This window comes from Bacillus sp. SIMBA_031 (assembly GCF_046535225.1).
Lineage (GTDB): Bacteria > Bacillota > Bacilli > Bacillales > Bacillaceae > Bacillus > Bacillus velezensis.
On record NZ_JAWRXC010000007.1, the window covers coordinates 1 to 115,343 of the forward strand.

104 protein-coding genes, 4 pseudogenes and 2 riboswitches (1 of these 110 running past the window's edge) are annotated in these 115,343 nt (G+C 45.3%); of the genes and pseudogenes, 76 read left to right on the forward strand and 32 right to left on the reverse strand.

The genetic code is table 11. The features are described 5' to 3' along the window. The first annotated feature begins 255 nt into the window (after positions 1 to 255). From thiL to tsaD, 5 genes are read left to right on the forward strand one after another with little or no spacing between them, the layout of a single operon-like run. Entirely contained in the window at positions 256 to 1,233 is a 978-nt protein-coding gene (thiL, locus tag SB724_RS16035) for a thiamine-phosphate kinase (protein ID WP_045206902.1), read from the forward strand. A 15-nt stretch (positions 1,234 to 1,248) separates the two neighbouring features. Further along, a complete protein-coding gene (gene tsaE, locus SB724_RS16040; RefSeq protein ID WP_088461566.1) occupies positions 1,249 to 1,725 on the forward strand; it encodes a tRNA (adenosine(37)-N6)-threonylcarbamoyltransferase complex ATPase subunit type 1 TsaE in 477 nt (158 codons plus the stop codon). Next, on the forward strand, positions 1,706 to 2,395 hold the full coding sequence (tsaB, locus tag SB724_RS16045) for a tRNA (adenosine(37)-N6)-threonylcarbamoyltransferase complex dimerization subunit type 1 TsaB (protein WP_038457102.1): 690 nt from the start codon (positions 1,706 to 1,708) through the stop codon (positions 2,393 to 2,395). Before tsaE ends, tsaB begins: the two co-directional genes overlap by 20 nt. Before the next feature lie 10 nt (positions 2,396 to 2,405). After that, on the forward strand, positions 2,406 to 2,861 hold the full coding sequence (gene rimI / locus SB724_RS16050; RefSeq protein ID WP_410571883.1) for a ribosomal protein S18-alanine N-acetyltransferase: 456 nt from the start codon (positions 2,406 to 2,408) through the stop codon (positions 2,859 to 2,861). Beyond that, positions 2,854 to 3,894: a tRNA (adenosine(37)-N6)-threonylcarbamoyltransferase complex transferase subunit TsaD gene (gene tsaD, locus SB724_RS16055; protein WP_007408855.1), complete on the forward strand. Its 1,041-nt coding sequence runs from the start codon at positions 2,854 to 2,856 to the stop codon at positions 3,892 to 3,894. The genes rimI and tsaD overlap by 8 nt, the downstream gene beginning before the upstream one ends. Before the next feature lie 223 nt (positions 3,895 to 4,117). Here the strand turns inward: tsaD and SB724_RS16060 are convergent, their stop codons facing one another. Further along, a complete protein-coding gene (locus SB724_RS16060; protein WP_410571886.1) occupies positions 4,118 to 6,046 on the reverse strand; it encodes an ABC-F family ATP-binding cassette domain-containing protein in 1,929 nt (642 codons plus the stop codon). A gap of 139 nt (positions 6,047 to 6,185) precedes the next feature. On the opposite strand from SB724_RS16060, the gene moaC reads away from it, so the two are divergent. From moaC to tatC, 4 genes are read left to right on the forward strand one after another with little or no spacing between them, the layout of a single operon-like run. Continuing rightward, a complete protein-coding gene (gene moaC / locus SB724_RS16065; protein ID WP_003155986.1) occupies positions 6,186 to 6,698 on the forward strand; it encodes a cyclic pyranopterin monophosphate synthase MoaC in 513 nt (170 codons plus the stop codon). After that, positions 6,695 to 7,342 (forward strand): redox-sensing transcriptional repressor Rex, encoded by a 648-nt coding sequence (locus SB724_RS16070; protein ID WP_003155984.1) that lies wholly within the window; start codon positions 6,695 to 6,697, stop codon positions 7,340 to 7,342. The genes moaC and SB724_RS16070 overlap by 4 nt, the downstream gene beginning before the upstream one ends. Positions 7,343 to 7,360: 18 nt before the next feature. After that, positions 7,361 to 7,531, forward strand: a complete 171-nt coding sequence (locus SB724_RS16075) for a twin-arginine translocase TatA/TatE family subunit (RefSeq protein WP_003155981.1) — start codon at positions 7,361 to 7,363, stop codon at positions 7,529 to 7,531. Positions 7,532 to 7,537: 6 nt separating this feature from the next. Continuing rightward, positions 7,538 to 8,296 carry a twin-arginine translocase subunit TatC gene (gene tatC, locus SB724_RS16080; RefSeq protein WP_007609791.1) on the forward strand — a complete coding sequence of 253 codons (759 nt, stop codon included), beginning with the start codon at positions 7,538 to 7,540 and terminating at the stop codon, positions 8,294 to 8,296. A gap of 37 nt (positions 8,297 to 8,333) precedes the next feature. Here tatC and SB724_RS16085 read toward each other — a convergent pair whose 3' ends face one another. Further along, complete coding sequence (locus SB724_RS16085; RefSeq protein ID WP_003155975.1) at positions 8,334 to 8,525, reverse strand: YdiK family protein; 192 nt, start codon at positions 8,523 to 8,525, stop codon at positions 8,334 to 8,336. Further along, positions 8,522 to 9,256 carry a CPBP family intramembrane glutamic endopeptidase gene (locus SB724_RS16090; protein WP_003155972.1) on the reverse strand — a complete coding sequence of 245 codons (735 nt, stop codon included), beginning with the start codon at positions 9,254 to 9,256 and terminating at the stop codon, positions 8,522 to 8,524. The genes SB724_RS16085 and SB724_RS16090 overlap by 4 nt, the downstream gene beginning before the upstream one ends. A gap of 236 nt (positions 9,257 to 9,492) precedes the next feature. Here SB724_RS16090 and groES point away from each other — a divergent pair, with 236 nt between their 5' ends. The 3 genes from groES (at position 9,493) to SB724_RS16105 (ending at position 15,028) form a co-directional block, all read left to right on the forward strand. Then, a complete protein-coding gene (groES, locus tag SB724_RS16095; protein ID WP_003155970.1) occupies positions 9,493 to 9,777 on the forward strand; it encodes a co-chaperone GroES in 285 nt (94 codons plus the stop codon). A 41-nt stretch (positions 9,778 to 9,818) separates the two neighbouring features. Beyond that, entirely contained in the window at positions 9,819 to 11,453 is a 1,635-nt protein-coding gene (gene groL, locus SB724_RS16100) for a chaperonin GroEL (protein WP_003155941.1), read from the forward strand. Between the two features lie 578 nt (positions 11,454 to 12,031). Further along, a complete protein-coding gene (locus tag SB724_RS16105) occupies positions 12,032 to 15,028 on the forward strand; it encodes a DEAD/DEAH box helicase (protein WP_410572004.1) in 2,997 nt (998 codons plus the stop codon). A gap of 169 nt (positions 15,029 to 15,197) precedes the next feature. Here the strand turns inward: SB724_RS16105 and SB724_RS16110 are convergent, their stop codons facing one another. After that, positions 15,198 to 17,669, reverse strand: coding sequence for an NB-ARC domain-containing protein (locus tag SB724_RS16110; protein WP_410571889.1), 2,472 nt, complete (start codon positions 17,667 to 17,669; stop codon positions 15,198 to 15,200). A gap of 200 nt (positions 17,670 to 17,869) precedes the next feature. Between SB724_RS16110 and gutB the strand changes: the two genes are divergently transcribed. From gutB to SB724_RS16150, 8 genes are all read left to right on the forward strand, one after another. Next, positions 17,870 to 18,931, forward strand: coding sequence for a sorbitol dehydrogenase (gene gutB, locus SB724_RS16115; protein ID WP_410571891.1), 1,062 nt, complete (start codon positions 17,870 to 17,872; stop codon positions 18,929 to 18,931). A gap of 73 nt (positions 18,932 to 19,004) precedes the next feature. Further along, complete coding sequence (locus tag SB724_RS16120) at positions 19,005 to 20,381, forward strand: MFS transporter (RefSeq protein WP_410571893.1); 1,377 nt, start codon at positions 19,005 to 19,007, stop codon at positions 20,379 to 20,381. Positions 20,382 to 20,482: 101 nt separating this feature from the next. Then, positions 20,483 to 21,445 carry a carbohydrate kinase family protein gene (locus tag SB724_RS16125; protein ID WP_410571895.1) on the forward strand — a complete coding sequence of 321 codons (963 nt, stop codon included), beginning with the start codon at positions 20,483 to 20,485 and terminating at the stop codon, positions 21,443 to 21,445. Positions 21,446 to 21,678: 233 nt separating this feature from the next. Beyond that, complete coding sequence (locus SB724_RS16130; protein ID WP_038463695.1) at positions 21,679 to 21,996, forward strand: YjdJ family protein; 318 nt, start codon at positions 21,679 to 21,681, stop codon at positions 21,994 to 21,996. Positions 21,997 to 22,109: 113 nt separating this feature from the next. After that, positions 22,110 to 22,796, forward strand: coding sequence for a PspA/IM30 family protein (locus SB724_RS16135; protein WP_015239300.1), 687 nt, complete (start codon positions 22,110 to 22,112; stop codon positions 22,794 to 22,796). 50 nt (positions 22,797 to 22,846) lie between these two features. Further along, on the forward strand, positions 22,847 to 23,872 hold the full coding sequence (locus SB724_RS16140; protein ID WP_410571897.1) for a TFIIB-type zinc ribbon-containing protein: 1,026 nt from the start codon (positions 22,847 to 22,849) through the stop codon (positions 23,870 to 23,872). Next, entirely contained in the window at positions 23,872 to 24,633 is a 762-nt protein-coding gene (locus SB724_RS16145; RefSeq protein WP_410571899.1) for a TPM domain-containing protein, read from the forward strand. The genes SB724_RS16140 and SB724_RS16145 overlap by 1 nt, the downstream gene beginning before the upstream one ends. 26 nt (positions 24,634 to 24,659) lie before the next feature. After that, complete coding sequence (locus SB724_RS16150) at positions 24,660 to 25,664, forward strand: SPFH domain-containing protein (protein WP_410571901.1); 1,005 nt, start codon at positions 24,660 to 24,662, stop codon at positions 25,662 to 25,664. Between the two features lie 42 nt (positions 25,665 to 25,706). On the opposite strand, the gene SB724_RS16155 is transcribed toward SB724_RS16150, so the two are convergent. The 4 genes from SB724_RS16155 to SB724_RS16170 form a co-directional block, all read right to left on the reverse strand. After that, entirely contained in the window at positions 25,707 to 27,638 is a 1,932-nt protein-coding gene (locus SB724_RS16155; protein ID WP_410571903.1) for an acyltransferase family protein, read from the reverse strand. Between the two features lie 271 nt (positions 27,639 to 27,909). Continuing rightward, positions 27,910 to 28,770 carry an anti-sigma-V factor RsiV gene (gene rsiV, locus SB724_RS16160; protein WP_265973452.1) on the reverse strand — a complete coding sequence of 287 codons (861 nt, stop codon included), beginning with the start codon at positions 28,768 to 28,770 and terminating at the stop codon, positions 27,910 to 27,912. Further along, positions 28,770 to 29,267 (reverse strand): RNA polymerase sigma factor SigV, encoded by a 498-nt coding sequence (gene sigV / locus SB724_RS16165; RefSeq protein WP_003155802.1) that lies wholly within the window; start codon positions 29,265 to 29,267, stop codon positions 28,770 to 28,772. The genes rsiV and sigV overlap by 1 nt, the downstream gene beginning before the upstream one ends. A gap of 187 nt (positions 29,268 to 29,454) precedes the next feature. Further along, on the reverse strand, positions 29,455 to 30,495 hold the full coding sequence (locus tag SB724_RS16170; protein ID WP_007408876.1) for a 2,3-butanediol dehydrogenase: 1,041 nt from the start codon (positions 30,493 to 30,495) through the stop codon (positions 29,455 to 29,457). Between the two features lie 363 nt (positions 30,496 to 30,858). Here SB724_RS16170 and SB724_RS16175 point away from each other — a divergent pair, with 363 nt between their 5' ends. Together SB724_RS16175 and SB724_RS16180 are read left to right on the forward strand one after the other, a co-directional pair. Continuing rightward, the gene (locus SB724_RS16175) at positions 30,859 to 31,227 is read left to right on the forward strand and encodes a septal ring lytic transglycosylase RlpA family protein (protein WP_014417081.1); all 369 of its coding nucleotides are present in this window, start codon (positions 30,859 to 30,861) and stop codon (positions 31,225 to 31,227) included. 65 nt (positions 31,228 to 31,292) lie between these two features. Next, complete coding sequence (locus SB724_RS16180; protein WP_410571906.1) at positions 31,293 to 32,339, forward strand: TolB family protein; 1,047 nt, start codon at positions 31,293 to 31,295, stop codon at positions 32,337 to 32,339. Between the two features lie 30 nt (positions 32,340 to 32,369). On the opposite strand, the gene SB724_RS16185 is transcribed toward SB724_RS16180, so the two are convergent. The 4 genes from SB724_RS16185 to gabP all read right to left on the reverse strand — a co-directional run bounded on the left by SB724_RS16185 (position 32,370) and on the right by gabP (position 36,073). Next, a complete protein-coding gene (locus SB724_RS16185) occupies positions 32,370 to 32,528 on the reverse strand; it encodes a hypothetical protein (protein ID WP_003155794.1) in 159 nt (52 codons plus the stop codon). Positions 32,529 to 32,626: 98 nt separating this feature from the next. Continuing rightward, positions 32,627 to 32,836, reverse strand: a complete 210-nt coding sequence (locus SB724_RS16190) for a cold-shock protein (protein ID WP_007408879.1) — start codon at positions 32,834 to 32,836, stop codon at positions 32,627 to 32,629. Positions 32,837 to 33,040: 204 nt separating this feature from the next. Continuing rightward, the gene (cotA, locus tag SB724_RS16195; protein WP_410571908.1) at positions 33,041 to 34,579 is read right to left on the reverse strand and encodes an outer spore coat copper-dependent laccase CotA; all 1,539 of its coding nucleotides are present in this window, start codon (positions 34,577 to 34,579) and stop codon (positions 33,041 to 33,043) included. 108 nt (positions 34,580 to 34,687) lie between these two features. Then, positions 34,688 to 36,073 (reverse strand): GABA permease, encoded by a 1,386-nt coding sequence (gene gabP, locus SB724_RS16200; RefSeq protein WP_088461576.1) that lies wholly within the window; start codon positions 36,071 to 36,073, stop codon positions 34,688 to 34,690. Between the two features lie 386 nt (positions 36,074 to 36,459). Here gabP and SB724_RS16205 point away from each other — a divergent pair, with 386 nt between their 5' ends. The 5 genes from SB724_RS16205 (at position 36,460) to guaA (ending at position 43,547) form a co-directional block, all read left to right on the forward strand. Then, on the forward strand, positions 36,460 to 37,332 hold the full coding sequence (locus SB724_RS16205) for a cation diffusion facilitator family transporter (protein WP_014417084.1): 873 nt from the start codon (positions 36,460 to 36,462) through the stop codon (positions 37,330 to 37,332). A 138-nt stretch (positions 37,333 to 37,470) separates the two neighbouring features. Next, on the forward strand, positions 37,471 to 38,433 hold the full coding sequence (locus SB724_RS16210) for an AAA family ATPase (RefSeq protein ID WP_265973454.1): 963 nt from the start codon (positions 37,471 to 37,473) through the stop codon (positions 38,431 to 38,433). Then, entirely contained in the window at positions 38,433 to 39,617 is a 1,185-nt protein-coding gene (locus SB724_RS16215) for a DUF58 domain-containing protein (RefSeq protein ID WP_410571911.1), read from the forward strand. The genes SB724_RS16210 and SB724_RS16215 overlap by 1 nt, the downstream gene beginning before the upstream one ends. 18 nt (positions 39,618 to 39,635) lie before the next feature. Further along, positions 39,636 to 41,843, forward strand: coding sequence for a DUF4129 domain-containing transglutaminase family protein (locus SB724_RS16220; protein ID WP_410571913.1), 2,208 nt, complete (start codon positions 39,636 to 39,638; stop codon positions 41,841 to 41,843). Positions 41,844 to 42,005: 162 nt separating this feature from the next. Beyond that, on the forward strand, positions 42,006 to 43,547 hold the full coding sequence (gene guaA / locus SB724_RS16225) for a glutamine-hydrolyzing GMP synthase (RefSeq protein ID WP_007408887.1): 1,542 nt from the start codon (positions 42,006 to 42,008) through the stop codon (positions 43,545 to 43,547). Positions 43,548 to 43,634: 87 nt separating this feature from the next. On the opposite strand, the gene SB724_RS16230 is transcribed toward guaA, so the two are convergent. Next, positions 43,635 to 45,380: a retron Ec67 family RNA-directed DNA polymerase/endonuclease gene (locus SB724_RS16230; RefSeq protein WP_265973457.1), complete on the reverse strand. Its 1,746-nt coding sequence runs from the start codon at positions 45,378 to 45,380 to the stop codon at positions 43,635 to 43,637. 542 nt (positions 45,381 to 45,922) lie between these two features. Here SB724_RS16230 and SB724_RS16235 point away from each other — a divergent pair. The 19 genes from SB724_RS16235 (at position 45,923) to purD (ending at position 64,828) form a co-directional block, all read left to right on the forward strand. After that, positions 45,923 to 46,456 (forward strand): sigma-70 family RNA polymerase sigma factor, encoded by a 534-nt coding sequence (locus tag SB724_RS16235; RefSeq protein WP_410571915.1) that lies wholly within the window; start codon positions 45,923 to 45,925, stop codon positions 46,454 to 46,456. Further along, complete coding sequence (locus SB724_RS16240) at positions 46,438 to 47,877, forward strand: DUF4179 domain-containing protein (protein WP_410571917.1); 1,440 nt, start codon at positions 46,438 to 46,440, stop codon at positions 47,875 to 47,877. Before SB724_RS16235 ends, SB724_RS16240 begins: the two co-directional genes overlap by 19 nt. A gap of 123 nt (positions 47,878 to 48,000) precedes the next feature. Beyond that, positions 48,001 to 48,102: riboswitch (purine riboswitch) on the forward strand. A gap of 131 nt (positions 48,103 to 48,233) precedes the next feature. Continuing rightward, positions 48,234 to 49,556, forward strand: a complete 1,323-nt coding sequence (locus SB724_RS16245) for an NCS2 family permease (protein ID WP_007408891.1) — start codon at positions 48,234 to 48,236, stop codon at positions 49,554 to 49,556. Between the two features lie 197 nt (positions 49,557 to 49,753). Then, the gene (locus tag SB724_RS16250; protein WP_105938011.1) at positions 49,754 to 50,536 is read left to right on the forward strand and encodes a hypothetical protein; all 783 of its coding nucleotides are present in this window, start codon (positions 49,754 to 49,756) and stop codon (positions 50,534 to 50,536) included. Positions 50,537 to 50,674: 138 nt separating this feature from the next. Then, on the forward strand, positions 50,675 to 50,848 hold the full coding sequence (locus SB724_RS16255) for a Fur-regulated basic protein FbpA (protein WP_012116994.1): 174 nt from the start codon (positions 50,675 to 50,677) through the stop codon (positions 50,846 to 50,848). A 121-nt stretch (positions 50,849 to 50,969) separates the two neighbouring features. Then, positions 50,970 to 51,524: a DUF2179 domain-containing protein gene (locus tag SB724_RS16260; RefSeq protein ID WP_007609840.1), complete on the forward strand. Its 555-nt coding sequence runs from the start codon at positions 50,970 to 50,972 to the stop codon at positions 51,522 to 51,524. Beyond that, complete coding sequence (locus tag SB724_RS16265; RefSeq protein ID WP_007609843.1) at positions 51,521 to 51,718, forward strand: NETI motif-containing protein; 198 nt, start codon at positions 51,521 to 51,523, stop codon at positions 51,716 to 51,718. The genes SB724_RS16260 and SB724_RS16265 overlap by 4 nt, the downstream gene beginning before the upstream one ends. 78 nt (positions 51,719 to 51,796) lie before the next feature. Further along, a riboswitch (purine riboswitch) is annotated at positions 51,797 to 51,898 on the forward strand. Positions 51,899 to 52,030: 132 nt separating this feature from the next. Beyond that, positions 52,031 to 52,519 carry a 5-(carboxyamino)imidazole ribonucleotide mutase gene (gene purE, locus SB724_RS16270; protein ID WP_007609846.1) on the forward strand — a complete coding sequence of 163 codons (489 nt, stop codon included), beginning with the start codon at positions 52,031 to 52,033 and terminating at the stop codon, positions 52,517 to 52,519. Beyond that, positions 52,473 to 53,654, forward strand: coding sequence for a 5-(carboxyamino)imidazole ribonucleotide synthase (purK, locus tag SB724_RS16275; protein ID WP_101670760.1), 1,182 nt, complete (start codon positions 52,473 to 52,475; stop codon positions 53,652 to 53,654). Before purE ends, purK begins: the two co-directional genes overlap by 47 nt. Further along, positions 53,654 to 54,946, forward strand: a complete 1,293-nt coding sequence (purB, locus tag SB724_RS16280) for an adenylosuccinate lyase (RefSeq protein ID WP_014417100.1) — start codon at positions 53,654 to 53,656, stop codon at positions 54,944 to 54,946. The genes purK and purB overlap by 1 nt, the downstream gene beginning before the upstream one ends. A gap of 75 nt (positions 54,947 to 55,021) precedes the next feature. Next, positions 55,022 to 55,741, forward strand: a complete 720-nt coding sequence (gene purC / locus SB724_RS16285) for a phosphoribosylaminoimidazolesuccinocarboxamide synthase (RefSeq protein WP_130571708.1) — start codon at positions 55,022 to 55,024, stop codon at positions 55,739 to 55,741. Continuing rightward, positions 55,741 to 55,995 carry a phosphoribosylformylglycinamidine synthase subunit PurS gene (purS, locus tag SB724_RS16290; RefSeq protein ID WP_003155758.1) on the forward strand — a complete coding sequence of 85 codons (255 nt, stop codon included), beginning with the start codon at positions 55,741 to 55,743 and terminating at the stop codon, positions 55,993 to 55,995. Before purC ends, purS begins: the two co-directional genes overlap by 1 nt. After that, positions 55,992 to 56,675 carry a phosphoribosylformylglycinamidine synthase subunit PurQ gene (gene purQ / locus SB724_RS16295; RefSeq protein ID WP_410571921.1) on the forward strand — a complete coding sequence of 228 codons (684 nt, stop codon included), beginning with the start codon at positions 55,992 to 55,994 and terminating at the stop codon, positions 56,673 to 56,675. Before purS ends, purQ begins: the two co-directional genes overlap by 4 nt. Continuing rightward, positions 56,659 to 58,887 (forward strand): phosphoribosylformylglycinamidine synthase subunit PurL, encoded by a 2,229-nt coding sequence (purL, locus tag SB724_RS16300; protein WP_265973462.1) that lies wholly within the window; start codon positions 56,659 to 56,661, stop codon positions 58,885 to 58,887. Before purQ ends, purL begins: the two co-directional genes overlap by 17 nt. After that, positions 58,863 to 60,293 (forward strand): amidophosphoribosyltransferase, encoded by a 1,431-nt coding sequence (gene purF, locus SB724_RS16305; RefSeq protein WP_007609856.1) that lies wholly within the window; start codon positions 58,863 to 58,865, stop codon positions 60,291 to 60,293. Before purL ends, purF begins: the two co-directional genes overlap by 25 nt. A gap of 91 nt (positions 60,294 to 60,384) precedes the next feature. Next, positions 60,385 to 61,425 carry a phosphoribosylformylglycinamidine cyclo-ligase gene (gene purM / locus SB724_RS16310; protein ID WP_015239317.1) on the forward strand — a complete coding sequence of 347 codons (1,041 nt, stop codon included), beginning with the start codon at positions 60,385 to 60,387 and terminating at the stop codon, positions 61,423 to 61,425. Beyond that, positions 61,422 to 62,009 (forward strand): phosphoribosylglycinamide formyltransferase, encoded by a 588-nt coding sequence (gene purN, locus SB724_RS16315; RefSeq protein ID WP_007609858.1) that lies wholly within the window; start codon positions 61,422 to 61,424, stop codon positions 62,007 to 62,009. The genes purM and purN overlap by 4 nt, the downstream gene beginning before the upstream one ends. Next, positions 62,006 to 63,544: a bifunctional phosphoribosylaminoimidazolecarboxamide formyltransferase/IMP cyclohydrolase gene (gene purH, locus SB724_RS16320; RefSeq protein WP_410571925.1), complete on the forward strand. Its 1,539-nt coding sequence runs from the start codon at positions 62,006 to 62,008 to the stop codon at positions 63,542 to 63,544. The genes purN and purH overlap by 4 nt, the downstream gene beginning before the upstream one ends. Positions 63,545 to 63,559: 15 nt before the next feature. After that, positions 63,560 to 64,828, forward strand: coding sequence for a phosphoribosylamine--glycine ligase (gene purD, locus SB724_RS16325; protein ID WP_410571927.1), 1,269 nt, complete (start codon positions 63,560 to 63,562; stop codon positions 64,826 to 64,828). A 169-nt stretch (positions 64,829 to 64,997) separates the two neighbouring features. Here purD and SB724_RS16330 read toward each other — a convergent pair whose 3' ends face one another. Continuing rightward, on the reverse strand, positions 64,998 to 65,228 hold the full coding sequence (locus SB724_RS16330) for a YgaP family membrane protein (RefSeq protein WP_017419030.1): 231 nt from the start codon (positions 65,226 to 65,228) through the stop codon (positions 64,998 to 65,000). Positions 65,229 to 65,349: 121 nt separating this feature from the next. Here SB724_RS16330 and SB724_RS16335 point away from each other — a divergent pair, with 121 nt between their 5' ends. From SB724_RS16335 to SB724_RS16345, 3 genes are read left to right on the forward strand one after another with little or no spacing between them, the layout of a single operon-like run. Beyond that, entirely contained in the window at positions 65,350 to 67,092 is a 1,743-nt protein-coding gene (locus SB724_RS16335) for an adenine deaminase (RefSeq protein WP_410571929.1), read from the forward strand. 24 nt (positions 67,093 to 67,116) lie between these two features. Beyond that, a complete protein-coding gene (locus SB724_RS16340; protein ID WP_410571931.1) occupies positions 67,117 to 68,112 on the forward strand; it encodes a DUF3048 domain-containing protein in 996 nt (331 codons plus the stop codon). Between the two features lie 2 nt (positions 68,113 to 68,114). Then, on the forward strand, positions 68,115 to 68,426 hold the full coding sequence (locus tag SB724_RS16345; protein WP_029326169.1) for a YerC/YecD family TrpR-related protein: 312 nt from the start codon (positions 68,115 to 68,117) through the stop codon (positions 68,424 to 68,426). Between the two features lie 34 nt (positions 68,427 to 68,460). Here the strand turns inward: SB724_RS16345 and SB724_RS16350 are convergent, their stop codons facing one another. Beyond that, entirely contained in the window at positions 68,461 to 70,035 is a 1,575-nt protein-coding gene (locus tag SB724_RS16350) for an FMN-binding glutamate synthase family protein (RefSeq protein WP_410571933.1), read from the reverse strand. Positions 70,036 to 70,227: 192 nt separating this feature from the next. Between SB724_RS16350 and pcrB the strand changes: the two genes are divergently transcribed. The 5 genes from pcrB to SB724_RS16375 all read left to right on the forward strand — a co-directional run bounded on the left by pcrB (position 70,228) and on the right by SB724_RS16375 (position 77,670). Then, positions 70,228 to 70,917 carry a heptaprenylglyceryl phosphate synthase gene (gene pcrB / locus SB724_RS16355; protein WP_003155740.1) on the forward strand — a complete coding sequence of 230 codons (690 nt, stop codon included), beginning with the start codon at positions 70,228 to 70,230 and terminating at the stop codon, positions 70,915 to 70,917. A gap of 57 nt (positions 70,918 to 70,974) precedes the next feature. Then, on the forward strand, positions 70,975 to 73,194 hold the full coding sequence (gene pcrA / locus SB724_RS16360; RefSeq protein ID WP_032872525.1) for a DNA helicase PcrA: 2,220 nt from the start codon (positions 70,975 to 70,977) through the stop codon (positions 73,192 to 73,194). Between the two features lie 24 nt (positions 73,195 to 73,218). Beyond that, complete coding sequence (gene ligA / locus SB724_RS16365; protein ID WP_410571935.1) at positions 73,219 to 75,225, forward strand: NAD-dependent DNA ligase LigA; 2,007 nt, start codon at positions 73,219 to 73,221, stop codon at positions 75,223 to 75,225. A 15-nt stretch (positions 75,226 to 75,240) separates the two neighbouring features. Beyond that, the gene (locus SB724_RS16370) at positions 75,241 to 76,437 is read left to right on the forward strand and encodes a CamS family sex pheromone protein (protein WP_410571937.1); all 1,197 of its coding nucleotides are present in this window, start codon (positions 75,241 to 75,243) and stop codon (positions 76,435 to 76,437) included. 237 nt (positions 76,438 to 76,674) lie between these two features. Continuing rightward, entirely contained in the window at positions 76,675 to 77,670 is a 996-nt protein-coding gene (locus SB724_RS16375) for a phosphotransferase enzyme family protein (protein WP_410571939.1), read from the forward strand. Positions 77,671 to 77,706: 36 nt separating this feature from the next. On the opposite strand, the gene SB724_RS16380 is transcribed toward SB724_RS16375, so the two are convergent. Beyond that, positions 77,707 to 78,399 carry an MgtC/SapB family protein gene (locus SB724_RS16380; RefSeq protein ID WP_007609875.1) on the reverse strand — a complete coding sequence of 231 codons (693 nt, stop codon included), beginning with the start codon at positions 78,397 to 78,399 and terminating at the stop codon, positions 77,707 to 77,709. A 120-nt stretch (positions 78,400 to 78,519) separates the two neighbouring features. Further along, complete coding sequence (gene putP / locus SB724_RS16385; RefSeq protein WP_410571941.1) at positions 78,520 to 79,998, reverse strand: sodium/proline symporter PutP; 1,479 nt, start codon at positions 79,996 to 79,998, stop codon at positions 78,520 to 78,522. 421 nt (positions 79,999 to 80,419) lie between these two features. Between putP and gatC the strand changes: the two genes are divergently transcribed. The 3 genes from gatC to gatB are packed head-to-tail and all read left to right on the forward strand — an operon-like array spanning position 80,420 to position 83,626. Further along, the gene (gatC, locus tag SB724_RS16390) at positions 80,420 to 80,710 is read left to right on the forward strand and encodes an Asp-tRNA(Asn)/Glu-tRNA(Gln) amidotransferase subunit GatC (RefSeq protein WP_003155732.1); all 291 of its coding nucleotides are present in this window, start codon (positions 80,420 to 80,422) and stop codon (positions 80,708 to 80,710) included. Positions 80,711 to 80,724: 14 nt separating this feature from the next. Next, positions 80,725 to 82,182, forward strand: coding sequence for an Asp-tRNA(Asn)/Glu-tRNA(Gln) amidotransferase subunit GatA (gene gatA / locus SB724_RS16395; protein ID WP_007609878.1), 1,458 nt, complete (start codon positions 80,725 to 80,727; stop codon positions 82,180 to 82,182). A 13-nt stretch (positions 82,183 to 82,195) separates the two neighbouring features. Beyond that, a complete protein-coding gene (gene gatB, locus SB724_RS16400; RefSeq protein WP_410571944.1) occupies positions 82,196 to 83,626 on the forward strand; it encodes an Asp-tRNA(Asn)/Glu-tRNA(Gln) amidotransferase subunit GatB in 1,431 nt (476 codons plus the stop codon). 62 nt (positions 83,627 to 83,688) lie between these two features. On the opposite strand, the gene SB724_RS16405 is transcribed toward gatB, so the two are convergent. After that, positions 83,689 to 84,537 carry a TetR/AcrR family transcriptional regulator gene (locus tag SB724_RS16405; RefSeq protein WP_410571946.1) on the reverse strand — a complete coding sequence of 283 codons (849 nt, stop codon included), beginning with the start codon at positions 84,535 to 84,537 and terminating at the stop codon, positions 83,689 to 83,691. A gap of 128 nt (positions 84,538 to 84,665) precedes the next feature. Between SB724_RS16405 and SB724_RS16410 the strand changes: the two genes are divergently transcribed. The 3 genes from SB724_RS16410 (at position 84,666) to rlmD (ending at position 90,415) form a co-directional block, all read left to right on the forward strand. Next, complete coding sequence (locus SB724_RS16410; RefSeq protein ID WP_410571948.1) at positions 84,666 to 87,809, forward strand: efflux RND transporter permease subunit; 3,144 nt, start codon at positions 84,666 to 84,668, stop codon at positions 87,807 to 87,809. Positions 87,810 to 87,961: 152 nt separating this feature from the next. Continuing rightward, complete coding sequence (locus SB724_RS16415; protein WP_410571950.1) at positions 87,962 to 88,873, forward strand: diacylglycerol kinase; 912 nt, start codon at positions 87,962 to 87,964, stop codon at positions 88,871 to 88,873. A 147-nt stretch (positions 88,874 to 89,020) separates the two neighbouring features. Continuing rightward, complete coding sequence (rlmD, locus tag SB724_RS16420; protein ID WP_410571952.1) at positions 89,021 to 90,415, forward strand: 23S rRNA (uracil(1939)-C(5))-methyltransferase RlmD; 1,395 nt, start codon at positions 89,021 to 89,023, stop codon at positions 90,413 to 90,415. A gap of 15 nt (positions 90,416 to 90,430) precedes the next feature. Here rlmD and SB724_RS16425 read toward each other — a convergent pair whose 3' ends face one another. From SB724_RS16425 to SB724_RS16445, 5 genes and pseudogenes are all read right to left on the reverse strand, one after another. After that, positions 90,431 to 90,610, reverse strand: a complete 180-nt coding sequence (locus SB724_RS16425; protein WP_410571954.1) for a hypothetical protein — start codon at positions 90,608 to 90,610, stop codon at positions 90,431 to 90,433. Between the two features lie 230 nt (positions 90,611 to 90,840). Then, a complete protein-coding gene (locus SB724_RS16430; protein WP_410572006.1) occupies positions 90,841 to 91,131 on the reverse strand; it encodes a recombinase zinc beta ribbon domain-containing protein in 291 nt (96 codons plus the stop codon). Continuing rightward, positions 91,114 to 91,899: pseudogene (locus SB724_RS16435) on the reverse strand (recombinase family protein); the annotation flags it as partial. The pseudogene SB724_RS16435 and the gene SB724_RS16430, both read right to left, overlap by 18 nt. 225 nt (positions 91,900 to 92,124) lie before the next feature. Beyond that, a complete protein-coding gene (locus tag SB724_RS16440; RefSeq protein WP_410571955.1) occupies positions 92,125 to 92,388 on the reverse strand; it encodes a recombinase family protein in 264 nt (87 codons plus the stop codon). A gap of 311 nt (positions 92,389 to 92,699) precedes the next feature. Next, entirely contained in the window at positions 92,700 to 92,921 is a 222-nt protein-coding gene (locus tag SB724_RS16445; RefSeq protein ID WP_391590169.1) for a recombinase family protein, read from the reverse strand. A 25-nt stretch (positions 92,922 to 92,946) separates the two neighbouring features. On the opposite strand from SB724_RS16445, the gene SB724_RS16450 reads away from it, so the two are divergent. Both SB724_RS16450 and SB724_RS16455 read left to right on the forward strand, forming a co-directional pair. Next, positions 92,947 to 97,566, forward strand: a complete 4,620-nt coding sequence (locus tag SB724_RS16450; RefSeq protein WP_410571957.1) for a hypothetical protein — start codon at positions 92,947 to 92,949, stop codon at positions 97,564 to 97,566. Between the two features lie 322 nt (positions 97,567 to 97,888). Beyond that, positions 97,889 to 99,055: pseudogene (locus SB724_RS16455) on the forward strand (MrcB family domain-containing protein). A 113-nt stretch (positions 99,056 to 99,168) separates the two neighbouring features. Here the strand turns inward: SB724_RS16455 and SB724_RS16460 are convergent. From SB724_RS16460 to SB724_RS16480, 5 genes and pseudogenes are all read right to left on the reverse strand, one after another. After that, positions 99,169 to 99,429, reverse strand: coding sequence for a hypothetical protein (locus SB724_RS16460; RefSeq protein WP_039252430.1), 261 nt, complete (start codon positions 99,427 to 99,429; stop codon positions 99,169 to 99,171). Between the two features lie 122 nt (positions 99,430 to 99,551). Then, positions 99,552 to 99,946, reverse strand: a pseudogene (locus tag SB724_RS16465) (CDI toxin immunity protein). Between the two features lie 326 nt (positions 99,947 to 100,272). After that, positions 100,273 to 100,728: an antitoxin YezG family protein gene (locus tag SB724_RS16470; protein WP_410571959.1), complete on the reverse strand. Its 456-nt coding sequence runs from the start codon at positions 100,726 to 100,728 to the stop codon at positions 100,273 to 100,275. A 13-nt stretch (positions 100,729 to 100,741) separates the two neighbouring features. After that, complete coding sequence (yezG, locus tag SB724_RS16475) at positions 100,742 to 101,227, reverse strand: LXG family T7SS effector immunity protein YezG (RefSeq protein WP_410571961.1); 486 nt, start codon at positions 101,225 to 101,227, stop codon at positions 100,742 to 100,744. Positions 101,228 to 101,231: 4 nt separating this feature from the next. Further along, positions 101,232 to 103,238, reverse strand: a complete 2,007-nt coding sequence (locus SB724_RS16480; RefSeq protein ID WP_410571963.1) for a T7SS effector LXG polymorphic toxin — start codon at positions 103,236 to 103,238, stop codon at positions 101,232 to 101,234. A 298-nt stretch (positions 103,239 to 103,536) separates the two neighbouring features. Here SB724_RS16480 and SB724_RS16485 point away from each other — a divergent pair, with 298 nt between their 5' ends. From SB724_RS16485 to SB724_RS16520, 8 genes and pseudogenes are all read left to right on the forward strand, one after another. After that, positions 103,537 to 104,256, forward strand: coding sequence for a YebC/PmpR family DNA-binding transcriptional regulator (locus SB724_RS16485; RefSeq protein WP_003155709.1), 720 nt, complete (start codon positions 103,537 to 103,539; stop codon positions 104,254 to 104,256). 323 nt (positions 104,257 to 104,579) lie between these two features. Beyond that, positions 104,580 to 104,693 (forward strand): annotated as a pseudogene (locus SB724_RS16490) (hypothetical protein); the annotation flags it as partial. 195 nt (positions 104,694 to 104,888) lie between these two features. Continuing rightward, the gene (cotJA, locus tag SB724_RS16495; protein WP_003155704.1) at positions 104,889 to 105,137 is read left to right on the forward strand and encodes a spore coat-associated protein CotJA; all 249 of its coding nucleotides are present in this window, start codon (positions 104,889 to 104,891) and stop codon (positions 105,135 to 105,137) included. Next, positions 105,121 to 105,384 carry a spore coat protein CotJB gene (cotJB, locus tag SB724_RS16500; RefSeq protein ID WP_007408934.1) on the forward strand — a complete coding sequence of 88 codons (264 nt, stop codon included), beginning with the start codon at positions 105,121 to 105,123 and terminating at the stop codon, positions 105,382 to 105,384. The genes cotJA and cotJB overlap by 17 nt, the downstream gene beginning before the upstream one ends. A 14-nt stretch (positions 105,385 to 105,398) precedes the next feature. After that, on the forward strand, positions 105,399 to 105,968 hold the full coding sequence (gene cotJC / locus SB724_RS16505; RefSeq protein ID WP_003155700.1) for a spore coat protein CotJC: 570 nt from the start codon (positions 105,399 to 105,401) through the stop codon (positions 105,966 to 105,968). A gap of 88 nt (positions 105,969 to 106,056) precedes the next feature. After that, entirely contained in the window at positions 106,057 to 106,590 is a 534-nt protein-coding gene (locus SB724_RS16510) for a GNAT family N-acetyltransferase (protein ID WP_410571965.1), read from the forward strand. A 28-nt stretch (positions 106,591 to 106,618) separates the two neighbouring features. Beyond that, the gene (locus SB724_RS16515; RefSeq protein WP_012117023.1) at positions 106,619 to 106,897 is read left to right on the forward strand and encodes a YesK-like family protein; all 279 of its coding nucleotides are present in this window, start codon (positions 106,619 to 106,621) and stop codon (positions 106,895 to 106,897) included. A gap of 114 nt (positions 106,898 to 107,011) precedes the next feature. After that, a complete protein-coding gene (locus SB724_RS16520; protein WP_012117024.1) occupies positions 107,012 to 107,701 on the forward strand; it encodes a YetF domain-containing protein in 690 nt (229 codons plus the stop codon). A 32-nt stretch (positions 107,702 to 107,733) separates the two neighbouring features. Here the strand turns inward: SB724_RS16520 and hmoA are convergent, their stop codons facing one another. Together hmoA and SB724_RS16530 are read right to left on the reverse strand one after the other, a co-directional pair. Continuing rightward, positions 107,734 to 108,060: a heme-degrading oxygenase HmoA gene (gene hmoA, locus SB724_RS16525; protein ID WP_003155696.1), complete on the reverse strand. Its 327-nt coding sequence runs from the start codon at positions 108,058 to 108,060 to the stop codon at positions 107,734 to 107,736. An 84-nt stretch (positions 108,061 to 108,144) separates the two neighbouring features. Then, the gene (locus SB724_RS16530; protein ID WP_029326180.1) at positions 108,145 to 108,507 is read right to left on the reverse strand and encodes a VOC family protein; all 363 of its coding nucleotides are present in this window, start codon (positions 108,505 to 108,507) and stop codon (positions 108,145 to 108,147) included. 160 nt (positions 108,508 to 108,667) lie between these two features. Here SB724_RS16530 and SB724_RS16535 point away from each other — a divergent pair, with 160 nt between their 5' ends. From SB724_RS16535 to SB724_RS16550, 4 genes are all read left to right on the forward strand, one after another. Continuing rightward, positions 108,668 to 109,534, forward strand: a complete 867-nt coding sequence (locus SB724_RS16535; protein WP_007408939.1) for an STAS domain-containing protein — start codon at positions 108,668 to 108,670, stop codon at positions 109,532 to 109,534. 311 nt (positions 109,535 to 109,845) lie between these two features. After that, on the forward strand, positions 109,846 to 110,019 hold the full coding sequence (locus tag SB724_RS16540) for a YezD family protein (RefSeq protein ID WP_003155693.1): 174 nt from the start codon (positions 109,846 to 109,848) through the stop codon (positions 110,017 to 110,019). Positions 110,020 to 110,048: 29 nt separating this feature from the next. Then, the gene (gene ribR / locus SB724_RS16545) at positions 110,049 to 110,351 is read left to right on the forward strand and encodes an FMN riboswitch-binding regulator RibR (RefSeq protein WP_410571968.1); all 303 of its coding nucleotides are present in this window, start codon (positions 110,049 to 110,051) and stop codon (positions 110,349 to 110,351) included. A gap of 90 nt (positions 110,352 to 110,441) precedes the next feature. Then, positions 110,442 to 111,086, forward strand: a complete 645-nt coding sequence (locus SB724_RS16550) for a Bax inhibitor-1/YccA family protein (protein WP_007408941.1) — start codon at positions 110,442 to 110,444, stop codon at positions 111,084 to 111,086. Between the two features lie 38 nt (positions 111,087 to 111,124). On the opposite strand, the gene SB724_RS16555 is transcribed toward SB724_RS16550, so the two are convergent. After that, positions 111,125 to 111,637 (reverse strand): MarR family winged helix-turn-helix transcriptional regulator, encoded by a 513-nt coding sequence (locus tag SB724_RS16555; RefSeq protein WP_105937986.1) that lies wholly within the window; start codon positions 111,635 to 111,637, stop codon positions 111,125 to 111,127. Between the two features lie 150 nt (positions 111,638 to 111,787). Here SB724_RS16555 and SB724_RS16560 point away from each other — a divergent pair, with 150 nt between their 5' ends. Further along, positions 111,788 to 112,909: an FAD-dependent oxidoreductase gene (locus tag SB724_RS16560; protein WP_410571970.1), complete on the forward strand. Its 1,122-nt coding sequence runs from the start codon at positions 111,788 to 111,790 to the stop codon at positions 112,907 to 112,909. A 36-nt stretch (positions 112,910 to 112,945) separates the two neighbouring features. Here SB724_RS16560 and SB724_RS16565 read toward each other — a convergent pair whose 3' ends face one another. After that, positions 112,946 to 114,016 (reverse strand): DUF3900 domain-containing protein, encoded by a 1,071-nt coding sequence (locus tag SB724_RS16565; protein WP_007609950.1) that lies wholly within the window; start codon positions 114,014 to 114,016, stop codon positions 112,946 to 112,948. 164 nt (positions 114,017 to 114,180) lie between these two features. Here SB724_RS16565 and SB724_RS16570 point away from each other — a divergent pair, with 164 nt between their 5' ends. Continuing rightward, positions 114,181 to 115,343, forward strand: the 5' end (the start) of a protein-coding gene (locus SB724_RS16570; RefSeq protein WP_410571972.1) for a bifunctional cytochrome P450/NADPH--P450 reductase. Its footprint extends 2,020 nt past the window's final position; 1,163 of the gene's 3,183 nt are visible here — the first part of the coding sequence; its start codon is at positions 114,181 to 114,183; its stop codon lies off the right edge, out of view.

The following is a 115,343-nucleotide window of genomic DNA, read 5'->3' on the forward strand; positions in this document are numbered from 1 at the left end:
CGGTAGTTCAGTTGGTTAGAATGCCTGCCTGTCACGCAGGAGGTCGCGGGTTCGAGTCCCGTCCGGACCGCCATTTTTATTGTAAACGAAACGATCATGTTTTCGTTTTTTTTGTGTTTTCTTTTAAATGCTGGCAGCTTGGTATCTAACCAAGCTTTCTTTTATATCGTTAAAGTCTTGGATATTGAAACATAATCCGATACACTAGAAAGAGCTGTATTTCACAAGAGCGTCAGAAAGGGAGACGGGAGATATATGGATGAGTTTGATTTGATTCACAGTATTACGCCGCATTCGCATTATCATCCTTCCGTCGATGTAGGGATCGGTGATGATGGTGCGGTTTATACAGCGTCACCCCATATGCAGCAAATTGTCTGCCTTGATACAATGGTGGAGAATGTCCATTTTAAATTAGAGTATTCCTCTCCTCATGATATCGGTTATAAAGCGCTTGCTGTTAACATTAGTGACGTGGCGGCGATGGGAGGCATTCCGAAGTTTTATTTGGTGTCTCTAGCGGTTCCTTCTTGCTGGCAGAAAGCTGACGTCCAGGCAATGTATGAAGGAATGGCGGAACTGGCGAAACTATATCAAATGGATTTGATCGGGGGAGATACCGTCTCCGCTTCCGGTCAAGCTGTTATTACCGTTACTGTCATCGGAGAAATTGAGAAGGATCGCGCTTGTCTGCGAAGCTCGGCAAGACCCGGGGATGTTGTGTTTGTTACGGGGGATATCGGTTCGTCTGCAGCAGGACTGTCTCTTTTATTGGGAGAAACACTCCCTTCTGCTTTTCATACGAGTGATTATTTTATTCGAAAACATAAACGGCCCGTTCCGAGAGTTCAGGTCGGCCGCTTCTGCTCTCAGCTTCAGCGCGCGGCTCTGAATGATATTAGTGACGGATTGGCCAGTGAGCTGCATGAAATAGCTGCGGCAAGTTCAGTTACGATAGAAATTGAAGAACAACTTCTGCCGGTGCATCCGGATTTGCCTGAGGCAGATTCTGAGTGGGAAAAATGGGTGTTATTCGGCGGTGAAGATTTTGAATTGGTTGGAACGGTTTCTCAGCAAGAGTGGACCTCTCTGCTTGATTACTGCACTCAATCGGGCATTCCGATTGCGAAGATAGGAGCGGTATCTGAACGGAAGGAAGCCTGTGTTCTTTTGACAGCCAATGATCAGAGACAAATCGTCCTTGAGAAAAAAGGATACAATCATTTTAAATAAGACGGGTGACTCACTTTGAAGACATTACAATGGAGAACGAAAAACCCCGAAGAAACGAAAGCCGTAGCCAAGCTTGCCGCTTCTTTGGCAAAGCCGGGAGACATTTTGACACTGGAAGGCGACTTAGGCGCGGGAAAAACGACTTTTACAAAGGGTTTTGCCGAAGGACTGGGAATCACGAGAGTGGTAAACAGCCCGACTTTTACAATTATAAAAGAATACCATGACGGTTCGCTTCCTCTATATCATATGGATGTGTATCGTATGGAGGATGAAAGCGAAGACTTAGGGCTTGAAGAATATTTTGAGGGACAAGGCGTCTGTTTAATTGAATGGGCTCATTTAATTCAGGATCAGCTGCCTGCTGAACGGCTGCAGATCGTCATCACAAGAGCCGGTGATGAGGCAAGGGACATTACCTTTATGGCTTGCGGAACACGGTATGAAACGCTTTGTGAGGAGATAAATAAACATGACAATACTGGCAATTGATACGTCAAATTACACGCTGGGTGCCGCGCTCGTTCGTGACAAAACGGTGATGGCGGAGTATATTACATATTTAAAAAAGAATCATTCCGTGCGGGCCATGCCTGCTGTCAATTCATTGCTGCAGGATTGCGGCCTAACACCGCAGGACCTTACGAAAATAGCGGTGGCGAAAGGACCGGGATCGTACACAGGTGTCAGAATCGGTGTGACGCTGGCAAAAACATTGGCATGGTCGCTGAAGCTTCCGGTTTCCGCTGTCTCGAGTCTGGAGGTGCTGGCGGCTAACGGACGGCACTTTCAAGGACTGATCTGCCCGTTATTTGATGCCCGGCGCGGACAGGTATATACGGGACTTTATGAATATCAGGACGGCCGATTACAATCCGTTCTTCCAGATCAGAATGTCCTTTTGACTGATTGGCTCGGCATGCTGAAAGAAAAAGCGTCTCCGGTTTTATTTTTAGGGCACGATACAGCCATTCATGAAGAAACCATTCTGCATGAGCTGACATCTCAAGCAGTGATAGGAACGGCTGCACAGCATAATCCGCGGCCGTCAGAGCTGGCGTTTTTAGGCTTGGAAAAAGAAGAAGCGGATGTCCACAGCCTTGTTCCGGATTATTTGCGTCTGGCAGAGGCTGAAGCGAAATGGATGGAATCTCAAAAATAGGGTGATAGGGATGAAAACGAAAACGGCGATTCGAAGCATGCTTCCGGAAGATATTGATCAAATTTATGAAATTGAAACAGCATCCTTTACTTCTCCGTGGACGAAGGATTCATTTTATCATGAGCTTTTGGAAAATCCGTATGCCCACTACCTTGTCATTGAAAAGGACGGCTGTCTGGCAGGGTATTGCGGAATCTGGATTATTATAGATGACGCGCAGATTACGAACATAGCCATTAAGCCGGAATATCGGGGCCAATCATTGGGAGAAGCGCTGTTTCGCTCTGCGATAGAATTGTGCAGAGAAAAAAAGGCAAGAAGGCTCTCTCTCGAAGTCAGGATCTCAAATCATCCCGCCCAATCCTTATATAAAAAATTCGGTCTTCAGGCCGGAGGAATCAGAAAACAATACTATACAGATAACGGGGAAGATGCGTTATTAATGTGGGTGACATTACATGAGTGAAAAACAAGATATTTATGTATTAGGAATCGAAACAAGCTGTGATGAAACAGCGGCCTCAGTCGTAAAAAACGGGAATGAAATTATTTCAAACGTTGTCGCTTCTCAAATTGAAAGCCATAAACGTTTCGGCGGGGTCGTGCCTGAAATAGCGTCCAGACATCATGTGGAGCAGATTACCCTTGTGATTGAGGAAGCTCTTTCAAAAGCGGAGATGGGCTTTGATGATCTTGATGCGATTGCCGTAACGGAAGGACCCGGACTTGTCGGAGCCCTGTTAATCGGAGTCAATGCGGCAAAGGCTTTAAGCTTTGCCCATCAAATACCGCTAGTCGGCGTCCATCACATCGCGGGTCATATTTATGCAAACAGGCTGATAGGAGAGCTTCAATTCCCGGCGCTTGCTTTGGTTGTGTCAGGCGGACATACGGAATTGGTTTATATGAAAGAGCACGGTTCATTCGAGGTTATCGGTGAAACGCTGGATGATGCCGCAGGCGAAGCTTACGACAAAGTGGCAAGAACGATGGGGCTTCCTTATCCGGGAGGGCCGCAGATTGATAAGCTGGCTGCTGTGGGAACGGATTCCATTCCGCTTCCGCGTGCGTGGCTGGAAGAAGGGTCTTACAATTTCAGTTTCAGCGGCCTAAAGTCAGCTGTGATTAACACACTTCATAACGCCTCGCAAAAAAATGAGGTGATTCCTCCGGAGGATCTTGCCGCAAGCTTTCAGCAGAGTGTCATTGATGTACTGACGGCAAAAACCTCTAAGGCCGCGAAAGAATACGGGGTTAAACAAGTGCTGCTGGCAGGGGGCGTAGCCGCTAACAAAGGGCTGAGAGCCGCACTGCAGCAGGAATTCAGCCATTCGGGAGATCCCGAGCTTATCATCCCGCCGCTTTCCTTATGCACGGACAATGCAGCGATGATTGCGGCTGCCGGAACCGTTGCTTTTGAAAAGGGGATCCGGGGCTCATATGATATGAACGGACAGCCCGGTTTGGAATTAACATCTTTTGATCGTCTCACGTTGTAAAACGTGAGGCTTTTTTTCACTTATTAACAGACAATTCTAACATATCCACAGGATTGTGAATATATTCAGAAATCCAGGCTGGATAAGGGGCTATAAGTTGTTAGTAAAGTGGATAAAGTCAGAAAATTTTGTGGATAGTGTGTATAAAACGCTTACTTACATGGCTGGCAAGGAGGATAGCTGTGGATAAAAAAGCACCCCTTAAAGAGGTGCTTGACTTTTTCTATTCTTCTGAGGAGAGTTCCTCCCATTCTGCTAATAAGTTCTCGAGCTCTTGATTCAGAGCTTCATTCTCCGCGTGAATGGTCTGTACCTTTTCATGATCCTGATACACGTCAGGATCGCACAGCAGCTCCTCATTGGCGCTGATTTTCTCTTCGGCGGATGAGACGGCCGCTTCGATTTCTTCAATGCGTCTCAGGCGCTGCCGTTCTTTCTTCTTCCATTCTTTTTCTTCCTCGTAAGTTCTTTTCGTATCCTGTTTGACCTTGCCGGCAGGCTGAGCCTGCTCCTTTTCCTGCCGCTTCATTTCTTCCAGTTCCAGCTGCTGGGCTTTTTTCTCGGTGTAATAGTCATAGTCTCCCAAATATTCTTCTGCATGATCAGGTGACAGCTCCAGCACTCTTGTGGCGATTCTATTAATAAAGTAGCGGTCATGCGATACAAATAACAGTGTTCCCGGGTAGTCGATCAGGGCGTTTTCCAGCACCTCTTTACTGTCCAGGTCAAGGTGGTTTGTCGGTTCATCTAGGATGAGAAAGTTTGCTTTTTGAAGCATCAGCTTGGCAAGCGCGACTCTTGCTTTCTCCCCGCCGCTTAACGAGCGGACCGGTTTCAGGACATCGTCTCCGCTGAACAGGAAGTTGCCGAGGCATGTCCTGATCTCTTTTTCCGGCATGTCCGGATATTCATCCCACAGCTCGTCCAGCACGCGTTTGGACGAGGTCAGTTCAGCCTGCTCCTGATCGTAATAGCCGATTGTGACATTGGAACCGTACGTGATCGATCCGGATTCCGGACTGAGCGTGTTCATAATGGTTTTCAGCAAGGTTGATTTGCCGATTCCGTTCGGTCCGACGAGGGCGGCGCTTTCGCCTCTTGTAATGCCGAAGGTCAGGTTTTTCAAGAGCGGAGGCTGGCCGTCATAGCTGATAGAAACATCCTGTACGCGCAGGACGTCGTTTCCGCTCTGTTTTGTAATGTCAAAACGGAAGGCGGCTGATTTTTCATCCACGAGCGGCTTTGCCATGACGTCCATCCGTTCAAGCTGTTTTCGTCTGCTTTGAGCTCTTTTCGTTGTAGAAGCTCTGGCCAGATTGCGGTCGACAAAATCTTGAAGCTTGGCGATTTCGTCCTGCTGTTTTTCATACAGCTTCAGGTCTTTCTCATACTGCTCAGCTTTTTGTTCTAAATAGGCGCTGTAGTTGCCGAGGTATTTTTTGCTTTCTGTCCGTGAGACCTCGTACACTTGGCTGACGACTTTATCAAGAAAGTATCTGTCGTGGGAAACGATCAGGATTGCGCCTGAATATCCCTGTAAATAATGCTCAAGCCATGTAAGCGTGTCGATGTCGAGATGGTTCGTCGGTTCATCCAGAATAAGCAGATCAGGCTGGGTCAGCAGCAGCTTTCCGAGCGCAAGCCTTGTTTTCTGACCGCCGCTCAGGCTTTGCACTTTCACGGAATCGTCAAATTTTCCGAAGCCGAGGCCGTGAAGGATAGATCGGACATCCGCTTCATATTGATAGCCGCCTTTATCCTTGAAATCCTGCTGAAGCCTGTCATAGGTTTTCATCAGCGTCTCAAGCGCCGCCGGGGCGGCCGTGGCCATCTTTTCTTCAATAGAGCGCATCTCTTTTTCCATTGCTTTCAGGAAATCAAAAACGCTCAGCAGTTCTTCTTTTATGGTAAGCTGGGATTCCAAGCCTGAGTGCTGGGCAAGATATCCCATCGTTAATTCTTTCGGTTTGATTAATTCACCCTTTTCATATGAAAGGTGACCTGCGATAATTTTAAGGAGAGTTGATTTGCCGGCTCCGTTTCTGCCTACTATGGCGATGCGATCCCGAGATCTGACTTCAAGCTTTATATTGTTTAAAATAGGATCAGCGCCAAAAGATTTGGATAGCTGATTAATTTGTAAGATCATCATATTATTTCACCTCTGTTATAATAAGTTAAGTGTAGCTTATCAACCTGCTGTCAGCAAACAATACATCAGAATTGGAACATTATAGGATAAGACATCAGGGAGAAAATAGTGTATGATCAGAAGTAAGGAGAGTTTAAATATGAATGGATTTTCTCATTTTAATGAAGAAGGCCGTGCCCGCATGGTGGATATAAGCGATAAATCTTCAACAGTCCGTACTGCCGCTGCGATATCCAGCGTACACATGAAGCATGACGTGTACAGCAGAATCAAAAACCGCGAGATCGGAAAAGGAGACGTGCTGGCTGTCGCACAGGTGGCCGGAATTATGGCCGCAAAACAGACGTCAGCGATTATCCCGATGTGCCACCCGCTTTCTTTAAGCAGCGTCGACATTTCATTCGGCTGGGAGGAAAAGGATTCCGAAGCCGTTCTTCATATACAGGCAAGCGTAAAAACGAAAGGGAGTACAGGTGTGGAAATGGAAGCGCTAACTTCCGCTTCAGTCTGCGCTTTGACCGTTTATGATATGTGCAAGGCGCTGGATAAAGGAATGGTCATCGGCCCGACCTGCCTCATGGAAAAAACAGGAGGCAAAAACGGTGATTTTAAAAGAGATGCATCTGAGTATAAAGTGGAGGACCAATCATGAACAAGGATCAATCAAAAATTCCACAGGCGACGGCAAAACGGCTGCCGCTTTATTATCGCTTTTTAAAGAATTTACACGCGTCAGGAAAGCAGCGCGTTTCATCAGCTGAACTGAGCGACGCGGTAAAAGTCGATTCGGCCACGATCCGCCGGGATTTTTCCTATTTCGGGGCGCTCGGCAAAAAAGGATACGGCTATAATGTGGATTACCTGCTGTCATTTTTCAGAAAAACACTGGATCAGGATGAAACGACGAACGTCATTTTGATCGGTGTCGGGAATTTAGGGACGGCGTTTCTTCACTATAATTTCACAAAAAATAATAACACAAAAATATCTATGGCTTTTGATGTGAATCAGAGTAAAATAGGAACTGAGGTAGGCGGTGTGCCTGTCTTTGATCTTAATGATTTAGAGCTTCACATTAAGGATGAACCCGTGGCGATTCTTACCGTTCCGGCGGTTGCCGCCCAGTCAATCACCGACCGGCTCGTGTCGCTCGGAATCAAGGGAATCCTTAACTTTACGCCGGCCCGTTTGAATGTGCCGGATCACATTCGAATTCATCATATAGATTTAGCTGTAGAGCTTCAATCATTGGTTTATTTCTTAAAGCATTATTCTGTTTTGGAAGAAATTGAATAGCGAAAGGAGGAGCTGCACATGATCGGTCCTGGAAGCCTGGCGGTTATCGGTGTGGTGGCGGTGATTATTTTTGGTCCGAAGAAGCTTCCCGAATTAGGAAAAGCGGCGGGGGACACGCTTCGAGAATTTAAGAACGCTACTAAGGGATTAGCCGGTGAAGAAGAGGAAAAAAAGAAAGAAGAACAGTAAGATAGGATGACGCGTATGAGAGTGAATCAAATGACGCTTGTGGAGCATATTGCCGAACTTCGGAAACGATTGCTGATTGTGGCGTTATCCTTTACGGTTTTCTTTATTGCCGGCTTTTTTCTGGCAAAACCTATCATTGTGTATCTTCAAAAAGCCGATGAAGTAAAAGAGCTCACCCTTAATGCTTTTAACCTGACGGATCCGCTGTTTATCTTTTTGCAGTTCGCGTTTATCATCGGCATCATTTTGACTTCGCCGATTATTCTCTATCAGATTTGGGCGTTTGTCAGTCCGGGTCTGTATGAGAAGGAGCGCAAAGTAACACTCAGCTATATTCCGATTTCGATCGTGCTGTTTGTCGGCGGTGTGTCGTTTTCTTATTATATTTTATTTCCGCTGGTCGTTGATTTTATGAAGCGGGTCTCGAATGACCTCGATGTCAACCAGGTGATCGGGATCACCGAGTACTTTCATTTTCTGCTGCAGCTGACGATTCCGTTCGGACTGCTGTTTCAGATGCCGGTGCTGATCATGTTTTTAACGAGGCTCGGTGTTATCACGCCGAGGTTTTTATCGAAGATCAGAAAGTACGCATATTTTGTGCTGCTTGTGATCGCCGCGATGATTGCGCCGCCTGAGCTGCTGTCTCACTTGATGATTACCATTCCGCTTTGCATTTTATACGAGATCAGTATCCTGATTTCAAAAGCGGCGTATCGGAAAAGACAGACCGGCAGTGAATCTGACCAGGACGTATCAGCATAAAAAAGCCATTTCTCAATGATGAGAAATGGCTTTTATTTTATTTTTGATTTTTTTTCACTTTAAATGAGAAGGCGAACATTTTAAACGAGATGCTGATATTATAAGCGGCGAAAACCATCAGCAGTATGGAATAAAAAGACCACATGCTTCCCGGAGAGCTTGCGGCCAAATACGTAAAGATACAGCCGACTGCGAAATAAATCAAGCCCCAAGTCATTGGGTTCCTCATACAAACAATCCTCCAATAATTAATTGCATTTGCTCACTATGCTGTTCAATATATTTTTGGGCGGGGCCGAGCTGCATGACAACGACAATGGTATTCATCATGACATGAGCGAATATCGGCACAATAATCCGTTTCGTCTGCACATACAAGAACGCAAAGGTAAAGCCCATGGCCGTATACAGCAGCAGGTGCGTGAGGTCTTGATGCACAATGCCGAAAATGACGGAACTGATCAGTCCGGCGATAAAGAAATTCGTTTTTTCATATAATACACCGAAGATGATCTTCCGGAAAATGATTTCTTCAAGAATCGGCCCGACGATAGAAGAAACGATAATCATGAGCGGCATGGCTTTAATAATGTTGAGAATGGCTTTCGTGTTTTCGGAACCGCTGCCCACATGAAAGACATACTGCTCAATCATCCCGGCGATTCCCTGAGAAAATAAAGCGAGCCATATTCCCGCGACCGCCCAGAGAACGGACATGCCGGCGGATGCTTTCTTCCCGTTTCTTAATGTCTGCTTCGGCGCGGTTCTCAAAATCAAGAGAACGATAATCAGGCAGATAAAAAAGCTTACGACGGAATAAATCCCCTGAGCCATGGTGAGATTCGCATTCGTAGGGTGCCCGCCCGCATAGCCGAATTTGTACATTAAAGGAATGCCGATCAATGCGGAAAGCTGCATGATAACATATGTCAAAATGATATACCAATACTGTTTTCTCAAATGATATGTACTCCTTTATCCTATAAAATCAACTTATTTGTTCTTATTGTAACACAAGTGAACTTGACGTGAAAAAAGGAGAAAATCAGTGTGAGAGAGAATCATGTAAGCGTGAAAATTTTTTATTCTTATGACTTGAAATTGGAAGTAAGATTCTTTATTATAATAACTGTGTTAGCACTCTTTAGAGCTGAGTGCTAAAATTACATATTCATACTATTGAGGAGGTTATTACATTGTTAAAGCCATTAGGTGATCGCGTTGTCATTGAACTCGTAGAATCTGAAGAAAAAACTGCCAGCGGAATCGTATTACCGGATTCTGCAAAAGAAAAGCCGCAAGAAGGCAAAATCGTGGCAGCCGGTTCAGGTCGCGTGTTGGAAAGCGGAGAGCGCGTTGCTTTAGAAGTAAAAGAGGGCGACCGCATTATCTTCTCAAAATACGCCGGTACTGAAGTGAAATACGAAGGTACTGAATACTTAATCTTACGTGAAAGCGACATTTTAGCTGTAATCGGCTAAGCAAATAAATATTTTTAAAAATTCGAGGAGGTTTCGTTAACATGGCAAAAGATATTAAGTTTAGTGAAGAAGCACGCCGCGCTATGCTTCGCGGTGTCGATGCGCTTGCTGACGCTGTAAAAGTAACTTTAGGGCCAAAAGGACGCAACGTGGTTCTGGAGAAAAAATTCGGTTCTCCGTTAATTACAAATGACGGTGTGACAATCGCAAAAGAAATTGAACTTGAAGATGCGTTTGAAAACATGGGTGCGAAGCTTGTAGCTGAAGTAGCCAGCAAAACAAACGACGTTGCCGGTGACGGTACGACGACTGCGACTGTACTTGCGCAGGCTATGATCCGCGAAGGCCTTAAAAACGTAACTGCGGGGGCTAACCCTGTCGGCGTGCGTAAAGGTATGGAACAAGCCGTGACTGTAGCAATCGAAAACTTAAAAGAAATTTCTAAGCCGATCGAAGGCAAAGAGTCTATCGCTCAGGTTGCTGCGATCTCTGCTGCTGATGAGGAAGTCGGAAGCCTTATTGCTGAAGCAATGGAGCGCGTAGGAAACGACGGCGTCATCACAATCGAAGAGTCTAAAGGTTTCACAACTGAGCTTGAAGTTGTTGAAGGTATGCAATTCGACCGCGGATATGCGTCTCCTTACATGGTGACTGACTCTGATAAGATGGAAGCGGTTCTTGACAATCCTTACATCTTAATCACAGACAAAAAAATCACAAACATTCAAGAAATCCTTCCTGTGCTTGAGCAAGTTGTACAGCAAGGCAAACCATTGCTTCTGATCGCTGAAGATGTTGAAGGGGAAGCTCTTGCTACACTCGTTGTCAACAAACTTCGCGGCACATTCAACGCTGTTGCCGTTAAAGCTCCTGGCTTCGGTGACCGCCGTAAAGCAATGCTTGAAGACATCTCTGTTCTTACAGGCGGAGAAGTAATCACAGAAGACTTAGGCCTTGACCTGAAATCTACTGAAATCGGACAATTGGGACGCGCTTCTAAAGTTGTGGTAACGAAAGAAAACACAACAATCGTAGAAGGCGCAGGCGACACTGAAAAAATCGCTGCACGTGTCAACCAAATCCGCGCTCAAGTGGAAGAAACAACTTCTGAATTCGACAGAGAAAAATTACAAGAGCGTCTTGCGAAACTTGCCGGCGGCGTAGCTGTCATCAAAGTCGGCGCTGCGACTGAAACTGAGCTGAAAGAGCGTAAACTTCGCATCGAAGACGCCCTCAACTCAACTCGCGCAGCTGTTGAAGAAGGCATCGTATCCGGCGGTGGTACAGCGCTAGTCAACGTATACAACAAAGTCGCTGCAGTTGAAGCTGAAGGCGATGCGCAAACAGGTATCAACATCGTGCTTCGCGCGCTTGAAGAACCGATCCGTCAAATCGCGCACAATGCAGGTCTTGAAGGATCTGTCATCGTTGAGCGCCTGAAAAACGAAAAAATCGGCGTAGGCTTCAACGCTGCAACCGGCGAATGGGTAAACATGATCGAAAAAGGTATCGTTGACCCGACAAAAGTTACACGTTCTGCTCTGCAAAACGCAGCTTCTGTAGCAGCAATGCTCTTAACAACTGAAGCTGTTGTCGCTGACAAACCGGAAGAAAACGCCGGCGGCGCAGGAATGCCTGACATGGGCGGTATGGGCGGTATGGGCGGCATGATGTAATCATTGCCCCAGAAACCCAGTGAAAAATGGGGTTTCTAGACTCTTATCTACTTTGAAAATAACCGAAGAGTAACAAAAGGGTAACATTTTCTTGAATAAGGGTCTAATTTAGAGGTTTTCCATGAGTTCTTTGAACTTTTGGGAAGCCTCTTTTTTATATAATTATAGTGCCAGTAGTTCCATTATTTGGGGAAGGCTCTCACTTCTGTTTGAGTTAATAAGGATATTTTAAAAAAGATTCTATTGCTTTCCAACTTTATGATGGATGGTGTGCTTAAGGAACCTGAGTATACTCTATTGTGATATATGTGTTTCTAATTTTCCGAGAGATCTTTTGGAATCTAAAATTAAGGAAATGGAACTTCATATTCTGATCGCACAATATACGTCCTGTAGGATTACAAATGCTAATGAGAATTTATATATCTTATTTATTTAAAGAAATTATTATGGATTTCAAAAATGTTTCCTTTTCTTGTGGCTGGCTATTTTGTTCGGTATAATCATAATAGGAATAATTATGTAAAATCATTAGGATTTTACACCTATTATTGGTTTGGGGTGATAATTTGAATATTGTGGAGCAAAGGTTAGGGAAAAATAAATTTTCTGGTTACCAGGTTAAGTCTAAATTTTTAGAAGCAGACGTAATAGTATCTAGTTGGAGTAACGGAGTAAGAGAGGTTGTTTCTAATGAAGTTGGTAGTATAGGTTTAAGAGCACCGCAATTTGGGGCAATGAGTGCTATTCGTTCACACTGGACTGTTAGTAAAAAAGCAGCAACAATTGTTATGCCGACCGGGACAGGCAAAAGTGAGACTATGTTAGCCACTATTGTTACTGAAAGAATACCTAAGTCATTAATAGTTGTACCATCTGATTTATTAAGGAGCCAAATTTATGAGAAAGCTAAGTCATTTGGTATCCTCTACGAAATTGGCATGCTTAATTGCGATATCCTGCCTCCAAATGTCTTTTTATACGGAGAGGGTATAAAAGAAAAAGAAAAGTTCGAAGAGTTTATCAAAAACTCTAATATAATTGTTACAACTATGGCATTAGCCTCTAGAATGCCTGATCAATATATCTCATATTTATCGGAAAATATAGATGTTATATTTGTTGATGAGGCGCATCACATAGGTTCAACAACATGGACAAAATTTAAAGAATCATTCAGTAAAAATAAAATATTACAATTTACTGCAACACCGTTTAGAGAAGATGGCAAGAAAATAGAGGGTAATATTTTGTATAACTTCCCCCTACGTTTAGCGCAAGAACAAGGGTTTTTTAAAAAAATAGAATTTATCCCCGTTGAAGAATTTGACGAACGAAAAACTGATTTAACTATAGCAGAAAAAGCAATAAAAATTCTTGAGAAAGATATTAAAAATGGTTATAAACATATTTTGCTGGTTCGTGCAAATAAAGTGAATCGTGCTGAAGAGTTATTTAATGAAATTTATGGAAAATTATATAAAAAGTTTAATCCCGTCTTAATTACTAATAGACAAACTACAAAAGAAAAACAAGCACGTATGGAATCCTTGAAAAATTATTCGTCAAAAGTTGTAGTTTGTGTAGATATGTTTGGGGAAGGGATTGATATTCCAAATTTAAAAATAGCAGCAATTCACGACAAATATAAATCGATCCCTATCACACTTCAATTTATTGGTCGATTTGCAAGAAGTAAAAAAGGCCTAGGTAACGCAAAATTAATCACTAATATAGCTGACGAAGATATAGCAGAAGCTTTACAGGACTTGTATGATAAAGATACAGATTGGAATAGGTTGTTACCAAGAAAATCGAATGAGTATATTGAAAGAGAAGTTTCTTTGCAGAAACTTATCGAGGGATTTAACACTGATAATATTGAAGAAATCAATTTAGTACATTTAAAACCAAAGGTTAGTATGGTTGCCTATCAAATAAATGATAAAGTTTGGGATTGGAGAAATTGGGAAAGTGAATTTAACCCGGAAATTTGCAGATGCTTTGCAAATGATGAAGAAAAAATCTTAGTTGTTATTGAACCTAGAGAAGTAGGAGTAAAGTGGACTACGCAACAAAATTTAAACAATTTAGAATGGAATTTTTATATCGTCTACTGGAATCAGAAAAGGGAAACAGTTTTTCTAAATGCCTCAGATTTGTCGAAAGGACATCGATTAATTAAGAGTATTTTCTCTTCGGAACCTTTTACTATTAAATCCGAGCAAGTATTTAAATGTTTGTCTGGAATCAAACGTTTAATGTTGGGTACCGTTGGATTAAATAGCGGAATAGATGGTCCTATTAGGTATAAAATGTTTGCGGGTATTGATGTAGGAGAGGGTATATCGGAATCCAACAAAATAAATTCTTACAAATCAAATGTATTTGGGCATGGTTATGGAGGAAATGGTAAGGTTAGTATTGGTTGTTCTTATAAAGGGAAAATTTGGTCGAGGTGGGTTGAAAACATAGAGTATTGGAGAGAATGGTGTAATCAAATATTAGATAAACTTTTAGATCCTTCTATTGAAGTAAAAGATATTATGGAGGGGGTTCTGATTCCACAAATAATAACGAGTATTCCTAAAAAGCATCCATATAGGATAGACTGGCCAAACGATTTAGAATTCGAGATAGACCGTACAATTTTTCTATCGAATGTTTCTGGTGATTATAGTATTTTAGATGTTGATATATTGTTGGATGAAGTACAAACCGCTCCAAACCAAATTCATTTTTCAGTGAAAAATGGACATTTTAATGAGAGATTTAGCTTTGAAATAATAGATAACAAGCCATTGTTTCGCTCTAAAGGGGATTTTACCACAGAAATAAAAATTGGAAATGGATCAAAGGTTAGTTTAATAGATTTCTTTAATGAAAATCCCCCAACAATCTGGTTTGTTGATGGTTCATCAATTCAAGGCAATATTTTGGTTGAATTAAATAAAGAGGGAATAACAAGATTTCCAAAAACCTCAATTTCTTCTTGGGATTGGTTAGGTTTAGGTGTAGATATAAAAATAGAGTCTCAGCTTGAAAAGAAAACCTTTAATAAGAAAGAAAACTCGATTCAATACAATGTAATTAAAAAATTAAAAAATGAAGGTAATTACAGTATTATATTTGATGATGACGGAGCAGGAGAAATCGCAGATATAGTGGCTATTGCTGAAAAGGAAAATAAAATTCTCATTGATTTTTTCCATTGTAAGTTTGCGCACGGGGATAAACCAGGTAAACGTGTAGGAGATTTATACGAAGTTTGTGGTCAAGCTGATAAATCTGTTTTCTGGAAGCAGGATCCAATGGGCATGATAGAACGGATGATGTATAGAGAAAAACTACGAATTAGGGAGCAAAAACCATCGAGGTTTGAGAAAGGTGATATTGAGAAATTGAAGGCTATTAAGAATAAACTCTTAATTCAATCAATCGATTTAAAAATAATAATTGTGCAACCAGGTGTTAAAGCATCTGAAATTACAAACGATATGCACAGTATCTTGTCTACTTCTTATTCCTATTGCCTTGATACATTTTCAGTTCCCTTAAAATTGATATGTAGTTAATGAAAATAATTTAGAGAAAACACATGAAGAGGCAAAGTCTTAAATATCAAGGCTTTGCCTGTTTGATATCACTTTAAAATGTATATAGCACGCACTCTTTCAGGATTATTTACTCTAACTCTAAAATCGACGGTAAACTATGCTAACTACATATATTTTTGTAAGTTCTTCAATTATTTAGTCGTTCCACCTCACCCCGAATCCCAATCCCAGGCTCCCACGAATCAATCAAACGAATCGCCTTTTGATTCGATTCCATCGCTTTCGTTTTCTCTCCTTTACGATACAACAGCTGTGCCATTCCGTAATAATAGTAGATCAACTCAACCTGATTGGCGTTGTGTTTGTCATAGAGCATCTGCTCAAAGGCTTTTTCCGCTTTTTCGAGCTGATCACACTTTACGTAAGCCATGCCCAGGTTGAAATAGGCTTCTATCGTTTTTTCGCCGCCGTATGCGGCACTGGTTGTATTTGCCGCTTCGTATAATGTGATGGCTTCTTCGTAGTGAGAGCGGGCGAAACTCAGGTCGCCGCGAACCAGAAGAACTCTGTGGCGGATAATGGGGGAGACGGGCTGATCTTTGATGCCGTCCAGCATTGCTGCCGCTTTTTCCGGTTCTCCGATTTTTAACAGAAGCCTCGATTGCAGGGCGGTTCCCCATACTTTCAAGTCGTCGTGATCCGGTGCGCCTGATTGTTCGAGTATCTTCAGGCCGGCTTCTATTTGCCTGAGAGCTCCGTCTGAATCGTTGACTTCCATCAGCGCCCAGCCTGCCGTGTCGATCCGAAAGTAAGCTTCCCGCGTGTGTTCGCCTGATTGATTGGCGGCATCGGCGGCTTTTAATCCGTATTCGATTCGCAGGGGCAGGTTGATTCTGCTTAGAAAATGGCTGATGCGGATGATGAGTTTAATCAGGATGTCATGTGGTCCGTTTTCGCTCGACCATTCGATGACCTTTAGGATGTTCGGCCATTCCTTTTTCATTTGCTCTAAATTCCGTCCCAGCAAGTAGCTCCAATAGACAGAATTGGGCCGTTCCCGCTTTATATGGGTTTCCGCATAATCAATATAATAATGCGCCCAGCGGCTGCGGGCTTCTTTTGCAAATTCGTGATTTTCGGATAAGTGCTGTTCTCCGTAAGCGACAACGGTTTGATGGGCTGCATATTGAATACTTCCTGCGCTTCGTTCCGGCTGTATTAAAGCATATGACCGCATTTGCTCAATCGCGTAATGAAACCGCCGGACGTCTAATCCAGCCGCTTGAGCCAAGCTTTTTTCATCAGGAGGCTTAGCGAAAAAGCAAAGCGTCTGCCATAGTTTTCGTGTGTCTTCATGACATCTGTCCCATGTGCGGCCAAAGAGAACCTCAAACAATTCCAATAATGAGTAGCCCGCTTGTTTAAGTTCTAGAATGAGCTGGGGAGCGGGGATGTCGTCGTCTGACATGTATGCAATGCTCAGTGCCATGGCCTTCGGGTTGCCGGCGGCTGCCGAGACGAATTCATTCTTAAGGTCAGGTGATAGCTGCAACAGCTGCTCCAGCTTTTCCCGTTTATGCGGAAGGTTGCATGTTTGCAGACAGCGGTGCACTTCTTGATGGAAAAATTCAAGGGCATCCGTTTGTTCAAGGCCGCTCAGCTGGATGGCCGCCAGTTCCCCGAGGCCGTCCCGGTATGTCTGTTTTACGTTTTCCCGTGCCGTAAGGAGGACTTTTACGCCTTGCGGAAGGCCGATGATAAATTCGTGAATGTCACGTTCCGCTGTATCAATGCTGTCAACGATCAGCAATACCGGTGTTTCATTTGAATGAGCGGCTAATGCATTGCGGACGACGAACCGTTTTTCGTTGATTGATTTGTCGATTTGTTCGGTGCGTCCGAGCTGATAGGCGATCGTGTTTAAAAAATCGCTGAAGCTCAATCCTTTCCAGTCAGCGCTGATCCAGATGATGCTGTTGAATGCCGGCCAATCTGGTGAACCGCCGGCACAAAGGTAGGCTGCTTCAAGAGCGATCGTTGTTTTTCCCATGCCGGCCCAGCCTGTGATTAAACAGACCGGTGACGGAGACAGCATCCATTGCCGGATTGCTTCCATATCAAAGCCGCGTCCGATAAAGTTCCCCGTCCGGCGTGACGGTAAGTTATGCGTGACGGACTTTCTTGTAAGCGCATTCGTTTCGTGGCTTGGTCTGTCATGAAACAGCCGCTTTACTGCTTTTTCAACATCTTCATCACTCGGCGCTCCGAATGATCCGTCTTTCCGGAGTATTTTTGCTTTTTTTAGACAAGACGCCGTCCAAACGGGCAATGCGGGTTTGATGACGGGAATGGTGGTGGTTTCCAGAAGGCCGGTCAGCCATTCAGGATCCATATCAGTCTTTTCTATAATGATCCAGATCATGCCGAACAGCTTTCCGTCATCAATTCGTCCGGGAATGTAGTTTGCGCCCATCTGTCCGATCCAGCTTTTGATCGTGTTAGAGGAAACGCCTATTCGGAGTGCGATTTGATCTATATAAGACTGTCCGGATTTTACGTTCTTTGTCCTTTTAATTTTGAAATCAGGATGATGTTTCAGCGATTTGACGGCAGGTGCCAGCAGTTCTGCAAATTGTGCCCGGTTTTCAAGTTCAGCCATTAGCCTGCACCTCCTATTAGTACTATTTTATCAATTCAGTGTTTTTTGTATATGAAAAAATAAAAAGTACAGTGCGGCTGTCCTTTTATACAGCAGGAAAGGCTGTTGTACGTCTTGAAAAGCAGATAAAATAGGGGCAGTAATAGAGAAAACAAAAATGTATGCACTTACATTTCAAAGCAGAGAAAGGATTTTGCCAAATGACTCACACAGTGCCTCAAAATATGAAAGCGGCGGTTATGCACAACACGAGAGAAATCAAAATCGAAACATTGCCCGTGCCTGAGATCAATCATGATGAAGTGTTGATTAAGGTGATGGCTGTCGGAATTTGCGGATCTGATCTGCATTACTATACAAATGGCAGAATAGGCAATTATGTAGTGGAAAAACCATTTATCCTCGGTCATGAATGCGCGGGAGAAATTGCCGCCGTCGGATCGTCTGTCGATCAATTTAAAATAGGAGACCGTGTCGCCGTCGAACCTGGTGTCACATGCGGACGCTGTGAGGCGTGCAAGGAGGGGCGTTATAATCTTTGCCCGGATGTACAGTTTTTGGCGACACCGCCGGTTGACGGCGCGTTTGTCCAATATATCAAAATGCGCCAAGACTTTGTTTTCTCGATTCCGGATTCACTATCCTATGAAGATGCGGCTTTGATCGAACCGTTTTCTGTCGGCATTCATGCGGCCGCGAGAACAAAGCTTCAGCCCGGATCAACAATTGCGATTATGGGAATGGGGCCTGTAGGATTAATGGCTGTTGCGGCAGCGAAAGCATACGGGGCAGGCACAATCATTGTGACCGACTTGGAGCCGCTGCGGTTAGATGCCGCGAAAAAAATGGGAGCGACTCATGTCATCAATGTCCGGGAACAGGATGCCGGTGAAGAAATCAAAACGATCACGAATGGCAGAGGCGTTGATGCTGCCTGGGAAACAGCGGGGAATCCGGCGGCATTGCAATCCGCACTGGCTTCCGTGCGCCGGGGCGGAAAACTGGCGATTGTCGGTTTGCCTTCTCAGAACGAGATTCCGCTCAATGTGCCGTTTATTGCAGATAACGAGATTGATATATACGGAATCTTCCGTTATGCGAATACGTATCCGAAGGGAATTGAATTTCTCGCTTCCGGCATAGTGGACACGAAGCACCTTATAACGGACCAATATCCGCTGGAGCAGACGCAAGAGGCGATGGAACGGGCCTTTCAATACAAAAATGAATGCTTAAAAGTGATGGTGTATCCAAATCGCTGAGTGAACGGGGAGGATCTTTGCATTCTCCCTCTTGCTTATCAAAAATGAAAACGGATTCTTGGGGTGGGAAATGATGATTGAAACAGAAAAAGAAGCGGCAGTAAAGACGAAACATCACGGCCTGACCTGGATGGAACGGATCGGCTACGGATTCGGCGATATGTCGTACAATATTATCTTTCAGTTTGTAAACGCATACTTATTATTCTACTATACAGATGTCGGGGGCATTAAGCCTGCGGTCATTGCAGCTTTGTTTCTTATCGTAAGGGTGCTGGACGCTATTTTTGACCCGATTATGGGAGTGATTTTAGACAAGACGAATACAAGATGGGGAAAGGCAAGGCCGTATCTTTTGTGGGTAGCGTTTCCTTTTGCGCTATTTACGTTCTTATGCTTCACGACCCCTCATTTCGGCGAGACGGGGAACATGCTTTATGCGTACATCACTTATATTCTGCTTGGGATGTCCTTCAGCATGCAGACGATTCCGGTCAACAGCTTAACGGGGCGGATGACGAATTCCGTGGAGGAACGGACGGTTCTGACGACGACTCGGATGATTTTGGTTTATATCGGAATTCTGTTATCGATTTCCTGTGCGACACCGCTTGCAGATCTGATCGGCGGGAAAGATCAGGCGTTTGGATTCCAGATGACGGCGCTTATCTATGCGGCGGTGAGCATCGCATTGAATCTGTTCAGTTTCTTTACTGTGCGGGAGCGGATTCAGCCTGAAAAAAGAAAAAAACAAGGAATGAAAAAAACGTTGTCTGTTTTATTCCGAAACAAGCCTTTGCTCATTTTAGTTTCTGCATTTTTGGCGTTTGCGATTGGGTTTAACATTAAGCTCAGCACGATGGTGTACTATTTTACGTATAACGTCAGCCATAAGGAATTTGTGTTTTTAGGAACCGTGTTGTTTTTCGGCGCAGCGCTGATCAGCAATCTGTTTATTCCTTTCTTTTCTGAGAAGCGGGGCCGAAAGCAGGTTATGATCATCACGGCGGCGCTATCGCTGATTTCTTATGCGGGCCTTCAGTTTACATCGTATTCTTCGCTTCCGCTTATTTTCTTTTGGCTTTTCGTTTCGGGATTTTTTACGACGCCTTTAAATACGCTTGCTTGGGGAATGGTTGCCGATTGTGTCGATTATGCGGAATGGAAAACCGGAGTCCGGGCTGATGGCGTGGTGATTTCGAGCATGAGTTTCATCAATAAGCTCGGAGTTGCGTTAGCCGGGTCATTTTCGGCCGTTTATCTCGGAATCGCCGGATATGCCGCGAATACCGATCAGACGGCCTCGTCATTGAATGCGATTAAAAATATGAATGCGCTCATCCCGGGATTGTTCATTCTGCTGTCTATTATTCTTATTTCTTTTTATCCTTTAACTGAAAAAAAATATCAGCAGGTGATGTCTGATCTGGAGCAAAGGGCTGCAAGATGAGTATACGTAAAATTTAAAATATTCTATGTAAACGGTTGTATTTATGACAGAAAGCACTATACTGAAACTATAATCGAGAATTGATAAATGAGTGTGATAATGTGGGAAGCCAATCTGTTATTTGTATTGGAGAATTGTTAATTGATTTCTTTTGTACCGATGTGGATGTTGATTTGACGGAAGGGCGCAATTTCTTAAAAAGTGCCGGCGGCGCACCGGCGAATGTGTCGGCAGCGATTGCTAAGCTGGGCGGAGACGCAGCTTTCAGCGGAAAAACAGGCAAAGATCCGTTCGGGTATTTTCTGAAGCAGACATTGGACGCCGTACACGTCGATACCTCTATGCTCGTCATGGATGAGAAAGCGCCTACAACGCTTGCGTTTGTTTCATTAAAACAAAATGGGGAGCGCGACTTTGTGTTTAACAGAGGAGCGGACGCTTTGTTTACGCTGGATGATATTGATCAGGAAAAGGTAAACGATGCCAAAATCCTTCATTTCGGATCAGCGACGGCATTGTTATCTGATCCGTTTTGCTCAGCCTATTTACGGCTGATGTCGATTGCGAAAGACAATGGACAGTTTATTTCCTTCGATCCTAACTACCGTGAGGATTTATGGAAAGGAAGAGTTTCAGAGTTTATAAATACCGCAAAAAAAGCCATTGCCATAAGTGATTTTGTGAAAGTCAGTGACGAGGAGCTTGAGATCATCAGCGGTGCGAAGGATCATAAAGAAGGTGTTGCGGTTCTTCATGAGCTCGGGGCCGGTATTGTGGCGGTGACACTCGGGAAAAGCGGGACCCTTCTTTCAAATGGGAAGGATATTGACATCATTCCGAGCATTCCGGTGACATCAATAGACTCAACGGGAGCGGGAGATGCGTTTGTCGGCGCGGCGCTGTATCAGCTGGCACGCACCGATGAGATTCAGACAGCAGCCGAAGATTTTGCGAAGCTGCGTGATATTGTCTCATTTGCCAATAAGGTGGGGGCGCTCGTGTGCACCAAAATCGGTGCGATCGATGCTTTGCCGAGTTTAAAAGAGGTTGAAGTATCACTGTAAAATATCGAGGATGCTTCTTGAAAGTCATCGGACTTCGGGAAGCATCCTCTTTTATTTAGGTCTGAAACCCTTTTCGATATACGGTATACTTTAGAAAGGCATCCAGTAAATTGAACCGCTGTGAAGTACATACAATAACTTTTTTATCAGTTCTGAGTAAAACCAAGTTTCTGCTGCTGCCGTCATGTATAGTGTGACGGCCTGTGATATTGAACCGCGGAGGAATGTTTTTCATGAAACATGTTTTTCTTATTGTGCAATGCGCGTTTTCTGTTTTTTGTTTTCTTTGTCTCGCCGCTGTCAATTGGTATCAGGGGAGTGAGCTTGTTTCTGATTCGTTTGATTGGAATTATACGGCTAAATTCTCAAAACTTTTGAATGGGACGGATACGATTACAAGTCCGGAACAGATTTCGCAGCTGGATTTCTTTGTGTATGCGGCGAAGCATTACCCGTTAGTGAGCGGGTTGATGATCGGGCTTTTTATTTATTTTTTGTTCTCACTGTATCTGGTCATAAAGAATTTCCGCCGGCACAAATGGGCTGAATGAGACTATTTTCATATAAAATACATAAATTCATGAGAAAATGAAACTTTTTTTGAAAAAAACAGTATATATAACTATGAACTTGTTACTATTTAATTTTGGGAGGAAAATGAAAAATGAGTATTTTAGGAAGATTTAAAGACATCATGTCAAGCAATATCAATGCGCTGCTGGATAAAGCTGAAAACCCTGAAAAAATGGTTGATCAATATTTGCGGAATCTGAACAGTGATTTAGGAAAAGTGAAAGCGGAGACGGCTTCTGTCATGGCTGAGGAACAGCGGGCGAAAAGAGCGTTAACAGAATGCCAGGCTGATGCCGAAAAGATGGAAAGTTATGCGATGAAAGCGTTGCAGGCCGGCAATGAAGCCGATGCGCGGACATTTTTGGAAAGGAAAGCGGCTGTTGAATCAAGACTGACTGAGCTGCAGACGGCTTATCAGCTCGCTTCTTCCAACGCGTCTCAAATGCGCAAAATGCATGACAAGCTTGTCGCTGATATCGGAGAGCTTGAGTCGCGCCGAAATGCCATCAAAGCGAAGTGGTCTGTGGCAAAGACGCAGGAGAGAATGAACAAATTGGGGTCCTCTGTGTCAAATGCGGGCCAATCGATGACAGCTTTCGGCAGAATGGAAGACAAGGTCAACCAAGCGCTTGATCATGCCAATGCGATGGCTGAGCTGAACGCGTCTCCGAAAGACGATATTGACGATCTGACGGCTAAATATGACAGCAATCAAAGCAGTGTCGATGATGAATTGGCGGCGCTCAAGCAGAAAATGCTTTTCAGTAAAGATCAATAGACAGCGGGCTGCAGTTTTGTCCGATATAAAGAGAAAGTGAGAGAAACAGAATGATCATTTCTTATAAATGCCCGAACTGCGGCGATGATATGGTCTTTGACAGTTCATCCGGCATGCTGACATGTCACAGCTGCGGGCGGCAGGATCAGATTGAGAGCCTGCCAAAAGAGTATATAACGACGAGATTTTCCGAAAATGAGGCGAACGAGTACCGGTGTGAGAATTGCGGCGCGGTATTAATGACTGAGGCGGAAACGACGGCCACGACGTGCGGGTTTTGCGGAGGAGCCGCCGTTCTCGCCGACCGATTATCGGGAAATCTCGCGCCTTCGATGGTGATTCCTTTTACGATCAGTAAAGAAGAAGCCATGAGCGCTTTTAAAAAGTGGTGCCGAAACGGCCGTCTGACACCGAAAGGATTTATGTCTGCTGATCGGGTGAAGAGCATAACGGGCATGTACGTGCCATTTTGGATGTTTGATTTAAACAGCAAGGTTCAGGTCAATGCCGTTTGTACGAGAGTGCACCACTATGATGATGGAGAATACCGGGTGACGGAGACCGAGTATTACATCGCGTACCGCGATATCAATCTTGATTATCTCAAAATTCCGGTCGACGCTTCAGAAAAAATGAGTGATGAATTAATGGACAAATTGGAGCCTTACTCATACAGTGAGCTGAAGGAGTTTAATACGGCCTATTTAGCGGGATATATAGCGGAAAAGTACAATTATACCGATGACGATCTCTTTCCGCGGGCGAAGGATAAAATCAGCCATTATATTGATTCTTATATCAGATCCACCTTCTCCGGATATACGACGGCTGACATTACGGATGAGCAGATTCAGACCGATAAAATCAGCAGCTTTTACGTACTGCTTCCGGTCTGGATGGTCAGCTACGACTATGAGCGGGCTGAACACATTTTTGCGATGAACGGGCAGACGGGCAAGGTTGTCGGCAAACCGCCGATCAGTGCCGGAAAAGTGGCCGCGTGGTTCGGCGGCATAACCGCCGGTGCGTTTTTAGCATTAAGACTCGTCTCACTTATGATAGGAGGCGGTTTTTGATGAAAGTATCGATAAAAAAAGCGTGTCTCTTCTGCTTCGTCCTTTTTCTGATGCTGTCTTTTGGTTTACATACATCGGCGTCCGCCGCGGAACAGAAGCAATATGTTTATGACAATGCTCATTTATTAACGAAGGATGAAACGAAGAAACTTGAGGAATTGGCCGGGAAGCTCGGGGCAAAGCGCCATACCGATTTTATCATTCTTACCGCAAACGGAACGGGCGGTAAGGACATCGAGCAGTACGCCGGTGATTTTTATGACAGTCATTTTAGCGGAAGCACGGCGATTTTGACCATTGATATGAAAAATCGGGAAGTATTTATCTCCGGATATAAAAAGGCGGAGACGTATTTGAATAACAGCCGGCTGAATACGATCAGAAATACGATCTCGTCAGATATTTCCGCAGGCCATTATGAAAAGGCGTTTCAGACATACATCAAGTTGGCTTATAAAGATATGGGGAAAAGCCCTGACGACAAGTCTGACAATCTGCTGCTCACATGGTGGTTTCAGCTCATTATTGCCGCAGCCGCGGCCGGAATCGCCGTCACTGTGATGGTGTACAATTCCGGCGGCAAGGTCACCGTCACCGGCAGCACGTATATGGATCATGATACGTCTGAAGTGCTGAGCCAGTACGACACATATATCCGAACCGACGTTACAAGAGAAAAAAAGCCTGATAAAGATAATGACAATGACGGCGGAGTCACGAGGGGCGGCACGAGTTACAGCGGAAGCAAGGGAAGTTTTTAAATTATATGTAAAGGATTTGAGCATACATGGGTTTTTTCAGAAATCAGTTAGCAAATGTGGTGGAATGGGAAGAATTCAGAGACGACATGGTTTTCTATAAATGGAACAACCGTGAAATTAAAAAAGGCAGCCGTCTGATCATCCGGCCGGGGCAGGATGCCATCTTTTTATACAACGGGAAAATTGAAGGGATTTTCCGTGATGACGGCGATTATGATATCGAATCAGAAATCATTCCGTTTCTATCTACACTTAAAGGGTTTAAGTTTGGCTTTAACAGCGGCATGCGGGCTGAAGTGCTGTTTGTGAATACGAAGGAGTTCACCGTGAAGTGGGGCACAAAAAACGCTATCAACATTCCGGCGGCAGGTATGCCGGGCGGTATGCCGATCCGCGCAAACGGCACATTTAACTTCAAGGTCATTGACTACATCGGATTGATTGATAAGATTGCGGGTGTCAAAGACAGCTATTTAGTGGAGGACATTAAAATCCGGATTATGTCTATTCTCGATCAGCTTTTGATGAAATGGATCACCAGAGAAGGAAAAGACATGTTCAATCTGCAGTCGAATTCCTTTGAAATCGGAAAAGGGATTCAAGAAGATCTTGATATGCAGCTGATCGGAGACGGCATGTCGATTACGGGCTTCAATATTATGAGCTTTAACTATCCGCAGGAAGTTCAGGATATGATTACGAAAAACGCTTCTTACGGCATGGTGGGCGATGTGAACCGCTATCAGCAGATTTCCATGACGGACGGAATGTCATCCGGCAAAATGAACGGAAGCGGCGCCGCCTCAGACATGGCGGGCATGATGATGGGAATGAATGTGGCAAATCAAATGATGAACCAAATGAACCAAAATCAGCAGAACCAGCCGCAGCAAGATCAAAGTCAGCAGAATCAGGGGACGGCACCGGCAAACGGCTCGGAAGGAGCGGCTAAGCCGAAATTCTGTCCGAACTGCGGAACGAAAACGGAAGGCGCGAATTTTTGTCCGAATTGCGGACAGAAGCTTGCCTGACGATATACGAAAAAGAGGCCTTTTTTGGGCCTCTTTTTTTTGTCATGATTTCATTGTTTGGACGATGAGGGATGTCAGCGCTTTTGATCCCTCAGGTATGAGATGGACGCCGTCCGGTGTGAAGTATTCAGGGTGCTGCAATGCTTTTGCGTGCCAATCGACAAGCGTCACATTTTTCCGTGATTCGGCCTGCCGGCGCAATGAATCGTTTACTTTGCTTTCCCACTGCCGCGGCACACGCGTGTTGACAAGATAGATATCGGCTTTTGAAAAGGAGCTGATCAGTGATTCAATTTGGCTGTTTGTGAAATAGCCGTTCGTCCCTAACTCGATGATGACCGCTTTGTTCGGCTGATTAAATGACGCATATTCCGAAGTGAGCTGGAGTGCTTGAGAGACTTGTCTTCCTACCTTTCCGTCGATGGTGACATGAGGGAGGGACTGCCGCAGGTATGACGCAATGTCCAGCATCACCGAGTCACCGATGGCCAGCACGTCTTGCTGAGGCTGTGTTTGTTTTGAATCAGCCGTTTTTTGAGATGACCGTTCCTTTTTCTCTTCGTTTTTCTTTGTATTTGATTTGTCTGCTGGTTTTTTCTTGTTTGTGTCTGACGCGGTGTCCGTTTTTTCGCCGCCGTGTTTTTTCTTGCTGTCTTCTTCTTTTGCAGGCTGATCGTGATCGGCCGTTTTGTGCGAAGAGGCGGCGGTTTCTTGCTGATCATTTTGCGCGTACGTCCATTGCGGCTGTTTTTTCTCTTCGGCTATTCCTGACAGCCCGCCCGCAAATACGAGAATGGCGGCAAGAATAAGGCCGAGCGACATTCTGCTGATGACAGAGGACGTCTTCCATTCCAGAAAGCGGTTCAGAAACACGCGGCGTAAAAATGGCCGGAAGCCCGCAGTGCGGATCGGCTGTTCAATGAAATGGTAAGACAGCTCGGCAAGAATAAAAGTGGCGCCGATTCTGACGGCGCAGTGCCAATAAACCGGATTTCCGATTTCCTGCACGGGTGTGCTCAGCACGAAAACCGGGTAATGCCAAAGGTAGATTCCGTATGATCTCGTTCCGATCCAGCGAAGCGGCTTCCATGAAAGGACATGTCCCAAAAAGCTGCTCGGATGGCATAAACATGCGACAAGAACCGCTGCGGTGATGCTGATCAAAAGCATGCCGCCCTTGTACAGGAAGGGTTCATATTCATCCGTGTAAAAGACGCAAAGCAGCAGCGCGGCAAAAGCGGCAAGCTCCGTCCCGTGAAGCAGGTGTTTCATGCTGCTCGGCAGCCGTTTGGAAGATAATCGTTTCATCGGCCACACTAAAGCTAAAGCGCAGCCGATCAGCAATTCAAATGAGCGGGTATCCGTTCCGTAATAAACACGGCTCGGATCTCCGCCGGGCACATACATCATACTCATTACGACTGCCGAACATAACGCGAGGAACATGACCGCGGCCGCAAGCCGGGCCCGTGTTTTACATATGTACATTCCCGCAAGCAGCAGGAACGGCCATATGATATAAAACTGTTCTTCAATCGCCAGCGACCAAAGGTTTTTTAATGGCGAAGGGGAGCCGAAGCTGTCGAAATAAGAAAGTTGATGAAAGATAAACCACCAATTGCTTATGTAAAAAAGTGAGGAGACCGCATCCCCGCGTACGGTATGCAGGAGCTCGCTGTTAAACAATACGACCCAAATGACCGTCGTGATAATCATGAGATAAGCTGCCGGCAGAAGCCGCCTGATCCGGCGCACCCAAAAATCACGCAAATCAAGGGTGATGGCATTGCCTTGGGCAGGCAATATAATAGATGTAATTAAATACCCCGATAAAACAAAAAAGATATCAACACCAATGAAACCGCCGTCGGCCCAGTTGAAATTCAGATGATATGCGATAACTGCGAGGACGGCAAAGGCGCGAAGTCCATCCAGTCCGGGAATATAGCGGTGATGCAGTGACTTGTCTGACATGGTATTCCTCCAATAATGTGTGCGGAAATTCTCGCTGTTTTGCGGATGGCTATGGCAGATTTCTGTACAGTCTTCCATTTGTTCCGTTAATTAGACGCATTCGGAAGGGGATTTTGTTTCAGAAAAAATGAATGAAATGCTGTGATTTTCATAAACTTTTCAGCCCCTGTCCGGCGTCTGTTATATGAAAAGGGTCCCTTATGCATCTTGGCTGTTGCGGGACGAAAGAAAAAATCCATGATCTGCGGATATCATGGATTTTTTTCTTGCTTTATCTGATGTAGCGGTCTCCGACAAGCAGCTTGGAGATGACGGAGGTCGGTATTGTAAACTCTGTAACGCCCATATATCCGGGTGCCGCTTCGTATTCATCAAATGAAATAACAAGTTTGTGCTTATCTGTAATATAAAAATTCTGGTCGGCGCGGATGGCTTTAAAAGGCTCCGTCATATCATCATCTTCGACCCAGTATATTTTATTCGGATCTTCTTTCATCTGTTTTTTCATTTGTTCTTTAATATTTTGGCTGATGACTTTAATATAACGGTCATCTTTAAATAAACTCTTTAATGTAAGCACGGCCTCATTCTTTTTATCAATCGTGATGTAACGGCTTTGTGTATAAGATGAAGCTTGCGTTTTTTCGATATCACGGCGGATTGAGAGCAAATCCGCTGTGTCAGTAACGGTTTCATAATCGCTGTAAATACTGAGGTGGCCTTTTTTGCTTTTTGAGGTCGCCTTCATAAATTCCTGATACAGCTCTTTGCTTTCTTTCATATAATGCCGGTTGATGCTGTCTTCGAGTTTATGATCGGAAAGGCCGGACAGAGCGGGCGTTTTCACATCAATGCTTGATTGGTTCTTTTCTTCCTTCATCTCCGTGAATGTGATGGCTTGGACGACTTTGCCGATGACGGGGATTTTAGACATGGCTTGTGCGGCATCCGGATTGATATTGACAACGGCGGTAAATAAGACGGCCGCAGCGACTGCCGCGGATGTCGGCCACATCACGATTCGTTTTTTCTTCGGTTTTTGCTGAAGGGCTTTTTCGACAATGCTGTCCAGTTCCTTAGGAATGGGCACACTTTTATACTCTTCTCTTAATTGTTCTAATCTCTTTTCCATTAAGAAAGATCCTCCTTCGTCAGCTGAATGCGCATGAGCTTCAGCCCCCTGTAAAGGCGTGTTTTGACGGTATTGATGTTTTCCCCCGTGATGTCCGCGATTTCTTCTAATTTCAGGTCTTCAAAGAAACGCAGAATGATAATGGTTTTATATTGATGCGGCAGGTCATCAAGCGCTTCGTGAAGGTCTGTGTCTTTGTAGTGATCTTCCTTTCCGCGGCTTAAAAACTCGATCGTTTCATCGTCCATCACTTTCAGTTTTTTCTGTTTGCGGAGAAAATCAATGGCTGTGCGCACTAAAATTTTATAAAACCAGCTTTTGATCACATCGGGGTTTTTGACGGATTCGACCGATGTCAGCGCTTTTTGAATTGATTCCTGAACAATATCTAACGCGTCATCCTTGTTCTTTACGTAACTGTACGCAAGCCGGTAAAAGTCTTCCTTGCGCTCAGTTATGCACGTCACAAGCGACGCTTTGGCTGTTTCGTTCTTCATTGCTTCAAAGGGCTCCTTTTTTAAAAATACGTATCATAGGCTGCTGCCTAAGGATAGACGGGACAGGGTGAAAAATAGTTTGCGCAGAGGGGATCATTTTTAAAAGGAAAAGGAAGGAAAGACGAAGAGATGAAAAAAGAGCCGGAACGGCTCTTTTTCGGATGTGTCTGATATTCAGCTGAACGGTTTAGTTCGGTTTGACTAAGATTTTCACTTGGTTTTTCTCTTTGATTAAAGCGCCGAAGCCTTCTTCAATCAGATCGTCGAGCACGATTTTTTTCGTGACGAGCTTATCTGCTGAGAAGTAGCCCTCTTTCATCAGTGCAAGAACGGAAGGGAAGATGTCACGGTATCCGATAATGCCTTTTACGGTCCGTTCTTTGATGACGATATCGTTCGGATGAATTTCCGCTCCTTTTTCCCAGATGCTGACGATAACCGTTTCACCGGCAATGTTTGTTGACTGGATCGCCTGGCGGAGAACGACAGGAACGCCTGTTACTTCATAAGAAACATCAACGCCGCCGTTTGTGCGTTTAGCGATTTCTTCAACGACATCGTCCGTTTTTGACGGATCAATGATGATAGCGCCGAGTTCTTTCGCTTTTTCCTGACGTTCCGGTGAAAGTTCAACCGCGTAAATATCTGTGGCGCCGGCCGCTTTCAGGGCTTCAATCACAAGCAGCCCGATCGGTCCGCAGCCAAAAACTGCCGCCTTGTCGCCCGCTTTTAATTTGCTTTGGCGGACGGCGTAAAGCGCTACCGCTGACGGCTCAACAAGCGCGCCCTGTTCGTAAGAAAGCTCTTCAGGAAGCTTAAACAGCAATTCTTCGTCAACGGATACATATTCAGAAAATCCGCCGCCGCCTCCGGCTAAGCCTAAGAATCCCATTTGTTCATCAAGGTTATAGGCTCCCTGATGTCCGTGTGTGGCAAAAATCGGTTCCACGACGACACGGTCGCCGACGCTGTAATTTTTGACGCCTTCGCCCACTTCCACGACTTCTCCTGAGAATTCGTGACCCATCGTGACGGGCGCCATTTCGTTTGTTAACGGATGAGGTTTGCCGACCGGAATAAAGATCGGGCCTCCCAAATATTCATGAAGGTCGCTTCCGCAAATCCCGCACCATTTGACTTTAATTTTGACTTTACCCGGTTCTGCTTTAGGTTCATCAATGTTTTCGATTCGAATGTCTTTTTGATTGTGCCATCTTGCCGCTTTCATTGATTATCACTCCTAGTCTGATTGAAACGAGTATAGGTACATGATCAATATGAACCACGGTTAAAAGGAATAAAGTGCCTGCTTCCTAAAGCCTGATTTCTCAAAATATATCATATTATGCAACTATCAATAGGCCTTATAAAAAGTCCATATTGAATGCAGAAATACTCTATGAATATTATAACGCTAATGAATTAAATTTTGTAGTATAATTTACCATGGAATTATATAGAACAGGAAATTGTGCCGTCGTTATGTGCATGTCTCATCACGTTGTAACGAACATGTAAAGTGATTGAAATATTATAATCGTCTTCTTGGTGTATAATTTTGCCTAGAATAAAGAATCAGGAGGACGAAAGCTTGAAGAAGTTATTCTTAGCCTTATTGATTTTAGCAGGAAGCACGCTGGGAGCGATCAGTTACTCTTCTGATGCAAGTGCTAAAAAAGTGAACGGAAATATTACATGGTATAATGGAGTCGGTAAAAAAGGATCTTCCGGTAAAAAACTGGGACACTGGGATTGCGCGACAAAATTAGGATTTGACGTTCCGAGAAACGGAACGAAAATCAGAGCTTATGCAAAAGCAAAACCGAAAAAGGTTATCACCGTATACAAAAATGATGTAGGCCGTATGCCGAATGCCGTATTGGATGTCAGCCCGAAAGCGTTCAAAGCGCTCGGATATCCATTAAGCAAAGGAAGAGTATCCGGACACTACAGCTATTAAAATAGACCATCTTAAAAAGCAAGGACACTGATTCTTGCTTTTTCTGATTGACGGAGAGATTGATAATGAAGAAGAAACGATGGATCTGGATGTTGCTGGCCGCCGTTTTGGCGGCGGCGGTCATCGCGGCCGTTTTACTGATTAAAGGAAAAAGCGACGGCGGAGGAAAAGCCGTTGTTTCCGGCGGCCATGACAAGCTGCTTGTTTCCATTACAGACAAAGATCTGATGACGAAATATTACGAGGACGGCCGCGTGCTGTACGAAGAAAAGCTTTCGGCATATCCGGCGTTTGCGCTGGATGACGCCCATCAGGTGCTCTATTTTGTCGGGAATAATGACCAAAATGAGATGCGTCTGTATAAGCTTGATCTGAAGACGAAAAAGAAGACGGTGCTTTATAAAGGAACGGCAAGCGCTGACAGTCTGTTTTTATCAAAGGATCTGACGCACATTTATTTCCGTCTCGGAAAAGCGGATGAAGATATTTTCCGTCTCGCATCTTTTGATTTGAAAACGAAACGTTATGAAAATCTGTATCCCGCCGCCGATGAGAAAGACGACAGTGTGAGCAGCTTCTTTTATAACCGCAGCCAAAACGATTTTGCGCTTCTGCATTATTCCGTGAAAGAGGATTATCAAAAAACGGATGAGGCAAATGAGAAGGGGATTGACCCTGAACCGACGAATATCCGGTTTGCAGCAGGAGCGGGCGAACACCTTCAGGATCTGACAAACCTTGAACAATTTATCAGCGACGTGGCGGTGTCACCGGACGGAAAGAATCTTGTCTTTACATCTTATACCCAAAAAGGGACGGAACAAAAAGCGTCCATCCGTCTGATGAATGTCAAAACGAAAAAAGATGAAACGATTATCTCAAACGGGAAGGACTTCACTCCGCTGATTGATGCCCAGCCTCAGTTTTCTAAAGACGGCAGCATCATTTATTTCATGGCAGAAGCAAAAGGCGCTAAGCGTCTGAAGGATGAAACGGGGCGGAATGCGAAGGTCCGGACCATTTATGCTTATCATTTGGATACGAAAAAATGCGAAAAAGTCTGGGAAAATGACAACGGCATTATCAACAGTTTTTCCGTCATCCAATCATGAAAAAAACACTCAGCGCCCGCTGGGTGTTTTTTAATGAACAAAGCTGGCTGCGGCTGAGGCGAGCCATTTGAAAAAACGGAGAATCGGAACGGCAAAATGAAGCGTTTCGATGAATGACTGTGCGGCAAGGTTCATTTTCCGCCGTTTTGCCATTTCCTTCAGATCTTTCTGCTGCCGATCGTTTTTCATGTTCATTGCTCCTTTGCATCATAAAAGGACATGATAACGCAAAGGCCTCTCATGAGACATGGAGGCCTTCTCTATGTTGAGACTCGTAAAAGGGAGGTCTAACTTGATGCCGTTTGGTTATTGTTTTGGAGATTTACCAACGAACGGACGCCGTCGATCATTTTACTGCCGCAAAGGGGGCAAGTCGGGGTATCACTGCCGGCAAAATTCTTTCTGCTCCAGCCGATACAGTCCTCTTTTGTGCATTCCCATGTACTGACATCTTCTTTAGGCAGCGGTTCCTGATTACGTTTGTTGTAGTAAGACATAAAGTCACTTCTTCCCTTATGAATTTTCGTGCACTCCTTCATTGTCTCATACTTTTCCCTAATCTCCTAATTCCTTTTTCTATCCAGATTTCCAATGAGGGTGCATCGTCTTCCTGCTATTACAGTATATGCAAATAAGTGTCTTCTTATTTTTTCTTTTTGGATAAATAAAAAAGCCCCTTCTCTAAAAGGGGTGATATTTGTTTACTGCTTATCCGTGACGTCCATCGGTCTCATCATGTCGTAATCTTCGTGTTCTAAAATATGACAGTGCCATACGTAGCGTCCGCTGTAAGGAGCGAAAGTCGCCGCGATTCTGATGACCTCTCCCGAGTGCGCCTGCACGGTATCTTTCCAGCCTTTTTCACTTGGAGGAGGCGGGACGGCTGGCCCTGTATACACAATGTCGCCGAATTTGTTATAACGCTCTAAGTCAAAAGGACGCCGGTCAAGGATTTGGAAGGAAACAAGGTGCAGGTGTATCGGATGGGTTCCCCCCATAGGATTGATAATCGACCAGATTTCCGTTGTGCCGAGCTTCGGCGCTTCTGTCACAGGATCATGCCATCGCTTGTTATTCAGCGTCAAAACGGGCCGGCCGTATTTGTCTTGCGTATTTGTGAGTTTAAGCGTCCTGATATTGTGTATTCTCTTTGATGTTACATTAGGCATTGTTGAAAGATATTTAGGCTTCCGGCTTGTGTCTTCTCCCTTCAGCGGTTTTGTGACGCGGAATTGCATCACATTGGCGTCTGTATCCGGATCGGCGTCGCCCCCGCAGCCGGTGCCGTTCGTTAAAATGATATGTTCTCCGTCAAAGGCGGAGAAATCGATGAGCACATCATACCGCTCTGCCGGGGCTAAGCTGATAGATTGTGTTTTGACAGAGCGGGGAAGCAGTCCTCCGTCAGAACCGATTTGGATAAACTTCCCGCCGTTATTGAGCGAGAGAGAAAATGTTCTTGTATTGGAGGCATTAAGGATGCGGAAACGATATGTCCGCGGTTCAACTTCCATATACGGCCACGCTTTACCATTAACGAGAATGGTATTTCCGCAAAAAAACGGGACGATGGAAGGATCGGGCAGCGTTTCGGAAGGGTTAGCAGGTCCGCTCGGATAAGACAAGGAACCGTCGTCATTTAACGTGCGGTCCAAAATCATAAGCGGTACGTCATACTCTCCGGAGGGAAGCTTCAGCTGCTTTTCTTTTCGCTCGCGAATGATATACATCCCGGCAAGCCCGGCGTACACATTGAGCCTCGTAATCGCCATGGCGTGATCGTGATACCATAACAGAGCCCCGCGCTGTTTGTTTGGATAATGGTATACCTCTTTCTCAAAATAAGGACCCGTTTCCTTAAAATCCTTTGTGAACCATGCTTCCGGGTAGCCGTCGCTGTCCGGCGGGGTTGCTCCTCCGTGTAAATGGACGACGGTTTTGACATCGGGTTCCTGATGGCCGCTTTCTGAATGGTGAATGGTATGATCCACAGGCAGAAAATGCTTATCCGGAAGGTCATTCATCCATTTAATATAGACGTTCTCATCTTGGTTCACGTCGATCGTCGGACCGGGAAATAAACCGTTATACCCCCACAGCTGGGTCGGCGGGAGATCGCGGTGCAGCTTGTGAAAGCATTCCTTCATGGTGACTTCATAATACGTGCTGCCGTCTGATTTCTTCTGCGGCTGGAGTGTTTCGATGATCGGCAGTTCATCTGCAAATTTTTCTAGTGCCATTTTTCATCCTGTCCTTATCATTTATTGAAATCCTGTACTACAGTTAATGCTGCCTTGAACAGGTTGGTTAAAAAAACACCCGCCCTTTTTTGAGGGGGGTGTTTGCGGTTATTGCGCAACCCGGCTTTCGGAAGCGCTCTCTTTCGGTTTTTGTTTTTTGCGGAATACATATGAGGCAAGCACCAGCAGAGTAATAAATCCTGTCAGCAGAAATTCAGACCGCATTGAACTGATAAACAGCATAGATAACAAGATGGCGCAAATGGCGATGATCGTCAGGTAGGTTAAGTACGGATAGAACCACATTTTGATTTTAAGAGATTCAGGGTTTGTCCGTTCGATTTTCTTTCTCATTCTCAGATGTGAGACGGCGATGACGAGATAGACGAGCAGTGCGATCGCCCCTGATGAATTGACCAGGAACAAAAATACGGAGTCGGGAGAAAAGTAGTTCATAACAACGGCAATATAGGAGAAAAAGGTGCCGGCGATAATGGCTTGAACCGGTACGCCTCTTTTACTCAGTTTCATAAAACGCCGCGGCGCTTCATTTCGCTCTGCCAGTGAATACAGCATCCGTGACGTCGTATAAAGCCCGGAGTTCAGGCAGGACAGAACGGCTGTCAGGACGATGAAATTCATGATTTGAGCGGCTGCGGGAACCCCGATATGGCTCAAAACGGCAACGAAGGGGCTTTCCAAAATATTGGCTGAATTCCACGGCAGCAGTGTGACCACAACCGCAATGGAGCCGACGTAAAAAATAATGATCCGCCAAACGACTGAGCGGGTCGCCTTTGTGACGGATTCGACCGGATTTGACGTTTCTCCCGCTGCGATTGCGACGATTTCAGATCCCATGAAAGAAAAAATGACAACGACGATGCCGAGCAGAACGGAACTTGGACCTTTAGGGAAAAATCCGCCGCTGCCCGCCAGATTTTCCAGCCCGACCGGCTTGCTGCCGGGAACGATTCCGAAAATGAACGCAAATCCCGCGATTAAGAAGACAACGATCGTCGCTACCTTCACTAAGGAAAGCCAGTATTCAAATTCGCCGAACGATTTAACTGAATAAATATTCGTCAGTGTTAACAGCACGGTCAGAAGCAGACTCGTCAGCCATAACGGAATGCCCGGGAACCAGTACTGTATGATTCCGGCGCCTGCAATGGCTTCAATAGCAATGACGATGACCCAGAAAAACCAATACAGCCATCCGATCGTAAAACCGGCCCAAGGACCGATGGCGTCATGCGCGTACTGTGAAAACGAACCGCTTGTCGGGTTGACGGAGGACATTTCCCCCAGCATTCTCATAATAAAAATCACTAATAATCCTGCTAAAGCGTAGGAGACAATCGCTCCGGGTCCGGTGGAATGAATGACGGATCCGCTTCCGACAAATAATCCGGCGCCGATCACGCCGGCAATTGAAATCATAGTCATATGCCGGGTTTTTAATCCCTTTGATAAAGAGTTAGGCTGATTCATTCTTTGCCTCCTTTTGGCTTGTTTATGCTGAATATTCCGACAAGTATTATTCTATCATAAATGCCACAGACAGTTGAAAGTGATGTAAGAAAATATGACATTTTTTCTCGTCCGTACAGCAGAAGGTGCCGGAAGGAAAAGAAATAATTTTCTGTTATTTTTGTGTTTTAATGGGTTTGAAAATAATTCCATGAACATAGGGTGGCGAGAATCCTTGATACGATTGGGATGAGAGGGGTTTCGTGAATAAAAATAAGTTTCCTGAGCGCATAAATGTTCTATGCTTACTATTTTTCTGTGGAAAGTGAATCATGTTTCTATAGACCCACTGTGTCTTCGCTTTGTATGATAATGAAGGAAAAATTGAACGGGAAGGAGGATTTTCAGTGGAGAGATATCATGAATTGAAAAAAGGCGAAACCGGAGCGATTGTCAGTATTGGCGCATATGCGGCATTGTCGGCTGTGAAGCTTGTGATCGGTTATTTGTTTCACTCAGAAGCGCTTCAGGCCGACGGTTTAAATAATACGACTGATATCGTGGCATCTGCGGCTGTTTTCATCGGTTTGCGCATCTCTCAGAAACCTCCTGACGAAGATCATCCTTACGGCCATTTTCGGGCGGAGACCGTCGCGTCACTCATCGCTTCCATTATTATGATGCTTGTCGGAATGCAAGTGCTGTTCAGCGCCGCGCAATCTATTTTTTCCGTTAAAGAGGAAACACCGGATATGATAGCCGCCTGGACGGCCGCGGGGAGCGCCGTCGTGATGCTGATGGTCTACCGCTATACGAAAGGGCTTGCCAAAAAGGTAAACAGCCAGGCCCTTTCAGCTGCGGCCGCTGATAATAAATCAGATGCGCTCGTCAGTATCGGCACGTTTATCGGAATTTTTGCTTCACAGTTCCATTTGGCTTGGGTGGATACGGTTACCGCGTTTATCATCGGGTTGATCATCTGCAAAACCGCGTGGGATATTTTTAAGGAATCCTCTCATTCGCTGACTGACGGTTTTGATGTCAAACATATTTCTGATTATAAAAAGACGATTGAACAGATTGCGGGCGTCAGCCGTTTAAAAGATATTAAAGCGAGATATCTGGGCAGCTCCGTTCATATTGATGTCGTCATTGAAGTGCCGTCTGATCTGAACATTAAAGAGAGTCATGAGATCGCAAATGAGGTAGAACGCAAGATGAAAGAGGAACATGCCATTGACCATTCACACGTTCATATGGAGCCTCTCCAGCTGAAATAAAGCTTCCTTTCTAAAGGGAGCTTTTTCCTTTTTCAGACTGGAAACAATTCGCTGGAAACGTTTTTTTATACTGTTTATATTTTGTGGTAAAGTTAGGTTACGATAATTGAAATTTGAGAGATGACTAGGAGGAGAAGAATGGCTTATAAAGAAGAGCTGCATCCGCTGCTGGAGAAAGCCGTTGAGCATATTGAAAACATCATCATAGGAAAACGGGATATCGCCATACTCAGTCTGGCCGCCATTCTCGCAAAAGGGCATGTGCTGCTGGAAGACGTGCCGGGAGTCGGAAAAACGATGATGGTCCGCGCTTTGGCCAAGCTGATCGGAGCTGACTTTAAGAGGATTCAGTTCACGCCGGATCTTCTGCCGTCAGACGTGACGGGTGTCTCTATTTATAATACGAAAACGATGGAATTTGAATACCGCCCTGGACCGATCATGGGGAATATCGTGCTGGCTGATGAAATTAACAGAACCTCTCCGAAAACACAGTCTTCTCTGCTTGAGGCAATGGAGGAAGGGAATGTCACGATTGACGGAAAGACAATGCGGCTGGCTGAGCCGTTTTTCGTCATGGCCACACAAAACCCGGTTGAATATGAAGGAACGTATCCGCTTCCCGAAGCCCAGCTTGACCGGTTTTTATTTAAGCTGCGCATGGGCTATCCGACTGCCGAGGAAGAGCTTCGGGTTCTGTCTTTGCAGGAAGGGCGCAATCCGCTTGACACAATCGAGCCCGTCATTTCTAAAGAACAGTTTATCAGCCTTCAGCAAAAACTGGAGCAGGTGCGGGTGGATGATGGAATAAAAGCGTATATCGTCGGCATTACTCAGCATACCCGCCGGCATCCGTCCGTACATCTGGGCGTAAGTCCGCGCGGTTCAATCTCATTAATGAAAGCCGCGCAGGCGTACGCGCTGCTTCATGACCGCGATTACGTCATTCCTGATGACGTCCAGTATTTGGCTCCGTATACGCTGCCGCACAGAATGATCTTGACCGCCGAGGCGAAATTTAACGATGTGACACCGGAAGCGGTTATAGAAGACATCATGCAAACGGAAAAAGTCCCCGTCCAAAGGATGTCGGTCCGCTAATGAGAAAGAAGATGCATTGGCTTCTATATGGCTGGAAGCTGCTTATGTTGGCCGTACTGACGGCGGCTGTCTTTTCTTATGCCATGTTTCAGGGCGGATTTGTGAGCTGGTTTTTATTTTACGCGTTTTTGCCGTTTACCGTTTACGCCGGGCTGGTCGCTGTGTACCCGCTGCGGGCGTTTCAGGTGGCGCGTGACGTGTCCTCCGCCCAGTTAACCTCAGGCGACAGGCTGTCTGTCGCCATCAGGCTGACGAGGCGCCTGCCGTTTCCGCTGACATATATGGTCATTGAAGATGTGATGCCGGAAACGCTTGGCGAGAGGCGCAGTGCGAAACAGCTCGTGTTTCCATGGTTTCAAAGGAAGCTGACGTTACAATATGAGCTGCCGCAGGTGCCGCGCGGAGAGCATCATTTACATACGATAAGAGTGCGCACGGGAGATGTTCTCGGGCTTTTGGACAAGACGGCGTCGTTTTCCGTTACGGATACGGTTCTGGTTTTCCCGGCGTACGGGTCTGTTCACTATAAGCCGCAGGCCGCATCCGGAGAAGAGGGTACGGCTGCCGGCGCTCCGTTTCAGGTACACCGCTCCGCAATGGCTGCGAGCGTCAGAAATTATCAGCCGGGCGACCGGTTTTCCGCACTTGACTGGAAAACATCGGCGCGGCGAAATGAGCTGATGACGAAGGAATTTGACCCGCTGCAGAGTGTGAATATGATTCTCCTTTTGGACTGCAGACCGTCCCCATCGTTTGAAGCCGCGGTGTCAGCTTCGGCATCCCTGCTTTACACGGCGCTTGTGAAGGGCTCTCCCGCAGGATTTATTTCATTGGGGAGCGACCGGACCGTATTTCCCGTCCGGGAGGGAGACCGGCATTTCAGAAAGATGCTGCGTTACCTGGCATCAGCTTCAGAATCGGAAGAAGCCGATGCAGGCGGGCGTTTAGGAAAAGAGCTGGCGGATCCGCGCGTCCGCAAAGCTTCCATTGCCGTCGTGACGGGCAGTCTTACAGAAGACCTTCTCAAACAGGCTGAGCCCGGCCGTGCTGACATGACGGTGTTTTTGGCGAAAGAAACGAATGCCGCGCTTTCGGAGAAAGAACGGAAACTCGCTCTCATCTTCGCTCAAAAAAATATTAAGGTGCAAATGATCAGGGACAAACGGGTGTCCCATGTTGTTTAGAAAGAGAGGTGGCGCGCCATGCCGCATGACGAGAACCAGGGAAGCAGGCTGAGTCTGCTGCTGTTTTATTTTCTCGCTTTTTTATTGTTATGGGAATGGCTCAGGCCGCTGCACAATTTTACGGGTACAAAACATACAGGTTTTTTCATCGTTTTTATCGGTTTGGCATTTCTGCTGTCATTCTTCCGGATGAGGTGGTACGTCACCGTGCCGTCCTGCATTCTGTTTACGTTGATCAGTATTCACATCCTGTTTTATAAAGGTTCTATTTTTCAGCCGGAATGGCTCGTTTCTTTTTTGCGGGACGTGATGCAAAATGCCCGCCACATCGGGTCCGGAAGATGGAATGATATGAATCCGTCATTCCGCACGTTGCTGTTTTTTGTGCTTTTATGGCTGCTCGTGTATTTGCTGCATTACTGGGTGATCTATCAGCGGAAAATATTATTCTTTTTTATCATGACGGTGGCGTATATCACCGTGCTTGATACGTTTACTCCTTATGATGCCGCGTACGCCGTCATCCGGATCGTCTTTATCGGCTTTTTGATGATGGGGCTTTTGTATATGGAGCGCATCCGGCTTACGGAACATATAGCGTTTAAAAAAAGATTGATACTCAAATGGTTTCTGCCGCTGATGCTGTTTATCTGCGCTTCCGTCGTGTTCGGTCTGGCGGCTCCGAAATCAGACCCGAACTGGCCGGACCCCGTGCCGTTTCTTAAAAAAATAACAAACCACAAAGAAGTGCCCGCCGCCGAAAGCAAAATCGGCTACGGCAATCATGATGAAACATTGGGCGGCCCTTTTCAGCAGGATGATACGCCGGTTTTTACATGGAAGGGAAAAGAACGGGCGTACTTCCGGGTGGAAACGAAGGATACATACACGGGGAAAGGCTGGGTGGAGACCGATCAGGGCATGTCCTATAAACTGAACGGCGGCAACGTGGAAGATATATGGTTTGACCGGAGTGTGCAGACGAGACGGTATACGGCACAGGTGTCCATTGATGAGAATTATCTCTATAATCACGTCATGTATCCGATCGGCGTCTCCAATATTAAACCGAAGCACTCGATTCAGCTTGAAATGAACGGAAACACCGAGCAAATTATGCCGGTCAGTGAACAAGTGGGCAACATCCGCAATATGGGACGGTACACGGTGACCTTTCAGGCGCCCGTTTTTAAGCTGAATGATCTCAGAAAAGTGAAAGTGAAACGATACCGTGAGCAGAATCAATTCAATGACCGGTATTTACAGGTCCCCGACAGCCTTCCGAAAAGAGTGAGACAGCTTGCGGACAGACTGACGCGGGATCATCATAATATGTTCGATAAAGCGAAGGCGATCGAGGATTATCTCGGATCTTCCGCATTTTCGTATAATACACAGGATGTCGCGGTTCCGGAGCACAATCAGGATTATGTCGATCAATTCCTGTTTGAAACGAAAAGAGGATATTGTGATAACTTTTCATCGGCAATGGCCGTGCTGCTCCGCTCCGCGGGAATTCCCGCCCGTTGGGTGAAGGGCTATACATCCGGCGAATATAAAGGGGCAGGCGACCATAAAGGCCACATTTATGAAGTCACAAACAACAACGCCCATTCGTGGGTAGAAGTGTATTTTCCCGATCAGGGCTGGGTGACGTTTGAGCCGACAAAAGGCTTCACCAATCCGACGGAGTTTACGTCAGAGCAAAATCATACCGCGGCAAAAGACAGCGGAGGCTCAGCGGGGAATTCGGATTCACCGTCTGACAAGCAGCGTCAGGAAACAAAACCGGAAAAAGAAGAAACACCGAAAAAGCGGGATCACAGCGCGGCACCGCAGCCTGTGATCCGCAACAAAACCGCGGCACACCTGTGGCCGTATGCAGCCATTGTCATCGTGATTTCAGCCGCGGCGGCACTCGCCTGGCTGTTCCGGGCGCGCTGGATTCCGCACGTTACAGCAGCCAGATTGAAGCGGCGTACGGATGAAGACGTCTTTTTCGACGCATATGCCGCGCTGCTCCGCCAGCTGAAACGAAAAGGATTCAGCAGGGGAGACGGAGAAACGCTCCGTGATTTTGCCGCGAGGGTTGACGAGGCGCACCATACAAACGACATGTCCGAGCTGACGCTGCGCTATGAGCGTGCGTTATACCGCAGCGATAATGCCGCAAAGCTTTGGAATGAATCGGGACAGTTGTGGGAAAATATAATTAAAAGAAGATAGTCTTGACCGCATATCGTCCTGTTGTTAGAATAAATGAATGTTAAATGGGAGCCCGAGAGCGTTAAAAAGCCGGGCTTCCGGACAAGTCTTGCCGACAGAGGGCTGAACGTGTGTCCTCCGTTTTTTCTGTGTCAAAAACTTAGAGGAGATTAGGTGACAACCATGACGAAGTTAGTGAATGAAATGATTCTTGTTCTTGATTTCGGCAGTCAGTATAACCAGCTGATTACCCGCCGGATCCGTGAATTTGGCGTATATAGCGAGCTGCATCCCCATACGTTGACAGCTGAGGAAATCAAAGAAATGAATCCAAAAGGAATTATCCTTTCAGGCGGACCAAACAGTGTATATGATGAAGGGTCTTTCCGCTGTGATGAAAAAATCTTTGAACTTGATATTCCTGTATTGGGCATCTGCTACGGCATGCAGCTGATGACTCATTACCTCGGAGGGAAAGTCGAGGCGGCAAGCCAGCGCGAATACGGAAAAGCGAACATTCAGATTCAAGGAACTCCTGACTTGTTCAAAGATCTTCCGGAAGAACAGGTTGTGTGGATGAGCCACGGCGATTTGGTTGTAGAAGTTCCTGAAGGCTTCACTGTTGACGCAACAAGCCATCACTGCCCGAATTCAGCGATGAGCAAAGCGGACAAGAATTGGTACGGCGTTCAGTTCCACCCGGAAGTGCGCCACTCTGAATACGGCAATGATCTTCTGAAAAACTTTGTATTCGGCGTTTGCGATTGTGAAGGCAAATGGTCAATGGAAAACTTTATCGAAATCGAAATGCAAAAAATCCGTGAAACAGTCGGAGACAAGCAGGTTCTTTGCGCGCTAAGCGGCGGTGTTGATTCCTCTGTTGTGGCTGCTTTAATTCATAAAGCGATCGGCGACCAGCTGACTTGTATTTTCGTCGATCACGGCCTGCTTCGTAAAGGCGAAGCTGAAGGCGTCATGAAAACGTTCAGCGAAGGCTTTAATATGAATGTCATTAAAGTTGATGCGAAAGACAGATTCTTAAACAAGCTGAAAGGTGTTTCTGATCCTGAGCAAAAACGCAAAATCATCGGCAACGAATTCATTTACGTGTTCGATGATGAAGCGGACAAGCTGAAAGGCATCGATTACCTTGCGCAAGGAACGCTTTACACGGATATTATCGAGAGCGGTACTGCAACGGCGCAAACGATCAAATCGCATCACAATGTCGGCGGACTTCCTGAAGATATGCAGTTTGAACTGATTGAGCCGCTGAACACCCTTTTCAAAGACGAAGTGCGCGCGCTTGGCACGGAGCTCGGCCTTCCGGATGATATCGTATGGCGTCAGCCGTTCCCGGGCCCTGGACTTGGCATCCGCGTACTCGGTGAAGTAACGGAAGAAAAACTTGAGATCGTTCGTGAATCAGACGCGATTCTGCGTGAAGAAGTGGCGAACCACGGCCTAGAGCGCGACATCTGGCAGTACTTCACGGTTCTTCCTGACATCCGCAGCGTAGGCGTCATGGGAGATGCGAGAACGTATGATTACACAATCGGTATCCGTGCCGTAACATCAATTGACGGCATGACATCTGACTGGGCGCGTATCCCTTGGGATGTGCTTGAAGTGATTTCGACACGGATCGTCAACGAAGTGAAACACATCAACCGCGTCGTGTATGACATTACGAGCAAGCCGCCTGCAACGATTGAGTGGGAATAGTCAAAAGAAAGCCTCAAACTCTTATTTAAAAGGGTTTGAGGCTCTTTTTTAAGCGTGTGCAAACAAATATTGCAAACAAAAAAATCATTAATCATTATAATTTGTTACAATTTGATTGATGTTATCTAATAGAGGTCTAAAGTTTTCGAAATTTATATCCTCATAGTTCTTCCATACATATTTGGAAAAAGCTCTTTTTCCATAGTTTTCAGAGGGATTATACTTTTTTTCACATCGTTCAAATGTTTTCCCGTTAAGTTCTGTTTTTAAGGTATCTAATTCGAATAAATCTTCTATTTCACATTCTTTTAGGTCGTTATCCAATGGATTAGTAACGATATAAAGGTTCGAAGTAATCTTTAAATAATTTTTATCGCATAACTCATCAATTTTTTCATTTTTTAAATTCATATAGTTTGTTAGAGTTTTTAATGGTTTCTCTTTATTATTAAGTTCATTATCTAGTATAAATATACAGGGATTTTTAGAATTCACATTCATGTTTTTGAAAATTTCACTATAGTTTGGACAAGTTCCTTCTTTATTAGAATAGAATTTATAGATTTGTTTCATGGTATCCGCACCATCTTTCTCTAAACCAAAGAAGTATTGCAATTTTGATGTCTTCTGCCCTTTTATTTTTTTGTGTGCTTTTGATGCTTTTGGATCTTCTCCTCTCTTTAAAAAAGAAATTTTGAATATAAAATCATCATTTACTTTTTTAATTAGTTTTGGATAATCTGTATAAAGATTTTTAAGGGCACTCTTTAAGTAAATAATATCTGTAGGACCCTCTGTTAAAATACAAGGTTTTTCATTATTGAAGAAATATTTATAAAACAGAAATTTTTGATATTCTTTTTCCTGTCCATTTAAATTTCTGAAACCTAATTTCGAATTTTTATCAATTTTTTTCTTTTCTTTATTATTCTCTTTGTTTATATGATTTATAAATGAAAAACGACCTTCAAGCTGTTTTAAACTACCCTCTACCCCATTTATAGTGAATGATCCATTTTTATATAAAGAGTTTGCCATTGCTCGAGTGTTTTTATAGAAATTTCTGGGCACATTCACTTTTTTATTTACGACTAGCCCAGTCACAACTTGTCTAGATTGCTTATATTGAAGTCGAGTTTTTTTTCGATTAATTTTAAAGCCAGATTGTTTAATAATCATTTCTAATTGACTTATAAATTCTTCTGATTTTTCATCGAAACCTTTATTGTTTGTTGAAAAAGTTAAATCATCAGCATATCTTGTGTAATCTAATTTATATTTTTTAGCAATTTTTAATATTTTCATATCTAAAATATTGCAAATTAGATTAGTTATTATAGGGGAGGAAGGAGCACCTTGCGGTAAAGAACCGTTATAACAAGTTAATTGAGCTAATACTGTTGCTATATTTTTGGGAAACAAATAATTTTTGTTTTTTTCAAAGTACCCTTGTACTCTTCCAAAATGAAAACTTTCAAAGAAATTTTCTAAATCTATATTAAGAACAAAACGTTTGTTTTTATGTATTTTAGCGTTTGTTATAATACTTTTTTCTTTGGTAAAAGCATGAGCAATGTTCAGCCTAATCTTATTTTCATAATAGAATTTTTTTTGTTGATTTAATAACATATTCACAATATTTCTTTGAATATCCTTTAAATCTTTAGATGGAGCGTTAATAATTCTCTGTCCACCACTTTTTTTGGGAATTTGGAAAGTTGTATATGAATTTTGAATCTTCTTAATATATAATATGTAAGTTAACTTTTTTTTCGGTGTTCTCAAAATATTTGAGAGATTGTCTATTGATGTTATATCTTCAAAAGTGTTCATAGTTATTGCCTCCAAAAAAAAATAGAACGTGTGGTTACTCATTACGTTCTATAGGAATCGAAACTATACGATACAATACAATTATACGAGTAATAAGGAACAAATCTCCCTACCATTTTTGTCAAAACTTGCGAAACACAAGTTAAAAAATCTAACCACACGTTCTTAATCATTATAATACTATATGTCTAATTATTAAAGTTTATATATTTCTTTTTACGTACTGGTTTGAAACCATCTTTCTATTAGCAACTTTATTATGTTGCACGTTAATAACATTTTTAAGCCTATTAGATTTAGACCCTCCCATAATATTCAGAACACGGGGGAGCAATATTTTTAATGGTAACTTCTAAATCAAGGAACTACAAACCCCAAAAGGCTTGATATTCAATAAATTAATTCTTATAATGTTTAGAAAGCATTGAATGGGAATAAATCAAGATAAAAAAACGTCTCTTTTAAAAAAGAGGCGTTTTTTTTTCATCTTTTTGAAACCGTTTTGCCCTGATTCATATCTAACAGCATAGGAGGTGGATAAGGTGAAGGAAGAACGATTGATCAAAAAGGCGAAAAAAGGTGATGCCTCAGCCTTTGAAAAACTGATCACAGCACACCAGGATACTTTATATAAAACAGCTTATCTCTATTTGCATCACAAAGAAGATACGTTGGATGCAGTGCAGGAAACGGCTTACAAGGCTTTTCTTCATATCGCGCAGCTGAAGGAGCCGAAATATTTTAAAACGTGGCTGATCCGGATTTTGCTTCATACGATTTTTGCGATGAGGAAAAAGCACGGAGACGTGATTCCGTTTGAGCCGCAACATGATACGGGCGCGGAGAATAAGAACATTGAAGAATACATAGATCTTCGGAATGCCCTGGAAACGCTTGACGAACATATACAGCTGACCATTCAGCTTTATTATTTTCAAGATTTCTCGATTGCTATGATCGCTGAACAGACCGGTATGGCGGAAGGCACTGTAAAAACGCATCTCCACAGGGCGAGAAAAGCATTGAAGCAGGAGCTGGAAAAGGAGGATAAACATATATGGAAAAGCATCAAATGAAGCAATTGTATCAGGACATTGACGTGCCGAAAGCTGAATTGAAAAACGTGATACATAGCGCCGCTGTCCGTGCCGGAAAAGAAGGCGCCGTCAGACGGAGATGGGGACGAAAAGTGATAAACGGACTCGCGGTTGCTGCTGCTTTGTTTATTCTGTATTTGTCCTCAGGCTTATTCATGCCCTCCGTTAATACGGCTATGGGAAACATCCCTGTTGCCGGGCAGATTTACAGGGTATTTCAGGATAAGGCAGGTTCTGCGCTGTTTAAAAGCAATTTGGTGACAAAACTGAACGAGAAAGCGGAATCGCGCGGGATTACGGTGACAGTGAAAAGTGTGTATTACGACAGCGGACAGCTCGTTTACAATTTTACCGTTGACAATTTGAAATCTGATGAGGAAAGCATCTCTTTTCAAGTTGATTATAAAGATCCACGGAATATATTATCTTTGGATTATGACAGTCAGGGCATGAAAAAAGTGAAAGACGGGCAGTACGGGGGGCAGCTTCGCTTTTTTGCGGACGGCCCAAAGATGAAAGACGGTGATAAGCTTCCGCTTGTCATTACACAAATCAAGGATATTCCCGGAAACTGGCGCTTTACACTCCCGATTAAAAAACAAAAGTCCGTTTCTCTTGAAGGGACGAAAGCTGTGAATGTAAACGGGTTATACCGCTTTTTCGATATCCGGGCGGAAAACGGAACGACGGGATCGGCTCTCCTGTATTCAGTCGACTTTCACGATGCTGCTAAAAATGATGCCATCTCGATTTACGAGGCATCGGATGATGCTGGAAACCATTATGAAATGACGATGTCGAATATTGAACTTGGCAGCAGAAAGAACCTTCCCGGCGGCGGGAAAAGAATACGCGGCCAAACTCAATTCAGCAAACCGATAGACCCGAAAGCGAAAACACTTTTCATAACGGGCGATGTAAAATCAGAATCAGAGCCTGGAGAAATCGTCCCTCTGAAAACAAAACTGCCCGCCAGCTATGAAACGAAACATCACCATGTCGGCATCACCATCAAAAAGATCAAACAGCAAGGCAGACGGGTAATCGTTGATTATCAATTCACAGGAATTAATGACAGCAAAACGGATAAAGATCAGCTGATGAATGTCGGTGAGTCAATCGGTCTCGGCAATACGAAAAAAATGAAAAGCTGGCCATCGCTTAATGAGTATGAAAAAGGCTATTATCTGAAAGGAAATAAGGCGAAAGTCACGAATCTTAAAACGAGTGAAATGGAATCCGTTTTTGAATTAGATGATTCATCCGATAAAGAATATTCATTGCGCGATTTCTTATTCGATTCATACGCTTTGTATGTCAATCGAACGTTCATGAACACTTTAGCAGGTGACGGCAAGATTACATTCTCGGTGCCGGTCCGGCCTGCTGACGGAAAATGATGTCGGGAAGGCGGCTTTTGCCGTCTTCCATTTTTGGTCAATTAACGAATAAACCAAATTTTTTTAACGGGATTGTTCGTTTTTTTTATTGAGTTTTCAAAATTGAATTGATACAATAGACTCAGAAATCAAATATGCAGATATCGTATAATGGCGGGGATATGGCCCGCAAGTTTCTACCAAGCTACCGTAAATGGCTTGACTACGGATCAATCTCAATCGTTTGATATAAATAATCCATTCTTATTTATTCAGACTGAACGTATGTAGTCAAGCGTCCCAAATGTATTTGGGGCGTTTTTTATTTGGCGGATAACGGGCAGAATAAATGGGAGAGAATGAAGGAGGCAATTGGCTTGAAGCAATTTTTTCAGTTTGATGAGCTGGGGACAAGCTATCGTAATGAAATCATCGGCGGTTTAACGACCTTTTTGTCAATGGCGTACATTCTGTTCGTCAATCCGCTGACATTGTCTTTAAACGGTGTGAAAGGATTTCCCGAAGCATTAAAAATTGATCAGGGCGCGGTGTTCACCGCTACAGCCTTGGCATCTGCGGCCGGCTGTATTTTAATGGGGCTCATTGCAAAGTATCCGATCGCGATTGCGCCGGGTATGGGATTAAATGCGTTTTTTGCTTTCTCTGTCGTCCTCGGCATGGGGATTTCATGGCAGGCTGCGCTTTCCGGCGTCTTGATTTCCGGAATTATCTTCGTGGCGCTTTCGCTGACGGGATTGCGGGAAAAAATCATTAATGCGATTCCGCCTGAGCTGAAATTGGCGGTCGGCGCGGGTATCGGTTTGTTTATCACATTTGTCGGTTTGCAGGGTTCGGGCATTATTGAAGCGAACTCATCGACTTTGGTGTCTATCGGCAATATTCACAGCGGACCTGTGCTGCTGACGGTTTTCGGTGTTATTGTGACGGTCATTCTGATGGTGCTTCGCGTAAACGGCGGCGTATTTATCGGAATGCTTCTGACGGCGGTTGCCGGCATGGTCTGCGGGCTGATTCCGGTTCCGACGCACATTGTCGGCAGCGTGCCGAGTCTTGCGCCGACTTTCGGACAGGCGTGGATGCATCTTCCGGATATCTTCTCCGTACAAATGCTGATTGTCATTTTAACGTTCCTGTTCGTCGGGTTTTTCGATACGGCCGGAACGCTGGTGGCTGTAGCGACACAGGCCGGACTGATGAAGGAAAATAAACTTCCGCGTGCGGGAAGAGCGCTTCTGGCGGATTCGACATCAATCGTTATCGGAGCCGTACTCGGTACGTCTACAACGACTTCTTATGTTGAATCCAGCTCAGGCGTTGCGGCGGGCGCGCGCTCCGGCTTCGCGGCTGTTGTGACGGGCATTCTCTTTTTGCTGGCGATGTTTTTCTCGCCGCTTCTGTCAGTTGTCACCACGAATGTGACGGCTCCGGCTTTAATTATTGTCGGCGCGTTGATGGTGGCGCCGCTCGGTAAGATCGCCTGGGATAAATTCGAGGTGGCTGTGCCGGCATTCTTAACGATGATTATGATGCCGCTGACGTACAGCATTGCGACGGGGATTGCGATCGGTTTTATATTCTACCCGATTACAATGATCTGCAAAGGAAAAGGAAAAAGCGTTCACCCGATTATGTACGGGCTGTTCGTCATCTTTATCCTGTATTTCATCTTCTTGAAATAACGGAAAAACCGGCTGAGTTCAGCCGGTTTTTTGTTTTTGTCCTATTCCGTAAAACCAATACATACTATAAAACGTCATGTGGGTGTCCGGGTGAAGAAAACCGCTTGACTGTTTAAGGACGCTTCGGTACCTTATATAAGTGTTTTATTTTCTTGTTTAACAAATTCCGCCGTATTTTTTTGATAGGAGTTGCTGACATGACGGAAGAAAGAAAAGAAACGTTGGAAGAAGAAAAACAGCATCAGGGAACTGATGAAGAACCGCTGTCGAGAATGTCCAGAAATGCGGGACGTTATCAAAAGCAAAAGAAAAAAGATAAGGAACGGCGCCCGGCTCCGGCTTTTACGGAAAAACTCGCTTCTGCATGGGCCGCGGTCAAACGTTATTGCCGTTTCGCGCTGCGCATTTTGACATCACCGGTGAAGGTCGTTGGGGAAGACGGCTTTTCCCGCTTTAAATATGCTCTTATTTCAATGCTTGTATTCAGTATCTTTTTCTCAATCGGAAATTGGTTTCAGCTGAGGGCAAGCCAGCAAAGGCCTCTCGGATACGGAGAGCGGCATCATACGTTTTTTGACGGCTTTACCGTCGTTCTCGTGTATACGCTCGTCTTTTTTGCCGCTGCGGCCGGCGCGGTCTGGCTTGTATCACGTTATATGATGAAACAGAAAATCACGATGCGGGATGCGGCCGCGGGGGTCGGATCTCTTTTGGTTCCGGCTGTCGCCTGCTCTATCGTGTGGATGATTTTCGCGATATTGAATCTGCCGGTCGTCACCGTGGTGTTTACGGCGCTGACCTTGTTTCTGGCCGCCTCGGCGATGGTGCAGTTTGTGCAGATTCTTTACAAATCGGCTGAAAAGCCTGCGGCTGACGTGATGTACTGTATTTCCGCGGCGGTCATCATCATGCTCATTTTTACGGCTGTGACATGGCCGCTCATTTCAGAGTACTTTACTGCTTCGCTGATCCCTTTATAAGTCGAAATTTGTCTTTCACAATGTTTACAAATATTTCTAATAAAGCGTGTTGTTTTGAAGACCCGGCCGAGATATGATGAGAGCAACAGCAATTCGAAAGCGGCACTACTCTTTATGATTCGGAAAGGGATGATGAAGATGGCCCCGTTGTTGCGAGAAGCCATTAATCGGAAAAAACAGCATCTGAGGACAAAGCTGATCCGCTCAGGGTTTTACCAAAACCATGTTCAGGAACTGTCCGGATACACGCTGAGTGAGCTTGAGAAGGAATATGAAGCCGTCAAACGATTGAAAAAAGCCGAGCTTCACTGATAAGAGCTTGAAAGTCTGCCTTACGGGGCGGGCTTTTTTTTCTTTTGAAAATGATCAAAAGAGGGTAAACTATCCTTAATTGAAAGATTGGCTTTTCAAATTATCAGAGGAGGGGGAATCAATGATGCAGACGATTTTATCCAACAGTATAGGTATGGTTCTCATTATTCTCATCATTAACATTATATATGTCTCTTTCTTTACGATCAGGATGATTCTGACATTAAAGGGACAGCGCTATTTCGCCGCGGGCATCAGTACGATTGAAATCCTTGTGTATGTGACCGGCCTGAGTCTCGTGCTCGGCAATCTGAATCAAATTCAAAACGTCATTGCCTATGCACTCGGCTACGGCCTCGGCGTCATAGTGGGAATGAAAATTGAAGAAAAACTGGCGCTCGGCTATATTACAGTCAACGTCATTACGAAGGAGCTTGATCTGGACCTGCCGAAACAGCTCCGGGAAAAAGGATACGGGGTTACAAGCTGGGTTGCGGGCGGACTTGAAGGAGACCGGACCGCCATGCAGATACTGACACCGCGCAAATATGAGCTTCAGCTTTATGATACGATTAAAACGCTTGATGAAAAAGCGTTTATGATCGCCTTTGAGCCGAAAACGATCCATGGCGGATTCTGGGTGAAAGCAGTGAAGAAGAGGAGAATTAAGGAATGACAAAGCCAAAAAAGAAACGGTTTGAAGTAACGGAAGATGAAACGATTGACACCATTCTCACTTTAATGAAGGAAGAGGGCTATATGCCCGTCCGGCGGATGGAAGAGCCGATCTTTACAGAAAAGAAAGAAAATGGATCAATTCAAGTCGTTCCTTGCGGGAAAAAAATCGTATTTGAAGGGAAATTGATCTAAACACGAACATTAAAAGAAAGAATTTTTATATCGTTCGATAATGTCGTTGACATTATCCAAGTCCGTTGTTAAGATAAACATGAAATCAAAACACGACCTCATATAATCTTGGGAATATGGCCCATAAGTTTCTACCCGGCTGCCGTAAACGGCCGGACTATGCAGGAAAGTGATAAACAGCTGACATGGATATCGCAGAAGCGAACGACTGACGATACGCGCGCCATGCCCGGTTTGTATTGCTTCCTCATAGTTGCAATATAAGCCGGGCTTTTTTTTCTGAAAAACAAAGCATGAGAAGGTGGGAACAGAATGCAGCCGCTAGCAGGAATCATCATGGGAAGCACTTCCGATTGGGAGACAATGAAACATGCATGCGACATACTTGACGAACTTCACATTCCTTATGAAAAACAGGTGGTATCCGCGCACCGGACGCCTGATTTGATGTTTGAATATGCAGAAAGCGCAAGAGACAGGGGTTTAAAAGTCATTATTGCCGGAGCCGGAGGAGCGGCGCATCTGCCGGGAATGACGGCGGCCAAAACGACGCTGCCGGTGATCGGCGTACCGGTTCAGACAAAATCGCTTAACGGGCTTGATTCTCTTCTGTCTATCGTACAGATGCCCGGCGGCGTGCCGGTCGCGACGACGGCGATCGGGAAAGCGGGCGCAGTGAACGCGGGTCTGTTAGCCGCGCAAATTTTGTCGGCATTTGACGATGACATTGCGGATAAACTAGAGGCGAGAAGAAATGCGACAAAACAAACGGTGCTGGAAAGCAGTGATCAGCTTGTCTGATAAAAAAACGATTTTTCCCGGCGCCGTCATCGGCATTATCGGAGGCGGACAGCTTGGAAAAATGATGGCTGTCGCCGCAAAACAGATGGGCTATAAAGTCGCTGTCGTCGATCCCGTGAAAGACTCGCCATGCGGACAGATCGCCGATATTGAGATTACCGCCCAGTACAATGACCGTGAAGCGATTCAAAAATTGGCCGGAGTCAGTGACATCATTACCTACGAATTTGAAAATATCGATTACGAGGCGCTCAACTGGCTCAAAGAACATGCATATCTTCCCCAGGGAAGCGAGCTGCTGCTCATCACCCAAAACAGGGAAACGGAAAAAAAGGCGATCCAGTCAGCAGGCTGTCAAGTCGCTCCTTATCGGATCGTAAACAGCGGACGGGAGCTTGAGGAAGCCGTTCAGGCACTGGGGCTCCCGGCGGTGCTGAAAACATGCCGCGGCGGATATGACGGCAAAGGCCAATTTGTCATTAAGGAAGAAGGACAGATAGATGAAGCGGCTGCGCTGTTAGAAAACGGCACGTGCATACTTGAAAGCTGGGTATCGTTCCGGATGGAGCTTTCCGTTATCGTGACGAGATCGGTGCACGGTGAGATTTCAACCTTTCCGGCTGCTGAAAATATCCACAAAAATAATATTCTGTTCCAAAGCATCGTACCCGCGAGAGCGGAGGAAACGGTTCAAAAGCGGGCAGAGGCGCTTGCCGTTCAGCTCGCGGAGAAATTGGAACTTGTCGGGCCCCTTGCGGTGGAAATGTTCGTCACGGAAGACGGAGATCTTTTGATTAATGAACTGGCGCCGCGTCCCCACAATTCAGGGCATTATACGCTCGACCTTTGTGAAACGAGCCAATTCGAACAGCACATCAGAGCGGTCTGCGGACTTCCTCTCGGCAGAACCGATCTTCTCAAACCGGGAATGATGGTGAATCTGCTCGGTGATGAAGTGAAGCTTGCGGAGGAGCATACGGAGCTTTTAAAGGAAGCCAAACTGTACCTGTATGGGAAACATGAGATAAAAAAAGGCCGCAAAATGGGACATATGACATTTTTGCGGAAGCCTGATGAAACATGGATTCAGGACATCACGAACATATGGATGAAAAGAGACGGAGGACGAGCATAATGATCGAACGTTATTCAAGACCTGAAATGTCCGCGATCTGGACGGACGAAAACAGATACCAGGCATGGCTGGAAGTCGAGATTTTAGCCTGTGAAGCCTGGGCTGAGCTTGGCGTCATTCCGAAAGAAGACGTCAAGGTCATGCGTGAAAACGCGTCTTTCGACATCAACCGCATTTTGGAAATCGAGCAGGATACGCGCCATGACGTCGTTGCATTCACCCGTGCGGTTTCAGAATCATTAGGTGAAGAAAGAAAATGGGTTCACTACGGCCTGACGTCAACAGATGTCGTGGATACCGCTCTTTCCTATCTATTAAAACAGGCGAATGAGATCTTGCTCAAGGACATTGAGAGATTTGTTGACATTATAAAAGAAAAAGCGAAAGAACATAAATACACGGTCATGATGGGCCGCACGCACGGCGTACACGCGGAACCGACGACATTCGGCCTGAAGCTCGCGCTTTGGCATGAAGAAATGAAACGCAACCTTGAACGTTTCAAGCAGGCAAAAGAAGGGATCGAGGTCGGGAAGCTTTCCGGCGCGGTCGGCACATATGCGAATATTGATCCGTTCGTAGAGCAGTATGTCTGTGAAAAACTCGGCCTGAAAGCGGCGCCGATTTCCACTCAGACATTACAGCGCGACCGACATGCGGATTACATGGCGGCACTGGCTTTGATCGCGACGAGCATTGAAAAATTCGCAGTGGAAATCCGCGGTCTGCAAAAGAGTGAAACACGTGAAGTGGAAGAGTTTTTTGCTAAAGGACAAAAAGGCTCATCGGCTATGCCTCATAAACGGAATCCGATCGGGTCGGAAAATATGACGGGCATGGCGCGCGTAATCCGCGGGTACATGCTGACGGCATACGAAAATGTACCGTTATGGCATGAGCGTGATATTTCTCATTCATCAGCTGAGCGCATCATTCTTCCTGACGCGACAATCGCGCTGAATTACATGCTGAACCGATTCAGCAATATCGTCAAAAACTTAACGGTATTCCCGGAAAATATGAAACGCAACATGGACCGCACACTCGGTTTAATCTACTCTCAGCGCGTGCTGCTCGCTTTAATCGACACGGGTCTGCCTCGTGAAGAAGCATATGACACGGTTCAGCCGAAAGCGATGGAAGCGTGGGAAAAACAAGTGCCGTTCCGCCAGCTTGTCGAAGCGGAGGAAAAAATCACGTCCCGCCTCACACCGGAACAGATTGCCGATTGCTTTGACTACAATTATCATCTGAAAAACGTCGACTTGATCTTTGATCGTTTAGGTTTATAGAAGAAGCCAGCCGGAGGCGGCTTCTTCAGCCGCCATAGATTGAATATTCCCAACATTCGGGTTAGGAGGCCTTCCGTGAATATTGTGAACAATAATCTTCTTTATGAAGGAAAAGCGAAACGAATTTATCAAACAGAAGACGAACAGATTCTCCGCGTGGTCTACAAGGATTCCGCAACAGCCTTTAACGGTGAGAAAAAAGCGGAGATCAGCGGAAAGGGCCGTCTGAACAATGAAATTTCAAGCCTGATTTTCAAACATCTGCACGCCAAAGGAATTGACAACCACTTTGTGGAGCGTGTTTCAGAATCAGAGCAGCTTATCAAAAAAGTGAGCATCATTCCGCTTGAAGTCGTGGTCAGAAACATTGCCGCCGGAAGCATGTCGAAACGTCTCGGCATCCCGGAAGGAACTGAGCTTCCGCAGCCGATTATCGAATTTTATTATAAAGATGACGCGCTGGGTGATCCGCTCATCACAGAAGATCATATCTGGCTCTTGAAAGCGGCGGCTCCTGAGCAGGTCGAAACGATCAAATCGATTACAAACCAGGTGAATCAAGAACTGCAGCATATTTTTGAAGACTGCGGCGTCAGATTAATAGATTTTAAGCTGGAATTCGGCTTAGACGCAGAGGGACGGGTGCTTTTAGCGGACGAAATTTCTCCTGACACGTGCCGTCTGTGGGACAAAGACACAAACGAAAAGCTCGATAAAGATTTGTTCAGACGGAACCTGGGAAGCTTAACCGACGCATATGAAGAGATTTTCAAAAGACTGGGAGGCATTTCATAATGTATAAAGTGAAAGTTTATGTCAGCTTAAAAGAAAGTGTGCTCGATCCTCAAGGAAGCGCGGTGCAGCATGCATTGCACAGCATGACCTACAATGAAGTGCAGGATGTGCGCATCGGAAAATACATGGAGCTGACGATTGAAAAATCTGACCGCGATCTTGACGCGCTCGTGAAAGAAATGTGTGAAAAGCTCCTTGCCAATACAGTCATTGAAGACTACCGATATGAAGTTGAGGAGGTTGTCGCACAGTGAAATTTGCGGTGATTGTGTTACCCGGCTCCAACTGTGATATTGATATGTTCCACGCCGTAAAGGATGAACTCGGCGAAGAAGTCGAGTATGTCTGGCACGAGGAAACAAGCCTTGACGGATTTGACGGCGTGCTCATCCCCGGCGGGTTTTCATACGGCGACTACTTGAGATGCGGCGCCATCGCCAGATTCGCAAACATCATGCCGGCCGTGAAAAAAGCGGCTGCCGAAGGAAAACCGGTTCTAGGCGTCTGCAACGGATTCCAGATTCTGCAGGAGCTCGGACTTCTGCCAGGCGCGATGAGACGCAACAAAGATTTAAAGTTCATCTGCCGCCCAGTTGAATTAATCGTGCAGAACGGCAGTACGTTATTCACATCTTCATATGAAAATGGACAATCGATTACGATTCCGGTTGCCCACGGCGAAGGCAATTTCTACTGTGATGACGCAACGCTTGAAAGTTTAAAAGAAAACAATCAAATCGCCTTCACATACGGCGGCGATATTAACGGAAGCGTCAGCGGCATTGCCGGCGTCGTGAATGAGAAAGGCAACGTATTAGGCATGATGCCTCACCCTGAGCGCGCAGTCGATGAACTGCTCGGCAGCGCAGACGGTCTTACATTGTTCCGGTCTATCGTGAAAAATTGGAGGGAAACTCATGTCGCTACTGCTTGAACCAAGTAAAGAACAAATAAAAGAAGAGAAACTCTATCAGCAAATGGGTGTCAGTGATGACGAGTTCGCACTCATTGAATCTATTATCGGAAGATTGCCGAACTACACGGAAATCGGGATTTTTTCCGTCATGTGGTCAGAGCACTGCAGCTATAAAAACTCAAAACCGGTTTTACGCAAATTCCCGACTAGCGGCGAACGCGTGCTGCAGGGTCCCGGAGAAGGCGCGGGAATCGTTGACATCGGTGACAATCAGGCGGTCGTGTTCAAAATTGAATCTCATAACCATCCGTCAGCGCTTGAGCCATACCAAGGTGCTGCGACGGGAGTGGGCGGCATCATCCGTGATGTTTTCTCAATGGGCGCCCGTCCGATAGCTGTATTAAACTCTCTTCGATTTGGTGAGCTCACTTCACCTCGTGTGAAGTACTTGTTTGAAGAAGTAGTGGCGGGAATCGCGGGATACGGAAACTGTATCGGAATTCCGACGGTCGGCGGAGAAGTGCAGTTTGACGCAAGCTATGAGGGCAATCCGCTTGTCAATGCAATGTGCGTCGGCTTAATTGATCATAAAGATATTAAAAAAGGCCAGGCGAAAGGTGTCGGCAACACGGTCATGTACGTCGGCGCTAAAACGGGCCGCGACGGCATACACGGCGCTACTTTCGCATCGGAAGAAATGTCAGATTCATCTGAAGAAAAACGTTCCGCGGTGCAGGTCGGCGATCCTTTCATGGAAAAACTTCTCCTGGAAGCATGCCTTGAAGTCATCCAATGCGACGCCTTAGTCGGCATTCAGGATATGGGGGCGGCCGGACTGACAAGTTCGAGTGCTGAAATGGCAAGCAAAGCCGGCTCAGGCATTGAAATGAACCTTGATCTCATTCCGCAGCGGGAAACAGGTATGACCGCTTACGAAATGATGCTTTCCGAGTCTCAGGAACGCATGCTTCTCGTCATTGAACGCGGACGTGAACAGGAAATTGTCGATATTTTTGATAAATATGATCTTGAAGCGGTTTCCGTAGGTCATGTTACGGATGATAAAATGCTCCGCCTCCGCCATAACGGAGAGGTTGTTTGCGAGCTTCCGGTCGACGCGCTGGCGGAAGAAGCGCCTGTATACCACAAGCCGTCAGCAGAACCCGCGTACTACCGCGAGTTTCAAGAAACGGAAGTTCCCGCGCCTGAAGTAAAAGATGCGACAGAGACGCTTTTTGCCCTGCTGCAGCAGCCGACAATCGCCAGCAAAGAGTGGGTGTACGATCAATATGACTACATGGTGCGCACAAATACGGTGGTCGCTCCGGGCTCTGACGCAGGAGTGCTCAGAATCCGCGGCACGAAAAAAGCGCTGGCGATGACGACGGATTGCAACGCGCGTTATTTATATCTTGATCCAGAAGAAGGCGGGAAAATCGCAGTTGCCGAAGCGGCGCGCAACATCGTATGCTCCGGCGCCGAACCGCTTGCGGTCACGGATAATCTGAATTTCGGAAACCCGGAAAAACCTGAAATTTTCTGGCAGATCGAAAAAGCGGCCGACGGCATCAGCGAGGCGTGCAATGTTCTCAGCACACCCGTCATCGGCGGAAACGTATCACTTTATAATGAATCGAACGGAACGGCGATCTACCCGACGCCTGTTATCGGCATGGTCGGCTTAATTGAAGATACCGCTCATATTACGACACAGCATTTCAAACAAGCGGGGGATCTTGTATACGTGATCGGCGAAACAAAACCTGAGTTTGCCGGAAGCGAACTGCAAAAAATGACAGAAGGCCGCATTTACGGCAAAGCGCCGCAAATCGATCTTGATATAGAGCTGTCACGTCAAAAAGCATTACTTGACGCGATTAAAAAAGGCTTCGTTCAATCCGCGCATGACGTATCAGAAGGCGGCTTAGGCGTAGCGGTTGCAGAAAGCGTCATGACGACGGAAAACCTTGGCGCCAACGTAACTGTTGCAGGGGAAGCGGCATTATTATTCTCTGAATCTCAATCCCGCTTCGTCGTTTCGGTGAAAAAAGAACACCAAGCGGCGTTTGAAGCGGCTGTGGCTGATGCGGTTCATATCGGCGAGGTAACGGCTGACGGACTTCTGGCGATTCAAAACCAGGACGGACAACAATTGGTTCACGCGCAAACGAAAGAACTTGAGCGCGCGTGGAAAGGAGCTATTCCATGCTTGCTGAAATCAAAGGCCTGAATGAAGAATGCGGTGTGTTTGGCATCTGGGGACATGAAGAAGCTCCGCAGATCACATATTACGGCCTGCACAGCCTCCAGCACAGAGGACAGGAAGGCGCGGGAATTGTCGCAACTGACGGTGAAAAACTGACGGCGCATAAAGGACAGGGGCTTATTACCGAGGTTTTTCAAAACGGCGAACTGAGCAAAGTGAAGGGAAAAGGCGCGATCGGGCACGTTCGTTATGCGACGGCAGGCGGAGGCGGATATGAAAATGTTCAGCCGCTCCTGTTCCGTTCGCAAAACAACGGCAGCCTCGCGCTCGCCCATAACGGCAACTTGGTCAACGCCACACAGTTGAAGCAGCAGCTTGAAAACCAAGGGAGCATCTTTCAGACTTCCTCCGATACGGAGGTGCTGGCTCATCTGATTAAACGCAGCGGACACTTTTCGCTGAAGGATCAAATCAAAAATTCGCTGTCTATGCTGAAAGGCGCTTATGCCTTTTTAATCATGACTGAAACAGAAATGATCGTAGCGCTTGACCCGAACGGACTCAGACCGCTGTCAATCGGCATGATGGGCGATGCTTACGTCGTCGCTTCAGAAACGTGCGCATTCGATGTGGTCGGCGCGACATACCTTCGCGAAGTAGAACCGGGCGAAATGCTGATCATCAATGATGAAGGCATGAAATCAGAGCGTTTCTCCATGAATATCAACCGTTCCATCTGCAGCATGGAGTACATTTATTTCTCAAGACCTGACAGCAATATCGACGGCATTAACGTGCACAGCGCCCGGAAAAACCTCGGGAAAATGCTTGCCCAGGAGTCCGCGGTTGAAGCGGATGTCGTCACAGGCGTGCCTGATTCCAGTATTTCTGCGGCCATCGGCTATGCCGAGGCAACGGGCATCCCGTACGAACTCGGTCTCATTAAAAACCGTTATGTCGGCAGAACGTTTATCCAGCCGTCACAGGCTCTCCGTGAGCAAGGCGTGAGAATGAAGCTGTCCGCCGTCCGCGGTGTTGTTGAAGGAAAACGGGTCGTCATGGTTGATGATTCCATCGTGCGCGGGACGACAAGCCGCCGGATTGTCACAATGCTCAGAGAAGCGGGAGCGACAGAGGTGCACGTCAAGATCAGTTCACCGCCGATCGCTCATCCGTGCTTCTACGGCATCGACACATCAACCCATGAGGAGCTGATCGCTTCCTCTCATTCCGTGGAAGAAATCCGCCAGATCATCGGTGCTGACACGCTTTCTTTCTTAAGTGTAGACGGATTGTTAAAAGGAGTCGGCCGAAAATTTGAAGACACCAATTGCGGACAATGCCTCGCTTGTTTTACGGGCAAATATCCGACGGAAATTTATCAGGATACAGTGCTTCCTCACGTAAAAGAAGCGGTGCTGACAAAATAAAATGTGAAAATGACATAAAGGCAGCGTGAATTCAGGCTGCCTTTCTCTTTCTGCCTTTTAAGGAGAAACGAATTGACAAGGAGTGATAGGGATGTCTGATGCTTATAAAAATGCCGGAGTTGACATCGAAGCCGGATATGAAGCCGTCAAACGAATGAAAAAACACGTGGAGCGCACGAAAAGGCTCGGCGTTATGGGAAGCCTGGGCGGTTTTGGCGGAATGTTTGATCTGTCAGAGCTTCCGTATCAAAAGCCTGTTTTAATTTCCGGAACAGACGGTGTCGGCACCAAGCTGAAACTCGCATTTTCAATGGATAAGCATGACACGATCGGCGTCGATGCGGTCGCGATGTGTGTAAACGATGTGCTTGCCCAAGGAGCGGAGCCGCTGTTTTTCCTTGATTATTTAGCGGTCGGCAAGGCCGATCCGGTAAAAATTGAGCAGATCGTTCAGGGCGTGGCGGACGGATGCGAGCAGTCAGGATCAGCGCTTATCGGCGGTGAGACGGCGGAAATGCCGGGGCTGTATACGGCTGATGAATACGATATTGCGGGCTTTTCAGTCGGCGTCGCGGAAAAAGACGAAATCGTCACCGGTGAACATATCGAAGAGGGGCATCTCTTAATCGGACTTACTTCAAGCGGCCTTCACAGCAACGGGTTTTCCCTAGTGAGAAAAGTGCTTCTTGATGACGGCGGACTTGATTTGGATACTGTCTATGAACCGTTTGCGCGTCCTCTCGGAGAAGAATTGCTGGAACCGACGAGAATATATGTGAAGCCGGTGCTCAAGGCTGTGAAAAGCGGTAAGGTGGACGGCATGGCGCATGTGACAGGCGGAGGATTCATCGAGAACATCCCGCGGATGCTGCCAGACGGATTGAGCGCGGAAATTGATCACGGATCATGGCCGATCCCGCCGATTTTTCCGTTTCTGCAGGAACACGGCAAGCTGAAAGAAGAAGAAATGTTCAATGTCTTTAATATGGGCATCGGTTTTGTCCTTGCCGTTAAAGAAGAGGACTTGACAGACGTCATCGATACGCTTGAAGCTCAGGGGGAGAAGGCTTATCTGATCGGCCGGGTCAAGCGGGGCGAAGGCATTTCTTTCGGCGGTGCGGCTCTTTCATGAAAAAGTTTGCGGTATTTGCTTCAGGAAACGGATCGAACTTCGAGGCCATTGCCAAACGCATGAGAGAAGAGAAGTGGGATGCGGAGCTCTCGCTTCTCGTGACGGATAAGCCTCAGGCAAAGGCGGTGGAAAGGGCGGAGGCTTTACACATTCCGTCATTCGCCTTTCAACCGTCATCTTTTGAAAACAAAGCGGCCTTTGAACGGGCCGTTATTGAACAGCTGCGCCTGCACGGGGCGGAATTAATCGTTCTCGCCGGCTATATGAGACTGATTGGAGATACGCTGCTTGAAGCATACGGGGGACGCATTATTAATATACATCCCTCGCTTCTTCCGGCATTCCCCGGGATTGACGCTGTCGGACAGGCGTATCGGGCCGGTGTGAAAGTGGCGGGCATTACCGTTCATTACGTCGACGAAGGCATGGACACCGGACCGATTATCGCGCAAAAAGCATTCGAAATACAGGAAAACGATACGCTTGAAGACATAGAGCATACAATACACGAGCTTGAGCACAAATGGTATCCGAGCGTTGTGAAACAGCTGCTGGGACTAAATAACAGAGGTGAAAAGGCATGACAATCAAACGCGCACTAATCAGTGTTTCTGATAAAACAAATCTCGTACCTTTCGTAAAGGAACTGACAGAGCTCGGCGTCGAAGTCATTTCGACCGGAGGAACAAAAAAACTTCTTCAGGAAAACGGTGTGGATGTCATCGGCATTTCAGAAGTGACCGGATTTCCTGAAATTATGGACGGACGGTTAAAAACCCTCCATCCTAATATTCACGGCGGCCTGCTTGCCGTAAGAGACAATGAAGAGCATATGGCGCAGATCAATGAGCACGGCATTGCACCGATTGACCTTGTGGTTGTCAACCTTTATCCGTTTAAAGAAACGATTTCAAAAGAAGACGTAACATACGATGAAGCGATAGAAAACATTGATATCGGCGGTCCCGGCATGCTGCGCGCCGCCTCGAAAAACCATCAGGATGTGACGGTCATCACAGATCCGGCCGATTACAGCTCCGTGCTCAATGAGATTAAAGAACACGGCGGCGTTTCGCTTAAAAGAAAACGCGAGCTTGCGGCCAAAGTATTCCGCCATACCGCGGCATACGACGCATTAATCGCTGATTACTTAACACGCGAGGCCGATGAGAAAGATCCTGAGCAATTCACCGTTACATTTGAGAAAAAACAATCGCTCCGCTATGGTGAAAACCCTCACCAAGAGGCGGTTTTCTACCAAAGTGCACTTCCCGTCTCCGGTTCCATCGCGGCGGCAAAACAGCTTCACGGCAAAGAGCTTTCTTACAACAACATTAAGGACGCGGATGCGGCCGTTCAAATCGTCCGGGAATTTACAGAACCCGCAGCTGTTGCCGTTAAACATATGAACCCGTGCGGAGTCGGTACGGGAGCTTCAATTGAGGAAGCATTCAATAAAGCGTATGAAGCTGATAAAACCTCCATTTTCGGCGGCATCATCGCGCTGAACCGTGAAGTTGATCAGGCAACGGCTGAAGCCCTTCACGGCATCTTTTTAGAAATCATTATCGCCCCTTCTTTCAGTGAAGAAGCGCTGAACGTACTGACGGCGAAGAAAAACCTTCGTCTGCTCACGCTTGACGTGACCGCATCAGGGAAGAAAGAAAAACAGCTGACATCCGTACAGGGCGGTCTTTTGATTCAAGATTTAGACGTCCATGGATTTGATGACGCCGACATCAGCATCCCGACAAAAAGAGAGCCGAGCGAGCAGGAATGGGAAGATCTGAAGCTGGCCTGGAAAGTCGTCAAACATGTGAAATCTAACGCGATCGTTCTTGCAAAAGACCATATGACGGTCGGTGTGGGCGCGGGGCAGATGAATCGCGTCGGTTCAGCTAAAATCGCCATTGAGCAGGCCGGAGAAAAAGCAAAAGGCAGCGCGCTCGGATCAGACGCGTTTTTCCCGATGCCGGATACAGTCGAAGAAGCCGCAAAAGCCGGTGTCACGGCGATTATCCAGCCAGGCGGATCAGTCCGCGATGAAGATTCGATTAAAAAAGCGGATGAATACGGGATCGCCATGGTATTCACCGGCATCAGACATTTCAAACATTAAGAGGGGGAACGAAGCGTGAATGTATTGATTATCGGAAAAGGCGGCAGAGAGCATACATTGGCTTGGAAAGCGGCGCAAAGCCCGCTTGTTGACACGGTGTACGCCGCGCCCGGAAATGACGGTATGGCAGACTGCGCGACGCTGGTCAACATTGAAGAAAGCGATCATGCCGCACTCATTGCGTTTGCGAAAGAACATCATGTCGGGCTGACGATTATCGGCCCCGAAGTTCCTCTGATTGAAGGGATAGCCGATGAGTTTGAAAAAGCCGGACTGCTTGTTTTCGGACCGTCTGAAAAAGCGGCAATCATTGAAGGGAGCAAACAGTTTGCCAAGGATTTAATGAAAAAATACGGCATTCCGACGGCGGAGTATGAGACGTTTACTTCATTTGAAGAGGCGAAAGCATATGTGCAGCAAAATGGCGCGCCGATTGTCATTAAAGCGGACGGACTTGCCGCCGGAAAAGGTGTCACGGTCGCGATGACGGAAGAAGAGGCGATTGAATGCCTGCACGATTTTCTTGAGGATGAGAAATTCGGCGAGGCGAGCGCATCCGTTGTCATTGAAGAGTTCCTCGCCGGCGAAGAATTTTCCTTAATGGCGTTTGTAAAAGGGGAGACCGTCTATCCGATGGTAATCGCTCAAGATCATAAACGCGCCTTCGATGGAGACAAAGGGCCGAATACGGGCGGAATGGGCGCCTACTCACCGGTGCCGCACATTTCCGATGATATCGTCAAAAGCGCAGTCGAAACGATTGTGAAGCCGGCGGCAAAAGCAATGGTAAAAGAGGGACGTTCCTTCACGGGCGTGCTGTACGCGGGGCTGATTTTGACGGAAAACGGATCAAAAGTCATTGAATTCAACGCGCGCTTCGGAGATCCGGAAACACAGGTTGTCGTGCCGAGAATGGAATCTGACCTCATCCAGGTGCTTTTGGATCTGCTGCATGAGAAGGATGTTGACCTAAGGTGGAAGGATACGGCCGCTGTCAGCGTTGTGCTGGCTTCTGAAGGCTATCCGGAAGGCTATGCAAAAGGCACGCCGATCGGAGGTTTGACGTCCGCTGAAGACGGGATCGCCGTTTTTCATGCCGGAACGAAAAAAGACGGCGGACAATTTGTTACAAACGGCGGCCGGGTCGCCAATGTCACGGCATTTGCTGAGACATTTGAAGCGGCGAGAGATAAAGTGTACAGCGCCGTTTCAGGGCTGACAAAACCCGGACTGTTTTACAGGAGCGACATCGGCGCCCGTGCGCTGAAAGCTTCTCAACGATAAAGAGGAAAACCCCGTGTCATATAAGATGCGGGTTTTCTTCTGAAAAGACGACTAAGACTGTCGGTTTGCCGTGTGACACGCAGTCATCGATGAAGTCTTCCGGCGTATAGACGGATTCTTCCCAGACTCGCGGGACAGGAGAAATTAAATAACAAGCCGAAACGGCTTGTTATTTTTCTTGCTGATGGCTGTCATCCTGATTCATTCCAGTTTGGAACATATATGTCACCGGACAGAAGCGGAGGATGCCGGACGCCGCTTTCATCGCGCCCATCATCATACAGAAGAGATGCATCTTGCACCAAGGTTTTCTCGTGTATTTCGCTGACGCAGCAGACAAAATGGTGAGGCCGCAAGTGATGCGCATAACGGCATTTAATAAACTGATATTCGGTTTCATCATTTCAGCTCCCTTAGAAAAAGTTTTTCATTCATCTTCAATAATTTGTAACGTTTTAGCCGTGCGATAATTGTGCGGATGTGATACGATGGGTCTAATATAAGCGAAGGAGAGTATGTGAATGTCCGAACGTACCTTTAACTGGAAAAATAAAGACATCAGATCACAGGCGGATGTTGTAGACTCAAAGCTGCTTCCAACGCTACTTTTACGGGATGCTCTCGTATTAAATCCTTTTTTAAAACAATGGCTGAAAAAGAATGTCTGGATTTATGGAGACCGAATTGTATATGTTGGTGATGAGCTTCCTGATGCAGCAGAGCACATTCATACCATAAATTGTGAAGGAAAATACATTGTGCCAGGTTACATTGAACCGCATACACATCCTTTTCAAATATATAATCCCCAAACGCTCGCCGAATATGTGTCTCAATTCGGAACAACGACGTTTGTTAATGATAACTTGTTTTTTCTTTTGCACAGCGGTAAAAAGAAAGCGCTTACTATATTAGAGGAACTGAAAAAACAGCCGGTGCAATACTTCTGGTGGTCCAGATATGATCTGCAGACTGAAGTGCTGAATGAGGATCAGCTTCTTTCTTTTGATGTCCGCAAGCAATGGATGGAGCACCCGGATGTCATTCAAGGCGGAGAATTGACCGGATGGCCGCGCCTCATGGACGGCGATGACCTGATGCTTCATTGCATGCAGGCGACAAAGAAACTGCGCAAGCGGATAGAAGGGCATTTTCCCGGAGCCTCTGAAAAAACACTGACGAAGATGAAACTGTTCGGAGCGGATTCCGACCACGAGGCGATGAATGGCGGCGAGGTGATGAGACGGCTTGAATTGGGCTACTATGTTTCGCTCAGACATTCATCCATCCGCCCTGATTTGAGAACGATTTTGCAGGATCTTCATCAAAAAGGCTTCCGGCATTATGATCATTTTTTCTACACGACGGATGGAGCGACGCCGCATTTTTATAAAGGCGGCATGACGAATGAATTGATCAAAATCGCTTTGGAGGAAGGGGTTCCGGCGATCGATGCCTACAATATGGCGTCCTTTAATATCGCGAAGTATTATCAGATGGACGACTTTCTCGGTGTGATCGGTCCGGGCCGGCTTGCTTCATTGAACATTCTCGATGACCCGATGAATCCGGACCCGGTCACGGTGATCTCCAAAGGCATCCTGCTGAGGGAAGACGGCCGAAATGTGAATGCGTTTACAGAAACGGATTGGAAAAAGGGCGGTCTTGTCCCTCTTGAGCTTTCATATGATATGACGATGGATGATTTACAGTTTTCAATGCCGATGGGTGTGACAATGCGCAACGCGGTCATTATGGAGCCGTATATGATTGCGATTGATAATTCTGTTGACCAGCTTTCTTTTGATCATGATGAATGCTATCTCACGCTTCTCGATAAGCATGGAAAATGGCGGGTCAATACAATGCTGAAAGGTTTTGCCGATCGGGTGCAGGGCTTTGTCAGTTCCTACACGACAACCGGAGATATTATCGCTGCCGGAAAAAATAAGGAAGATATCCTGCTCGCTTTCTCTCGGATGAAAGAAATCGGCGGCGGAATCGTGCTTGCCGAAAACGGGAAGATTCTGCATGAGATTCCCCTCGCCTTAAACGGTTCTGCATCCGCGGAGAAGTATGAAGAAGTGCTTGAGAAAGAGCAAAAACTGAGGACGCTGCTGGAGGAGCGGGGCTACCGATTCTGCGATCCGATCTATACGCTGCTCTTTTTGCAGAGCACACACCTGCCTTATATCCGCATTACGCCGAGAGGAATATTCGACGTGATGAAAAAAACTGTACTCTTTCCATCGATAATGCGTTAAAATATAAAAGCAGGGAGCCGACATATGAAAAGATGGAAAACCGTTTGTATGCTTTGTTTTGCGTTTTTGCTGCTTGCCGCCTGCCGGCAGAACAATGCCGATCAGGTGCAGCCGAAAGAAGCGGAAGCTCCTTTAACGGGGCTGAAAACTGAGCAGAAGCTTGCAGAACGCCGTCCGATTGCAGTCGCAGTGAACAATCATCCGAAGGCGAGGCCCCAATCCGGGCTGTCAAAGGCGGATGTTGTCATCGAAGCGCTCGCGGAGGGCCGGATTACGCGGTTTCTCGCGATTTTTCAAAGTGAGATGCCGGAAACGGTCGGGCCTGTGCGGAGCGCGAGGGAATATTTTGTCACGCTCAGCAGCGGGTTTAACAGCATTTTTGTCCATCATGGCTGGAGTCCCGGCGCAAAAAAGCAGCTGGAGTCCGGAGCTTACGATTATATAAACGGTTTGGATTTTGACGGAAGCCTGTTTTGGAGAGCCGATTTCAGCAAGCCGCCCCACAATTCCTACACGTCGTATGACAATATCAGGAAGGCGACGGAACAAAAAGGATACAAGCTGAACGGAAAAACAGAACCGCTCCCATTTCAGACATCAGATGCAAAACCCGGAAACGAAACCTACAATATTCGGATAGATTATGGAACACAAAACGTTACAAATCTTGTCGAATACGATTATGATAAAAAAGCTGATACTTATACAAGAAGCTCTGATGGTGTGAAAGCGACAGACCGGGAGACCGGAAAGCCTTTAGCCATGCACAATATTTTTATTGTTGAAGCCGGCCATCGCATGACAGACAAAGATGGAAGGCGGGCCATCGATATTCAGTCAGGGGGGAAGGGCCTCCTGCTTCAGCACGGCGATGTTATGGAGTCAGACTGGGAATATAAAGACGGCCGTATTCTGCCCGTAAAAGGCGGTGAGATTCTTCCGTTTGTGCCAGGAAAGACATGGATTAATATCGTGCCTGATCTCGATGCAGCTTCCATTAGTAAAGGAGAAGGTGTTTGACGATGCAAATCGATAAATTACGCGGAAAAGAACTGGACCAGTTATTTTTATCTATTTTATCGCTGAAAGATCTGGAGGAATGCTATCGTTTCTTTGATGATCTTTGTACGATTAATGAAATCCAATCGCTGGCGCAGCGTTTGGAAGTGGCAAGAATGCTCCGCGAAGGAAATACGTATCACAAAATTGAAAGCGAAACGGGTGCTTCCACAGCGACGATTTCCCGGGTGAAGAGATGCTTAAATTACGGTAACGACGCCTATGAAATGGCGCTTGACCGCGTAAACGAAGGAGAATCCTCCTCAGCTACGTAAAAAACCGCTCTGCCGATGACGGCAGGCGGTTTTTTTATGCGTGCTGATTCAAAAGGCCGGGAAGTTCCCTCAGGCTTCCGTCTTCCTCCCGGTATACGATGTGTTCAGCTGAGAAATGAATCGGCGAGCTGATGCCCGCCGCCGCGGCGAGGTGAAACAGCCCTTCACGCAACGAGAGCACGTAGTTGCAGACGCGGTGCTGTTTATCCTCGATACTGAGCGCGCGTTGAAGTTTTGGGTCGGTTGTCGCCACTCCGACAGGACAATGATTGGTGTGGCATACTTGAGCGCGGATACAGCCGACTGAAAACATCATTCCCCGGGCAATATTGACAAAATCCGCCCCTAACGCGAGGGCAACGGCAATCTTATCCGGAGTGAGCAGCTTTCCGGATGCGAAAATTTTCAGCTTATCTCTTATCCCGTATGTCTTCAAAAGGCCGTCAACAAGGGGGAGGCCGGTCAGAATCGGCAGGCCGACGGAATCCGCCAGCTCATGGAAAGAAGCTCCCGTTCCCCCTTCACTGCCGTCAATCGTAATAAAGTCGGGAAGTTTGCCTGATGAACTCATACAGGAAATAAGGTCTTCAAGGTCTTTGCGGCTGCCCGGGACAATTTTAATGCCGACCGGTTTTTCGCCGACAGTCCTTAATTTCTCAATGAAATCAAGCATGTCCGGAACATTTGAGAACTCGTTGAAGCGGTTTGGGCTGTCAATGGATTGTCCGGGCTGCACATTTCTGATGGCGGCAATTTCTTCGGTCACCTTTGAACCGTCAATATGCCCGCCTCTTGCTTTCGCCCCTTGCGCAAGCTTTAATTCAAAGGCTTTAATCTGTTCGAGGCGGCTTTTTTTCTTAAATTCTTCCCATGAAAATTCTCCATCTTCAGTGCGGACGCCGAACAGCCCGGGGCCGATTTGGCAGATAATATCCGCGCCGCCTTTCAGGTGATACTCAGACAGGCCGCCTTCGCCTGTATTCATCCATGTGCCGCCGGCCTGGTGCAGCCCTTTTGACAGGGCGGTGATTGCCCGGTCGCCAAGTGAGCCGTAGCTCATCGCTGATTGTCCGATTAACCCTTTCACATAAAACGGCTTCTTGCATGTATCGCGGCCGATCATTTGCACATCGTCCGGATGCAGGTAATAAGGGTCCGCCTTTGCTTTTTCGCGGTGTTCGCTGCGTTTCAGCAGGTTGTCTTTGTCAATCTTGTATATCATCGTGTCGATCTTCGGCGTCTGATCTGCGCGCAGCTCCTCCCTTTGTTTCGGGAAGAGGGCGTTACGGATATAATAGCCCGGCTGATCGAAATCCCGTTCTGAGCCGAAGCCCATCATTCTGCTTTTATACTTTCCCGACATGACCGTCTGTTCATATTCTCTCCGGGAAAACGGCTGTTCTTCGTTATCATTGCTGAATAAATACTGCCGCAGCTCAGGTCCGATTTTTTCAAATATATAGCGCAGTTTTCCCGCTGCGGGATAATTGCGCAGCACTGAATGTTCTTCCTGCTTTTCGTCTCTTATGTATATCCAGAGAAACAATACGGCGGGAACTAAAATAATAAAAATCAATATACAAATCAGTACGATAATGGCTTGTTCCATTCAGATCAGACTCCTTGTCTTTTTTCTCTTTGACATTCCACATATTGTCTGTTTTCAAACATAGCCGTTTCCCGTCCGGCGGAGCGCAATCTTTTTTTGTGAATCAGGTGAATGACCTTTTCCGTTTTTCCGGGCCAAACGAATTTGTTATAATGTTTAAATGGCAAGAAACGAATGGAGGAACGAAAACGCATGTACGATGTTAACGAGTGGAAGCATGTTTTTAAACTCGATCCGAATAAAGATTTACCGGATGAACAGCTGGAACGGCTTTGTGAATCAGGGACTGACGCCATTGTGATCGGAGGAAGCGACAATATCACCGAGGACAATGTGCTGAGACTGATGTCAAAGGTGCGGCGGTTTTTAGTGCCGTGCGTACTTGAGGTGTCGACGATTGATTCCATTGTGCCCGGGTTTGATCTTTATTTCATTCCGAGTGTGCTCAACAGCAAAAAGGCGGACTGGATTGTCGGCATGCATCATCAGGCGATGAAAGAATACGGAGAGCTCATGTCAATGGAGGAAATCGTGACGGAGGGCTACTGCATCGTCAATCCTGATTGTAAGGCGGCCGCTTTGACGGAGGCGGATACACATATAGAAACAGAAGATATTCTCGCCTATGCGCGGGTCGCGGAACATTTGCTTCATCTCCCGATTTTTTATCTGGAATACAGCGGGATGCTGGCGGACATAGAAACGGTGGAGAAAACGAAAGCTGTGCTGGACAAGTCCGTCCTGTTTTACGGAGGCGGCATTAAAGACGCGGAAACGGCGGAACGGTTCGGCCGTCATGCTGATGTCATCGTTGTCGGAAATGCCGTATATGAAGATTTTGATCAGGCGCTTAAAACGGTGGCGGCTGTAAAGACAAAGTAGCCAAGCGGACGAAATTGATTTATGATAGAACATATGTTTGATAGGCGGTGAACGGATATGAATTACATTAGCAATCAATTATTAAGCGGATTAAATCCCGTTCAGCAGGAAGCGGTCAAGACGACGGACGGTCCGCTGCTTCTGATGGCGGGCGCGGGAAGCGGAAAAACACGTGTGCTGACGCACAGAATCGCATACTTAATGGCGGAAAAACACGTGGCGCCATGGAACATTCTGGCGATTACATTTACAAATAAAGCCGCCAGAGAAATGAAGGAGCGGGTAGAGAGCATTCTCGGACCCGGCGCGGATGAAATCTGGATTTCCACTTTCCACAGCATGTGCGTGCGGATTCTGCGCAGGGATATTGACAGAATCGGCATCAACCGAAATTTCTCCATTCTTGATACGGCTGATCAGCTTTCCGTTATTAAAGGGATTCTGAAAGAGCGGAATATCGATCCGAAAAAGTTTGATCCGAGAAGTATTTTAGGCTCCATCAGCAGCGCAAAAAACGAGCTGATCGAACCTGAGGAATTCGCAAAAACGGCCGGCGGCTACTACGATCAGGTCACGAGTGACGTGTATACCGATTATCAGAAAAAACTGCTGAAAAACCAATCGCTCGATTTTGATGATTTAATCATGACGACGATTAAGCTTTTCGAGCGTGTGCCGGAAGTGCTTGAGTTTTATCAGCGCAAATTCCAATACATTCACGTAGACGAGTATCAGGATACGAACAGGGCGCAATACCTGCTTGTGAAGCAGCTTGCGGCCCGTCTTGAAAATATCTGCGTCGTCGGTGACTCCGACCAGTCCATTTACAGATGGCGCGGGGCGGATATCGCGAATATCCTTTCCTTTGAAAAAGATTATCCGAGCGCAAACGTGATTCTGCTCGAACAAAACTACCGCTCAACAAAGCGGATTCTGCAAGCGGCTAACGAAGTGATCAAAAACAACTCAAACCGCAAGCCGAAAAACCTGTGGACGGAAAATGACGAAGGCATCAAGCTTTCTTATTACAGCGGCGACAATGAATTCGGCGAAGGCCAATTCGTCGCGGGCAAAATTTATGAGCTGCACAGCTCGGGCCGGCGGAAGCTTTCCGATATCGCGATTTTATACCGGACAAACGCCCAGTCGCGCGTCATTGAGGAAACCCTTTTAAAATCCGGACTGAACTACAATATCGTCGGCGGAACCAAGTTCTACGACAGGAAAGAAATTAAAGACATTCTCGCATACCTGCGCCTTGTGTCAAACCCGGACGACGACATCAGTTTTACGCGGATCGTCAATGTGCCGAAGCGGGGCGTCGGCGCAACTTCACTAGAAAAAATCGCTTCATATGCGGCGATGAACGGAATGTCAATGTTCCAGGCGGTCAAACAGGTTGATTTCATCGGCGTCAGCGCGAAAGCGGCAAACGCGCTTGACGGCTTTGGCGCGATGATTGAAAATCTGACGAACATGCAGGATTACCTGTCCATTACGGAACTCACGGAAGAAATTCTCGAGAAAACGGAATACAGAGAAATGCTGAAGGCCGAAAAATCAATCGAAGCCCAAAGCCGCCTTGAAAATATCGACGAGTTTCTTTCCGTGACGAAAAACTTCGAACAAAAAAGCGAAGACAAGTCTCTCGTCGCGTTTCTGACTGATTTGGCGCTGATTGCGGATATTGACCAGCTTGACCAGAAGGAAGAAGAATCAGGCGGAAAGGATGCCGTCACTTTAATGACACTGCACGCCGCTAAAGGGCTTGAATTTCCTGTCGTGTTCTTAATGGGCATGGAAGAAGGCGTGTTCCCGCACAGCCGCTCCCTGATGGAAGAAGCCGAGATGGAAGAAGAACGCAGGCTCGCATATGTAGGCATTACGAGGGCGGAAGAAGAACTGTATTTAACGAATGCCAAAATGCGCACCTTATTCGGCCGCACCAATATGAATCCGGAATCCCGCTTTATCAGGGAAATACCTGGCGATTTATTGGAGAACCTAAATGAGAAGAAAACACCTCGCATGCAGCCGGGAAGAAAAGTGCAGCCAAAACGCGGGCCCGTATCCCGTCCCGTTTCCTATGCGAACAAAACAGGCGGCGACTCGCTCAGCTGGGCGGTCGGCGATAAAGCGGGCCATAAAAAATGGGGCACCGGAACGGTTGTCAGCGTAAAAGGAGAAGGCGAAAGCACCGAGCTTGATATCGCATTCCCGAGCCCTGTCGGCGTGAAGCGTCTGCTTGCCGCTTTTGCGCCGATTGAAAAGCAGTAACCTGAAGAGGAAAGGAAGAACATGATGGACAAAGAAACAGCGAAACACCGGGCAGAAGAATTGCGCCGCACCATCGATCAGTACAGTTATGAATATTACACCTTAGATGAACCTAGCGTGCCGGATTCCGAGTACGACAGACTGATGCAGGAGCTGATTGCCATAGAGGAAGAGCACCCGGAGCTCAGAACGCCTGATTCGCCCACACAGCGGGTCGGGGGAGCAGTGCTTGAATCGTTTCAAAAGGTGCAGCACGGCACGCCGATGCTCAGTCTCGGCAACGCATTTAACGATGATGATCTCCGCGATTTTGACCGCCGCGTCCGTCAGGCTGTCGGTGACGGCGTCGCTTATAATGTGGAGCTGAAAATAGACGGTCTTGCTGTTTCTCTCCGTTATGAAGACGGCTATTTCGTCAGAGGCGCGACAAGAGGAGACGGAACGACGGGCGAAGATATCACGGAAAACTTAAAAACGATCCGCAACATTCCGCTGAAAATGAAACGGAACCTTTCCATAGAAGTGCGCGGAGAGGCGTACATGCCGAAACAGTCATTTGAAGCGCTCAATGAAGAACGGCTGAAACATGAAGAGGAGCCGTTCGCCAATCCCCGGAACGCGGCTGCAGGCTCACTCAGACAGCTTGATCCGAAAATTGCAGCGAAACGAAATCTTGACATCTTCGTCTACAGTATAGCGGAGCTTGACGAGATGGGTGTGGAAACACAGAGTCAGGGCCTGGATTTTCTGGATGAGCTCGGTTTTAAAACAAACCAGGAACGGAAAAAATGCGCCACGATAGATGAAGTCATTGAAATGATCGAAGAGCTGCAGGCGAAGCGGGCCGATCTCCCGTATGAAATTGACGGAATCGTCATCAAAGTCGATTCGCTCGACCAGCAGGAAGAGCTCGGGTATACGGCAAAGAGCCCGCGCTGGGCGATTGCTTATAAATTCCCGGCGGAAGAGGTCGTGACAAAACTTCTCGATATCGAACTGAATGTCGGAAGAACGGGCGTGATTACGCCGACCGCCGTTCTGGAACCGGTAAAAGTCGCGGGAACGACGGTCTCAAGAGCATCCCTTCATAACGAAGATTTAATTAAAGAGAAGGATATCCGCATTCTCGATAAAGTGGTCGTCAAAAAAGCGGGCGACATCATCCCTGAGGTCGTCAATGTCTTAATCGAACAGCGGACCGGGGAAGAAAAAGAATTCAATATGCCGACCAGCTGCCCTGAGTGCGAAAGCGAACTTGTCCGCATTGAAGGGGAAGTCGCGCTGCGCTGCATCAATCCGGAATGTCCGGCGCAGATCAGAGAAGGCCTGATTCACTTTGTCTCACGCAACGCGATGAATATTGACGGGCTCGGAGAACGTGTCATCACACAGCTTTTCCGTGAACATCTCGTCCGTAATGTCGCTGATTTGTATAAGCTGACAAAAGAACAGGTTATCCGGCTTGAGCGGATGGGGGAAAAATCAACTGACAATCTGATCAGCTCCATCCAAAAGTCAAAAGAGAATTCGCTGGAACGCCTGCTGTTCGGTCTCGGCATCCGTTTTATCGGCTCAAAAGCGGCCAAAACACTCGCCATGCATTTTGAAAGCCTGGAAAATCTGAAACAAGCCACGGAAGAAGAGCTGCTTGCGGTAGATGAAATCGGCGAAAAGATGGCCGATGCCGTTATCACCTATTTCCACAAAGAAGAAATGCTTGAGCTATTGAATGAACTTGAGGAACTCGGTGTGAACACACTCTACAAAGGCCCGAAAAAAGTAAAAGCGGAGGACAGCGACTCTTATTTTGCCGGCAAAACCATCGTGTTAACCGGAAAGCTTGAAGAGCTGTCCAGAAATGAAGCCAAGGCGCAGATTGAAGCGCTCGGCGGAAAGCTGACGGGATCTGTCAGCAAAAAAACAGACTTGCTGATTGCCGGAGAAGCGGCCGGAAGCAAGCTGACAAAAGCGCAGGAATTAAACATTGAAGTATGGAATGAAGCACAGCTATTGGGAGAGCTAAAGAAATAAGAGGAGTGTTTTCTATTGAAAAAGATGTTGGCATTGGCGGCGACGGCAACGGCGGCAGTACTCATGCTGTCAGCCTGTACGCCGAGTTTCGGGGGGAACAAAGAGGAAGAGATCACGCAGAAAACGGCAAAGTCTTCTGAAAAAGCGATCATACCGAAATATAATATCTCTGATTCCTACTATAAAATGGTGCTTCCGTTTAAGGCCGGAAAAGCGCGCGGCCTGACCGCGGACCGGCTGAACACGAGGCTGGACATCGATGAATTCGAGACGGGTCTGATGCGGCTCGCTCAAGACACGTTCCCGACGGATGACTATTTATATCAGGAAGGCCAGTATTTAGATGAGGACACGGTACTCAGCTGGCTTGACCGCAAAAAAGAGGGCAGTGATCTGAAAAAGGCGAAAAAGGCAGACGCCAATTTTCAGAATCTCGGCTTAAACCCTGTGCTGCCAAGCTCGGGATCGGCAAAAGAGAAAAATGAAAACAGCCCGATTTACTTAGCGTCCATGCTTGAACAGGATTACTTAGTTAGAAAAGATAAAAATTCCATCCAGCTTGGCGGTGTCATGATCGGTCTCGCTCTCAACTCTGTATACTATTACCGCGAAAACACAGGTGATCCGCAGCAGGAAGTGGAGCTCAGCGACAAAACAATCCGCAGCCACGGTGAAGAAATCGCCCAGGAAGTCGTTAACCGCCTTCGGAAAATGGATAACCTGAAAAATGTGCCGATTACCGTCGCCCTTTATAAACAAGCGCCGAAAACATCAATCGTACCGGGGAATTACATTGCGAAAACAGAAGTCAAGGCCGGCTCATCCACCATTTCAAACTGGGATGATGTCAAAGAAAAGTACGTCTTCTATCCGGCGGATACAGACACGGCAAAGAAATACCCAGATGATTCCGAAGTGTTTAAACGCTTCAAAAACGCCATCGACAGCTACTTCCCGAATTACACCGGAGTCGTCGGAACGGCAATGTACGAAAACGATGAAATGAGAAAAATGAAGATTGAAATCCCGATGCAATTTTACGGGAAAAGCGAAGTCATCGCCTTTACCCAATACTTAACAGGTGAGCTGATGGATTATTATTCAAAAGGCTCAGTTGATGTCGAGATTAACATTACCTCGTCTGACGGCCAGGAAGCGCTGATCGTCCGCAATGCGGGTGACAAAGAACCGACCGTCCATATTTACGATTAACCAAGATGCCCTTGTTCATTTCTGTATGAGCAAGGGTTTTTTTATTGTGAATATCGTTGGAGAGAGGGATGAGGTATGTTAAGATATTTGTATAATTAGGAATTAACAGGAAAACACATATTATTTCTAAGCGGATGTTACTAATCTGCTGTGAAAAAAGAAGGGCAGGAATGTTGATGAATGACATTTGCTGAGTACACACACCGCCTACAAACGTTATGAAAAGGGTGAATCAGCATGCATAAAGATATTAGAGCGATTTTTGAGGAAGATAAGGTGCTGGCTGAGGCCGGTGAAATATACGGATTTACTACGTTTCAATTTATCGCGGACGCAGAGAACTACGTATATGAAATTGTGAAAGATAACGAACCTTATATCTTAAAAATTACGCATACGATCAGAAGAACACCGGAATATATTCTCGGAGAAATGGAATGGCTTCATCATCTGGCAAAGGGAGGGCTTTCAGCAGCAAAACCGATTCCTTCATTAAGTGGCAGAGATGTCGAAGAAGTGCCGGATGGAAAAGGCGGAGCATTTTTAGTAAGAGTCTATGAAAAAGCGCCCGGACGCAAAGTGGAGCAATCAGACTGGAACGGGACTCTGTTTTACGAGCTTGGGAAGTACACGGGGAAGATGCACCGGCTGACGAAAAGCTACCGTCTGAGCGATCCGTTATATAAAAGGCAGGAATGGGATGAAGAGGAGCAGCTGAAGCTGAGAAAATACGTGCCCGCAGATCAGCATCTCGTATTCGAACGGGCGGATGCTTTAATGGAAAAACTGCGCCGTTTGCCGAAGAATCCTGAAAACTACGGCCTTGTGCACGCCGATCTGCACCACGGCAATTTCAATTGGGACAACGGTAAAATCACTGCATTTGATTTTGATGATACCGGCTACAATTGGTTTGTGAATGATATCAGTATTCTGCTGTACAACATGTTGTGGTATCCGGTCATTCCATATGAAGACAAGGCCGCGTTTACGGGTGAGTTCATGACACACTTTATGAAAGGCTACAGGGAAGAAAATGACCTTGACCCCGCCTGGCTTGAACACATCCCGGATTTTCTCCGGCTGCGCCATATGCTGATCTACGGATTATTGCATCAGGCGTTTGACCTCAATTCACTCGGGGACGAGGAACTTGAGATGCTGAAAGCCTTCAGGCGCGATATCGAAAACGAAACCCCGATTACGGAGTATCACTTTTCTGCATTCGTATAAATAGAAAACGCCGGCTGAATCCAGCCCGGCGTTTTTTTATAACGTATCACACTTCACTCCGACGACACCCTGAATTTCTTTAATATCATAATAGACGTCAGTGGTGTAGCGGTTTTTGTGAACACTGACTTTCACTTCCATAATGGGAAATTCTTTTTCGCGCAGATCATCAATCCGGACGGAGTGAATGCGGAGCCGTTTGCTTTTCATTTCTTTTAGAATCTCGGTCATTTTGTCTTTATCGGAAAGAGACATTCTCACGCGGATATCCTTTTCCTTCAAGCGGTTGGGACCGATTTTTCTGATCAGCCACGGAAGAAATTCGACACTGATCAGGATAAACAAGAGGCTTGCGAACGCCTCTTTATAAAAGCCGGCGCCTGTAGCCAGACCGAGCCCGGCTGCGCCCCAGATGATGGCCGATGTCGTCAGGCCGGATATGACGTCATTGCTTTTACGCAGGATCACGCCCGCGCCGATAAAACCGACGCCGGAAATGATTTGGGCGGGGAGGCGGAGCGGATCCATCATGATACGGTAATATTTTGGGAAATGATATGCCGCGTTAATGCTGACGATCGTCAGCATACAGGAGCTGACGGCGATGACGATACAGGTTTTCAGTCCGAGCGGTTTGTTTTTCAGCTCGCGTTCAAGACCGATGATCATGCCGATCAGCGTGGCAATGCCCAGCTTTAATAAAATGTCTGGTTCGATAGGCCAGCTCAATTTGCACAGCACCTCCGCAATTTTTCTTATAATAAATTGATATGATTTTCTCACAGTATTTATAGCAGGACAAGTGCGGAAGAAAAAAGCCGTCAGGGATAAAATCTGACGGCTTTTTGTCTATTTCTTGTTTTTCAAAAGAGCTTCCATCCGGCTGAACAGCTGATAAGAAGCATCGGCCGGTTTTTTTGTCAGCAGGCTGACGGCAATACCGGCAATCAGACTGAGGAAGAACCCCGGAATGATTTCGTATACGCCGGTTGAAGCGGCAAGCCCTGTGGTGATCCAGATTAAAACGGCCGCGGCCCCGGTAATCATCGCCGCAAGCGCTCCCCATTCATTCATCCGTTTCCAGTACAGACTGAGCAAGAGCGCCGGGCCGATAGCCGAACCGAAGCCTGCCCACGCATATCCGACCAGATCGAGAATGGTGCTATTCGGATTCATGGAAAGCAGGATGGCGATAACGGCTACGATCAATACCGACAGGCGTCCGGTCATGACCAATTCTTTATCGCTCGCTTCCCGTCTGAAAAAGGCGCGGTATAAATCTTCCGTAATGGCGCTTGCCGTTACGAGAAGCTGTGAGGAAATGGAACTCATGATCGCCGCTAAAATCGCGGACAGTAAGAAGCCCGTAATCAGCGGGTGGAACAGGATTTTAGAAAAAATAATGAAAATCGTTTCCGGGTCTTTTACGGAGACCCCGAAGTGATGGGTATACGCAACCCCTATAATCCCGGTAAGCAATGAGCCGACAACTGAAATGGCCATCCAGCTCATCCCGATTCTGCGGGCGGGTTTTAAATCTTTCACTTCTTTAATCGCCATAAATCGTACGATGATATGAGGCTGGCCGTAATAGCCGAGTCCCCATGCCAAATAAGAAATAATGCTAATGACGCTCGCGCCTTTAAAGATATCCAATAGCTTCGGGTTGACGGCGTTGATCGAATCAATCGTCGTTGAAACGCTCCCGAGCTGGGTAAAAGCAACGATCGGCACAAGCACTAATGCCGCAAACATGATCGCTCCCTGCACAAAGTCAGTCAGACTGACAGCGAGGAAACCGCCAAACAGCGTGTAAAGCACAACAACACCGGCCGTTAAAAACAAACCGAATTTGTAGTCGGCGCCGAATGCCGATTCAAATAACCTGCCTCCAGATATCATCCCGGACGATGTGTACAGTGTGAAAAAGATCATAATAATCACGGCGGAAACAATTTTCAGCAATGATGACGAATGGCGGAACCGTTTATCGAAGAAATCGGGAATCGTAATCGCATCATCCGCAACTTCCGTGTAAGCGCGCAGCCTCGGAGCAAGCAGCAGATAATTTGAATACGCGCCGATCGTCAAACCGAGCGCCAGCCATAAGGTCGATAACCCCGTTGCGAACATTGCGCCGGGAACTCCCATCAGCATCCATGCGCTCATATCGGCCGCACCTGCGGACAGCGCCGTTACGAACGGGCCGAGTCCTCTTCCGCCCAGCATGTAATCATTAATATTCGTTGTCTTCCTGAATGCGTACCAGCCGATTAACAGCATGGCAGCAAAGTAAATGCCAAGAGATATAATTAGTTCAATACTCACGTTTTTGGTCCCTCTCTTCTTTCATGTAAATGTTGCATCACCTCTGTAGATTAGTAGTGCCGGAATATGCGCCGGCGATCCAGCCTTTAGTCATCATTCCATGCGGATCGCATGATTTAGTGCTGGCTATGGTTACTAAACCTAACAAAGTATCCCCGATCAATCAACTCTCGAAACCTGGCCCGCTCAAGGAAAAAATCCCCGCCAACATAGAACAGCTTAGAGATGAAAACGCTACCAATAAGTTATAAAAGTAAAAATTTTCTGACATATAATTCGTTTCTCTTTCTCCCCGATTTAGGATAAAATAAAGAGGGTTTCATCATGCCTCAGAAGGCGGCGTTTTGTTGCTTTAGAGGACTCATTTTTGATATGATCAGTATTATATGACGAAACGGAGAATTATGCGGAGGTGGATCTTATGTCACGAATTTCTATAGAAGAAGTAAAGCATGTCGCTCATTTGGCGAGACTCGCCATTACGGATGAAGAAGCTGAAATGTTCACAGAACAGCTTGACAGCATCATCTCGTTTGCCGAGGAGCTTAATGAAGTGGACACGGATAACGTGGAACCGACAACACACGTGCTGAAAATGAAAAACGTAATGAGAGAAGATGAAGCGGGTAAAGGCCTTCCGGTCGAGGATGTCATGAAAAATGCTCCCGATCATAAAGACGGCTATGTCCGTGTGCCATCTATTCTGGATTAAAGGAGGGAGACAGTATGTCATTATTTGATCACAAAATCACAGAACTGAAACAAATGATACATAAAAAAGAAATCAAGATTTCCGATCTTGTTGATGAATCTTACAAACGGATCGCATCTGTGGATGATAAGGTGCAGGCGTTTTTACAGCTTGATGAAGAAAGAGCCCGCGCTTACGCGAAAGAACTTGACGAAGCGGTTGACGGACGGTCTGAACACGGTCTTCTCTTCGGAATGCCGATCGGCGTCAAAGACAACATCGTGACCAAAGGGCTTCGCACAACATGCTCAAGCAAAATCCTCGAAAACTTCGATCCGATTTACGATGCGACGGTCGTGGAGCGCCTTCAAGCCGCTGAAGCCGTCACGATCGGAAAACTGAATATGGACGAGTTCGCGATGGGTTCTTCTACTGAAAACTCCGCGTACAAAGCGACGAAAAACCCTTGGAATCTCGATACGGTTCCCGGCGGATCAAGCGGCGGTTCCGCAGCTGCGGTTGCCGCGGGCGAAGTGCCGTTTTCACTCGGATCTGATACGGGCGGCTCCATCCGCCAGCCGGCTTCTTTCTGCGGCGTCGTCGGATTAAAGCCTACATACGGACGCGTGTCACGTTACGGTTTGGTCGCTTTTGCTTCTTCATTAGACCAGATCGGACCGATCACAAGAAACGTAGAAGATAACGCATTCCTGCTTCAGGCGATTTCAGGGCCGGACAAAATGGACTCTACGAGCGCCAATGTCGAAGTGCCGGACTTTCTGTCTTCATTAACTGGCGATATTAAAGGCTTAAAAATCGCCGTACCGAAAGAATATCTCGGAGAAGGCGTCGGCAAAGAAGCGAAAGAATCGGTTTTAGCCGCTTTAAAAGTGCTTGAAGATCTCGGAGCGACATGGGAAGAAGTATCTCTGCCGCACAGCAAATACGCGCTTGCGACGTATTATCTGCTGTCTTCTTCCGAAGCGTCTGCAAACCTTGCGCGCTTTGACGGCATCCGCTACGGCTACCGCTCAGACAATGCGGACAACCTGATCGACCTTTATAAACAGACACGCTCAGAAGGCTTCGGCAATGAAGTGAAGCGCCGCATCATGCTCGGCACCTTCGCGCTCAGCTCCGGCTACTATGACGCGTATTACAAAAAAGCGCAAAAAGTGCGCACGCTTATTAAAAAAGATTTTGAAGACGTATTTGAGAAATACGATGTCATCGTCGGACCGACAACGCCGACACCGGCATTCAAAATCGGCGAAAAAACCAGCGATCCGCTCACAATGTACGCCAACGATATTTTAACGATTCCTGTCAACCTCGCGGGTGTGCCGGGAATCAGCGTGCCGTGCGGATTTGCGGACGGACTGCCGCTCGGACTGCAAATCATCGGAAAACACTTCGATGAAGGCACTGTATACCGCGTCGCTCATGCTTTTGAGCAGGCAACAGATCATCATAAAGCGAAACCTGAACTGTAAGGGGTGAAATGAAGTGAACTTTGAAACGGTAATCGGACTTGAAGTCCATGTGGAATTAAAAACAAAATCTAAAATTTTCTCAAGCTCACCGACGCCATTCGGCGCGGAAGCGAATACCCAAACGAGCGTCATCGACCTCGGCTATCCCGGCGTGCTGCCCGTTTTGAACAAAGAAGCGGTCGAATTCGCGATGAAAGCCGCAATGGCTTTGAACTGCGAAATCGCAACGGATACGAAGTTTGACCGGAAAAACTATTTCTACCCGGACAACCCGAAGGCATATCAAATTTCTCAGTTTGACAAGCCGATCGGCGAAAACGGATGGATCGAAATCGAAGTCGGCGGAAAAACGAAAAAAATCGGCATTACCCGTCTTCATCTTGAAGAAGATGCGGGAAAACTGACGCATACGGGCGACGGCTATTCCCTCGTTGACTTCAACCGCCAGGGCACGCCGCTTGTCGAGATTGTATCTGAGCCGGATATCCGCACACCGGAGGAAGCTTACGCATATCTCGAAAAGCTGAAATCAATTATTCAATACACAGGCGTTTCCGACTGTAAAATGGAAGAAGGTTCACTGCGTTGTGACGCCAACATTTCCCTCCGTCCGATCGGCCAGGAGAAATTCGGCACAAAAACGGAGCTGAAAAACCTGAACTCCTTCGCGTTCGTGCAAAAAGGACTTGAGCATGAAGAAAAACGCCAAGAGCAGGTGCTTCTGTCAGGCGGAGTCATTCAGCAGGAGACGCGCCGCTACGATGAAGCGACGAAAAAAACCATTTTGATGCGTGTCAAAGAAGGTTCTGACGACTATCGTTATTTCCCTGAGCCTGACCTTGTCGAGCTCTACATTGATGACGAATGGAAAGAACGCGTAAGAGCAACCATTCCTGAGCTTCCGGACGAGCGCCGCAAGCGTTATATCGAAGAGCTCGGTCTGCCTGCTTATGACGCAATGGTTCTGACGCTGACGAAAGAAATGGCTGATTTCTTCGAAGAAACGGTCAATAAAGGCGCAGAAGCCAAGCAGGCATCAAACTGGCTGATGGGTGAAGTCTCAGCTTACCTGAACGCCGAACAAAAAGAGTTTGAGGATGTCGCGCTGACTCCTGAAGGCCTTGCCGGCATGATTAAGCTGATTGAAAAAGGAACCATCTCGTCCAAAATCGCGAAGAAAGTCTTTAAAGAATTAATTGAAAAAGGCGGCGACGCAGAAAAAATCGTCAAAGAAAAAGGCCTCGTCCAGATTTCTGACGAAAGCGTGCTTCTGAAGCTGGTAACAGATGCGCTTGACAGCAACCCGCAGTCAATTGAAGACTTCAAAAACGGAAAAGACCGTGCGATCGGCTTCCTTGTCGGGCAGATTATGAAAGCCTCAAAAGGACAGGCCAACCCGCCGATGGTCAACAAGATCTTACTTGAAGAAATCAAAAAACGATAAAAAAAGCAGCCGCCTGAAAGGGCGCTGCTGATACGGAGACCGGTAAGCGCCGGTCTCTTTTTTTATAAGCTGAAATAGGTTTCAATGGAAGACCGCAGCGTTTCAATCTGCTCATTTCCGCTGCCTGCCAAGTTGGATAGCATTCCTTTAATAATCGGTTTTCGCGGCTCTTCCTTTGCGTATTCCTCTTCAATGACTTCAAGCGATACGAGGACGTCCTCAGGCAGCCCCTGCTGTGCTTTTATCTTTTGAATATCCGCAAGCAGTCTTTCTCTGTCCGCCGCGGGCTGAGTGAAGATATCCTCCGGCAGCAGCGGATCGGGATTGTCTCTTATCAGTCCCATAATCAGATCATCGATTCTGGCAATCAGAAAGGCCGCCACGTTTTCCGTCCGGAATGCCGTATGTTCATTAAAAATCAAGAAATGAATATAGGAGCTCACAATTCCTTGCGCCATAACGGACGCATCCGCTATAAACGGTGTGACGGCATCTCCGTAAACGGAGAGCAACGCATCCCGATATAGCATGTTAAATTGAATATTGGCCTCATGAAAATACTGTTTGACCTTTTGATTTTCAGGAATGACCTTTTCGCTCAGCAAGAGAATGATAAAGTCCTTGTGCTCCATAAATTCCTGGAATTGATAAGCGATTTGTTTTCGGAATACGTCCTTAGGCGGTTTATGCTGGTGTTCTGTTTTGATTTTCTTTATTTCTTCCATAGACATGCCGATGTAATACTCACATGCTGACAGCAAAAGGTCTTCTTTTGATTTGAAATGGAGATAGAAGGCTCCTTTTGAAATTCCGCATTCACCGGCGATTTCCTGAATGGTTGTTGAAGAAAACCCTTTTTTGGCAAATAAATGGATGCCTGTTTTTATGATTTTCTCTTTTTTTTCGTTCATGACGTGCTTCCCCTTAATCCTGAAAAATTTAGAAAAATTTACTGCCTTATTAGTTGACGATGTTGAGTTATACCGTTTAGTATTATATAGAATGACCAGTCAGTCAATAAAAATTAACGGAGGACATGATGAACCACATTATTAACTTTGTACTGAAGAACAAATTCGCAGTTTGGCTGATGACGATTATCGTTACTGTAGCAGGGCTGTATGCCGGTATGAATATGAAGCAGGAATCCATACCGGACGTCAACATGCCTTACCTTTCAGTAAATACGACTTATCCCGGAGCTGCTCCGAGTCAAGTTGCGGATGACGTGACAAAACCGATCGAGCAGGCGGTCCAGAATTTAGAAGGAGTGAGCGTCGTAACGTCCACATCCTCTGAAAACGTCTCATCGGTTATGATTGAATATGATTACAGCAAGGATATGGACAAGGCGAAAACCGAAGTCGCTGAAGCGCTGGACAGTGTCAGCCTTCCTGACGACGCGAAAAAACCTGACATTTCCCGTTACAGCCTCAACTCTTTCCCGATTTTGACGCTCAGTGTGACAAGCGGCAAAAGCTCGCTTGAAGACCTGACCAAAAATGTGGAAAACACTCTCGTTCCTAAGCTTGAAGGCATTCAGGGCGTTGCGTCCGTGCAAGTTTCCGGACAGCAGGAAGAGCAGGTGGAATTCTCTTTCAAAGACAAAAAAATGAAAGAGTACGGACTTGATGAAGATACCGTCAAGAAAGTGATCCAAGGCTCTGACGTCAATACGCCGCTTGGATTGTACACGTTCGGCAACAAAGAAAAATCAGTTGTTGTTAACGGAAATATTACGTCAATTAAAGATCTGAAAGATATGAGAATTCCAGTCACATCTTCTTCTGCCGCTCAAGGTCAAGCGGACGGAGCCGGTGCGGCATCTGCGGCGGACGCTCAGGCTATGCAGCAGGCACAGCAAAGCGCGGCAGCAGGAGTGCCGACAGTCAAGCTTTCTGACATTGCCGACATTAAAGATGTGAAAAAAGCTGAATCCATTTCCCGCACGAACGGAAAGGACAGCATCGGAATTAATATCGTAAAAGCCAATGACGCCAACACGGTAGAAGTGGCCGATGCGATTAAAGATGAACTGAATCAATACAAAAAAGACCACAAAGGGTTCAAGTACAGCTCGACTCTTGATATGGCAGAGCCGATTACAGAGTCGGTGGATACGATGTTAAGCAAAGCGATTTTCGGCGCGATTTTTGCGGTCGTGATCATTCTCTTATTCTTAAGAGATATTAAGTCAACGATGATTTCTATCATTTCCATCCCGCTGTCACTGCTGATTGCGCTTCTTGTGCTGAATCAGCTTGATGTCACATTGAACATAATGACGCTCGGTGCGATGACGGTCGCCATCGGACGGGTAGTCGACGACTCGATTGTCGTGATCGAAAACATTTACCGCCGCATGAGGCTGAAAGATGAACCTTTACGCGGGAAGCAATTGGTGCGTGAAGCGACGAAAGAAATGTTTAAACCGATCATGTCATCAACGATCGTAACCATTGCCGTATTCCTGCCGCTTGCCATGGTCGGCGGACAGATCGGCGAACTGTTTATGCCGTTTGCATTAACAATCGTCTTCGCGCTTGCCGCATCGCTGTTGATTTCGATCACACTGGTGCCGATGCTTGCGCACAGCTTATTCAAAAAATCGCTCACAGGCGCGCCTGTTAAAGCGAAAGAGCATAAGCCGGGCAGATTGGCCAATTTCTATAAAAAAGTGCTGAATTGGTCATTAAGACATAAATGGATTACATCTATCATCGCGGTTCTGATGCTTGTCGGCAGTTTGTTCCTCGTACCTCTGATCGGCGCGAGTTACCTGCCTGCGCAAGCGGACAAAACGATGCAGCTCACATATACGCCTGAACCGGGCGAAACGAAAAGCGAAGCTGAAAAAGCTGCGCAAAAAGCGGAAGACATGCTGCTTAAACGCAAACATGTCGATACCGTTCAGTATTCTTTAGGTTCGCAAAGTCCGCTCGGCGGAAGCTCAAACGGCGCATTGTTCTACGTGAAATACGAGGATGACACGCCTGATTTTGACAAAGAAAAAGACAATGTCTTAAAAGAAATCAAAAAAACATCCAGCCGCGGCGAATGGAAATCACAAAATTTCAGCTCGTCAGGCAACAACAACGAATTAACGTACTATGTGTACGGAGATTCAGAGTCTGATATTAAAGGCACGGTCAAAGACATCGAAGGCATCATGAAAAAGCAGAAGGATCTGAAAGACATCAACTCAGGCCTTTCCAGCACATATGATGAGTACACGTTCACCGCTGACCAGGAGAAACTCAGCAAGCAGGGCCTGACGGCTTCGCAAATCTCCCAAGCCCTGATGTCCCAAACGTCACAGTCTCCTTTGACAACGGTGAAAAAAGACGGCAAAGAGCTTGACGTCAACATCAAAACAGAAAAAGACCAGTATAAGAGTGTAAAAGAATTAGAGGATAAAACCATCACATCGCCTGCAGGCCAAGAAGTAAAAATCGGCGATGTGGCGAAAGTGAAAAATGGCACGACATCCGATACCATTTCCAAACGCGACGGCAAAGTGTACGCTGACGTAACGGCAACCGTCACTTCTGACAACGTCACGAAGGTGTCATCAGCCGTTCAAAAGAAAGTTGACAAACTGGATAAGCCGGACAATGTATCCATTGATACCGGCGGTGTATCAGCGGATATTGCTGATTCCTTTACGAAACTCGGCTTAGCGATGCTTGCCGCAATCGCCATCGTATACCTCGTTCTTGTGATCACGTTCGGCGGAGCATTAGCGCCGTTTGCGATTCTGTTCTCGCTTCCGTTTACAGTCATCGGCGCATTAGCCGGCCTGTATGTATCCGGAGAGACGATCAGTCTGAATGCCATGATCGGTATGCTGATGCTGATCGGAATCGTCGTCACAAACGCGATTGTCTTAATTGACCGCGTCATCCATAAAGAAGCGGAAGGCTTATCGACGAGAGAAGCGCTCCTGGAAGCGGGCTCTACGAGATTGCGTCCGATTCTGATGACGGCGATCGCGACAATCGGCGCCCTGCTTCCATTGGCATTGGGCTTCGAAGGCGGCAGCCAGGTCATTTCTAAAGGACTCGGTGTCACCGTTATCGGCGGTTTAATCAGTTCGACTCTGCTTACCCTTCTGATTGTGCCGATCGTATATGAAGTATTAGCGAAATTCCGTAAGAAAAAACCTGGAACGGAAGAAGAGTAAGACAGCGGGCCTTGGCTCCTTAAACGGAGCCGGGGCCTTTTTTCTTCTGGCAATTCCTGTACATATTGTTGCGATTTTCTCAAGTCATAGTATAATTAAAGGTTGTTAGTGTTAATAATGGATCGGATACTCTTAAGTAGGATGATGAGATAATGAAACGTGCACGCATAATATACAATCCGACTTCAGGACGGGAGCTTTTTAAGAAAAATCTTGCCCAGGTCCTGCAAAAATTTGAACAAGCCGGTTATGAAACCTCCACCCATGCCACCACATGCGCGGGGGATGCCACCCACGCCGCAACAGAAGCCGCTTTGCGGGAGTTTGACCTGATTATCGCAGCCGGCGGAGACGGAACGATTAATGAAGTCGTCAACGGCCTCGCGCCGTTAGACACACGCCCGACACTCGGCATCATTCCGGTCGGCACGACAAATGACTTCGCCAGAGCGCTGGGCATTCCGAGAGAGAATATACTGAATGCCGCTGATACCGTCATTAACGGCGTAGCCCGCCCGATCGACATCGGACAGGTGAACGGTCAGTATTTTATCAACATCGCCGGCGGAGGCCGTCTGACGGAGCTGACGTATGATGTGCCAAGCAAACTGAAAACGATGCTCGGCCAGCTTGCTTATTATTTAAAGGGAATGGAAATGCTGCCTTCACTTCGACCGACAGAAGTCGAGATTGAATATGACGGCAAGCTGTTTCAAGGCGAAATTATGCTGTTTTTAGTGACGCTGACCAACTCGGTCGGCGGATTCGAGAAGCTGGCCCCTGATTCCAGCCTGAATGACGGCATGTTTGATTTGATTATTTTGAAAAAAGCCAATCTCGCGGAGTTTATCAGAGTCGCGAGCATGGCGCTCAGAGGCGATCATATTAACGATCAGCACATTATTTACACAAAAGCGAACCGTGTGAAAGTCAATGTATCAGAAAAGATGCAGCTGAACCTGGACGGCGAGTACGGCGGCATGCTGCCGGGCGAATTCGTGAACCTGTACCGGCATATTCATGTCATCATGCCGAAAGAGAAAGCGGAACAGCTGGATGATTAATACGCGGACAAAATCCTAAAACAGTATTCGTTTTAGGATTTTGTCATCTTTTCAGCGTGATCGGAAACCTTTGAAGGCTGACATTGAATTTGAAGGTTTGCCAGCACGCTGAAACAAGGCTATTGGTAAAACTAGAGGTGATTATAGATGAAAATGAAACCCCCGATAGAAAAAAATGAATACTATGATGTGACATTTGAGGATTTGACGCACGAAGGAGCGGGCGTCGCAAAGGTTCAGGGCTTCCCGATCTTCGTGCCGAACGCCCTGCCTGAGGAAAAAGCGCAAATCAAAGTGACACGCGTCAAAAAAGGCTTCGCTTTCGGCCGTTTGATCGAGCTGAAGGAAGAAAGCCCGCACAGAACGGATGCCCCGTGCCCAATCTACAAACAATGCGGCGGCTGCCAGCTTCAGCACATGACCTATGAAGGCCAGCTTTTGTTTAAACAGAAACAAGTCAAAGACGTCTTAGAACGGATCGGCAAGCTGGACCTCTCAAAAGTCACCGTGCACCCGACGCTCGGCATGGAAGACCCGTGGAACTACAGAAACAAAGCGCAGGTGCCGGTAGGAGAAAGAGAAGGCGGACTCGTCGCCGGATTTTATCAGCAAAGAAGCCATGACATCATCGACATGAGCGCCTGCCTGATCCAGCAATCCAAAAATGACGAAGCCGTCCAAGCCGTCAAAGACATCTGCGCAGCATACGGTGTCAAAGCCTATAACGAAGAACGCCACAAAGGCTGGCTCCGCCACATTATGGTCAGATACGGCGTCGTCACGGGCGAAATGATGATCGTCTTCATCACAAGAACAAGCGATTTTCCGCACAAAGCGAAAATCATCGAAGACATCACAGCGCAATTCCCGCACGTCAAATCCATCGTGCAAAACATCAATCCAAACAAAACAAACGTCATCTTTGGGAACGAAACAAACGTCATCTGGGGCGAAGAATACATCTACGACCTCATCGGAGACGTCAAATTCGCCATCTCCGCCAGATCGTTCTATCAGGTTAACCCGGAGCAAACAAAAGTGCTCTACGACAAAGCGCTTGAGTACGCGGAGCTGCAAGGGGAAGAAACCGTCATTGACGCCTACTGCGGCATCGGAACGATTTCTCTATTTCTGGCGAAGCAGGCGAAAAAAGTGTACGGCGTCGAAATCGTGCCGGAAGCCATCGAGGATGCGAAACGCAACGCTGAGCTGAACGGCATCACAAACGCGGAATTCGCAGTCGGAGAAGCGGAAACAGTCATTCCGAAATGGTATAAAGAAGGCATCACGGCCGACACCCTCGTCGTCGATCCGCCAAGAAAAGGCTGCGACGAAGCCCTCCTGCGGACAATCATCGACATGAAACCGAAGCGGGTGGTGTACGTGTCCTGCAATCCAGGAACGCTTGCAAGAGACCTGAGGGTGCTTGAGGATGGCGGGTATCAGACGCTCGAAGTGCAGCCGGTGGATATGTTCCCGCATACGAATCATGTGGAGGTAGTATCGCAGATGATTTTAAAAAATGAAGCAGGCTCCCGATAAGGGTAATACCCGCTTTTATTCAAATGTTGGGGCGGCAAATCGGTAATTAATCACTGGTGTGCCGTCTTCTTTTACATCATTTCTATTGATTGGGCGATGTGAAATTTCCGGTGTTAATTCATTAAAGTTTAGAAATTGAAGAAGCTCTTGTTTCAGATTGTCGATATTATCAATCACTTGCTCACTTTCAATCATTGAGAGCATTTCATTTTTCTTTTCCGCAAGCTGAGCAAATTCATTTTTGTATCTTCAACCATTTCTAAATACTCATCATGTTTGATTTTTTCATCAGCAAGCATATTGATGAATTTCTATTTTCGTACTCTTTATACGCCATTTGCTTGTTGAGCTTATCAAGCTTTTGTTGAATATCCTTTTTTGATTTCTTTGACTTCGCCTCAAGCACTTTCAAATATTGTTCTTTATCAATTTTTAACAAGTTTTCGGATATCATACAAAATCGTTTCTTTGAGATTGCCCTTTTTGATCGTGTGAGCGCTACAAGCTTTTTTACCATGCCGAGCATAAGTGCCGCAAATATAACCATTTGGTCGATTACTTCGATACCACATTCCCTTTCCGCAATCCGCGCAAAAGAGGATGTTCGTAAATAAGTGAAGCTTTGGGGCAGTTATGAATTTCTTTCGCTGCTTTTGCACGGCCTCAAACATATCATGCGAGATGATGGGATCATGGGTATTCTCAATGATATACATATCATCTTCGTCTTGTTTCTTTCGTTTTTTGCTTGTGACACTTACTGTCGTCATGCGCCCTTGAACTAAATCTCCAACATAATGAGAATTTGTTAAGATGAGCTTGATCGTGGAATCATTCTATTTGTCACTCGCATTTTTCTTCCCTGCAACATCTGCGGGTGTTTTGACTCCTTCATAATAGAGCCGTCGTGCGATACTTTCACGACCACTTCCTTCAAGATATTCACGAAAGATTCTTCTAACAATTTCAGGTGTTTCATCATTACGAATAAAAAGCTTCCCCTCTTTGACCTCATAACCGTATGGGGGATTGGAACCTTTAAACAAGCCTTTTTTTGCACGTGTTTTTAATGTTTCTTTTACACGATTACTTGTATTTTGAGATACTTGTTCATACATCCATGCGTATAGCCCAAACATACTTGTGTTTCCGGTAAGAGTGTTGATGGCGTTATCTAATGTGATAATGTGAATTCCTTGATTTTCGCAAAGTTTTTTGATTTTGTATGATAACTCACCATTCCGAGCAAGTCGCGATAACTCTTTGGCTAAGATGAAATCGAACTTTTTGTCTTGAGAGTCTTCAATCATTCGTTGAAGGTTTTTTTTCTTTGCGGTTGTTCCGGATTGCACATCTATGCAAAATTCGTAGATGTCCCATCCTTTTTCTTCAATGAATTTGTAAAACAATTCTTTCTGATATTTTAGTGAGGCTTTTTGTTCCTCTTTATCTGTTGATACTCGAATATAAATTGCACATCTCATGAAGCATCTTGCTCCTTATCGTTTGGTTGAGATGTAGCAGTGTTTACCTTGTTAGTGGTATTTACAAATTCTTCTATTTTATTATCCGATAATTGCTTTGATCAATGAGCAAATGCCAACTTAGGATCGGTATATATATGTTCAACTGAATGAGGTTGTTTAGTCATGATGAGCTACCTCCATTTGACCGCTGTATAAAATCAATATCGCGTTGAATTTTTTAAATTAACATAAAATGGAAGAAAACTCACTGGTCTTTCGTGAGAAACGTGAAAGAGAATAAGTGATAATGATATCTACTTTTTGGTTGCGGACTTGGTTTAGTAAATGGTTTAGAGATTGTCGTTGTTCAACTCCGCTGTCAATATCCAGAAAGATAATAGGTTCCAATTCTCTTTCCTTGGCATATACCTCTAAGTGATGAAGGGTTGCCATATTATTTAAATGATTTGTACGAAAATAGATTCCTACTCTAGGTTGTTTTTTCATGATTGTTTGTTTCCTTTCGATTCTCGTATTTTTTGTTCTATATTCTTTGAAGCTAATTCAGTAAAGTAATTTGAATGCTTCCTATAGTCCTGTAAAAGTTAATTAGAATCTACTGATTCTGGATCATTAACTATAAATAAAGCTTCGGAGCTTTCTAAAATCACTATTCATTGATGTTTCTTTCTCCTTTCGATATTAAAAAACCGTAGAATTTCATAGCCGACTATTCATTTAAGTGGCTAAGTAACCGCTGCGGTTTTCGCTTGTTGTTGGGTTACAATATTTTTTTGGAAATTATTAAATTTGTTCATCTAACATGGTTTCTCCTTACCATATTTGATTCGTTGCCTCATGATTTGAGTCTCATGTTCAATTATCCAAGCATAAAGACTAATTAAATCTACGTTTTGTTGCTGAGTATTGATGGAACCATCTAACGTTATAATTTGAATTTCCTTCATCTCACAAAGCTTTTTCATTTTAGAAAATAGTTCAGGATTCCGTAATAATCGTAATGGATCTATAATAGAGATATATCTTTAAAGAGGAGGGCTTCCTTTGCCTTATGAAACTGGTGGTAGGGCTGATAAGTTTGGAAATAGATATGAAGGTAGATGGGTGGTTAAACAATTACTTAGACTAATAAAAGAGGAAATATCATCTATTATACTGGAAGGTATTGGGAAAGAGGAAGAGGGCATTGATCTATGGATTAGAAACAATGATGGAAGTAAAATATGCTCGCAATGCAAGGGGAGAAATGCAAGCAAAGAGTATTGGACTATAGGTGATTTGGGTGCAAAAGGAATTTTTCAAAAAGCAAAAAAACAATTAGACTCCAGTGATAAGATTAGTTATCAATTTGTTTCAGCAGTTAATAGTATGATGTTGAATGATATTACTAATCGGGCTAGAAATTCTAATGGAAACCCTAGAGATTTTTATGAATATCAAATAAAGAATAGTACAGAAGTGTATAAAGAATATAGAAAAATATGTGAGTATCTTGGGCTGGATCATAGTTCTGTTCAAGACAATGAACAAGCCTTTCATTATTTAAAAAGAATGCATGTTATACATTACTCCGATGATTTAGAAACAAAATTAACCTTGAAGGAAACTATAAAGTATCTTTTTATAGGTAATCCCGAAACTATTTATAATCTATTATTGAGCTACCCTATAGAAAATGATTTATTAGGAAAAGAAATATCATCTTATATGATAATAAACTTTTTAGAAAGTCAACCTGACATTTCATTTAGACAATTACATAAAGATGAACGGATTATGCCAAGAATTGAGTATCTGAATAATGAGTTTGATTCTGCTTTCGTTAAAATTAATAACTCTCTCATGCATAGGCAGGAAAGTGAAAAGTGTTATAAAGAACTTTTGAATGGAAATTCAGTAATTATACATGGGAAAGCAGGAAGCGGAAAAAGCGGATGTGTTATAGAATTAAGAAATAAGCTAAAAGAAAAAAATATAGTTCATCTTGCATTAAAACTAGATCGGCGTGTTCCAGAATATTCTTCTAATAATTACGGAGATCAATTAGGTTTATCTGCATCACCAGTATTTTGTATTGATGCAGTTTCCAAGGATAAAGAAGCTGTTTTGATTCTAGACCAACTAGATGCAATCCGATGGACGAATAACCACTCAAGTACTGCACTAGAAGTCTGTAAAGAAATGATAGCAGAAGTAAACAATATCAATAAGGAAAGAGATAGAAAAATAACGCTGGTATTCATTTGCAGAACGTTTGATTTCCAAAATGATAATGGTATAAAGCAATTGTTTTCAAAAATGAACACCAATTACAAAGAAGACACATGGAAAGAAATAATTATGAGTGATCTGGATAATGATAGCGTAAAAGAAGTTGTAGGAGAAACATATAATAACTTATCAACGAAACTTAAACTCTTGTTAAAAACACCTAGCAATCTATATATTTGGTCTAATTTGGAAGAGAAAAGGAAGTCTAATACATACATATCCTCTAGTGATTTAATAAAACAATGGTGGACACAATTAAGTGTTAATTGTGAAATTATGGGTGTTTTTATTAATGATTTAAATGAACTAAAAGATACAATAGTTCATCAAATTGATAATTTAGGGAAGTTAATGATTCCTGTACAGATGGTAAATAATTGCTCAAAGGTTGCGATTGAGCAATTATTATCCAATGGACTATTGTTTTCAGATGGTAAGAGAATTGGTTTTGTTCATCAAAGCTTTTATGACTATTTCTTGGTTGAAAAAATGATTCAACAAATATTTGAAGGTAATTCCATTATTAGTATACTTGGCTCTCCTTCTAAACAGACTCCATCTAAAAGGTATCAACTTCAGATGTTATTAGAAAATTTACTAGACTTTGATATAGATGACTTTGTTGATGTGGGTATTGAGCTAATACAAAGTGTAAATATACGCTTTTACATGAAATATGTCTTTTTAGAAGTACTGGGACAGGTAGAAACAATCAATTCAAAAGTGGAGGTATTCTTAAAAGAATATATTAACTCAGAGTACTGGAGAAATCATTTATTGGGTGCTGCTTTCATTAACCACCCTATTTTTATAAAGTTTTTAATTCGAGAAGGTTACATTAATACTTGGCTTGATTGTGAACAAGATAGGGAGCTAGCATTGTTGCTACTTAGATCTGTTAACTTTGATTTACCAAATGAAGTGACTTCATTGATTTATCCTTTAGCATTCAAAAACCCTGATTTGGATAATAAAATTTACAATGTGCTATGTTGGAATATTGCAGATGATTCTGATGAAATGTTCGATTTTAGATTGGAATTATTAAAGTTTAGGCCAGAACTATGGAATGCGTACATTTCTTGGGAAGAACTTGCTAAAGATGCTCCTAGCAGAGCATTATCTTTAATTGATTTAATTGTTAAAAATGTCAACAATCAGGCTATTGAAAATAGACAGGATTTGGATTATAAGGCAATACAAATCCTTACTGAAATTGCAAAGGATCGACCGTATCAAGTCTGGAAGGACTTTATGCTATATATTGCAGAAACTACTAAAAATACAACTTCAATCTATGACAAAAAAATAGATTTTTGGATATCTAAACAATATATGGGTCAATTGTATGGAAGAGCTTATGTAGAGATGGTTAAGGCTTCAGGAAAAGAATTAATTAAAATTGATGCGAAGAATCTATTGAAGAGTTGTGAAAAATATAATGACTATTCTTCACTTATAATAAATGAGATTTTATTATCCCTTATGGAAAGTCTGCCGGTTGATTGCTCTGATTATGCTATTAGCTGGTTGATTGAGAATCCACACACAAGATTATTCAATTACACAGGGGACTCTGACGAATACTTATATATCGCTAAAAAAGTAATAGAAAAACACTCTAAAACATGCTCAGATGAAGTGTTTGAAAGCTTAGAACATAGACTTTACTATTATCATGAAGAAGATGAGTTAGAAATAGCAAAACGTAGGTTTGAGTTTAATAGAGAAAATAGGATAAAACATAATAAATTGACAGTTCATTGGATATACTGGGGCGAGGTACAAAATTATTTAATTCCAGCTCTCGACCAAGATAGGATATCAAGAAAATCTTTCGAACTGGAAAGAATTCTAAAGCGGAAATTTAATGGTCAATATTTTAGGCATAAAAGGAATAATGCTATAGGGGGGTTTGTTAGTTCGACTATTGGTACTAAAGCTGAAAAAATAAGTGATAAACAATGGTTAAAGATTATTGAGAAAAAAGATTATCAAAAAGATAAATGGTCCTTAAAAGATGGACCTATTCTAGAATCTTCACCAAGGCAATTTTCAAGAGATATTATAAGAGTTGGTGAAAAAGATCCAAATAGAATCGCTAACTTAGCCTTAAAGTTTCCGAAAGATATTGATAATCACTATATCAGTGCTGTTTTCGATATAATAGGTAAAAAAGATTTAGATAAGGATATGAATAAAAACGGAGATTGGAAACCTGTTAATCTCCATCTAGCACAGAGTTTATATAAAAAATGGGTTAACAATGAGAATATAAATGTTGCAACGTCTTTTTGTAGAGGAATTAGAGAGAGAGCTGAAGAATTATGGGACAAGGATATTTTAAACGAAATATCAAATATAGCAATGAATCATCTGAATCCAGAGCAGGGTGAGTTCAATGTAGTGTCCTCAGAAGATAAAGAAGTAAACACGATTAATTCTCTTTTTACAAATTCAATGAATTGTGTAAGAGGTTGCGCTGCTGAGGCAATAGCTTCTTTACTCTGGGAAGATAAAGATAGATATGATTATTTTAAAGATGCTGTAGATTCTATTGTTAACGATAAAAATCTAGCGGTAAATATGTCAGCAATAGAGTGTATTATACCGATTATGAATTTTGATAAGGAACAAACTGTACAGTGGTTCTTTCAATTGGCTAACAAAGATCTAAGAATTGCTGCTCATCCATATGCATATAACTTGTTCTATAATTTATATAAAGATTATTCTAGAACGATTAAAGAGTTAGTCCTTGAAATGTATAATTCAAAGTTTGAAGACGTGGCTAAAGTAGGTGCCAAACACATTGCGAATATGTATGTATTATATGGAAGCTTTGGAGATATTCTTTTTAAGAATATTAATAAATCTAAGGAACAAAAAGAAGGAATCGTTAAGGTTGCATGTGATCTTATTGGATATCAAGAACATCATGAAAAGTGTAAAAAAATAATTGTACATTTTTTGGATGAGGAAAAAGATGACGATCTTACTTTTTCTTATTCTCAATTATTATATAAAGAAAAGATAAATATAAAGGAGGATGAAGAGTTTATTTTAAAATTAGTAACTTCTAAAACTACCAGAAGAATGGTGCGTCGCTTTGTATATTTTATAAATGAAAATGATATACCAATCATATTATTCAAAGAAGTTATATTCGGTATGTGCCAAAATATAATTCAAAACTCTCAAGAAGAAGTTAAAGATGTTGGAAGTGAACTATATGGTATAGCTCGGGAATTATCGAAATTAATTGCTTTTCTCTATGATAGAACCCAAGGTGATTTCGAAGTTAATCAGCGTTGTTTAGATATGTGGGATGAAATGTTCGAAAATCGAATTGGAACTATGCGTGAATTAACGATTACAATTATGGATATGTAAGCTAGGCACAGAATTTCAAAGGTAAATAAAATTATAGGAGTTACATACATTACAATGTTAGCAATATTACACTCTAACAGCCTACGGGCGGCATGATGTAAGATTCAAATGCTAAAATTATTATTAATTTAAAAGTATAAGGTAAACACCACTACATCAATATTTTCTGCCATCACCATCCAAGCCATGTGAAGTGTGTGGCGGTTTTGGAGAGAAAAGAAATATAAGAAATTTTAAAAAAACTAAAGCCTCCCAAGATCAGGAGAGGCTTTTTATACTTCGTCTCTAGGTATCTCATTTATATATATAGGTGTTTGAAATAATGGCTAAAGTTTTAGATGATTCAAATTTAACCATACTAGAAAAAATGATTAAAGTAATAACAGAATATCATAAAGCTAAAAGGGAGATGTTTAAAGACCATCCCTTAGGGACACTTGTTCGTCATAAGATAAAGGAGTCTCTTTTTAAAGACGCCGAATTAGATCTAAAAATTTATCATATAGTAGGTTCGGTAGGACAAGGTAGATGGGCTGAGGTTCCATGGATTTCTATCTTTATTAAGAACTTAACGATTTCAGCCACAAGAGGGTACTATATTGTATATTTGTTTAATGCAGATGGCAGTGGCTTTTATGTTAGTTTGAATCAAGGTTGGACATATTTTAAAGATAAATATGGAACAAAGCTAGGGAAGGAAAAAATAAAAAAAACAGCTTCTATAATTAGAGGAAAATTAAATACTATACCTAGAAACATGAATCTTTTAAATATTGATTTAAAGGGTAATGGTGATCTTGCTAGAGGATATGAACTAGGACATATATGTGGACGATATTATGATGTGAGCAATATACCTAGTAAGGAAGAATTCATAACCGATTTACAAAATTTGTTGATTACATATAAAGAAATAGAAGGACTGATTGGAAAGAGATCAATAGAACAGTTCAATGATTTCATTTTATAACAGGAAGACGGGGTGTTTACAGATGAAACGACTAATGAAGAAGAATATCAGCTAGCAATTCCGCATTTTATTATATCTGAGAGTGTAAAAAAGTCATATGAAGTAAATCAAAAAAAAGTACGTCCAGATTCAATTTATAATAAAGGTGGACAAAAGCAGTGGACAAGGAATGCAAGCCTAGCCTCAATGGCTATGATGCTTTCAAATTACACTTGCGAAATTGATGACTCCCATAAAACATTTATCTCTAAATCTACCAATAAGCCTTTTGTTGAGTGTCATCATCTTGTGCCTATAGCTAAGCAAGGTGAATTCCAATATGACTTAGATCAACTAGAGAACATGGTAAGTTTATGTCCACTTTGTCATCGTCTTATACATTTAGGGAGAGATGAAGATAAAGAAACACTTTTAAAAAAATTGTTTGATCAGCGTAAGGATCAATTGAAACGTATAGGTATAGAAATCACCTTTTCAGATCTTAAAGAGATGTACGGCTGTCTGATTAAAAGCTCTTGAAATCATTTGAGTTGTTTTTTCTGAAAGTAATTATCCTCTAATTATTGATTATAGCAGGTTTATTATTACTATCAATTGTTTTAAGGGCAATATTGACTCTTGGTAATACGATATTAAGAACTAACTATGAGCATAGGATTCATATAGTTGTTAGCTGATTCTAGATATGCTCTTGTCAGAGTGTCTAGTTTATTTCTAACTTTAGAGAGGTCTTCTTCGAATTGTTCATCCGATGATTGAAGGATAAATTCATTTCCCTCTTCGTATCTTTTTATTAGGATTTTCACCATTGGAGTTGGATTCTTTTGATTGTTTGTTTTTATTGCTGTGATTGTTAAATTAATTTGTTTTATTAAGGCTCTTCTTACTGTCAAAATGTTGCTCCTTTTTATAAAGTGAGATGAGATAAATCTAAAGCCCTCAATTAAGAGGGCTTAGATTTATTAAGCAGAGCTGGAGTGAACCATTTTTGAATTATAGCTGAAGTAGCTTACTACTATTCAGTTCTCCCGATTGTGACCTCACCATCATGGAAAAATTCAATAACAAAACCGTGGTCGCTGTACATAAAAGTATCTGAACCTAGAGCAAGTACGTTATCTAGCACTTCTAATGCATTCTCTAATGTAGTCCTCACAACAGGAACATCCGATGGATTCCATAGAAGATTAATGGTTGTATCTACAATCTCTTTAAACTTTAACCATTTATATAGATCATCATAGGTTTCTATACTTTCTTTTTGTGGTACTTTGCCCCAATCAATTTTTTAGCCCAACTGGTTATCGGGAAATTATTGTTTAGTGTCTCGAAGTATTGTTCGGTTAGCTCATCTGATAAAATTTCTTTAGGATCTTTAAGGGCTTCGATGCAATCTTCAAATAAGTCCAAAATTTCCGCCTCATGTTTAAGTAATAATATGAAGATGTATTTTCAGTTCAAAATAAATTTTGAAGTGCATTAAACAAATTATCATTAATATGATTATTCGTTTGTATGGGATGATTGGTTTTCTTCTTTTTTCTGTACTAAAGAAAAGTCTATACTCATCTAAAATTTCAGCGTATAGGCCAACCTTATTCCATTCAGAAGTAATCAAATTATTAAATCATTCGGCTGACTTTTTATATAATAGGCCTTTTTCGGTTTCCATAAAAGCCAAGAGCCAATCTGAGAATAAAAATAGCCCAGCAGTAAAGAGCTGAGCCATTATTGATTTATAGACCGAAGTAGTTTAATACAAAATCTTTCTCTTTCTTATCTTCTGGCAAGATACCTAAATTCTTATATTCCCATACGACTTGCCGTTGAGTACCGTTTAAGTTTGAGGCGATGACATCGGTATAATCGTAGTCTATTGAGAATTTTCCAGTATTCTCTAGTTTGAGCGTTAAATTGGTCCAAATATCTTGGTTGTTTGCTTTAAATTCTTCTCTTAACTCCTCGAATAACTCTTGAAGTTCAATTAATAAACTCACGTATATTTTTTTACTAACATCGAATTGTTTCGGTATATCATGAGAATAGATATTCTCTTCACTTTGTGGTGTATTGAAGAAAAAGTAAACTTCTGATGAATCCTCTAATATTTCCGCATAAAGAACGATTTTTGTCCATTCAGATGGAATCATTTCATTAAGTTGTTCTGCTATTTGTTGATATAACTGTCCCATATCAGAAATTAATTTAAATTTTCCCTTCGTTAGTCTTGATATAATCCTCTAAAAAGTCTCTTACCGTTTTCCTTTTTGGCAGTAAACCTAGATTTTTATACACCCAAACAGCCTTTCTTTGAGATCCATTTAGCTCTGAAGCAATTACATCTTCATAATTATAATCTATAGAAAACTGGCCTGTCCTATTTAGTTTCAAAGTCAAGTTCGTCCAAGTTTCTGGATTATTTTCCTTATATTCTTCGCGTAATTCTTCGAATGATTCTTGAAGTTCGATTAATAAATCATCATAAATATCTTCGCTTACATTAAAATATTCTGGAATGTTATGTGAGTATAAGAATTCATTCTCGCCCGGTATATTAAAATAAAAATACACTTCGGAAGAATCCTCTAATATCTCGGCGTAAAGATATACTTTTTCCCATTCAGATGGAATCATTTCATTTATCTGAGTTGCTATTCTTTGATACAATTCACCCATTTTTGGTGTGTCCATGACCTCAACCTCCAGATTGATTTTTTATTGTTACTTTTTCGAAATCAGCATCTCCAATGCTGTACTTAACGATGAATTTGTCTGGTCTTAGTGAATCACCTTTATATATGGCTTTTATATTAACGTTAACTTTTTGCGGTGGTTCTTCTTTAAGAGCCTTTGCCCATTCTTGCTCCATTTCATACCATTTCCCGCCGCTCCTATTAATCTGAGAATTCATCGGCACGATGTTGTCAAATTGGCCTGAGCCTTTGAATTGGGTGGCGATTAGGTGACCTCCGTCGTCATCTGTCAGACGGTCTGGTTTACCTGCTTTTGATTGCGCATATTGGTTGCGTTTTGCTTCTCCCAGCTGCAAGTCTGCTTTGACACTTGTAATTCTACCATAGTTGTCAGTGGTGTACGTGTAGCCTTCTTTTGTTTTGTAAATGACATTCGGCTTCAATACTTTCTTTCTGGTCCATTTCGCAAAATGCTCGCCGTATTTGACCGTTACCGGCGGTACATGCGGTGCCGGTGTCCGTCTGCCGCTTGCGGAGGTTCCATACGGTTTCGGCAGGATGACCTTAGCGAATTTCTGAAGTCCTTCTTTAAGTGTGACCCCGTTGACAGCATTGTAAGGCACGCCCGCCGGCACTAAGTCGTGACGCGGATGATACGGGAGAATATCAGCCAGGGTGAGATCTCCCATTTGATTTAACTTGGTTTTGGCGCGTTTTTTTGATACTTCGATGCCTGTGTTTACTTTTTGTTTGATGTGATCAACTGTTTGTTTTGAGACCGTTATCGCTTTTTGTGCTGTGGCGGATTTGCTTGCTGCTGTTTTGACTTTGGTTGTCACTTTGGCGGCTGTGCCTGTTTTTGAGACGGCGCCGACGCCTTTTGTGCCGATAACTGATGTCACAACGGTGCCGACCGCATATGACACCCATCTTGCTCTGGAGTAGGTGTCGCCATTCACCATGTCTTTTTGGTACGATTCTTCGATTGCCGCTGAAATGGCTTCATACGTTTTGATCGGGTGAGCCACCGCTCCTGTAATGGCTTCAACCGTTCCGCCCGGATCTGTGACCATATCCCACAGGCCTGTGACCGCGTCTTTTCCGGAATCATAAAGGCCGACGGCAACGCCTTTGAAACCGTCTGTAAGTTCACGCGTGTTTTCAATTTGAGTGAAGTAGCGCTGCTGTTCTTTTGTCAGGTTTTTATAGCCGATTGTTTTGGCCATTGAGTAGAATTCATCGGCATTCGCATAATCGTAGTTTTTCAGTCTTTCTTTCAGTTTTTCAATCTCCCGCTCTTTCGCCTCTTCCTTTTTAATCGTCAAATAAGCATCCGAATGTCTTGCGATCTCGCCTTTCTTCTTATGGATGTCGCTTTCTCGGTACGCTTTGGCGTTGTAGTGAAGCGGCGTGGCGCTTTTTCCTTTGCCCGTCGCGTTTTGAAGCTGTTGAAAGTCGGCTTGGATGAACTGTTCGTTCGCTTCGGTTTCTGCGTATTCTTTCGTTAGATCGTGATCAAGTTTGCCGAGTTTATGTATCGTTTCGCTTCTTTTTTTGTCAGCTGAAGAGAGATTCTGATCCGTGCTTTCCGTTGAAAATAGATCAAGCGAGATGATGTCTTCAATTTCTCCGAGGATGGAGCGCATGTCTTTTTTCTGCTCTTCCATAATTGCCTTTGATTTACTGAGGGCGTGGGTGAGCTCGTGCTCCAGAAATGATTCCTCCACATGCGAATTGGAAAGTCCGGCGTCTTCGACCTTGCCGGGAAGGCTTGTGAGAAATGCGATTTTCATGTCGATCAGATCAAGCCAGCTGTCTGTGACGCCGGCGTGGTCCTTGAAAAAAGCTTTAATGTTATTTGCGCCCCGGCCTGAGAAGTCGCTGTCATCGAGGTCAGCCATGCCTTGAAACGCTTTTTTCAGATTGACCATCTGGCCGCGCAGTTCTTTGTATTCACTCGCGCGCTGTTTGGCGGCGGCGAGGAGGGTGGTTGCTTCGAAAACTTTCATGACCATATCCTTTCTTTTGTTCGATATCAAAATTTTACCACGTGAGTCAGGATATACAGTGTAGGAAATAGGTAATAAGAATAAAATGAATCTTTTGGCTTGCGACTTCCTTCCTGTATGAAGGGAGGCTTTTTATGTTTTGTACAATAACCTTCAAATTCGGCTTACTGCGCTTCGGTGATTTTAAGCGTGCCTGTTTTTTCTAATGTCTTACACTCGAAACAACCCAACCGCTGAGGTATAATAGAAGCAGAGTATTTATCATACAGATTCAATTCGTGAAAGAGAGTGGAACAAAATGGGCCGTAAGTGGAACAACATTAAAGAAAAGAAAGCATCAAAGGACGCAAATACGAGCCGGATTTATGCGAAGTTCGGCCGTGAGATTTATGTGGCGGCAAAACAAGGCGAGCCAGATCCGGAATCGAACCAGGCGTTAAAAGTGGTGCTTGAGCGCGCAAAGACGTACAGTGTGCCGAAAAATATTATTGAGCGTGCGATTGAAAAGGCGAAAGGCGGCGCGGAGGAGAACTTTGACGAGCTGCGTTACGAAGGTTTCGGGCCGAACGGTTCAATGATCATCGTTGATGCGTTAACCAATAATGTAAACCGCACGGCGCCTGAAGTGCGTGCCGCATTCGGGAAAAACGGCGGAAATATGGGGGTGAGCGGGTCTGTCGCTTACATGTTCGATGCGACTGCCGTTATCGGCGTTGAAGGCAAGACGGCGGATGAAGCGCTGGAATTGCTGATGGAAGCTGATGTGGACGTGCGCGATATATTAGAAGAGGATGACAGTGTTATCGTATATGCCGAGCCTGATCAATTCCATGCGGTACAGGAGGCATTCAAAAATGCCGGCGTTGAAGAGTTCACGGTTGCGGAGCTGACGATGCTTGCGCAAAATGAAGTCGAGCTTCCGGAAGATGCGAAAGCTCAATTTGAAAAGCTGATCGATGTGTTGGAAGACCTCGAAGACGTACAGCAGGTTTATCACAATGTAGATTTAGGCGAATAAAGACAAAAAGGCCGGGGCGGCATAAGTTCCGGCCTTTTTATTTTGCTTATGCGGTCGGCCTGTATCGAATTTCTCCGTAAGCAATTATTGATTATTTCGCCAAAACTGGGCGGATGCCCATACGTTTCCTTCCGGATGTCATAAACTGGACTGTAACCTATGTGAAGGAGCGATAAATCATGAATGAAAGAAGACCGATTTACGGCGGAGGCTTTGGCGGCGGCTATGGAGGCTTCGGAGGCTACCCGGGGTACGGTTTTGGCGGCTACGGAGGCTTCGGAGGATATCCGGGACACGGTTTCGGCGGAGGCTACGGATACCCGGGATACGGTTTTGGCGGTTACGGCGGTTACGGCGGTTTTGGCGGCTACGGCGGCTACGGAGGCTTCGGGGGATATCCGGGGTACGGTTTCGGCGGCTATGGCGGAGGCTACGGCGGCTACCCGTTCCATCATCATCATCGGGACAGCCAATATATCTGATCATTCGGGAAAAAGCACTCTTGGAACAGCAAGAGTGTTTTTTTTTGTGACCGTTTCTATGCGGCGAGCTTTTTTATTTTCTTACAGGGCATAAATGCCGATACGGATTCATACCTATTAAGGTCATGTGTTTAGGAAAGGAGGATCGTAATGAAAGAAAATCAGCCGTTTACACCGGTCAAATCCTATAAACCCTTCCACAGCCGGTTTGATCCCTGCCCGCCGATCGGGAGAAAATACTACAGAACGCCGCCGCATCTTTATATGCGGTTTCAGCCGTATCACTTGGAGCAGTTTTCTCCGATGGAGGCATTGAGAAAAGGGACCCTTTGGAAGGATCTTTACGATTTCTATGATAATCCTTATCGGGGGGGAATCGAATATGGCGAAAAAGATTGATGATGAATACTATCGGCTGCTGGAGCAAATTCAGGCGGCGGACTTTGTCTTGGTTGAGCTGACGCTTTATCTGGATACGCATCCCCATGACCGTCTCGCGCTTCAGCAGTTTCATGAATATTCCCGGTACTCAAGACAGCTGAGAAAGCGGTTTGAGCCTGAGTACGGACCGCTTCTGCAATTCGGCGTGAGTCAGGTCGGCGCTCAATGGGACTGGGGCCGCGGTCCTTGGCCATGGCAAGTATAAGGAGGGATCTGTAAATGTGGGTATATGAAAAAAAGCTGCAGTATCCGGTTAAAGTCAGTACATGCAACCCGATGCTGGCTAAGTTTCTCATTGAACAATACGGCGGGGCGGACGGCGAATTGGCCGCAGCGCTCCGGTACTTAAACCAGCGCTACACGATTCCTGACAAGGTGATCGGCCTGCTGACGGATATCGGCACGGAGGAGTTTGCGCATTTAGAAATGATTGCGACGATGATTTATAAGCTGACAAAAGATGCGACCCCGGAGCAGCTGCGTGATGCAGGGCTCAGTGATCATTACGTCAACCATGACAGCGCGCTGTTTTATCACAATGCGGCCGGAGTTCCGTTCACAGCGTCTTACATACAGGCGAAGGGAGATCCGATCGCTGATTTATATGAGGATATTGCGGCTGAAGAAAAGGCGAGAGCGACGTATCAATGGATTATTGATATTTCCGATGACCCTGACCTGAATGATTCACTCCGTTTTCTGCGTGAGCGTGAAATCGTCCACTCTATGCGTTTCAGGGAAGCGGTTGAGATTTTAAAAGAAGAACGTGATAAGAAGAAAATTTTTTAAACGGCCCTCAAACACGACGGCTGTTTTTTTCCTTTCTGCGTTTGGTCTATAATAAAGGTGTCGAATATTCTGATTACAGGAGGATTTTATGACACCATTTACGATTACGGAGGAGAAGGCGGGGGCATTCCGGGTCACCTCCGCCCGGAAGGATGATGAAGAAGAGGTCATGGATCTGCTCGTGCAAGCGGCAGAATGGCTTCGCGATAAAGGGTCGAACCAGTGGAGCGGCCTTCTAGAAGGGGAAGATACCCACAATATGCGGGAGGCGATCGCCCAAGGGTATGTTTTTTTATTCAGGCAGAATGAAGAGCTGGCCGGCGTCGTCATGCTGCTTCCCGAAGCAAGCGGGTGGGACAGACGTCTATGGGGCGATGAAGGACATGAGGAGTCCGTATATCTCCACCGGCTGGCGATTAACAGGCGGTTTGCAGGGGCTGGGCTCGGCCGGACAATCATGACTTGGGCGGAGACGGGTGTGTCTTGTCCGGGAAAAACGAAAATCCGGCTCGATTGCGTGTCCGAAAACCAGGCGCTTCAGTCGTTTTACAGCGGAATGGGGTACGAATCAAAAGGACTCGCGCCGGGTTATCATTTGTTTGAAAAAAAGGTGAGTAAATAAAAAGCTTCTTATGACGGAGGTAAAAGACATGGGGTTTTTTTATCTGATCTGTCTGGCCGCATTTTGTCTTAACTTTGCCGTATCGGCTGTGCTCCGCAAGAAATGGCCGAAAAAGATGTGGCCTGAGTGCCTTTTGGCGGTGCTGGGCCTGACTGCTTTCGGTACGGTTGTTTACAGCATTTTCGGTGTCGGCGGCTGGGAAGGAATGGGCTTGGGGCTTGCCGCGATGTTTGCGGGTTCCGGAGCGGCCGCCGGTTATGCCGCTGAGGTGTGCTTACGGGTCGTCAGATCGAATCGAAAACAGTAAGCAGAAGTGAAAAAACGCGGCCTCGGCTGCGTTTTTTTTGTGTGTTGCCGGCCGCTGTATAGAAAACAGGCGAATGTCCATAATGGTAATGACTTTTAAGAAGAAGGTGCGAATATGGGACATTTACTTACAGTGGCTTGGGAGTTAGTATGCGGTTTGGGTATTTTATTTGTGATTTTAAAATTGCTTGGAAAAACTCAATTCTCGCAAATTACGCCGTTTGATTTTATTTCCGCGCTCATCCTCGGCGAACTGGTCGGAAATGCGGTGTATGATAAAGGCGTCAGGATTTTTGAAATCATTTTTGCCTCTCTGTTATGGGGGATTTTAATTTATCTCATCGAACTGATTACGCAGAAAGTAAAAAGCTCTAGAAAGCTGTTGGAAGGCGAGCCGAGTATTATCATACATAAAGGAAAACTGAAATATGATGTGCTGAAAAAGAATAAGCTGGACATTAATCAATTGCAAAGCCTTCTCAGACAGGCGAATTGCTTTTCCATACAGGAAGCGGAGTACGCGATTTTAGAAACAAACGGGATGGTCAGCGTCCTGCCTAAATTTCAATATGACACGACGAAAAACGGCGACATGCAAATAAAGCCGAAGCAGGTCTCTTTGCCGGTCACGCTGATTATTGACGGCGAAGTGCTGTATGAAAATCTGAAAGAAGCCGGGCTGGAAGAAAAGCAGCTGAATCAGGAGCTGAAAAAGCTGAACATCAAAAAAACGGAGGACGTGCTGTATGCGGAATGGAAGCCCGATAAACCGCTGTTTGTCCTGCCGTATGAGGAGAAAAAATAAAAAGAGCATTGCCCTGGGGCAAATGCTCTTTATTATTTTTCGTGTACGCCTGTTTTAACGGCTCTGACATGATACATACCGACATCCGTTCCAAGCATATAATCAGGTTTCGGCTTGCCTTGGTTTGCTTTGTGGGCCGCGATGTGGTCTTCGCTTTTTTCCCATTGTTTCCAATGGTCTTCTGACTCCCAGCGGATTAACACGACGACTTCTTCATCACCGCGGCGGACTTTTTTTTCCAGGACCGTTACGTCTATCAAACCTTCCTGCTTTTCAATCACGCCTTCTGAACTGAAGCGTTCGATTACTTTGTCGGCATGTCCTTCTTTTACGGTCATTTTTCTGATTTGCACAAACATCTGGCAACTCTCCAATCCGTTTCACGCTTTATCCAACATTTTAAATGAAAATGATTCTCAAAGTCAATTGGGGTGCCTGACGGATTACGATTTCAGGAGAAAGACATGACCATCCTCATCTTTAAATTGCACAAAGCTGCCCCATTCCATTTGTTTCGGTTCATCTAAAAAGGTGATGCCGTTCTTTTTCATCTGTTCATATGCGGCGAAGACATCTTCACACTCAAATACGATAGAAGCCTTCATATGCTCGGCCCCTTTCATCATCGCTTTCGGATAAATAACCAAATGAGTGGCGGCTCCTTTGGGCGCTACCTCAAGCCAGAAGGCGCCCGGTCCCATCGGATGCTCGGCGACGGTTTCAAACCCCGCTTTTTCCGTCCAGAATGTTTTCGCTTTTTGCTGATCATCAGTGTATACGGCGACTGTCGCGATTTTTTTGATCATCATACTGACCTCCTGTTTCATTTCTTTTATAGTGTATCCTCCTGCCGAAAAAAGCAATCAAAAGCTTTAATGTGCGGGTTTTTTTAATTTCTCTAGTGCGATCGGCGATTCCGATTTATAATTTAGACAAAAGTACATATTCTTGAAAGAGGAGACGGCAGTGAACAAAGACCAATTACTTCATGATTATATTATTACACATTCGGCAGAGCTGACGGAAAAATGGCTCAAGCTGAGACGGAAGCTGAGAGGGCGTTTTTATTCTGCGGATCAATTAAGTGAGGAAATGAAACGGCTGCTGATCGAGCAGCATACCTTTACAAACACGGTCATCGCAAGCGCTTTTTTGGAAGATCCGGCCGTTTTTCAGCATAACAAAGAAAAATGGGCCGCACAGGTAGCGAAAAGCAGAGTGGAGCAAGACGCGGAGGTTCATGAGGTCGTTGAGGCGATCGGCAATTCAAGAACCGTCTTTTGGGAGGCGGTCACCCGTTTTATGGATGAGCATCAGGACATCGTAACAAACGAGGATGCCCGCCGCTGGAATCACCTTGTCAACGGCTCGTTTGATCAGCTGATGACGGATTTTACTGAACAGTTTCAGAAATTAATGATCGCGAGGCTGTCATCTCAGCAGGAGCTTATTTCCGAATTGAGCTGTCCGGTTATTTTGATCGCGGATACGATCGGCACTCTGCCGCTCATCGGATCGATTGATACGAGACGGGCGCGCGTGATTTTGGAGTCGGTGCCGGAAAACTGTGTCGCCAAACGGATCACAAATCTTGTGATTGATCTGTCCGGTGTGCCCATTGTCGATACGATGGTGGCGCAGCAATTGTATATGCTGTCGAAAACGTTATTTCTCCTCGGCATCAGAACCGTGTTTTCCGGCATTCGGCCTGATGTGGCACAGACTTCTATCCAATTGGGGCTTGATTTTTCAGAGTATCAAACCTACGGCTCCCTGGAGCAGGCGCTCGCCAGCATGGGCGTCACATGTGTGATCGAGGAAGCAAAAGCATAGAAAAAAGGTGCTCCGGCCAGAGGCGGGGCGCTTTTTTTGTCAGCGGAAAACAATTTAAATATGTCGGAACGGAAGATTGCGTTCTTAAAAAGAGCAATATGACGCCTTGGGGGCGGGGGTCGGCGACACGGTTTATATCAAAGCGAAGGAAGTGAAAGTATTCGCAAAGAAAACATATCCAAAAATTGTGTAAATGTTATTGATTTCTGAATGAAAACATAATAGTATAATTATATATTTCTTATCAGAATAGTATGAATTAAAACACTCATTGTCAAAAGACGAACGGCCAGACATAAAGGGGGAGCATGATGACGTCCAAAGGAAACGTAGATCCGCATGTGATCGAAAAGATTATCAGTGCGCTGGAAACGCTCGATTTCGGGACTGTTCAGATTACGGTTCATAATTCCCAAGTGACACAAATTGATAAGGTGGAGAAATATCGATTTTCCCTGAAGAGCAAAGAAGTAAAACAATCTTAAAAAACAGCCAATGACAGGAGGCGGTACATATGAAGCATTCAACTGTTCCTTTCCGGGAGAGCCGGTATCTGCACCTGCCCGAAGTGCGCTTTCTGCATTGGTGCACGAAGCAATACGGCATTAACAAAGGCGTGCTCAATACAATTGACGGCTGGTTTTATGATGCGGGCGTCATTCCGATTCCCGTCAGGCGTCTTTATGTGCTGGCATTCCTCGATTTCGCGAAAACGCCGGGGCAGAAGGGGGATATCCGATTCGGGCACGGCGGATTGACGAAAAAACTGCATGATTTCATGGATATGCAGGAGTGCGCAGCAAAACGTCAGGCCTGACATCCTTAAAATCTTCTTAAAATCATACAAATTTCTCCCATTTTATTTATAATAGACCTATCACGATCATTTTTTGGGAGGACTTTTGACATGCAAACTGCTGCTTATGAGAGCAAACAATCTATTATGCAGCGCATTATAACGGTATTTGTGTTTACACTGTTAGTTGCGACAATCGGCCTGTATACGGGCCAGTTCATTCCGCCGGCATTGATGCTGCCGCTGTCGGTCTTAGAGGTCGTCATGATCATCGCCGCATTTTGGCTGCGCCGAAAAAAAGCCGTCGGATATGTGTTTGTGTTTTCATTCGCTTTCATTTCCGGAATGACGCTGTTTCCGATTATCAGCCATTATGCGTCCGCAGCGGGGGCCTATGTCGTATTGGAGGCATTCGGTTCATCGTTTGTGATTTTTGCGGTGCTCGGCACGATCGGCGCTAAGACGAAAAAGGACTTGTCGTTTTTATGGTCCTTCTTGCTTGTCGCTGTTATCGCGCTTCTCGCAGTGGGGATCTTTAATATTTTCAGCCCGCTGAATTCCGCCGCCATGATGGCGTATTCCGTCATCGGAACGATTGTGTTTTCAATGTATATCTTATACGATCTGAACCAGATCAAGCACCGGGACATCACGGCTGATTTGATTCCTTTGATGGCATTGACGCTTTATATCGACTTTATTAACTTGTTTATCAACCTGCTACGGTTTTTCGGAATTTTAAACAGTGATGATTAACCGCGCGAAAAAGGCGCCCTGCTGAGAGGGGCGCCTTTTTATGTTCTGCCGCCGGAAAACAGCAGAAGCTTATCAAATAATACTTCAAGCATTTTTGTCAATTCCGCTTTTTGTTCAGCGGTGAAGCTTTCCATGACTCCTGAAATATTGGAGAAGTGGCCGGGAAGAAACAGCATCAGCTTTTCTTTTCCTTCCCTTGTGAGTTCGATGCTGATTTTTCGTCTGTCGCCGGTATGCCGGCTGCGGTTTACAAAGCCGTCCCGTGCGAGTCCGTCGATCAATCCGGTGATGGTCGCTTTGGTGACATTGGATTTTTTCGCCAGCTCCGTCGGACTCAGGCTGTGGCCGGGTGCGTCAAACAGAAACATTAAAATTTTGAATTTCCCTTCGGACAATCCGTGACTTGAGAAATAATGCTCCATGACCTGATTCATTTTTTTAGACATATCAAATAACGTCAAAAATGTTTTCAATGATTCAGCATCCATATCGGCGTAAATCCCAGCGCGTCCGGCAATCTGCGAGTAATCCGGCAAATGTCTCAACTCCATTTTTGTAAGCCTCCGTACCATTTTAGTGATTCAAAGTATAAGCTTGCCGGATTCAAAAGGCAACCTATAAAGATTGACAGTTTTTCAGCCTATATAGTAAGGTGGCTAATAGTTGATGGATAATAAATAAATAGTGAAGGCGGTATCGTGATGAACCATGAAGTGAAAAAGATCATCATAGCGGGCGGAGGGATCGGCGGCCTGTCCGCAGCGATTTCTCTCGGCAGAGCGGGTTTTGAAGTGACCCTTTGCGAGGCGGCGTCCGGCATGCGAAAAAGCGGAGCGGGCATTCTCCAGCCTCAAAATGCGCTGCGGGTGCTTCGGGAAATCGGTGTGTATGATGAATGCTGTCAACACGGCTTTCAAACGGAATGGCTGAAGCAGCATGATGAAAACGGAACGCTGCAGTTTAAAGTGAGTGAGGCGTTTTTAGATGATTCATTGCCGGGGCGGAATAATATATTGCGGCAAACGTTAAACGATATCCTCAAAAAGCATGCTGAAGCGGCGGGGGTCACGATTCTGCTCGGTAAAAAAGTCGTGTCTTACGAAGAAACGGCAGATGACATAACGGTGCATTGTGCAGACGGAACCGCGATGACGGCTGACATTCTCGCCGGCTTTGACGGCATCCGCTCCGCTGTCCGCGATCAAATGCTGCAAAGAGAAGTGAAAACGGAGTATCTCGGCATGGGAGCGCACAGATTTTACATTTCTTTTCCCGAACCGGTTTTTCATGATTCGACACTGATGTATAAAAAAGGGCAGACGCAGGTCGGAGTCGTGCCGCTCTCTGAAAAAACAGGATACGTATTTATCATCCGGCCGTATGACGCTGACTTCAGGGATGACGAGGACACGCGTTTTGAACGGGTGAAAGACTTGCTGCGCGGAATTCCGGGAGTGAAGTTTGTGACAGAGAATATGTCAAAGGAATATCCCGTTTTGTTTCATAAGATTGAGCAGATGGCGGTTAAAGAACCGTGGCACAGAGGCCGCGTCGTTCTGGGCGGGGATGCCGTCCATGCAGGAGCGCCGACATTGGCCCAGGGAGCGGCGATGGCGATTGAAGACGCGATTGTGCTTAGTGAAGAACTGCAAAAGCACGAAAACCATGAAACTGCATGTCAAGCATACTTCGAAAGACGGGCGGAGCGGGCATTACAGGTGCAGAATCTCTCATCTGAAATCGTCCGCCGCGAGATAAAGGGAACGCCCGGCGTGCAAGACATCATCAGTGAATGCTATCGATTGCTCAAAGAGCCTTATTAAATAGAGAAAGTCCAGAACATGGCGTCTGGACTTTTGTCAGTCTTGTTCAGATTTATTCCGTATCCGCTCAATCACCTCATGCAGCCCCTCAGGCTTGTGAAACTCCACCGGCGAACTGCCTTTTTCAAACGAGATCGTCTCCGCCTCAATGAGCGCGACATAGCGCCCGTTCACTTTTGCGAGATGGATGGATTCGCCGAAATCAGCCAGTAATCCTTTAATCTCTGTTTCTCCGACTTTCATTTTCAGCTCGGCTTCCGGCGTGTGTTCAATGATCTGCGCGGATGCCTCGATGACTTGATGGGTGTCGAGACGCTCCTGAATTTCCCGCTTTTCACTTGCTTCCCAAATTTCAATGTCGTGCTCAAACTGCTGAAGCTCTTCGCTGTTTTCTTCAAAAGTTTCATACACGTGTTCCTGCACCATGTTCATGACTTGGCTTTTCATGATTTCCGGCATCGATTCGCCGTATTCGACAAATTTGAGAAAATCTTCGAAATAACGGGCGTGCGAGGCCTGGTGGATTTTCAGCTCATGCTCTTCCGTCATGCCTTCTTCCGGCATATACGGATATTGAATGCTTTTCATGTTTTTTGTCGTGATGGCCATTTCGACCTTTTTAATGAGAGACGAGGCGTCTGAGATGCGGGCGACCTTCGGCTCGAAATCGCATTTCATCATAAAGACGAATTTGTCTTCAAAATACTTGCGCGGAACGGCCGATGCCACGATAAAGACACCGCCGCGCACGGCGCTCGTGTCAAGGTAAGTGCGGACGAACTGCTCGCTTGCCTCGATAAATGCTTCCTTCGTATCCGCAAGTCTGGCGCGGTTGAAAAGGTTGTAATTCGGATTTGAATCAAGCTCATGGCCCGGCTCCGTGATAAAATGGCCGATTTTTGTGGGGACCTGCTCGGATTGCGGATGCCGTTCGGCTTTCCGTTTGACGATTTTCTTCAATTCCCCGTCAAGAAAATCCTTCAGCTCGCTTTCTTCAAATTCTTCCGTATCAAGCGTCTGGAAATGTTTGAACTGCTTGTTTGCCTGTTCGTCTTTTCCTTCCACTTGAATGACGTAAAACGATAAAAACTTGATTTCAAAATCCATATGTGAACTCACCTTATTTCTGTATTTAACAAGCCTCTCCAGTATAGAAAAAACCGTTATCGATCGTCAATCCGATGATTGATCCGTGACGGCGGATAATCGGCCGGTGAAAAGGGCAATGTAGTTGGAAGGAACGCATCAACGTGTTAGAAAGGGTGTTATTCATGAAGGAAACAGGTCCGATTCCGCAGCCGAAGACATTCGGCCCGCTCGGCAATCTTCCTTTGCTTGATAAAGACAAGCCTACAATGTCGCTTATCAAACTGGCAAACGAGCAGGGGCCTATTTTTCAGCTGCATACGCCGGCGGGCGCCATTATCGTCGTGTCCGGCCATGAACTGGTGAAAGAGGTTTGTGATGAAGAGCGGTTCGATAAAAGCATTGAAGGGGCTTTGGAGAAAGTCCGGGCGTTTTCCGGCGACGGGCTGTTTACAAGCTGGACGCATGAGCCTAACTGGCGAAAGGCGCATAATATTCTGATGCCGACCTTCAGCCAGCGCGCGATGAAAGATTATCATTCGATGATGACTGATATCGCGGTGCAGCTGATTCAAAAGTGGGCTAGGCTGAACCCGGATGAGGCCGTTGATGTGCCTGCTGATATGACCCGCCTGACGCTCGATACGATCGGGCTTTGCGGCTTTAACTATCGGTTTAACAGCTATTACAGGGAAACGCCTCATCCGTTTATCAACAGCATGGTGCGCGCCCTTGATGAAGCGATGCACCAAATGCAGCGCCTTGATGTTCAGGATAAGCTTATGATCAGGACGAAGCGCCAATTTCATCATGACATTCAGGCGATGTTTTCGTTAGTAGACAGTATTATCGCAGAGCGCCGGTCAGGCGGCCGGGATGAAAAGGATCTGCTGGCCAGAATGCTGAATGTGGAAGACCCGGAAACGGGCGAAAAACTTGATGATGAAAATATCCGGTTTCAAATCATCACGTTTTTAATTGCCGGCCACGAAACGACCAGCGGCCTGCTTTCCTTTGCCATCTACTTTCTGCTGAAACATCCCCGTGTTTTGGAAAAAGCCTATGAAGAAGCCGATCGGGTTTTGACTGATCCCGTTCCTTCATATAAACAAGTGTTGGATCTTACTTATATCCGAATGATTTTGCAGGAGTCATTGCGCTTATGGCCGACCGCGCCTGCGTTCAGCCTTTATGCGAAAGAGGATACGGTGATCGGCGGGAAATATCCGATCACGCCGAAAGACAGAATTTCCGTCTTAATTCCCCAGCTTCACCGTGATAAAGACGCGTGGGGAGACAATGCGGAGGAATTTTATCCGGAGCGGTTTGAACATCCTGATCAAGTGCC

Bases quoted from the DNA above. Each gene is read 5' to 3' on its own strand.
- thiL (WP_045206902.1), top strand. From the start codon at position 256: ATGGATGAGTTTGATTTGATTCACAGTATTACGCCGCATTCGCATTAT.
- tsaB (WP_038457102.1), top strand. From the start codon at position 1,706: ATGACAATACTGGCAATTGATACGTCAAATTACACGCTGGGTGCCGCG.
- rimI (WP_410571883.1), top strand. From the start codon at position 2,406: ATGAAAACGAAAACGGCGATTCGAAGCATGCTTCCGGAAGATATTGAT.
- tsaD (WP_007408855.1), top strand. From the start codon at position 2,854: ATGAGTGAAAAACAAGATATTTATGTATTAGGAATCGAAACAAGCTGT.
- SB724_RS16060 (WP_410571886.1), bottom strand. From the start codon at position 6,046: ATGATGATCTTACAAATTAATCAGCTATCCAAATCTTTTGGCGCTGAT.
- moaC (WP_003155986.1), top strand. From the start codon at position 6,186: ATGAATGGATTTTCTCATTTTAATGAAGAAGGCCGTGCCCGCATGGTG.
- SB724_RS16070 (WP_003155984.1), top strand. From the start codon at position 6,695: ATGAACAAGGATCAATCAAAAATTCCACAGGCGACGGCAAAACGGCTG.
- SB724_RS16075 (WP_003155981.1), top strand. From the start codon at position 7,361: ATGATCGGTCCTGGAAGCCTGGCGGTTATCGGTGTGGTGGCGGTGATT.
- tatC (WP_007609791.1), top strand. From the start codon at position 7,538: ATGACGCGTATGAGAGTGAATCAAATGACGCTTGTGGAGCATATTGCC.
- SB724_RS16085 (WP_003155975.1), bottom strand. From the start codon at position 8,525: ATGAGGAACCCAATGACTTGGGGCTTGATTTATTTCGCAGTCGGCTGT.
- groL (WP_003155941.1), top strand. From the start codon at position 9,819: ATGGCAAAAGATATTAAGTTTAGTGAAGAAGCACGCCGCGCTATGCTT.
- SB724_RS16110 (WP_410571889.1), bottom strand. From the start codon at position 17,669: ATGGCTGAACTTGAAAACCGGGCACAATTTGCAGAACTGCTGGCACCT.
- gutB (WP_410571891.1), top strand. From the start codon at position 17,870: ATGACTCACACAGTGCCTCAAAATATGAAAGCGGCGGTTATGCACAAC.
- SB724_RS16120 (WP_410571893.1), top strand. From the start codon at position 19,005: ATGATTGAAACAGAAAAAGAAGCGGCAGTAAAGACGAAACATCACGGC.
- SB724_RS16130 (WP_038463695.1), top strand. From the start codon at position 21,679: ATGAAACATGTTTTTCTTATTGTGCAATGCGCGTTTTCTGTTTTTTGT.
- SB724_RS16135 (WP_015239300.1), top strand. From the start codon at position 22,110: ATGAGTATTTTAGGAAGATTTAAAGACATCATGTCAAGCAATATCAAT.
- SB724_RS16140 (WP_410571897.1), top strand. From the start codon at position 22,847: ATGATCATTTCTTATAAATGCCCGAACTGCGGCGATGATATGGTCTTT.
- SB724_RS16145 (WP_410571899.1), top strand. From the start codon at position 23,872: ATGAAAGTATCGATAAAAAAAGCGTGTCTCTTCTGCTTCGTCCTTTTT.
- SB724_RS16150 (WP_410571901.1), top strand. From the start codon at position 24,660: ATGGGTTTTTTCAGAAATCAGTTAGCAAATGTGGTGGAATGGGAAGAA.
- SB724_RS16155 (WP_410571903.1), bottom strand. From the start codon at position 27,638: ATGTCAGACAAGTCACTGCATCACCGCTATATTCCCGGACTGGATGGA.
- rsiV (WP_265973452.1), bottom strand. From the start codon at position 28,770: ATGGAAAAGAGATTAGAACAATTAAGAGAAGAGTATAAAAGTGTGCCC.
- sigV (WP_003155802.1), bottom strand. From the start codon at position 29,267: ATGAAGAACGAAACAGCCAAAGCGTCGCTTGTGACGTGCATAACTGAG.
- SB724_RS16170 (WP_007408876.1), bottom strand. From the start codon at position 30,495: ATGAAAGCGGCAAGATGGCACAATCAAAAAGACATTCGAATCGAAAAC.
- SB724_RS16180 (WP_410571906.1), top strand. From the start codon at position 31,293: ATGAAGAAGAAACGATGGATCTGGATGTTGCTGGCCGCCGTTTTGGCG.
- SB724_RS16185 (WP_003155794.1), bottom strand. From the start codon at position 32,528: ATGAAAAACGATCGGCAGCAGAAAGATCTGAAGGAAATGGCAAAACGG.
- SB724_RS16190 (WP_007408879.1), bottom strand. From the start codon at position 32,836: ATGTCTTACTACAACAAACGTAATCAGGAACCGCTGCCTAAAGAAGAT.
- cotA (WP_410571908.1), bottom strand. From the start codon at position 34,579: ATGGCACTAGAAAAATTTGCAGATGAACTGCCGATCATCGAAACACTC.
- gabP (WP_088461576.1), bottom strand. From the start codon at position 36,073: ATGAATCAGCCTAACTCTTTATCAAAGGGATTAAAAACCCGGCATATG.
- SB724_RS16210 (WP_265973454.1), top strand. From the start codon at position 37,471: ATGGCTTATAAAGAAGAGCTGCATCCGCTGCTGGAGAAAGCCGTTGAG.
- SB724_RS16215 (WP_410571911.1), top strand. From the start codon at position 38,433: ATGAGAAAGAAGATGCATTGGCTTCTATATGGCTGGAAGCTGCTTATG.
- SB724_RS16220 (WP_410571913.1), top strand. From the start codon at position 39,636: ATGCCGCATGACGAGAACCAGGGAAGCAGGCTGAGTCTGCTGCTGTTT.
- guaA (WP_007408887.1), top strand. From the start codon at position 42,006: ATGACGAAGTTAGTGAATGAAATGATTCTTGTTCTTGATTTCGGCAGT.
- SB724_RS16230 (WP_265973457.1), bottom strand. From the start codon at position 45,380: ATGAACACTTTTGAAGATATAACATCAATAGACAATCTCTCAAATATT.
- SB724_RS16240 (WP_410571917.1), top strand. From the start codon at position 46,438: ATGGAAAAGCATCAAATGAAGCAATTGTATCAGGACATTGACGTGCCG.
- SB724_RS16250 (WP_105938011.1), top strand. From the start codon at position 49,754: ATGACGGAAGAAAGAAAAGAAACGTTGGAAGAAGAAAAACAGCATCAG.
- SB724_RS16255 (WP_012116994.1), top strand. From the start codon at position 50,675: ATGGCCCCGTTGTTGCGAGAAGCCATTAATCGGAAAAAACAGCATCTG.
- SB724_RS16260 (WP_007609840.1), top strand. From the start codon at position 50,970: ATGATGCAGACGATTTTATCCAACAGTATAGGTATGGTTCTCATTATT.
- SB724_RS16265 (WP_007609843.1), top strand. From the start codon at position 51,521: ATGACAAAGCCAAAAAAGAAACGGTTTGAAGTAACGGAAGATGAAACG.
- purE (WP_007609846.1), top strand. From the start codon at position 52,031: ATGCAGCCGCTAGCAGGAATCATCATGGGAAGCACTTCCGATTGGGAG.
- purK (WP_101670760.1), top strand. From the start codon at position 52,473: ATGCGACAAAACAAACGGTGCTGGAAAGCAGTGATCAGCTTGTCTGAT.
- purB (WP_014417100.1), top strand. From the start codon at position 53,654: ATGATCGAACGTTATTCAAGACCTGAAATGTCCGCGATCTGGACGGAC.
- purS (WP_003155758.1), top strand. From the start codon at position 55,741: ATGTATAAAGTGAAAGTTTATGTCAGCTTAAAAGAAAGTGTGCTCGAT.
- purL (WP_265973462.1), top strand. From the start codon at position 56,659: ATGTCGCTACTGCTTGAACCAAGTAAAGAACAAATAAAAGAAGAGAAA.
- purF (WP_007609856.1), top strand. From the start codon at position 58,863: ATGCTTGCTGAAATCAAAGGCCTGAATGAAGAATGCGGTGTGTTTGGC.
- purM (WP_015239317.1), top strand. From the start codon at position 60,385: ATGTCTGATGCTTATAAAAATGCCGGAGTTGACATCGAAGCCGGATAT.
- purN (WP_007609858.1), top strand. From the start codon at position 61,422: ATGAAAAAGTTTGCGGTATTTGCTTCAGGAAACGGATCGAACTTCGAG.
- purH (WP_410571925.1), top strand. From the start codon at position 62,006: ATGACAATCAAACGCGCACTAATCAGTGTTTCTGATAAAACAAATCTC.
- SB724_RS16330 (WP_017419030.1), bottom strand. From the start codon at position 65,228: ATGAAACCGAATATCAGTTTATTAAATGCCGTTATGCGCATCACTTGC.
- SB724_RS16335 (WP_410571929.1), top strand. From the start codon at position 65,350: ATGTCCGAACGTACCTTTAACTGGAAAAATAAAGACATCAGATCACAG.
- SB724_RS16340 (WP_410571931.1), top strand. From the start codon at position 67,117: ATGAAAAGATGGAAAACCGTTTGTATGCTTTGTTTTGCGTTTTTGCTG.
- SB724_RS16345 (WP_029326169.1), top strand. From the start codon at position 68,115: ATGCAAATCGATAAATTACGCGGAAAAGAACTGGACCAGTTATTTTTA.
- SB724_RS16350 (WP_410571933.1), bottom strand. From the start codon at position 70,035: ATGGAACAAGCCATTATCGTACTGATTTGTATATTGATTTTTATTATT.
- pcrB (WP_003155740.1), top strand. From the start codon at position 70,228: ATGTACGATGTTAACGAGTGGAAGCATGTTTTTAAACTCGATCCGAAT.
- pcrA (WP_032872525.1), top strand. From the start codon at position 70,975: ATGAATTACATTAGCAATCAATTATTAAGCGGATTAAATCCCGTTCAG.
- ligA (WP_410571935.1), top strand. From the start codon at position 73,219: ATGGACAAAGAAACAGCGAAACACCGGGCAGAAGAATTGCGCCGCACC.
- SB724_RS16375 (WP_410571939.1), top strand. From the start codon at position 76,675: ATGCATAAAGATATTAGAGCGATTTTTGAGGAAGATAAGGTGCTGGCT.
- gatC (WP_003155732.1), top strand. From the start codon at position 80,420: ATGTCACGAATTTCTATAGAAGAAGTAAAGCATGTCGCTCATTTGGCG.
- gatA (WP_007609878.1), top strand. From the start codon at position 80,725: ATGTCATTATTTGATCACAAAATCACAGAACTGAAACAAATGATACAT.
- SB724_RS16405 (WP_410571946.1), bottom strand. From the start codon at position 84,537: ATGAACGAAAAAAAAGAGAAAATCATAAAAACAGGCATCCATTTATTT.
- SB724_RS16410 (WP_410571948.1), top strand. From the start codon at position 84,666: ATGAACCACATTATTAACTTTGTACTGAAGAACAAATTCGCAGTTTGG.
- SB724_RS16415 (WP_410571950.1), top strand. From the start codon at position 87,962: ATGAAACGTGCACGCATAATATACAATCCGACTTCAGGACGGGAGCTT.
- rlmD (WP_410571952.1), top strand. From the start codon at position 89,021: ATGAAAATGAAACCCCCGATAGAAAAAAATGAATACTATGATGTGACA.
- SB724_RS16425 (WP_410571954.1), bottom strand. From the start codon at position 90,610: ATGATTGAAAGTGAGCAAGTGATTGATAATATCGACAATCTGAAACAA.
- SB724_RS16430 (WP_410572006.1), bottom strand. From the start codon at position 91,131: ATGTATATCATTGAGAATACCCATGATCCCATCATCTCGCATGATATG.
- SB724_RS16440 (WP_410571955.1), bottom strand. From the start codon at position 92,388: ATGAAAAAACAACCTAGAGTAGGAATCTATTTTCGTACAAATCATTTA.
- SB724_RS16470 (WP_410571959.1), bottom strand. From the start codon at position 100,728: ATGGGACAGTTATATCAACAAATAGCAGAACAACTTAATGAAATGATT.
- yezG (WP_410571961.1), bottom strand. From the start codon at position 101,227: ATGGACACACCAAAAATGGGTGAATTGTATCAAAGAATAGCAACTCAG.
- SB724_RS16480 (WP_410571963.1), bottom strand. From the start codon at position 103,238: ATGAAAGTTTTCGAAGCAACCACCCTCCTCGCCGCCGCCAAACAGCGC.
- SB724_RS16485 (WP_003155709.1), top strand. From the start codon at position 103,537: ATGGGCCGTAAGTGGAACAACATTAAAGAAAAGAAAGCATCAAAGGAC.
- cotJA (WP_003155704.1), top strand. From the start codon at position 104,889: ATGAAAGAAAATCAGCCGTTTACACCGGTCAAATCCTATAAACCCTTC.
- cotJB (WP_007408934.1), top strand. From the start codon at position 105,121: ATGGCGAAAAAGATTGATGATGAATACTATCGGCTGCTGGAGCAAATT.
- cotJC (WP_003155700.1), top strand. From the start codon at position 105,399: ATGTGGGTATATGAAAAAAAGCTGCAGTATCCGGTTAAAGTCAGTACA.
- SB724_RS16510 (WP_410571965.1), top strand. From the start codon at position 106,057: ATGACACCATTTACGATTACGGAGGAGAAGGCGGGGGCATTCCGGGTC.
- SB724_RS16515 (WP_012117023.1), top strand. From the start codon at position 106,619: ATGGGGTTTTTTTATCTGATCTGTCTGGCCGCATTTTGTCTTAACTTT.
- SB724_RS16520 (WP_012117024.1), top strand. From the start codon at position 107,012: ATGGGACATTTACTTACAGTGGCTTGGGAGTTAGTATGCGGTTTGGGT.
- hmoA (WP_003155696.1), bottom strand. From the start codon at position 108,060: ATGTTTGTGCAAATCAGAAAAATGACCGTAAAAGAAGGACATGCCGAC.
- SB724_RS16530 (WP_029326180.1), bottom strand. From the start codon at position 108,507: ATGATCAAAAAAATCGCGACAGTCGCCGTATACACTGATGATCAGCAA.
- SB724_RS16540 (WP_003155693.1), top strand. From the start codon at position 109,846: ATGACGTCCAAAGGAAACGTAGATCCGCATGTGATCGAAAAGATTATC.
- ribR (WP_410571968.1), top strand. From the start codon at position 110,049: ATGAAGCATTCAACTGTTCCTTTCCGGGAGAGCCGGTATCTGCACCTG.
- SB724_RS16550 (WP_007408941.1), top strand. From the start codon at position 110,442: ATGCAAACTGCTGCTTATGAGAGCAAACAATCTATTATGCAGCGCATT.
- SB724_RS16555 (WP_105937986.1), bottom strand. From the start codon at position 111,637: ATGGAGTTGAGACATTTGCCGGATTACTCGCAGATTGCCGGACGCGCT.
- SB724_RS16560 (WP_410571970.1), top strand. From the start codon at position 111,788: ATGAACCATGAAGTGAAAAAGATCATCATAGCGGGCGGAGGGATCGGC.
- SB724_RS16565 (WP_007609950.1), bottom strand. From the start codon at position 114,016: ATGGATTTTGAAATCAAGTTTTTATCGTTTTACGTCATTCAAGTGGAA.